We start from the raw sequence: 114,378 nt of genomic DNA, 5'->3' as shown, positions 1-114,378 counted from the left end.
GCCGAGGGCGAGGCGATTGACGGCTTCATGGACGAGGCGGCCTATAAAGAGCTGATTGGCTGAGGCCACGCCGGGGGCTGTCTGCCCCCGGGCCCCGAGGATATTTGAGCCAGGATGAAATGCGCATTCTGGCATGGATGGACAGATGACCCGCTGGAACCCGACCGAGTATAATCCCGACGATTTCGCCAACCGCCGCCATATCGGGCCGTCTCCCGCCGAGATGGAGGAGATGCTGGCCGCTGTCGGGGCCGACAGCCTTGATGCGTTGATCGAACAGACCGTGCCCGGCTCGATCCGGCAGGGCGAGGCTTTGGGCTGGGCGCCGCTGTCGGAGGCGGCTTTGCTGGACAAGATGCGTGCGGTCGCGGCCAAGAACGAGGTCATGACCAGCCTGATCGGGCAGGGCTATTACGGCACTGTCACGCCGCCCGCGATCCAGCGGAATATTCTTGAGAATCCGGCCTGGTACACGGCGTATACACCCTATCAGCCGGAGATTGCGCAGGGTCGGCTTGAGGCCCTCTTGAATTATCAGACGATGGTCAGCGACCTGACCGGGTTGCCGGTGGCGAACGCCTCGCTTCTGGATGAGGCGACGGCGGCGGCTGAGGCGATGGCGATGGCACAGCGTGTGGCGAAGTCGAAGGCCAAGGGGTTTTTCGTCAGCGAGAATTTGCACCCGCAGACGATCGCCGTGATCGAGACGCGGGCGCAGCCGCTTGGGATTGAGCTGATTGTCGGCAAGCCCGAGGATCTGGAGCCGGAGGCCGTGTTCGGCGCGATCTTCCAGTATCCCGGCACTTTCGGCCATATCCGCGACCTTACGGCGGAGTGCGAGGCGTTGCATGCGGCCAAGGCCGTGGCGGTCGTGGCAACCGATCTGCTGGCGCTGTGTCTGCTGCGTGAACCGGGGGGTATGGGCGCGGATATCTGCGTGGGCTCGTCCCAGCGGTTCGGGGTTCCGATGGGGTATGGCGGTCCACATGCGGCCTTCATGTCCTGCCGGGATGAGTTCAAGCGGGCCATGCCGGGGCGGATCGTCGGTGTTTCCATCGACGCCAAGGGGAACAAGGCGTATCGGCTGGCCTTGCAGACGCGGGAACAGCATATAAGGCGCGAGAAGGCGACCAGCAATGTCTGCACGGCGCAGGCTCTGCTGGCGGTGATGGCCTCGTTCTATGCCGTGTTCCACGGGCCGGTCGGCCTGCGGGCGATTGCGCAGCGGGTGCATCTGAACGCGGTGACGGTGGCCGATGCGCTGCGTGCTGCCGGGGCCGAGGTCGAGCCGGAGGCGTTTTTCGACACGATCACCGTGCGGGTCGGTGTGGGCCAGTTGGGTATTCTGGCCGCGGCACGGAACCACGGGATCAACCTGCGCAAGATCGGGCGGGATCGCGTCGGCATTTCGGTCGATGAGACCACGGATGCCAGCGTCATCGCGCGGCTGCTGGATGCGTTCGGGATCACAGACCCGGCCACGCCAGCGGTTGCGCCCGCCATCCCCGAGGCGCTGCTGCGCGAGAGCGATTATCTGACGCATCCGGTGTTCCACATGAACCGGGCCGAGTCGGAGATGATGCGCTATATGCGGCGTCTCTCGGACCGAGATCTGGCGCTGGACCGGGCGATGATCCCGCTCGGCTCCTGCACGATGAAGCTGAACGCGGCGGCGGAGATGATGCCGATCACATGGCCGGAATTCGGGGCGCTGCACCCGTTTGCACCGGCGGATCAGGCGGCGGGCTATGCCGAGATGCTGGAGGATCTGACGCAGAAGCTGTGCACGATCACTGGCTATGATGCGTTTTCGATGCAACCCAACAGTGGTGCGCAGGGGGAATATGCGGGTCTGCTGACGATTCAGGCCTATCACCGGGCGAATGGCGACGATCAGCGCGATGTGTGCCTCGTGCCGTCAAGCGCGCATGGGACCAACCCGGCCTCGGCCCAGATGTGCGGCATGAAGGTCGTGGTGGTAAAATCCGCGCCGAATGGTGACATTGATCTTGAGGACTTTGCTGACAAGGCCAGGGCTGCGGGTGACAGGCTGGCGGCGGTGATGATTACCTATCCGTCGACGCATGGGGTTTTCGAGGACACCGTGCGTGAGGTTTGCAAGATCACCCATGATCGTGGCGGGCAGGTCTATATAGACGGCGCTAATATGAACGCGCTGGTCGGGCTGGTGAAGCCGGGAGAGATCGGGGGCGATGTCAGCCACCTGAACCTGCACAAGACCTTTGCCATTCCGCATGGCGGCGGCGGTCCCGGCATGGGGCCGATTGGCGTGAAGGCGCATCTGGCGCCGCATCTGCCGGGCGATCCGCGCAGCGGCGAGGGCGCGGTGAGTGCGGCGCAATATGGTTCGGCCTCGATACTGCTGATCTCATGGGCCTATATCCTGATGATGGGCGGGGCGGGGCTGACGCAGGCTACGCGGGCGGCGATCCTGAACGCCAACTATATCGCAGCCAAGCTGGCCGGGGCCTATCCGATCCTGTTCATGGGCAACCGGGGCCGTGTCGCGCATGAATGCATCATCGACACCCGACACTTTGCAGAGCATGGCGTGACCGTGGACGACATCGCCAAGCGTCTGATCGATAACGGCTTCCATGCGCCGACAATGAGCTGGCCCGTTTCGGGCACGCTGATGGTGGAGCCGACGGAATCCGAAACCAAGGCGGAGATCGACCGTTTCATCGCCGCGATGCTGGCCATCCGTGACGAGATCCAGTCGGTTGCCGATGGTGATATCGACGTCGAGGCCAGCCCGCTGCGTCATGCGCCGCATACGGTTGAGGATCTGGTGGCGGAATGGGACCGGCCCTATAGCCGCGAGCAGGGCTGTTTTCCGGCGGGGGCGTTCCGGGTGGACAAATACTGGCCGCCGGTCGGGCGGGTGGATAACGTCCACGGCGACCGCAATCTGATCTGCACCTGCCCGCCGCTGGAGGACTATGCCGAGGCGGCTGAATAACGCGGCCCGCAGCGGCGATCCGGCACGAAGCGGAGGGCGGTTTTTACAAATCTGCCCCCGCCTGATGTGGCGCGGCTTATGCTGAAAAGCCCGGAAAACCCGCTGCACAGCGCGTACACCGGGCGTACACAGAACGTACACAGCCTGTACACCGGCAGATGACAAGTCCGGTCTGGCCTGCCCAAAACCGCGTCGCCCCTACGGAAACTGAAATATGTCCGACTGGTTAGGATTTTTGCCGCAAACGTGACCGGCCCGGCACGGTGCCACAGCCATTTTTTATTGTCTTGCCCGATTTGGCTGGCACAGTGGTGGGTGAGGCAACAGTGAAAAAAACAGGCAGATGAAAATCAACACAGCAAAGGCCCGGTTTTCCGTGGCCGGTCTTATCGCAGCGTTTGTTCTGGCAGGATGCGGCGGGGATTCCTCGCCCATGCGCCGGGGGTCCAAGAACGATCTGAACTGCATGGAACGGGTGATCTTTTTCGAGGCGAACAGGTCCAGCCGCGCGGGCATGATCGCGGTCGGCAATGTGGTGATGAACCGCGTCGCCTCGGACGATTTTCCGAATACCGTCTGCGGGGTGGTGTCGCAGAAGGGGCAATTCGCGCCGGGGGTGATGACGCGTCCCATGAACTCCAAAGCCCTGCCGGATGTGCGGGAAGCGGCGATTGCCGTTCTGCGCGGTGAGCGGCAGCGGGGGGTTGAGAAGGCACGGTTCTTCCACACCTACGGATACCGTTTCCCCTACAACAATATGCATTATGTGCTGACCGCCGGCGGCAACACCTTCTACGAGAAGCGCAAGAGCCATCTGGTCACGCAGCCCTATCCGCCCGCACCGATTGACTGAGGGGCGGGGCTAGTCGCCCGCCGCTGGCAGGGCCGAGACGGTGGCGATGCAGGCGTCCAGCCATTCGGTCATCATGCGTTCGCGCCTGCGGGCGAAATCGAGGGTCATGCCGCCGAAGATGATCTGGCGGCGCATCTCTGCGCTGCTGGCCTCGGGGAGATGGAGCTCGTCGAAATATTGGCGGAGTTTTTCGTGTTCGGCGCGGCGGGCGTGCAGGACGCGCAGCATCTGGTCGCGGCTGAGCAGGCGACCGAAATAGAGCTGGACGAGGAACGGGTCCTTGGCAATCGCGGGCGGCTGGTCGGTGCCGAGCCAGCCGGTCAGCGCCGCGCGGCCCTGATCGGTGATGGAGAAGACGCGCTGATTGGGGCGGCTGTCGCTGGCGATGGTTTCGCCGCTGACCAGCCCGTCGCTGTCCAGTCTGCCGAGCGTGCGGTAGATCTGGGCCTGATCGGCGGGCCAGAAATGCGCGATGGATTTGTCGAAATAGCGGGTTTTGAGCGTGTAGCCCGACATTGGCTGGAAGGTGAGCAGCCCGAGAATGGCAAAATTCAGCGACATGAGACCGGTTTATAGTAGACGAATCATATATGCGTAGTCCTATATTGGATTCGACGGGTTTCCAATATGGGTGAGTATCATGATTTCGAGACTGTTTCTAAGGGTTTCCGCTGTGGCGCTTTGTCTGGCGGGTGCAGCTTATATCGCGGATACGCTGGTCGACCTTGTCGCCGCGGGGCGCAATCCGGGGATCGGGGGTTTTGTGCCGGTGCTGGGTCTGATCGGGTTTCCGGGGTTCTGGCTGACCCTGCGCCGGGATCATGAGGCGCTGGCGGTGCTGGGCTTTGTGCTGACCGTTCTGGGGCTGGCCGGGTTGGTGGTGGTGACCTTCCTGATGAATTTCCTGTTCCCGTCCCTGATGATGGATGAGGTGGGCGGCGTGGTCACGGTGATCGGCCCGCATCTGGCGGTGATCGGTGTGACGTTCCTGCTGTCAGCACTGGTGCTGGCTGTCGTGGCGTGGCCCACAGGTGGCCGGGTCCGGCAGGGGGCGATCATTTATGCGCTTGGTGCGATCCCGCTGTCGTTGCCGCCGCTGATGCCCGCTTTCATGCAGGATGCAGGGGCCGTGGCGGTCGGGGCCGGGTTGCTGATCTGGGGTGTGACGATGCTGCGCGGCGGCGTTGTCGCGGCACAGCCGGAAATCGCCTGAGGTGTTGTCCCGTCCGGTGCAGCGTCGGGCGGGTCATTTTCCTTTGGGCCGGAAGGCTGCGATCTTGGCCGGGTCGGTCTCGATCCGGGCGGCACCCATGAGGTCGAGGCAGTAGGGCACGGCGGCAAAGACCGCGTTCAGGCAGGTGGCGATGGCCGAGGGTTTGCCGGGGATGGTGATGATCAGCGTCCGCCCCCGGCTGACGGCGGTCTGGCGCGAGAGGATGGCGGTCGGCACCTCGCGGAGGGAGGCGCGGCGCATTTCCTCTCCGAAGCCGGGATATTCGCGTTCCGCGATGTCCATGACCGCCTCCGGTGTCAGGTCGCGGGGGGCGGGGCCGGTGCCGCCGGTGACGAGGATCAGATCGGCGCCGTTATCGCAAAGCTCGCGGAGTTTGGTGGCGACGGTTTCGCGCCCGTCGGGGACGATATGGCGGGCGATCTCCATCGGGGAGGTGATGGTGGAGCGCAGCCAGGCCTCTGCGCCGGGGCTGCCCTTATCCTCATATTCGCCGATGGCGGCGCGGTCGGAGACGGTGAGGATGGCGATGCGGGCAGGGCGGGACATGGCGGGGCCTTTCTGATGATGCGCGGTTATTCTGAGCGCATAACGCCCTGAATGGAAGCGGAGAAATAGGCCGGGCGGTGCGATTGTCAAAATCTGCCTATGAATGCTTCAGGCTCGGCCGTGCGCCATAATTCTTGGCAATTGCGGGGCTGCGCTGTTTCATGGACCGAACCGATGGAGGACCGGCATGACGGACAGACAGTATTACGCACCGACCGGCGGGCTGCCGCCGCAGACGCAGCTTCTGACCGACCGGGCGATGTTCACCGATGCTTATGCGGTGATCCCGAAAGGGACGTTCAGCGATATTGTGACGTCGTTCCTGCCGTTCTGGGAGAAGTCGCGGTTCTGGGTGATTGCGCGGCCGCTGTCCGGCTTCGCGGAGACGTTTTCGCAATATATCGCGGAGGTTTCGCCGGGGGGCGGTTCTTCACGTCCGGAGAGCGATCCGGCGGCGGAGGCGGTTCTGTTCGTCGTCGAGGGGACGGTTACCCTGACACTTGCTGGCAATGAGCATGAGATGGGGCCGGGCGGTTACGCCTATATCCCGCCGGGCAGCGACTGGGCGCTGATGAATGACGGTGGCGTTCCGGCGCGGTTTCACTGGGTCCGCAAGGCCTATCAGCCGGTCGAGGGGCTGGACGCGCCCGACGCCTTCGTCACCAATGAGCGCGATATCGCGCCGACGCCGATGCCGGACACGAATGGCGCATGGGCGACGACGCGGTTCGTCGATCCCAATGACCTGCGCCACGATATGCATGTCACCATCGTGACCTTCCAGCCGGGCGGGGTGATCCCGTTTGCCGAGACGCATGTGATGGAGCACGGTCTTTATGTGCTGGAGGGCAAGGCGGTCTACCGGCTCAATCAGGACTGGGTGGAGGTCGAGGCGGGCGATTTCATGTGGCTGCGCGCCTTCTGCCCGCAGGCCTGCTATGCGGGCGGGCCGGGGCCGTTCCGCTATCTGCTCTATAAGGATGTCAACCGGCATATGACGCTGGGCCGCTGACGCGGAAACGAGTTTTCATTTTCGGACATCATGTCCGGGTCGGGCAAAGAAAAACGGAAAAAAGCACCGTGGCCTGATCGTGAGTTATGAAGTTTATCAGGGAGGGGGAGACCGCAATGGCCTCAGATATAACGGATTTACCGGAAAATAACGTGGATCAGATTTTGCCACCGGCGAAGCTGTTCACGCTTGGTTTGCAGCATGTGCTGGTGATGTATGCAGGTGCCATTGCGGTGCCCTTGATCGTGGGCCGCGCGCTTGGGCTGGAGCCGGAGCAGGTGGCGTTCCTGATCTCCGCCGACCTGTTCGTCTGCGGTGTGATCACAATCGTGCAGTCCTATGGCATGGGGCCGCTTTTCGGCGTCAAGCTGCCGGTGATGATGGGCGTTACCTTTGCCTCTGTTGGGCCGATGGTGTCGATCGCGCTGGCCAATCCGGGGACCGAGGGTGCGCGGATGCTGTTCGGCGCGATCATGGCCGCCGGGGTGATTTCGATGCTCATCGCGCCCCTGATGTCGCGGCTGATCCGGTTTTTCCCGCCGGTCGTGACGGGGTCGATCATCCTTGTCATCGGGGTCAGCCTGATGCGGATCGGGATCAACTGGATATTCGGGCTGCCGGTCGGGCCGACCGCGCCGCGCACGGTGAACCCGGATGCGCAGGCATGGGTGAATACGGTGCAGGGTCTGAACGGTGTCCCGGAATTGCCGCAGGGCTTCGCGCTTGCGCCGACGATGGACAACCCGGCCTATGCCGCCCCGCAGAACATGCTGATCGCGGCAGTCGTGCTGGGCGCGATTATTCTGGTGATGAAATATGCGCGCGGCTTTTTCGCCAATGTCGCGGTTCTGATCGGTATTATCATCGGCGCAGTCGTCGCTGCCGCCATCGGGTTGATGCATTTCGACCGGGTCGCGACGGCGGACTGGTTCGCGCTGATTACGCCCCTGCATTTCGGGATGCCGATTTTCGATCCGATCATGATCCTGACCATGACGCTGGTGATGATCGTGGTGATGATCGAATCGCTGGGCATGTTCCTTGCACTGGGCGAGATGTGTAACCGCCGACCGACGCAGGCCCAGCTTGCGGCAGGTCTGCGCACCGATGGTCTGGGCACGTTTATCGGCGGGTTGTTCAACACCTTCCCCTACACTTCGTTCAGCCAGAATGTCGGGCTGGTCGGTGTGACCGGCGTGCGCTCCCGCTTTGTGTGCGTCGCGGGTGGGGTCATCATGATCTTTCTGGGGCTGGTGCCGAAGATGGGTGCGCTGGTCGAGGCGCTGCCGACGGTTGTGCTGGGCGGGGCCGGGCTGGTCATGTTCGGCATGGTTGCCGCGACGGGTATCCGCATCCTTACAGCGGTGGATTTCAAGGATAACCGCTCCAACGCCTTTATCGTGGCGGTGTCGCTTGGGATGGGGATGATCCCGCTGATCGCGCCTGACTTCAAGATGCACATCCCGCATGCGATTCACCCGCTGATCGATTCCGGCATTCTGCTGGCATCGCTGACGGCGCTGATCCTGAACATGATCTTCAACGGGGCCGAGTCGGTCTCGGATGACGATCTGCGCGAGGCGGCGATGCAGTCCGACGGCGGGCACTGAGCCGCATATGGCGGCGCGAAGGGAGGTCGCGCCGCTGCGTTTGTGCTAACAGGGCTTGCCCTGACACAGCGATATGTTGAAAACAGGTCGGCGGGCGGAATGCCTGCCGATTAATAATATGGGGAAGCGACGATATGGCATATGTTCAGAAATCCGGGTTGCAGGTGGCCGATGAGCTGGCGAAATTCGCTGAGGGTGAATTGCTGCCGGGAACGGGCGTCTCTGCCGAAGATTTCTGGAAGGGGCTTTCCGATCTGGTCGGGCGTTTCGGGCCGCTGAATGCTGACGCGCTGGCCCGCCGTGAGGATCTGCAGGCCAAGGTCGACCGCTGGCATCTGGATCACCGGAGTGCGGCGCATGATGCGTCGGCCTATCGCGCGTTTCTGGAAGAGATCGGCTATCTGGTGCCGGAGGGCGGTGATTTCGTCATCGAGACGGCGAATGTCGATCCTGAGATCGCCACGGTATGCGGCCCGCAGCTTGTGGTGCCGGTGATGAACGCGCGGTTTGCGCTGAATGCGGCGAATGCAAGGTGGGGCAGTCTTTACGATGCGCTTTATGGCTCTGACGCTATGGGCAGCCTGCCGGAGGGCAAGGGCTACGATCCGGCGCGCGGCGCGCAGGTGATCGCCTGGGCGAAGGATTTTCTGGACGGCGCGGTCCCGCTGGACGGGGCGAGCCATGCTGATGCGACGGGATATGTCGTGAAGGGTGGCAAGCTGGTGGTTGCGACCGGCAGCGGCGAGGTCGGGCTGGCCGATCCGACGGCATTGGCGGGCTATATCGGTGCGGCGGATGCGCCCAAGGGGATCGTGCTGGTTCATAACGGGCTGCACATCATCATCGACATCAACCGCGATCACGCCATCGGCAAGACCGACAAGGCAGGCGTCGCTGATGTGCGGCTGGAATCGGCGCTGACCGCGATCATGGATTGCGAGGATTCGGTGGCCGCCGTCGATGCGACCGACAAGGTTCTGGCTTACGGCAACTGGCTGGGCCTGATGAAGGGCACGTTGCAGGAGAGCTTCGAGAAAGGCGGCAAGCAGATGACCCGCCGGCTTGCCGATGACATCGCCTATACCGGCGCGGATGGGCAAGCGGCGAGCCTCAAGGGCCGGGCGCTGATGTTCGTGCGCAATGTCGGCCATCTGATGACCAACCCGGCCGTGCTGACCGCAGACGGCAAGGAAGCGCCGGAGGGGCTCTTGGACGCGCTGTTCACCGTGGCCGCGGCGATCCACGATCTGAAGGGGAAGCAGGCGAATTCGGCCGCGTCGGTCTATGTGGTGAAGCCGAAGATGCACGGGCCGGATGAGGTTGCGCTGGCGGACGATATTTTCGGGGCGGTCGAGGATATTCTGGGCCTGCCGCGCCACACCGTGAAGCTGGGCATCATGGATGAGGAGCGGCGTACCTCCGCCAATCTCAAGGAGTGCATCCGCGCCGCGAAACATCGGGTCGCCTTCGTGAATACGGGCTTCCTCGACCGGACGGGGGATGAAATTCATACCTCGATGGAAGCGGGGGTGATGAAGCGCAAGGCGCAGATGAAGGATGAGACATGGCTGTCCGCCTATGAGGACCGCAATGTCGATATCGCGCTGGCCTGCGGTTTCCAGGGCAAGGGTCAGATCGGCAAGGGCATGTGGGCCATGCCCGACCGGATGGAAGCGATGCTGGAGGCCAAGATCGGCCACCCGAAATCCGGTGCGAACTGTGCCTGGGTGCCGTCGCCGACCGCCGCCACGCTGCACGCGACGCATTACCATCAGGTGAATGTGCATGAGCGTCAGGACGAGATCCTGAAACAGGTGCCGCGCCGGACGCTGGATGAGCTGCTGGAGATCCCGCTGGCGCCGTCGAACCTCTATCCGGATGACGAGATCGACGCGGAAATCCTGAACAACGCACAGGGTATTCTGGGCTATGTGGTCCGCTGGGTCGATCAGGGCGTCGGTTGCTCGAAGGTGCCGGACATCAACGATGTCGGCCAGATGGAGGACCGGGCGACCTGCCGGATCAGCTCCCAGATGCTCGCCAACTGGCTGCATCATGGTGTGGTCAGCGAGGATCGTGTGATGGAGGCGATGAAGAAGGCCGCCGCCATCGTCGACCGGCAGAATGAGGGCGATCCGGCCTATCTGCCGATGGGTGACGGGTCGAATTCGCTCGCGTTTCAGGCGGCCTGCGATCTGGTGTTCAAGGGTCGCGCGCAGCCCTCGGGCTATACGGAGCCGCTGCTTCATGAATACCGGCTGAAATTCAAGGAAAAGCACGGGGTCGCGTGACCGGGACCGTCTGCCATTGGCGATTGCAATATGTCCAAACGCCGCGCCGCATCTGGCGCGGCGTTCGGCTTTATGCGAAAAACGGTGAATCATTTCAAATTTTGCCGAAGATTTCGCATGGCCTATCTGGATAACATCCGCACATTCATTCGCGTCTATGACCTTGGGTCGATGTCGGCGGCGGCGCGGGATCTGCGGATTTCGGCGGCTGTGGCGTCGTCGCGGATCTCGCAGCTTGAGGAACATCTGGGTGTAAGGCTGTTTCAGCGCACCACGCGGATGCTGAACCCGACGGAGCAGGGGCAGATTTTCTATCCCGGTGCCGTCAAGATTCTGGAGGCCGTGGACGAGGCGGAGGCGGAGATCAGCGATGTCACCGCCAATCCGCGCGGCACGTTATATGTTGCAGCACCTCTGGGCGTCGGGCAGCGGCTGATCGCGCCCGCCGTGCCTGCGTTTCGCGAGACATATCCGGAAATCAACATCAGGTTGCGCCTGTCCGACCGGCGGCTGGATATTGCGGCGGAGGGTCTGGATGCGGCGTTTTTCCTTGGCCACCCCGAGGATTCCTCGATGCGGATCAGAAAGATCGCGGATTGCCCGCGGGTGCTTTGCGCGTCACCGGACTATCTGGCGCAGCGCGGCGTGCCGGCCAGTACCGCCGATCTGGTCAAAAGCAAGCATGACTGCCTGAATTTGCGCTTTCCCGGTGCGCCGGAATTTCAGTGGCCCTTACAGACCGATGACGGGATCGAGCGGGTTCCGGTGGAGGGGCCGCTGGAATGCGATCACGGCGAGGTTCTGACCGGCTGGGCATTGGCCGGTCTGGGGATCGTGCTGAAGCCGGTGTTCGAGGTGGTCGATCACCTGCGCGACGGCCGTCTGGTTGCCGTGCTGCCGCATCAACCACCTTTGCCGGTGCAGATGGCGTGTCTGTACACGCATCGGCGCCGTCAGGACCCGAAGACGCGGCTTTTCATCGACTTCATGGTCGATCACATTCAGACGGCGGTCAAAGAGGCCGGTCAGCTTCCGCGATAGGTCGAATAGCTGTAGGGCGATAGCAGCAGGGGGACGTGATAATGGCTCTGCTCTGACATGGTGAAGCGCAGCGGGATCACGTCTAGGAAATCGCGTTTGCCAAGGTAATCCCCGGCATGAAACACCAGCTCATAGCTGCCGGTTGCGAATTCGGCCTCGGGCAGGATCTGTTCGTCCGTGCGGCCGTCATCATTGGTGGTGAGGGTTTTCAGATGGCTGCGGGTTTCGCCGTCGAGCCGGTAAAGCTCGATCTTCAGCCCTTGCGCGGGCGTGCCTTTCGCCGTGTCCAGAACATGCGTCGTCAGATAGCCAGCCATATGCGTTTCCTTGTCCGTGACGATATGATGTGTTGATGAGACCACGCCGCCCTGCGACTCGCAACGCGAAGCTGCTTCTGGAATAATGCGAAAGTCCTGCGGGCCGGGCTGGGCTAGAACACTCTGAGCTTTACGGGAGAGTTTCATGAATCGTTATCCTCGGGACATGCGTGGCTATGGGGCGAACCCGCCGGATCCGAAATGGCCGGGCGGGGCGAAAGTCGCGGTGCAGTTCGTGCTGAACTATGAAGAGGGCGGGGAGAACTCGATCCTGCACGGCGATATGGCGTCGGAGGCATTTTTGTCCGACATCGCCGGGGCCGCCATGTGGCCGGGGCAGCGGCACTGGAACATGGAGTCGATTTACGAATATGGCGCGCGGGCCGGGTTCTGGCGCTTGCATCGTCTGTTCACCGGCGCGGATATTCCAGTGACGATATACGGCGTCGCAACCGCGCTCGCCCGAAGCCCGGAGCAGGTCGCGGCGATGAAATCCGCCGGGTGGGAGATCGCCAGCCACGGGCTGAAATGGGTCGAACACAAGGATATGCCCGCCGAGGAGGAGCGTGACGCGATTGCCGAGGCGATCCGCCTGCACACAGAGGTCGTCGGCGCGCCGCCGGAGGGCTGGTATACCGGGCGGTGTAGCTGCAATACGGTCGAGTTGACGGCGGAAACCGGGCAGTTCGCCTATATCTCCGACACATATGACGACGATCTTCCCTATTGGAAGCGCATCGGCGGGCGGGATCAGTTGATTATTCCCTATACGCTGGAAGCCAACGATATGCGTTTTGCGACCGCGCCGGGCTACATCACGGGCGAGCAGTTCTTCCAGTATCTGAAAGATGCTTTCGACGTGCTTTATGCCGAAGGGGAGGCCGGTGCGCCCAAGATGATGAGCGTGGGCCTGCATTGCCGCCTGATCGGGCGTCCGGGCAAGCTGGCGGGGTTGAAGCGCTTCATTGAGTATATTCAGGGCTTCGACGGTGTCTGGACGCCGCGCCGCATCGACATTGCGCGGCACTGGGCGGCGACGCATCCGCCGCAGCAGCATGATCGCCCGAGCGAGATGGACCGCAGCAGCTTCGTGGCGAAATATGGCGGGATTTTCGAGCATTCGCCGTGGATCGCGGAGCGGGCCTATGGGTTTGAACTGGGACCGGCGCATGACTCTGCGGTTGGGCTGCATAATGCGCTGTGCCGCGCCTTCCGTTCCGCCTCGGAGGAGGAGCGGCTGGGCGTGCTGACCGCCCACCCCGATCTGGCGGGGAAGCTGGCGCAGGCGAAACGGCTGACGGCGGAATCCACGGCTGAGCAGGCCAGTGCCGGGCTGGATGCGCTGACCGATGCCGAGCGGGAGGAGTTCACGCGGCTGAACGACGACTATGTCGCAAAGCACGGCTTCCCGTTTATTATCGCGGTGCGTGATCATGACAAGGCGGGCATCCTCGCCGCGTTCCGCCGCCGGATCGATAATGACCGCCCGACCGAATTTGCCGAAGCCTGCCGGCAGGTCGAACGCATCGCCGAATTGCGCCTGACGGAGGTTCTGCCATGACCCGGCCCGATATCGTGACCGAAGCGCTGACGGCGGAGGCGTTTGCGCCCTTTGGCGAGGTGCTACATATCGACGGCGCGCCGGACAAGCTGATCAACAAGGGCAGATGCGGGCGGCATCACGATCTGGCGCGTCTGGATTTCGGTGACGGTCACGCAGGGATCAGCCTGTTCAACTCTGAACTCGCTGAAATGCCCTATCGGCTGGAGTTGCTGGAGCGGCATCCGCTCGGCTCGCAAGCTTTTATCCCGATGTCGCAGTCGCGGTTTCTGGTGACCGTGGCGGAGGATGATAACGGTGTGCCGGGGACCATCCGCGCCTTTATCGCGCGGGCGGGGCAGGGGGTGAACCTGCATCGCAACGTCTGGCACGGGGTGCTGTGTCCGCTGGACGGGACCGGCATTTATGCCGTGGTGGACCGGATCGGTGGCGGCAACAATCTTGACGAATATCATCTGGATGCGCCGGTGACGGTGCGCTCGGAATAGGGTTTGATCGGCCCCGCGGATCGGTAAAATTGCTTCCAAAGCTCTGTTGATCCGGCGGAACTGATCGCTAGGATTGGACTTGCCCGTCTGACGGGCAGACCGCCATCCTAGCCAGCTCAGGACAGCCCGATGTTCCTTTCCGTATTCGATGTGTTCAAGATCGGCATCGGCCCGTCCTCCTCGCACACGATGGGGCCGATGGTCGCGGCGGCGCGGTTTCTGGACGATCTGCGCGGCAATGTGGAGCGGATACCCGGTGCCGGGCAGGTCCATCGTCTGGGCGCGCGGCTGTATGGTTCGCTGGCGTGGACGGGCAAGGGGCATGCGACCGACCGCGCGTTGATCCTCGGCCTGTGCGGGCTGAGGCCGGAGACGCTGGATCTCGATCAGGCCGATGCGCTTGAGGCGGAGGTGCGGCGGACGGGCCTGATCCGGCCGGACGGACTGGGGGAATTGCGCTTCAATCCGCAGGAGGATCTGGTTTTCGATTTCGGCCCGCCCCTGCCCGGCCATGCGAATGGGATGGAACTCGCCGCCTATGACGCGGCAGGGCATCCCTATCATCGGCAGGTCTACTATTCTGTTGGCGGCGGTTTCGTGGTCACGGAGGCTGAGCTTGAGGCGCAGCGGAGTGATGCGCCTGCCATGCGCGAGCGGCAGGAGGAGATGGCGTTCCCCTATCCCTTCGGGACTGCAGCGGAGATGCTGGAGATGGGCGAAAAATCGGGTCTAAGCATCGCCCGGATGAAGCGCGCGAATGAGGCGGTGCTGCATGGGGCGTCGCTGGATACGAAGATCGACAATATCCTGAGCACGATGGATGATTGCATCGAACGGGGGCTGGGCCGGGATGGCATTCTGCCCGGTGGCCTGAAGGTGCGGCGGCGGGCGAAGGCGATCCATGAGCAGTTGCAGGCGGAGAAGGGCATGAACCTTGCCCAGCCGCATCAGGCGAACGACTGGATGAGCGTCTATGCCATGGCCGTGAACGAGGAGAACGCGGCGGGAGGCCGTGTTGTGACTTCGCCCACCAATGGTGCTGCTGGGGTGGTGCCGGCGGTGCTGCGCTATTACCGCGATCACTGTGTCGGCGCGACGACGCAGGGCTGCCGCGATCTGCTGCTGGTGGCCGCGGCGATTGGCGGGCTGATCAAGCATAACGCGTCAATCTCCGGCGCGGAGGTCGGCTGTCAGGGGGAGGTCGGCTCTGCCTCCGCAATGGCGGCAGCGGGGTTATGCGCGGCGCTTGGCGGGACGAATGCGCAGGTGGAGAATGCAGCGGAGGTGGCGCTGGAGCATCATCTGGGCATGACCTGCGATCCGGCGGCGGGTCTGGTTCAGGTGCCCTGTATCGAACGCAATGCGCTTGGCGCGATCAAGGCGGTTTCGGCCGCGTCATTGGCGCTGCGTGGTGACGGGCAGCATTTCATGCCGCTGGATAACTGCATCCGGGTCATGCGGGAGACCGGGGCGGATATGAGCGAGAAATACAAGGAGACATCGACCGGCGGGATTGCCGTCAATCTGCCGGAGTGCTGATCCGCATCAGCAATGATGCAGGACCAGCGGGCGACCCTTGTGCTGCATGATCTCGACTGGTGTATTGTAGAGATCGGTCAGGGTCTGGGTCGTCAGCACCTGATCGGGTGTCCCTGTCGCGGCAACGCGGCCATCCTTCAGCGCGATGATATGATCCGCCCAGCTTGCCGCGTAGTTGACCTCATGCACGACGACGACGACGCTTTTGCCGGTCTCGCGCACCAGTTCAGACAGCCGTGCCATCAGCGCGCGGGCGTGGGACATGTCGAGATTGTTCAGCGGTTCATCCAGCAGCAGCCAGTCGGTGTCCTGCGCGAAGGTCATGGCGAGGAAGGCGCGCTGTGCCTGACCGCCGGAAACCTCGTCCAGAAAGCGGCTGGACAGCGGGCTGAGGTCAAACGCTTTCAGGGCGGCATCGACCGCCTGACGATCCTGCGGGCGTGGGTGGCCGTGGTGATGCGGCCAGCGGCCAAATCCGACCAGTTCAGCGAGGCGCAGGCGGCTTGCGATTACGGTCTGCTGGCCAAGAACAGCCAGAACCCGTGCCAGTTCGGCTGTGGGGGTGATCCTGATATCGTGCCCGTCCACGACGATCTCACCCGATTGCAGCGGTTCCAGCCGTCCGATCAGCCGCAGCAGGGTCGATTTGCCAGCACCGTTCGGGCCGATCAGCGCGGTCAGCTTGCCCTTGGGGATCCGCGCCGTGATGCCGTGCAGGATGGGGGTGCGGTCAATGTCGTGGCGGACGGCGGACAGCTCGATCATCGGATGCGCCCCTTGAGCAGCAAATAGAGGAAGAACAGACCGCCCGCGAATTGCAGCACCACGGAAAGCGCGGCCTGCTGTCCCATCAGGCGCTCAAACACCGTTTGCCCGATGACGAGGATATTCCCTGCGATCAGTGCTGCGGCTGGTAGCAGCACCTGATGGCGATGTGTGCGGGCCAGCCCGTGCGCGATACCGGCGATGACCAGACCGAAGAATGCGGCCTCGCCGAACATGGAGAGGGGGCCGACAAGCGCCGTGGAGACCGACACGAGGATCGCCACGAGGCCGAGCGTCAGGATCACCATCCGATCATGGCGCAGCCCCAGCGAAACGGCAGCATCGCGGCCGAGGGCCATGACATCCAGCCGGGGGGCAAGGCGCAGCGCCAGCAGGATGACCGCGACGCAGATCGCGGCTCCGACCGGCAGCAGTGTCGCATCGGCGCGGGTGAAGTTGACCACGGTCGCGCCCTGCACGACGGCGAATTCGTTCGGGTCGATCAGCCGTGCCAGCAATGTGCTTGCAGAACGGAACATGACGCCGAGGATCACCCCGGTCAGGATGGTCCGCCCGATATCTCGCGAGCCGCTGCCGAGCAATGTGCCGAACAGGATGACCGACAGGGCGCACATGATCGCGACTTCGGCGAAGAACTTCGCGGTATCGGGCAGGGCGGCGAAACCGGCTGTGCCAAGCCCCGCAACCATTGCGGTTTGCAGCAGGATATAGAGGGCATCGAACCCCATGATCGACGGCGTCAGCACCCGGTTCCCGGCGACGGTCTGGAACATGACGGTCGAAACGCCAACTGCCGCGCCGACTGTCAGCAATGCCACCAGCTTGGTGGCGCGCAGTTGCAGGATGAACGCGCGATTGCCGTCGCCGAGGCCCTGAAACATCCAGAATGCGGAGGCGGCCAGCAGCAGCAGTCCCAGCCCAGTCAGCAGGCGGATGCCGCGCGGCCTCACCCCGGCGGACATATGCAGCGCCGTATCAGCCACGCGCAGGCCGCCGGTAGAGGAGCCAGAGGAAGATGCCCGAGCCGAGGAAGCCCATGACGGTGCCGACCGGGATCTCGAACGGGTAGCGGACAAGCCGGCCCAGCAGATCGCAGGCCAGCAGCAGCGCCGCCCCGGATGCCGCAACCATTGGCAGCGAGCGTCGAAGATTGTCGCCCATGATCCGCGACACGATATTCGGCACCACCAGCCCGATAAATGGGATCATCCCGACTGTCGTCACAACCATCGCGGTCACCAGCGCAATCACCCCGAGCCCGAGCCGCATCACGCCTTTGGTGCCTAGGCCAAGCCCGGTCGCGACCTCCTCGCCCAGTGCAAGAATGGCGAAACGGTCGGCGGCGAACCATGCAAGCGCAGCGGCTGCGGCGGCGATCCACAAGATTTCGTAGCGCCCGGCGATGACGCCGGAGAACTCGCCCGACATCAGCCATGTGGTGATGAACTGCATCAGGTCCGCTTGCCAGGCGATATAGGCGACGACGGAGCCGATAACGCCGGAAAGCACGATGCCGGTGATCGGAACCAGCATGATCTCACGCGGGGGCAGGCGGCGGATCATGGCCATGAACAGCGCCGTACCGGCCATCGCGGACAGGCTGGCGATGGCGATCTTGCCCCAGATCGGCATGCCGGGGGCGAGCAGTGTGACGGCAAGCAGGCCGAGTGCCGCGCTTTCCGTGGTCCCGACCGTATCCGGCCCGACGAAGCGGTTGCGCACCAGCGATTGCAGCAGCATGCCCGCAACTGATAGTGCCGCGCCCGTCAGCAGCACGGACAGCGTCCGGGGCAGACGGGATTCCATCAGGACGAGCATCGCCCAGGGGTCGTTCAGCGCGGCGAAAATATCGACGCTGGCTGCCCCGGTCATGAGGCTGGCCAGCGTCAGCGGCAGGATCGCCGCGATCGTCACGCCGAGCGGGGATGTCACGCCCCAAGCGCCTCGGTCAGGGCGTCGATGACGGTGATGAGCGAGCCATAGCCGCCGCCGCCGATATAAAGCTCAGCCGCAGGCAGGTAGATGACCTGATCGTTGGACCAGGCGGTCGTGCTTTCGACAAGCTGAGATTTCAGCGTTTCCGCAGCGCTTTGCCCCTCGTCACCGACGGCGGCACCACGGTCGAGGATGAGCAGCCAGTCCGGGTTCGCCTCCGCAATCGCCTCATGGGTCAGAACATTGCCGTGATTTTCGGTGCTGGACAGGTCTTCGATTGCGGGTTCCATTCCGGTCGCGTCATGCAGCCAGCCGAAGCGCGAACCCGCGCCGTAAGCCGCCATCTTGGGGCCATTGGTCATGACGATCAGGGCGGTGCCCTTGCCCTCGGCGGCGGCTTTCAGGGCGGCCAGCTTCTCGTCGATGGAGCCGCGCAGTTCGGCGGCCTTTTCCGGCATGCCGAACAAGGTTCCGTAGGCGTCGATCCGTGCTTCGGTCTCCGCGATCAGGTCGGGGCCGATGGTCATGTCGATGGCCGGGGCGACCTGCTCGACGCTGTCTTTCATCGCGGCGGACCGGCTGCCGACGATAATCAGGTCCGGGCCAAGACCGGCGAGCGCTTCCAGATCGGGCTCGAACAGCGTGCCGACCTTTTCGCCCGCGACGTTCTGCAGGGCCGGAATGTAGAGGTTATCCGGCACGCCAGCCAGTTCCACGCCCAGAGCGCCCAGCGTGTCAATCGCCGCGACATCATAAGCAACGACAATTTCCGGATTGGCTTCGACGGTGGCCGCGCCCAGGGCGGTTTCAATGGTCACATCCTCGGCGAAAGCAGTGGTGGCCAGACATGACGCAACAAGGGCAGGCGCAATATAGCGACGCATATTCTTATCCTCTGACGGTTCAGGTGTAGCTGGTATCTGGCTGCACGTGACGGGCTGTATCTAGACCTGCGGGAATGCAGCGTCCAGAGACTGAGTAAAATTCTACGGCTTTTGAGCCGAGTGCTGGGCGTGAGGAATGTCGGTCGGCCTGATCTGCCCGAAGCTGTAACTTGCGGGGAAACAGGTAAGAAATCCGATGGGCGAAACACCCGGCGGCAGAATGTGCAGGCATCTGCCGGTCAGCGGGTAAATCTGCCCATTATGTCGCAGGCAATGATCGGGAGGCCCGGCCCGAGCTTTGCGCCAGCGATTCGCTTTGCCGACCGCTGTTCCCGGTCAGCGGGGAAAGAGCAAAAATTAACCGCGATTTTAAACAAACATAATAGTGCATTGCATCGATGCCCCATTTTGAGGGTAGTTTATGGGTTGCGCATAACGGACAATACGAACGCTATGCTGTAATGCGACCTCAACAGGAGCCGATCTCATGAACCGCTTTTCCACTCTGGCCGCCGCTGTGTTCTGCGTGGCAGGAACCGCCGCCGCGCAGGAAATCACCGTCTCGTCGAAGATCGATACGGAGGGTGGGCTCTTGGGCAATATCATCTATCTCGCGCTTGAAGATGCAGGCCTGCCCGTCGAAAACCGGCTTCAGCTTGGTGGGACGCCAATCGTGCGGGATGCGCTGATCTCCGGCCAGATCGATATTTACCCCGAATACACCGGCAATGCGGCCTTCTTTCACAATGAGGCCGACAGCGAAATCTGGAAGAACCCCGCCGAGGGTTATGCGCGTGCAGCCGAACTGGACGCCGAAAATGGCATTGTCTGGTTGACGCCGTCGCCCGCGAACAACACCTGGGCGCTGGCCGTCCGGCAGGACCTGGCCGACGCGCATGGGCTGGCGACGATGAGCGATTTCGGGGAATATGTGTCCGGCGGCGGCGATGTGAAGCTCGCCGCGTCGACGGAGTTCGTGACCTCGCCTGCCGCACTTCCGGCGTTTCAGGAAACCTATGAGTTCCAGTTGACCCCCGATCAGATCGTGCAGCTTTCGGGCGGCGATACGGCGGCCACGATTGCGGCGGCGGCGCAGCAGACCTCTGGCGTGAATGCGGCGATGGTTTACGGGACCGACGGGGGCATTGCGCCAGCGGGGCTGGTGGTGATGGCTGACGACAAGGAGGTGGAGCCGGTTTATCAGCCGACCCCGATCATCCGTCAGGAAGTGCTGGATGCGAACCCCCGGATTGCGGAGGTGCTGAGCCCGATCTTCGAGGGGCTGTCGCTGGAGGTGCTGCAGGAGCTGAACGGACGTATTCAGGTCGGCGGCGAACCGGCGGAAAACGTCGCCCGCGATTACCTGACCCAGCAGGGGGTTCTGGACTGATAGTGCGGTCCACCTCTTGTCTTTGCCGAGTAGCCAGGTGCCGAAATGACCGACATTCCGATTCCCGGCGCAGTGCGGCGTGACTGGCATCTTAGCCGCCCGGGGGTGCTGTTTGCAGCGCTTGGGCTGATCGCGCTTGCGCTGCCGCTGGTTCAGTTCAAGGCGAACCGGATCGTTCTGGGTGAGGGGGTGCGGCTTGTGGCGGCACTGGACCCGGCGGGATGGGCTGCTGCGGCGATCCTTGCGGCGGGGTTTCTGGCTGGTGTGAGCGGCAAACTACCGGGCTGGCTGCGGCTCGCAATTGGCTGCGGAGGGGTGGTTGCGGCGCTTCTCGCTCTCGGCGGGGCGGCGCGCAGCCTGACGCCCGACGGCGATACGATGGCGCGTGTGGCGCCAGCCTCAGGCTTCTGGCTGCTGTTTCTTGCCTTTGCGCTGATGGCGACCGATGCGCTGTCGAGGATGCATTTGTCGCTGCGCGGCCAGTGGGGGATGCTCGCGGCGTCAGTCGCGGGGACGCTCTTGCTGGTCGCCTCGGGCTGGCTCGATGCTGTGTCGGTGATGCGGGAATATGACGCGAGGCAGGCGGTTTTTGTCAGGGAGGCGTCGCGGCATCTGCTGCTGGCGTTCGGGTCGCTGGGGCTCGCTATGCTGATCGGGCTGCCTGCCGGGATCCTGATTTATCTCAGACCCCGGCTGCGCAGGCCGGTGCTGGGCGTACTGAATATTCTGCAAACCATTCCGTCGCTTGCCCTGTTCGGGATCATGATCCCGATCTTCGGCTGGATTGCGGCGAACATATCGGGCGCGGCGGAGCTTGGGATCGCCGGGATCGGGGTGTTTCCGGCCCTTGTGGCGCTGTTTCTCTATTCGCTGCTGCCAGTGGTATCGAACACGCTGGTCGGTCTGACCGGAGTGTCGCCCGCGGCGCGAGAGGCGGCGTTCGGGCTCGGCATGACCTCCGCGCAAGTCATGCGGGGCGTGCTGATCCCGCTTGCCTTGCCGGTGCTGCTCGCGGCGGTGCGGATCGTGCTGGTGCAGAATATCGGGCTTGCGGTGATCGCCGGGCTGATCGGCGGCGGCGGTTTCGGCACATTCGTGTTTCAGGGCCTCAACCAGAACGCAATGGACCTTGTTCTGCTGGGTGCATTGCCGACGATTGCGCTGGCGCTCGTGGCGGGTATCGCGCTCGATCTGCTGGTCGAGGGGCTGGATCACAGGAACCGCAAAGGACGCGCGGCATGATCGAGATTCAGAACCTGACCAAGCGCTACGACATGACGACTGTGGTCGACGATGTCAGCTTTTCCGTCGAGAAGGGGCAGATCGCGGCGCTTGTCGGAACGTCGGGTTCGGGCAAGACGACGCTGCTGCGAATGATTAACCGCCTTGTCGAGCCGACATCCGGCACCGTACTGATAGGGGGGGAGGATACCGCGACGATTGCCCCGCATCTGCTGCGCCGCCGGATCGGATATGCCATTCAGGGTCACGGTCTGTTTCCGCATCGGACGGTGGCGCAGAATATCGGCACCGTGCCGCAATTGCTGGGCTGGAGAGAGGCGGAGATATCGTCCCGCATCGATGAGCTGCTTGAGATGTTCCAGATGGAGCCGGGCGAGTTTCGCGACAGGCTGCCGCATGAACTGTCCGGCGGTCAGCAGCAACGTGTCGGCGTGGCGCGTGCGCTCGCCGCGCGGCCTGAGCTGCTGCTGATGGATGAGCCGTTCGGTGCGCTCGATCCGGTGATCCGCGCCAAGGCGCAGGAGGATCTGCGCAGCCTTCAGCGCCGGCTGGGCACCACGCTGATCATTGTGACGCATGATATGGAAGAGGCGGTGGCGCTCGGCGACCGGATCGCGGTCATGGATCAGGGTCGCTTGCTGCAATATGGACCGCCCGCCGAGATTCTGACCGCGCCTGCCGCGCCTTTTGTCCGGGAACTGATCGGTTCGGGTGAGCGGCCATTCCGGTTGCTGTCCCTGACCCGCGTCGCGCAGGTTGCCTGTCCGGGTGAGGCCTCGGGGGCTGAAATCTCGCCCGATGCCAGCTTGCGCGATGCGCTGGCCGAATGCCTGTGGTCGGGGCGGGATGCTCTGCCGGTCGCGGGTGGTGGCGTGGTCACGCTGGATGCGCTGCGTGCGCATGCCGATGGCGAGGCGGCATGACGGGTCGTGTGCTTTTGGCCTGTGCCGTGCTGTTTCTGGTGGCCTTTCTGAGCAGACCGGAAAGTTTCGCCGCCTTGTTCAGGCCACTGACCAGTAACAATGCGCCGCCGATATATACCCAGACCAGCCTGTTGCGTCTGACGGTTTCCCATATCGGGCTGGTGCTGGCGGCGGTTGTCGCCTCGACCGTCGTGGCGGTTGGGCTCGCGATCCTCGTGACCCGGCCCGCCGGGCGTGAGTTCCTGCCGCTGGCCCGGACCGTGACCGCCGTGGGCCAGACCTTCCCGCCCGTTGCCGTGCTGGCGCTTGCGGTGCCGGTCTTGGGTTTCGGCGCCTGGCCGACGCTGGTGGCGCTGTTCCTGTACGGGCTGCTGCCGATTTTCGAGAATACGCTGACCGGGCTGACCAATCTGCCCCCGCAGGTTGTCGAGGCGGCGCGTGGTATGGGGCTGACCCAGCGTCAGCGCTTGCTCCAGATCGAGCTGCCGCTGGCCACGCCGCTGATCCTCGCCGGGGTGCGGTTGTCGGCGGTGATCTCGCTTGGGACGGCGACGATTGGCTCTACGGTCGCGGCCAAGACGCTGGGTGAGACGATCATCGCCGGGCTGCTGACCTCCAACACGGCGTTTGTCGTGCAGGGCGGTCTGGTGGTGGGCATCCTGGCCGTGATGATCTATGAGGCGTTTCAGGCGCTCGAATCCCGCGCCGCGAAACGGATCGGCCTGTCGCGGGCCTGATCCCGTCTGATGAGTGAAAAATCATGCCAGCACCCGAAATCCGCCGTTTCCCAATTACCCTTCGTGAATTGCAGGTGGTCGCCGTTCGCGATCTGTCGCCCCGGATGCGCCGTATCACACTCGGCGGGCCGCAGCTTGGCGCATTCGAACTGGACGGGCAAAGCTATCCGGCCTTTGAAAGCCCCGGACCTGATCCGCATGTGAAGATTTTCCTGCCGGACCCTGACACCGGGGAAACCGTGCTGCCGACGCGCGGCGACGGGCGGCTGCACTGGCCCGATGATCCGCCGGCGACGGCACGGGAATACACGCCGCGCGGCTTCGTGGTCGGGGCGGAGACGCTGGATATTGACTTTGTCCTTCACGGGCATGGTGCTGCCGGACTCTGGGCCGCGCAGGCCGCTCCGGGGCAGGTGCTGCATATCGGTGGCCCGCGCGCCGCGAGATTGCTGCCGGAGGCGGCGGGCTTCTTGCTTTTCGGAGATGAAAGCGCCCTGCCCGCAATTGCGAACTGGCTGGAGCAGTTGCCAAGCGATGCAAAGGTGACAGCGCATATTCTGATCGAGGCGGAAGAAGCCCGGCTTGATCTGCGCGCGCCGGATGCGGCGCATATTCACTGGCATTCCTACGATCCCGCCGATCCGCAAACCATGGCGCGGCTGGTGGATGACGCAGATATTCCGCGTGACCACTACGTCTGGGCCGGGGGCGAGCGTGGCGCCATTGCGGCCCTGCGGGAGGTGCTTGACGGCCGCGATCTGGACCCGGATCACGTCCGGCTGTCGAATTACTGGACGCTCGGGCAGGCGTCGGATTAACCCTCCCGCGCCAGCAGCTTCTCGGCGATCATATCCCCGATCGGCATGGCCGATGTCGCAGCTGGCGAGGGGGCGTTGCAGACATGCAGCATGCGCGGGCTGTCCAGAAACAGGAAGTCATGCTGCATGCTGCCATCCGCCATGACCGCCTGTGCCCGGATCCCGCATTCCATCGGTTTCAGATCGTCCAGCGTCAGGGACGGGCAGTAACGCTGGCAGGCGGCGAGATAGCGGCGCTTGAACAGCGAATCCCCCATTTCCTTCAGGCCGGGGCGCAGGTTCGCGGCGATGGATTTCCAGAAGCCCGGAAAACGTGCCATATCCGCGACGTCTCGCAAATTAGTGGAGAACTTCGGATAGCCCTCCCGCGACAGGCCAAGAACGGCGTTCGGACCCACGGTGACGGATCCGTCGATCATCGGCGTCAGATGCGTGCCGAGGAAGGGCAATCCCGGCTCCGGCACCGGATAGATCATCGCGCCCACGATATCGTTGCAGCGCGGCGCCAGCCGGTAATACTCGCCGCGAAACGGCACGATGCGATGTTTCAGCGTCATCCCCGCCATGCGGGCGATCCGGTCCGATTGCAGTCCTGCGCAGGCGACAAGCATGTGGGCAGAGATGGTGCCGCTTGCTGTTTCGATCTCCACCATATCTGGGGTTTCGCGGATAGCATCGGGCGTGGTGGCAAGGCGAATATCCGCGCCAGCCTCGCGCAGCTCTTCCGCCATCGCGTCGAGGATCGCCTTGTAGCTGACAATCGCTGCGTCCGGCACCCAGAGGGCCTTAAGCCCGGTAATGTTGGGCTCCCTTTGATGGATTTCAGCGGCGTCGATCATGTCGACCTTGATCGCGTTTTCATGGGCGCGATCATGAAGGGCATCGAGCCGTGGCACTTCGTCGGGGCGAGTGGCGACGATCAGCTTGCCGCGCGGCTCATAAGCGATGCCATGCGCGTCGCAAAATGCCTTGCTGCGCTGCGCCCCCTCACGGCAGAGCCGCGCCTTGAGGGAGCCGGGCTGATAATAGATGCCGGTATGGATGACGCCGGAGTTATGGCCGGTTTGGTGACGCCCCAGCCCGTCCTCCTTCTCCAGCAGCACAAGCGACGCGCCCGGACGACGGTCAAGCAGTGCGCGCGCCGTGGCGAGCCCGACAATGCCGCCGCCGATAATGGCGAAATCATATATCATACCGATGCCCCTTCTGCGCAGCATCCCTGCACCGTGCGGGAGGAAAGCGAAGCGGGTATCTCACGTCAAGCCTAAGTCCCGCCCAGCTCCGCCACGAGGCGGGCAATTTCGGCAAAACGCTTGGCGAGCGGGCTGGACTTGCACCACACCATGCCAATGGTCCGACCGGGCCGGGGCGCAGGCAGCCGTGCGACCGATATGCCTGCCGTGCGGGCCTCGACCGGGACGGCCATCTCCGGGATCAGCGTCACACCGATCCCGGCCCCGACCATCTGCACGAGGGTGGAGAGCGAACTGCCCTCCATCAGCCCGCGCGGCGCTTGCGGCAGCTTGCAGAAGGACAGGGCCTGATCGCGGAAACAATGCCCTTCTTCCAGCAGCAGCAGGCGCATTTCCTGCAGGTTCTCGGCGCTCGGAACTGGCTTCTTGGCATCTGCGGCCGGGCGGACGAGCATGAATTCTTCGTCGAATAGCGGTTCTTCGTGCAAGGCAGGTTCCGAGACCGGCAATGCGACGATGGCAATGTCGAGGCGCGATTCCAAGAGGTCTTCGATCAGCCGCGCCGTGACCGTTTCACGAGGCTGGGGGTCGAGGGCGGGAAACTGCTCTGCAAGCCTGTGCATCAGCCCCGGCAGCAGATAGGGCGCGACGGTCGGGATCACCCCGATCCGCAAAGGGCCGGAAAGCTGATCGCCATCGGCGCGGGCCAGATCGCCCAGCTCGTCCACGGCATGCAGAATGTCGCGGGCGCGGATGGCGAATTGCTCGCCAAGCGCCGTCAGACGTACCTGTCGCGCCCCACGTTCGACAAGGGGTGCGCCAAGCTGCGCCTCGAGCTCCTTGATCTGCATGGAGAGCGCGGGCTGGGTGATCGCGCAGTCCTCAGCCGCGCGACCGAACTGACAGTGGCGGGAGAGGGCTTCAAAATAGCGGAGCTGTTTGAGCGTCAGGCTTTGCATCAGGCAAGCTTATAGTATCGGTAAGAAAATGCAATTATTCATGATCTTATTGTCTTGTTAGACTGAGCCCCGAAACGGCGCGAGCAACGCCTGTTCCGGACGAATTACCGTCCGGGATCAGCCAGCTAGGAGTTTGATATGGACGGCAATGATATCCCGCAGGGCAAATGTCCGGTAATGCATGGCGGCAATACCGCCAGTGGCGATTCGGTGACTGAGTGGTGGCCGAACGCGCTCAATCTCGACATTCTTCACCAGCATGACAGCAAGCCCAATCCGATGGGCGGCGAGTTCAACTATCGTGACGAACTGAAAACGCTCGATATCGAGGCGTTGAAGAACGATGTGCGCGCGCTCATGACCGAGAGCCAGGATTGGTGGCCGGCGGATTGGGGCAGCTATGTCGGCATGTTCGCCCGCGTCGCGTGGCACGCGGCGGGTTCGTACCGCCTCGCCGATGGCCGTGGTGGTGGCGGGACCGGCAACCAGCGTTTCGCGCCGCTGAACAGCTGGCCGGACAACGCCAACACCGATAAGGGTCGTCGCCTGCTGTGGCCGATCAAGAAGAAATACGGCAACAAGATTTCCTGGGCGGATCTGATCATCCTGTCCGGAACGATTGCTTATGAGGTCGCGGGTCTGAAAACCTTCGGCTTCGCCTTCGGTCGCGAAGATATCTGGCACCCGGAGAAAGACGTTTACTGGGGCGCGGAGAAGGAATGGCTGGCCCCGTCCGATGGCCGTTACGACAATGTCGAGCAGCCGGAGACAATGGAAAACCCGCTCGCCGCTGTGCAGATGGGTCTGATCTATGTGAACCCGGAAGGCGTGAACGGCCAGCCGGACCCGCAGAAGACCGCCTATCAGGTGCGCGAGACCTTCAAGCGGATGGCGATGAACGATGAGGAGACCGCCGCGCTGACCGCCGGTGGCCACACCATCGGCAAGTCCCACGGCAATGGCCGGGCCGAAGACCTGACCGACGCGCCCGAAGGGGCGGATATCGAGGAGCAGGGCCTCGGCTGGGTGAAGAAGCAGGGCCGTGGCATTGGCCGCGATCAGGTCGTCAGCGGTATCGAAGGTGCCTGGACCAAGAACCCGACGAAATGGGATATGGGCTATTTCGACATGCTGCTCGACCATGAGTGGGAGCTGAAGAAAAGCCCCGCCGGTGCGTGGCAGTGGGAGCCGGTCGAAATCGCTGAAGAGGACAGGCCGGTCGATGTCGAAGACCCGTCGATCAAGACAACGCCGATCATGACCGATGCAGATATGGCGATGAAGGTCGATCCGACCTACCGCGCCATTCTGGAGAAATTCCGCGCTGATCCGGCCTATTTCGACGACACTTTCGCCCGTGCGTGGTTCAAGCTGACGCATCGCGACATGGGTCCGAAGGATCGCTATTTCGGCCCGGATGTTCCTGCCGAGGAGCTGATCTGGCAGGACCCGATCCCGAAAGGTCCGACTGGCTATAATGTCGAGGCACTGAAGGCGAAGATCGCGGCCAGTGGCCTGTCGATCCCTGACCTGGTCTCGACCGCGTGGGACAGCGCCCGGACCTATCGCGGCTCGGACATGCGTGGCGGTGCCAATGGCGCGCGCATCCGGCTCGCTCCGCAGAAGGACTGGGACGGCAACGAGCCTGCCCGGTTGCAGCGTGTGCTGTCGGTGCTGGAGCCGATTGCGCAGGAAGCCGGTGCCTCGCTGGCCGATGTGATCGTGCTGGCCGGTAATGTCGGTGTCGAGCAGGCGGCGAGGGCGGCTGGCCACGATGTCAGCGTGCCGTTCTCGCCCGGCCGTGGCGATGCGACCGACGCGCAGACCGATGCGGAAAGCTTTGAGCCGCTGGAGCCGCTGGCCGACGGCTATCGCAACTACGCCCAGAAGGACTATGTCGTCTCCCCCGAGGAGATGATGCTGGACCGCACCCAGCTTCTGGGCCTGACCGCACCGGAGATGACGGCGCTTGTCGGCGGGATGCGGGTGATGGGCACCAATCACGGCGGCACCAAACATGGCGTGTTCACCGAGCGCGAGGGCCAGTTGACGAACGACTTCTTCGTCAACCTGACCGATATGCGCTATAGCTGGGTTCCGACCGGAAACGGGCTTTATGACATCCGCGACCGGCAGACCGGCGAAACCAAATGGACCGCGACGCGGGCCGATCTGGTGTTCGGATCGAACTCGATCCTGCGGTCCTATGCCGAGGTCTATGCGCAGGACGATAACGCCGAAAAATTCGTGCGTGATTTCGTGGCGGCGTGGTCCAAGGTGATGGAGGCCGACCGCTTCGATGTGAAGCTGGCGGCGTAAGCGGCTGAACTATGACAGAACACGGAGGGGCTGGAACACCGGCCCCTCTTTTTCCTGAGCAAAGAACCCCTCGATGCCGAAGCTACGGGACAGGTTGTCCGGCGTCAGCACCTCGGCGGGCGGGCCATCCGCGACGATACGGCCCTGATCCATCAGCACCAGCCTTGTGCAATGCCGCGCTGCCAGCCCGAGATCATGCAACGAAACGACGACCGCGCGCCCCTCATCGGTGAGGCTGCGGAACAGCGTCATGGTCGAGATCTGATAGGCCGGGTCCAGCCCTGCAATGGGTTCGTCGGCCATCAGGATCGGCGTGTCCTGCGCCAGTGTGCGGGCGAGCAGGGTGCGGGCCTGTTCGCCGCCCGATAATTCGGTGACCTTCCGGTGGCGCAGTTTTGTGAGGTTCATCCGGTTCAGTGCCGCTTCGATATGCGCCGGATCGGCATCCGGGCGGCGATGCGGAATGCGACCCAGCCGGATCAGTGTTTCGACGGTGACGGGCCAGGCGGTCTCGCGTGTCTGGGGCAGCCACGCAGCGGCAAGGGCTCGGCGGGCAGGGGGCAGGGCGGTGAGGTTCGACGCCCCGTCCGCCGGGATCAGCCCAAGGGCCGCGCGCAGCAATGTCGTCTTGCCCGCGCCGTTCGGGCCGATCAGCCCTACGCATTCGCCGGGACTGATGGTCAGCGAAGCCCCGTTGAGCGTGATGTGCTGCCCGCGCCGGACAGTCAGGCCTGTGATCACAAGCTGCATCAGAACGCCTGCCTTTGCCGCCAGATCAGATGCAGGAAGATGGGCGCCCCGATCAGGGCCATCACCACCCCCAGCTTCAGGTCGCGTCCGGGCAGCACCACCCGAACTGCGATGTCAGCGGCCAGCACCATTGCCGCCCCGCCAAGCGCCGATGCCGGCAGAAGCCGCCCCGGCTCTGCCCCGACTGCGCCGCGCAGCAGATGTGGCACGACCAGTCCGACAAAGCCCACAGCCCCCGCGACGGCGGTTGCTGCGCCGACCATGGCGGCGACGCCAAAGATGATGCGCAGCCGCAGCAGCGGCAGGCTGACGCCCAGTGAGGCGGCGGCGTCCTCACCCAGTGTCAGCGCATCGAGGCCGCGACCGATACCGAACAATGCCGCTGCACCCGCCGCCATGACCGGGGCGGCAATGGCGACATGCAGCCATGACCTGTCGGCCAGCGAGCCCATCATCCAGAACACGATCTCTCCGGCGGCGAACGGGTTGGGCGACAGGCTCAGCACCAGCGAGGTGAGCGCCCCGGCAAGCGCCGACACTGCAACCCCGGCGAGGATCAGCGCCAGCGATCCCCCGCCCGGCCCTGCCATCAGCACCACCAGCCCGACTGCGAGCCCCGCCATCCCGAGCGCCGCGAGTGGCAGCGCAAGCGCGAAAGCTGCGGCGAAGCCGGTTTGCAGCGCGATGACTGCGCCGAGGGCAGCGGAGGCGGAGACACCGATCAGCCCCGGTTCGGCCAGCGGATTGCGCAGATAGCCCTGCATCGCCGCGCCGGAGAGGCCGAGGCAACCGCCGATCATCAGGGCAAGAACCGCACGCGGCAGCCGGATTTCGCGCATGACCAACCCGGTTGCGCCATCACCGCTGACAAGCGCGCGCAGGCTGTCGGTGATACCAATATTGGCGGGCCCGATGAGCAGCGAGGCACAGAAAAGCCCCGCACAAAGAAGTGCCAGCGGAACTGTGACCTTCATTGCGCGAGCCTTGCGATGGTTCCGGTCACGGCGGGCAGCCCGCACATCCAGTCCCTGTCGGCTGTCATGAAGCGTTCAGCGGTCATTGCGGCGATTGCCGGGTGGTCAACGATCGCTTCGGCGCGTGAAGGTGTCTCGTATCGGCTGCCAATAATCAGCATTTCCGGCTCGGCCATGACCAGCTGTTCCAGCGCAAGCGCCCCGCCACTATGTCCCAGCCTGTCGGCAAGCAGAACCAGACCGGCGCGGCGCATCATATCTGCGGAAAGGGACTCCGCGCCGTTCGCGAAGCTGTTCGCACCGTAAGTGGTCGCGACTTTGCCGCGGCCTTTCGGAAGCGCCGCCAGATCGGCGTCAAACTGTGACAGCAGTCCCGCAGCGCGGTCGGGCTGCCCGAGCAGTTCGCCCATAAGGGTGATATTGGCGCGGATATCTTCGACGGAGTTCGCGGGCGGAACCGTCTCCACCCGGATGCCGAGCCGGGTCAGCATGTCCACGGTCGCCCGCGCCGCGAAGGGTCCGGCCAGAACCAGATCGGGACGGGAGAGGTAAATCTCCTCCGCCCCGGCATGGTTCAGCCCGACCTGCCGCGCCTCCTCCGCCATCAGTGAGACCGACGGATCGGCGGCCAGCCATGACACTGAAACAAGCTGACCGGGCGTGGCAATCAGCATTGCAAGCTGATCGGTGCAGAGATTGACCGACACGACCCGCCCGGGCGCCGCGTTCGCCGCGCTGGCGAACAGAAAGGCAAGCGCGGCGAGCATTCTTACCATCTGGCTTCTAGGCCCAGATAGGCTTTGCGGCCTGGCGTGGCGTAGCCCCATGTTTCGGCGTAGTCCTCATCGAACAAATTCGTCACACGCCCGGTGACGCGGACTTTATCCGTGAGATCATATCCAGCCGCGATATTGACCACGGTGTAATCCGGCAGTTCTTTGGTTTCGTAGCTGCCGAAATACTGGGCGTCATCGTTCCCCGCGACATAAAGCAGATCGCCTGACAGGCGCGCACGGCCTTGCGCGAACAGATAGGCCGCGTTCAGCCCCAATGTATGACGCGGGCGGCGGATTTCGACCTGTCCATCCGGGTCCTTCGCGTCGAGATAGGTGTAGTTGCCGCCGATGCGCAGCGAATCCGTCGCCTGAATGTCGAATGACGCTTCGACGCCCTGCCGCGCGCTGGTGCCGGTCTGGTTGTAGTAGTTCGTTCCGTTCGCCAATGCGGTGCCGCTGAAGCTGATCTCATTCTCCAGATCCTCGCGGAAATAGGTCAGATCGACGGTGCCGCGACCGGCCAGGACCGTCGCCTCAACGCCGATGTCGAAGCCACGGTTCTCCTCCGGTTTCAGATCGGGGTTGCCAGCATAACCATAGCCGCCGAACAACTCCAGATAACTCGGGTTGACGACACCTGTGCCGGCAGAGGCATGAAGGCGCAGCGGCGCGTTCGGTAATTCGTAGGACAGTCCGAGCGACCATGTCGTGGCGTCCTTGAACAGGTCGTTATTGTCGCGCCGCAGTCCAAGCTGAACATCCAGCCCGTTCCCGAATGCCCCGCGATATTCGAGGATGGCGGAATCGCTGCGGCGGTTCTGGTCGGTGGCGACGCTGTTTTCGTCCTTGCGCTGCTCCAGCCCAAGGGCGAGCGTCTGGTTGGCCGTCGCATATGCCCCGTCGAGACCATAGACCGCGCGATATTTCCAGATGTCAGTCCGGGCCTTGTCGGCGGGCCCGTCATTCTGGCTCAGCTGGAACCGGGTCTGATCGTAGGAGAGGCTATGGAGCAGGCGACCGTTCATGGTTTCGAGTTTTGTCCAGATCTGGCCAGCGGTCTCGTCGCGCTTACCGTAGTCGCCGCTGTCGATGACGTATTCGTCTTCTGTCGCAGCGGTCCATGAGGTGCCGTCGTAATCATATTCTTCCCGTGCGTCGCGGATCATGAAGCCCGCGCTAAGGGTATCGGTAAGCTGCCGGTCGAAAGACAGTTTCAACTCGCGCCGCCGGATGCCGTCATCTTCGCCGCCGCTGCCGGAATGGTCGTAGCCGTTATCGTCCCGCTTCATGGCGGTAAAGTTTACACCGCCGCGCTCGTCCCGGCGGCTGGCATGAACGGCGGCGGCCCAGCCATTGCCGATTTCGAGCTTGCCGCCAGCTTCGGTGCCGACACCGGGTCGGCGGGTGATGATGTTGACCACCCCGGCAGAGGCGTCGGCGCCGAAGAACACGGATTGTGGCCCGCGCAGAACCTCGATGCGGTCGATATTGGCGGTATCGAGACCGGAGAGGTAATATTCACTGTCCCCCGCAGCCGCGCGGACGCCGTCGATCAGAACGAGGGTATGGTTTGCCTCCGCCCCCCGGATGCGGATCTGGGTATTGCTGGTGCCGGAACTGCTGACGGACAGCCCGGCCAGGCCGCGCAGTGCGTCCTGTACCGTATGGATGCCACGCGCCTCGATATCTTCGGCGGTAATGACACTGTTCGCGCGGCCATATGCCTGCGCTTCGATGGGTGTCAGCCCGGCCTCCAGATAGATCGTGTCGAGCAGAATTGGTTTTTCCTGTGCCAGTGCGGTTGCGGGGATAAGGGCGGCGGATAGCAAAAGGGATAGGCGCATCGGCTTGCTCCTGTACGGGCAAAGCCCGGAAGTTGGTTTGCGTCTGCGGGATTGCGCCCGCAGGGTGATAGGGTTCACCGCTGCGGATCGTGCCGCTTCCCTGGCGCGCCCCGCACCACGAAAAGGGTGATCGCCCGGGCAGGTCTCCTGGCTTGCGGGTCACGGCTCCGCCGACCTTCCCGGGGATTGCCCCAGTGGTGTTCCGGCGTCGCTCTCCGCTTACAGTTGCGGGGGCAGCCACGGTTTCGGCACATGTCCGGCCCGTGTTCCCTTTTTCACCGACGCGCTAACGCCGGACCTGAGCCCGGTCTCAATGGGGCAGTGGCGGCCAGCGGTCAAGTCTCTAACCTCGCGTCGGGTGCGGCGTTTTCGCGGGTTGGTGGGGCTGTTCGCAGACAGGAACCCGTAATTGGATAAAATGGTCGGCATTGCAACGATTGCGCCGGACGCGCCACTGCGGCAATCTGCGATCCTGCGGAGAGAGGGGATTATGGGCCGTTTGCGGAAGAATGATCTTTCAGGATTTGGGTGCGCTGAGGCCATTGATGCCGTTGATTGCCCGTCATCTGGCTGGCGACAATGACGGAACCGGCTTTCCCGCGGATCGCGTTTTCCGGGCTTGATGGTCTTGTCGTGTCGTTCTCGGAGAAATTTGATGACACTGCCAATCGCGCCGCCCTGTCTCTGCGCGCCGAGATCGAGCGCGGCGCATGGCCGGGCGTGGTGGAGACGGCAAGCTCGCTGGTCTCCACCCTTATCCGCTTTGACCCGGCGGACGTGCGGCCCGAGGCGTTGCGCGACCAGTTGGCGGAGATGCTGGCCGCGCGCGATTGGCAAAAGGCTGATCTGCCGCGGGACCGGCGTTGCCTGACGATCCCGGCTTGTTTCGATCCGGAGGTTGCGCCGCAGATTGACGAGGCTGCCGAAGCAGCGGGCTTCCGGGATCGTGACGCCGCCATCGCCAGCATCTGTGATGCTGAGTTGCGGGTTCTGACAATCGGTTTTGCCCCCGGTCAGCCATATATCGGGCAACTTCCTGAGATATGGGACCTGTCCCGCCAACGGAATCTTAATCCGCGCGTTCCGGTAGGTTCCCTTGGCCTCGCAATCCGGCAATTTGTGTTATTCGCGGTCGAGACGCAGACCGGATGGCGGCATGTGGGCCAGACAGCGATGCGCTTGTTCCAGCCCGAAGCGAAAGACCCGTTCCTGCTGCGCCCCGGCGACTCGCTGCGGTTCGAGCCAGTGAGTCCGGCGCGATTGCAACCGCTCTGGGATGACCCGAGGGGCGGCGCTGTCATTGGGGCGGCCGAATGAGCGTGGTCGAGGTCGTTTCTGCCCAAGGGACCGTCACGGTTCAGGATAGCGGTCGCCCGGGCTGGCTGGCGCAAGGTATTTCCCGTGGCGGGGCAGCGGACCCGATCGCGATGGCCGAGGGCGCAGCCCTGCTAGGGCAGGACGCGGATCTGGCGGCTATTGAACTGATGTCGGGCTCCCTGAAGCTGCGTTGTGAGCGGGCATGCCGCATCGCCCTGACCGGCGCACCGATGCGCGCGCGGCTGGAGGGTGCCGGGGGTGGTCGTGGCCTTGCCTGGCATGGCAGCCATCTCGTCCCGGCGGGGGCCGTGATCGGGATTACGCCCGGCCCGGCCGGAGGATTTGGCTATCTCCATTTCGGCGGCGGCATTGAATCGGAGGAATGGCTCGGTGCACGTTCGGCCCATCTCGCTGCGGGGATCGGTGGCCCCTTGCAGGAAGGCGAAAAGCTAAGGCTGGGTGAGGATCGGGGCAGCACCGTCGATCTTGTCATAGACCCGTTGCCACGGCTCGAGGGGGGTGAGATCCGCGCGGTCGAAAGCTTGCAGACCCGGCTTTATCCGCCGGAGCAGGTGGCACGGTTACAGCAGGTCGAGTTTCGCCGCGACAGCCACGGGAACCGGATGGGCGTAAGGCTCGATCTGGACGGGGCGGAAGGCTTCGCTGCACCGGGCGGGCTGAATATCCTGTCCGAGATCGTTCAGCCGGGCGATATTCAGGTGACCGGCGACGGTACGCCCTTCGTCCTGATGGCGGAGTGCCAGACAACCGGCGGCTATCCCCGCATAGCAACAGTGCTGCCGTGCGATCTGCCGATTGTCGCGCAGGCGCCGCCGGGGACAGGGCTGCGCATCCGTCTGATCGAACGCGATGCCGCACTGCGGATCATGCAGGCGCATGCTGCTGAACTGGGCGATCTCAGGGGGCGTATCGGTCCCCGGCGTCGTGATCCGGCGCAGATGGCCGATCTGCTGAGCTTTAATCTGATCAGCGGGGTGGTAGATGCCGCCCGCCCGGATCATTTTCCCGATCACGTTCATCACCCGGAGGAGATTTCATGAGCGCGCTTCGCATCGACCTGAACGCCGATATGGGCGAGAGCTTTGGCCCGTGGCAAATGGGCAATGACAAAGCTCTGTTGGAGGTGATTTCCTCCGCAAATATCGCGTGTGGCGTTCATGCAGGTGACTGGGATGTCATGGCCGAAACCATGCGGATCGCCGTCGCGAACAATGTCGGAATCGGCGCGCATCCGGGCTTCCCCGACCTCCAGGGGTTCGGTCGGCGCAATATGGTCCTGCCATATGAGAGCGCTGCGAATCTGGTTCGCTGGCAACTCGGCGCGGCACAGGGCATGGCGCGTGCGTCGGGTGGCGCGGTCAGGCATCTTAAGCTGCACGGCGCAATTGCCAATATGGCGTCCCGCGATGAACTTCTGGCGCGGGCCTGTTACGCAGGCGCGCTTTCGGTCGATTCGGAGATCATTCTGGTCGTGCTGGCCGGGACGGCACAGGAAAAAGCGGCGCGGGATCTGGGTGCGCGCCTCGCTTGTGAGATATTCGCCGATCGCGCCTATAATGATGACGCAACCCTCGTCGATCGCAGCCAGCCCCATGCGCTGATCCATGATGCTGATGTTGCCGCCCCGCGGATCGTAGAAATGGTGCGCACGGGCGCAATCATTGCTGCTTCCGGCAAGAGAGTGCCGACCCGGATCGACACGATCTGTCTGCATGGCGACAACCCAGGGGCGCTGTCCATTGCGCGCGCCGTCAAGGACGCGCTTCAGGCGGCAGATATCACGATTCGCCCTTTCGACGGTGATCGCTGATCGCGCTTCGCTATTGCTCCGGCGGCATCTGCGCCAGAGCGTCAGTCTCCGCCATGGTTCTCAGGCTCTGCTCCATCCTGAAGCCGCAAAGCATCTGCTCCTGCGCGAAAATGACATGCTCCCGCATCGCATTCTCCGCCTTCTGTGCCTCGCGGGTCTCAAGAAGACGGACGATGCGGCGATGATCGTCCTGCATGCGTTTCAGAAGGTGAAAGTCGTTCCAAAGTACCGTCCGGTCGGAACTGAGCATGACATTTCTGAGGCTACTGGCGAATTCCGTCACCCACGGGGATCGCGCCGCGTCCTGAATGAGGGTGTGAAAGCGTGAGTTGTTCTTCTGATAGGGAACCTGTTTGTCCTGCGGAAGATGCCCGGATTCGAGAAAATTCTCGCCCTCATCGACAAGCTGATGCAGCTCGTGCACCTCGTCCGCAGTGATGCGGTTTGCCGCAAGCCGGCAGGCAAGAGCTTCGATCTCCGCACGAATCATGAATGCGTCGTTCAACTGCTCCCGTGAAAGCTCGCGGACGCGGTAACCTCGGTTGCTTTCATAGGTAACCAGCCCCGAATGGCTGAGCGCCACCAATGCTGCGCGCAGCGGGGTGCGCGAGATGCCAAACCTTTCGGCCAACGAAACCTGATGCAGTCGCGCACCGGGCGGAATTTCCCCGCATAGAATGGCTTCGCGGACCCGCTCAATCGCGTGCTCGGTGGTCGTTTGCCCCTCTTCCCTAACGTCTTCCAACTTAAAATCCTACTCCAAATACAACCAATGGTTGTTTAATATCTGGCCTGATCCGGAAATAATAGATGAATGCAAATTTTTTGTTGATTATCAGATAGGTATGTCCGTGCGGCCACATCAAGAAAAACAAAGAAAGGCGCTTTCTGACAGCGATCAAAAATGATATTCTCGGGTTCGCCGCAGGTTTTGAAGCGAAACACTTAGGCCCGGCAACAGCAGGCAAAATGGGGGGCGATTTCTGGTCGCGGTCAGGCTGATATGGTTTCGGGAGAGCGATCCATGAAAAAGAACCCCCTCTCCGAAGCGGATCACATCATATGATCCGGAAAAATGGCAGCTTTGCGTGGTCACTCAGCGTTCGGAAACTGCATGAAATGGGGGCCATGCTTGGTTAAGTTGTGTTTGCGAAGGCTATGCCCGCACACATCACCGACCGCGCGGAAGAATACATCTAATTGAAGATAACTTGGGCTTGATGCAGCGCGCCGCTTTGCGTTCTAGTGGCGGCAAGCCGCGATCAAAAAGGGGACCGATTGCTATGAAAAACCTGGCGAAGATTGTCGCGCTTGGCATCGCTGTGTCAGCGCCGGTTTCCGGGGCGGTTTCAGCCCAGACAGCGTTACAGCAACCATCTGGGGATGGGCCTTTTTCCACCGAAAACCTTGTGGGCGGGCTGGTGCGCATCCTTGTGACTTACGCCCGGTTGGTCGCTGAGGTGCGTTACGAATCATTGCAGATCGACGCGAATCGCGGCGCGCTTGTCATGCGCGATCTTGAACTGAATTCGATTGGCGGCAATCAGGATTGTCGGGCCTCGGTCGGCCAGATTTTGCTGACCGGCTATCGGTTCTGGGGCGCGGAAGAGACCCAGATGCGCATGAATATCTCCGATCTGAGTATCGCGAATAACTGCTTCGGGCCGCGCGCGGCGATGATTGGCATCGTCACGGGCAGGCCGGAAATTATGCTTCAGTCGCTTTCGGTCGACAGTTATCAGGAAACCGGCAGCGGCAAGATGATCACGAATATCGAGGCCGTCAGCCCGGAGATTGCCCGAATCGATGCCAGCGCTGATTTCGATTATTTCTCCGTCTACATGCCATATATCCTTGAGGAGCTGTCCGGCGGCGATAATACCGATTTTCTGGTGCCCGGTATCGATGACCCGAACGCTGGTCCGGACCCCGAAACGCTTTTCAACGATGTCCCGCAGCAGCAAGTGCCGATCCGTGCGATCCTGCGATCTGCCCATGTCTCGGCAGAAGATCTGGGCATATGGGAGCGTATTCAGCCCATGCTTCCGCCCGATGCGTTGAGCCCGGATGCGATAGAGGCGCAGATCGTCGTCGCGCCACCTGAAACGGAGCTGCATGATTTTCAACTTGCGCTCGCGGAGGTGCTGCAGGGTTTTCTTGCCGATCCGGGACGCGTGACCGTCGAAATCCGGCCGGATGCGCCGATTGAAATTGATGGCGCAACGCTGAACGGCGCCGAGCAGTTGATTTCTCTGCTCGATCCGCGTTTCTCGAACACAGACCCAAGTCCGTCGGTTGATCTTATTGCGAGCCCCGACGCCGTTTCTGACCCGCTCGCATTGGGGCTGGCGCTGGCAGAGGGGCGCGGTATTCCGCAGGATAAGGCGCGCGCAATCGACATACTCTCCGGACTTGATGATCCGGTCGCGGTGCTGAAACACGCGGAACTGATCGCCGATACCGATCCGGCCGGGGCCTATCTGCTGAGTCTGCAAGCTGCGGAGGCGGGCGCCGCTGGCGCGGTTTCATTGCTGGACCTAATCGAGACGCGTCTGACCGCTGATGCGATTATCGGCGCACAAAATACGGTCAATGCCGATTTGCCTGAGGATGTCTTCTCATCGATAGCCTCGCTGCGTGATGCAGCGCTGGTTCTTGAACGGGGCGAGGGGACCCCCCGCAACTACGCGCAGGCCTGGCGGTTGGCGGCATCCGCTGCCGCTGCGGGGGACGGTGCTTCCCGTGCGTTGATGTTCAGGCTCGATACGCGCTTCGGGCGAGATCCGGCATGGCCCGAAATGCGTGATCGTGCGGGAAAACAGGCGATGTCAGACTGGCAGGACCGCGATCTCGCCGTGGTCCTGGCCGGACAATCGGACTGAGGCCCGGCTAAAGCGGGGGGGAAACCCGGGTGCCAAACAATGCCGTAGCGGTTTCTCTGGCTATACCGCCCCCGCAATGTCAGCCCTTGCTGCCCCAAGGTCCATGCGGGGCGTCTTTTCCGTCAACCCGCTCAAAACCATGTGCGCCGAAGAAGTCCCGCTGCGCCTGAATCATGTTGGCCGGGGTCCGCCGCGTGCGCATCGTATCGAACCAAGACAGCCCGGCGGCGAGTGCTGGCACGGCGATGCCGGCGCGGAAGCCCGCGATCACGATGTCACGCAAAGCAGCCTCGTTCTCGCGCAGCATTGTCGTGAACGGCTCGGCGAAGATGAGATTTCCCTCGGGTGCCTCTTCCAGAGCCTTCGCCATATCGTTCAACATGGCCGACCGGATAATGCAGCCCTCACGCCATATCCGCGCGATTGTCGGCATGGGCAGGGACCAGCCATATTCGCTGGCAGCCTTTGAGAGCATTTCGAAACCCTGTGCGTAACAAAGGATCTTTCCCGCAATAAGCGCCTTTTCAAGCGTGGCCGTATCGATGCCATCTGAGGAAATTGCCTGTGGCATCGTCCCGAAGACATCCGCCCCCATCTGCCGCGCGTCGAACCGCGAAGACAGGTTCCGGGCAACGACTGCTGCCTCGATCACGGGGACGGGGACGGCAAGCTGCTGGGCCTCGATCGCCGTCCAGCGGCCTGTGCCTTTCTGCCCGGCCGTATCGCGGATCGCGTCCAGCATTGGCCCGCCGGAGATTGGGTCCGTCGCGCGCGCGACCTTGCCTGAAATTTCGATCAGATAGGATGAGAGCGGGCCTTCGTTCCAATTCTCAAACGTGGCGGCGATCTGATCGGTGCCGAAACCCAGGCCGTCGCGCATCAGGCTGTAACATTCTGCGATCATCTGCATATCGGCGTATTCGATGCCGTTATGGACCATCTTCACAAAATGGCCCGCCCCGCCCTTGCCCATAAGCGCGGCACAGGGCTGCCCTTCGTATTTCGCGGAAATCGCTTCAAGCATTTCGCCCACGCGATCCCATTGTGCGGGTTCGCCGCCCGCCATGATTGACGGTCCGTGACGCGCGCCCTCCTCCCCGCCGGAAACGCCGATGCCCATGAAGTCATAAGGCTGGTCCGCAGCAGCAGCGAAGCGGCGCTGCGTATCGGCAAAGTTCGCGTTACCAGCGTCTATAATCAGATCGTCTTTCGAAAGAAGCGGACGCAGCGCCTCTATCTGTTGATCCACGACCGGACCGGCGGGGACCATCAGAATAACGGTGCGCGGCGTGGCCATGGACTGAACGAATTCTTCCAGAGACTTCGTCGGCGTCAAGCGCGAGGCAAGATCGCCGGCGTTACGGATGAAATCGTCGGTGACCTCCGCCGTTCGGTTATACACGGCAATGGGATAGCCATTTTCTGCGATGTTCAGCGCCAGAGCCGCGCCCATTGTCCCAAGCCCGATCAGGCCATAATTCGGTGCATCCGCCATTCCAATCACCTCGCAGTTTTCATGAAGCGTCCCAACCAGACGTCCTTGCTTGAAACAGTTAGCGCTAAAATCGACGCGGCACCAGTGTCAGGCGTGGGCCGGGCATGTGCAAATAAGAAGTGGCGGGAAAGAACCCCGCCACGTCTTTGGATTTTGGTTTGGCCTCAGCCGAGAATTTCTTCGATGGCAGCTTTCGTTGCCTCGACGATCTGGTCGGCCTCGTCCTTCGTCAGGCATAGCGGCGGCGCGAAGCCCAGAATATCGCCCTGCGGCATGGCGCGCGAGATCACGCCGCGCTTTGCCATTGCGCCCACGACCTTGGCCCCTTTGCCCTCGAACGCGGGGAAGAACTCGCGCTTCTCGCGATCCGCGACCAGTTCGACCGCGCACAGCATCCCCTCGCCACGCACCTCGCCGACATGGGCGTGATCGCCTACGGCATCATGCATCGCCTTGGTCAGATAGCTGCCAACCTCGTCCGCGTTCTTAACCAGCCCAAGCTCGTCGATCAGCTTGAGGTTTGCGACGCCCGCAGCGGCACCGATGGGATGGGCCGAATAGGTCCAGCCATGGCCCAGCACGCCGAATTCATCTGCGCCCTTCATCAGCACATCCCACATGCGCTGCCCGACGATCGTCGCGGACAAGGGCGCATAGGCTGAGGTCAGCCCCTTGGCGCAGGTAATCAGATCCGGCTTCAGCCCATAGTGATCGGAGCCGAACATGGTGCCAAGCCGCCCGAACCCGGTCACGACCTCATCGACGATCAGCAGAATGTCATGCTTGTCCAGCACCTTCTGGATCGCCGCCCAATAGCCTTCCGGCGGCGGTACGATGCCGCCCGTGCCCAGAACCGGCTCGCCGATGAAGGCGGCGATGGTATCCGCGCCCTCGGCTTCGATCAGCTCTTCCAGCTTCTGCACGCAATAGGCGGTGAAATCGGCCTCGGACATGGCGGCGTCGGGGCGGCGGAAGTAATAGGGCGCTTCGGTGTGGATCACCTGCGCCAGCGGCAGATCGAATTTCTTGTGGAACAGTTCCAGCCCGGTGAGGCTGCCGGTCACAAGGCCCGATCCGTGATAACCGCGCCAGCGGCTGATGATCTTCTTCTTCTCGGGCCGACCGAGGATATTGTTGTAATACCAGACCAGCTTGACGTTGGTTTCGTTCGCGTCCGAGCCGCCCAGCCCGAAATAGACCCGGGCCATGCCTTCGGGCGCTCGCTCCATGACCATCTTCGACAGGGTGATATTGGCCTCGGAGCCATGGCCGGCATAGGCGTGATAATAGGCCAGCTCATGCGCCTGTTTCGCGATCGCCTCGCTGATTTCGGTGCGGCCATAGCCGACATTGACGCAATACAGCCCCGCAAAGCCATCAAGCAGCCGGTTGCCGTCGCGGTCGGTGATGAACGCGCCCTCGCCGCCGGTCACGATGCGCTGCGCCGCCTCGCCCCGGGCGAATTGCGACAGATGGGTCGAGGGGTGCATGAAGTTCTCGCGGTCCCATTTGGCGAGTTCGTCATTGGTCAGCATTTTTGGTTCCTTCTTCGTTCAAACTTTATTCGGGCAGCGGGTCAGTGTCCGACAGCGGGCCGATGTCCTTGATCCGGGCCTTGTGTGTTGTCCATCCGTCAACGTTTGCTTACCCCCAGTCACGGCAGACATATTTGATTTCCGTGAAAGCTTCGAGGCCCTGCCGTGCGCCTTCGCGCCCGATGCCGGACTGCTTCATCCCGCCAAAGGGGATGGGTGCGCCGGTGACTTTGGTCCGGTTCACGGCAACCATGCCGTATTGCAGCGCCCGCGTGGCGCGATAGATGCGGCGCGGGTCAAGGCTGTGGACATAGGCCACCAGCCCGTATTCGCTGTCATTGGCGCGGCGGTAAACCTCGTCTTCGCTGTCGAATGGTGTGAGCGCCGCTACCGGGCCGAATGTCTCCTCCGACATGATCGCCGCATCATCCGGCACGTCGGCTAGCACGGTCGGCTTGAAGAACAGCGGCCCAAGCTTCTCCTCCACCTCGCCCCCGGTCAGCAGCTTCGCGCCCTTGTCCAAAGCATCCCGCACATGCGCTTTCTGCTTTTCGATCTGGCGGTCATGGATCAGCGGGCCGATATCGGGGTCGTCCATCCCGCGTCCGAGGCTGAGCGCCTGCGCTGCCTTTGTGAAGCGGGCGCAGAACGCGTCATAAATATCGCGATGGATATAAAACCGGTTCGCGCCGAGGCAATCCTGACCGGAGGTGGCGAATTTCGCCTTGATGCCCTCGGACACCGCACGATCCAGATCGGCGTTCTGGAACACGATGAACGGCGCATGACCGCCCAGCTCCATCACCAGCCGTTTCACCGTATCCGCCGACTGCCGATAGAGCAGCCGCCCGACCTCGGTCGAGCCGGTGAAGGAAAGTGCGCGCACGCGTTTATCGGTGGTCCACTCGCCCACGATCGTTGCGGCGTCGCCGATGACGGTGTTGTAGACGCCATCGGGGAACCCGGCCCGCCGTGCCAGCACCGTCAGGGCGAGTGCTGAAAGCGGCGTTTCCGCCGAAGGGTGGATCACGACTGTGCAGCCCGCACCCAGAGCCGCCGCTGCCTTGCGGGTAATCATGGCGCAAGGGAAATTCCACGGCGTGATCAGGGCTGCGACACCCACGGGTTCGCGCCAAAGCTCCATCTCGGCATCGGGCAGGTGGCTGGTGATACCTTCGATATTCGGGCGCAGCGCCTCTTCGGCGTAGAACTGCACGAAGCTGGCGGCATAATCGATCTCGCCGCGAGCTTCGCTGACCGGCTTGCCCTGCTCGGCCACCATGATCTTCGCAAGATCCTCTTTTGCGGCAATGATCAGATCGTGCCAGCGATGCAGGATTGCGGCGCGGTCCTGCGGCAGCATGCCCGACCAGCCGGGAAAAGCGTGCTGGGCAGTGTCAACCGCCGCGCGGGCGTCAGACGCGCCGCTCATTGTGACCTTGGCGACGATATTGCCGGTCGCCGGGTCGCGCACGGCCAACCTGCCCTCGCCCGCGAAATCGCCGGTGCTACAGAGCAGGTCTTTGTCAGCCAGTTGCCCAGCCAGATCGGTTTTCGGGTCGTCGAGCATTGCGCACCTCCTTGTCATCGCCAGACTAGACCTGAGAGAGGAGGGAGTTTCTCTGAAGTTTGGGGCTGCGGCAGAGGATATTTCTTTTATGCGCCGCTCCGGCAGAGAAGTTTTCCCGTGCCGTCCAGTTCCCGTAGGGTGCGCTGAAGCGCACCCTACGGGTGGAGAAGGGCGGATGCGGGGGAGACGTTCTTCACCGGCTTGGTCACGATATAACTATAGTAGCGGCGAACACCGGCACGGCTTTCCAACAGCCCGTCCATAAGTGTTTGAAACGCAGCGACGTCCACGGTGACAACCTGCATAAGATAGTCATATCCCCCGCCTATCGCCCAGCAGCCTGTGATCTCGGACATGGCGGCGACGATGCGTTCGAATGTCTGGAAGCTCTCGGCACGGTGGCTTTCCAGCTCTACCGTAACGAAGACCTGCACATGCGGACCCAGCGTGGCGAGGTCAATCTCGGCCTGATAGCCCCTGATATACCCGGCCTTCTCCAGCCGCTTCATTCGTTCCCAGCAAGGCGTCGGTGACAGGTTCACCCGCGCGGCAAGGTCGGTCTTGGCGATGCGGCCCTCACGGGAGAGGGTCGCGAGGATGGCAATATCCCGGTCATCAAGGCGCGGCGCGTTCATGTCGGGCATCTTCACGCGGCACAGGGCTTTGTCAATGCGGGGCAATTTGGCTTGGATTGCGCGCCGCGAGAAACCCGGAACTCTGCGCCGTTAATCTGGTTGTTTGACAGGCCACAGCTGAATTGCGATGGTTTGAATTCAAGAATTGACCTGATTGGGGGTGTGACGATCCAGTCCCCCCGGTCACCAGGCCGGAGCGGCCGGGTCAATAAAACCCGAGGTCCCCGGCACGATGCCGGGCGGACCGTCAACAGGAGAGAATATGACCTACAAGACCCTCACAGCCGCCAGTGTCGCCGCGCTTCTGCTGGGAACCGCCGGTGCTTCGGCAGATACCTGGCGCTATGCGTTCGAAGAGGCTCTCGAAGAGGTGCAGGGCATCTATGCCCAGAAATTCAAGGAAGAGGTGGAAGCCAATTCCGATCATACGGTCGAACTCTATCCCTTCGGTACGCTGGGCGAATCGGCTGACATCATGGAACAGACCCAGTCGGGTATCCTGCAATTCGTTGACCAGTCGCCGGGCTTCACGGGTGCGCTGATCCCGGAGGCGCAGGTGTTCTTCGTGCCGTATCTGCTGCCGGAAGATCAGGACGCGCTGTTCAGCTTCTTCCGCAACTCCAAGGCCATCAAGGAGATGTTCCCGCCGCTTTACGCGGAGCAGGGGCTTGAGCTGCTGACCATGTTCCCGGAAGGCGAGGTCGTGATGACCACGCAGGAGCCGGTGAAATCGCCGGAGGACCTGAACGAGGTCAAGTTCCGGGTCATGACCAATCCGCTGATCGTCGAAAGCTATCAGGCATTCGGCGCGACGCCGACCCCGCTGCCGTGGGGCGAGGTGTACGGCGCCATGCAGACGGGTATCATTCAGGGTCAGGAAAACCCGGCCTTCTTCGTGGAATCGACGAAGATGTATGAGGTGACGGATCACATCACCCGTGCGGGTCACAACAACTTCACGACCGCTGTCATGGCCAACAAGGAATTCTATGACGGGCTGTCCGATGAGGACAAGGAAGTTGTGCAGAACGCCACGCAGGCCGCCTTCGACTATATCCTTGAATATCAGGATGGTCTGACGGAGGAATCGCTTCAGAAAATTCAGGATGCGAAACCTGAAATGACCATCACCACGCTGACCGAGGAAGAGCGCCAGCCATTCAAGGACACGGCGGCGTCGGTTGAGGCTGAGTTCCTTGAGATTGGTGGCGATCAGGCGCAGGCGATCCTCGATCAGATGAAGGCGGACCTTGCTGCTGCGTCTGGTGGTGCGGATGCCGGCGAAGCCGCTGCCGAAGGTGAAGAAGCTCCTGCCAACTGAGCTTCATATCACCTGAACCGGCCCGGCTGGCGCGCGCGCCCGCCGGGTCTTTGAGTAGCTTCGAATACGTTACCAGTGAGGCATTGCGGCATGACGCTCGATGACAAGCACGCCCCTGATCCCGACCCCGATCTTATTGCCGCGGCCGAAACCACTGCTGTCGATGACGATATCGACGATTCCAAATATGTGTCCGGCTTGCCCGGCTTCTTGGGTGTGATCGACGTTGCCATCGCCCGGATCGAGGCGGTTTTGCTGGCCCTCGGCGTTCTGCTGATGGCTGTGAATACGGTGGCGAATGTCGTCGGGCGGGTGATCGGGCAGACGATCTTCTTTTCGGAGGAGCTGAATCAGGCGCTCATTATCCTGATCACATTCGCCGGAATCTCCTACGCCGCGCGTCATGGCAGGCATATCCGCATGTCCGCCTTTTTCGACGCCATGCCGTTCAGGATGCGCAAGATGATGATGGTCATCATTGCTGCCGTTACGGCGGCGATAATGTTCCTGCTGACATGGTACGCGCTTGTTTACGTCACGGAGCAGGCATCGCGCGGACGGTTGCTGCCGGCGCTTCAGATCCCGCAATGGTGGATCATCGTCTGGAGCCCGCTGGGGTTTTTCCTGACCGGCGTGCAATACGCGCTGACCGCCATCAAGAACCTGATCGACAAGGATATCTGGCTGTCGACCAGCACGCTTGAGGGCTACGACGACACTGCGGAAGAGGAGGTCTGAGCGATGACCTGGGCAATCTTCGGGACCATGATCGTCCTTCTTCTGCTTGGTTTTCCAATGATGATCCCGCTGATCGCCGGGTCGCTGATCGGGTTCGTCGCGCTTTTCGGCGGTTTTGGGAACCTGGATACGATGGTGCAGCAGATCCTCGCCGGGATTCGTCCGGCCAGCCTGATCGCCGTGCCGATGTTCATCTTTGCCGCCGACATCATGACGCGGGGTCAGTCTGCGAACCGGCTGATTGATCTGGTGATGGCTTTCGTCGGCCATTTGAAAGGCGGGCTGGCAATATCGACTGCGGGGGCCTGTACAATGTTCGGCGCGGTCTCGGGATCGACCCAGGCGACCGTGGTCGCCGTCGGTGGTCCGCTGCGCCCGCGGATGCTGAAGGCGGGGTATAATGACAGCTTCGTGCTGGCGCTGATCGTGAACGCCTCTGACATTGCGTTCCTGATCCCGCCCTCCATCGGAATGATCATTTACGGTGTCGTCTCCGGCACCTCGATTTCGGAACTGTTTATCGCGGGGATCGGGCCGGGGCTTCTAATCCTGCTGATGTTCTCCTTATACAGCTATTTCTATGCGGTCAGGAACAACGTGCCGGTCGAGCCCAAGGCGACATGGGCCGAGCGTGGAACGGCGTTCAAGCGCGCGCTCTGGCCGCTGGGTTTTCCGGCGATCATCATTGGCGGGATCTATGGCGGGATTTTCTCCCCGACCGAGGCGGCTGCGGCATGTGTCCTTTATGCCCTGATCCTTGAAATGATCGTTTTCCGGGAGATGAACTTCAAGCAGCTTTATTCGACGGCGAAATCGACCGGGCTGATTACGGCTGTCGTGTTCATTCTGGTCGGCGCAGGTGCGGCGTTTTCCTACGTCATCAGTTTCGCGCAGATCCCGCAGCAGGTGCTGGCCGGTATCGGCATCGACCAGATGGGGCAGTATGGGGTCCTGTTCACCATCTCCATCGCGTTCTTTGTCGGCTGCATGTTCGTCGATCCGATTGTGGTCATCCTGATCCTCGTGCCGATCTTCGCGCCCGTGGTGCAGAATGTCGGCCTTGACCCGGTGCTGGTCGGGACGATCATCACGCTGCAGGTTGCCATCGGCAGCGCGACGCCACCTTTCGGATGCGACATCTTCACGGCGATTGCTGTGTTCAAACGGCCCTATACCGAGGTTGTCAAAGGCACGCCGCCCTTCATTTTCATGTTGCTGGCGGTTGCGGTCTTGCTGATCTTCTTCCCACAGATCGCGCTGTTCCTGCGTGACCTCGCCTTTGCGGAATAAGGACGCTGCATGTTCAAGAAAATTCTTGTGCCCTATGACGGATCCAATGGCGCGTGGCGGGCGCTTGGCAAGGCGATTGAACTGGCGAAGCTGTGTCAGGCACATCTGGTGATCCTGACCGTGTATCGTCATCATTCGATGCTGGAGGCCTCGTTGTCGATGGTACGCGGCAATATCGAGCGCGGCGGCAATCTCGATCAGGAGATGCGCGAAACGGCGCGGGAGGCGGCGGATTTTGCCAAGAAACACGCAAAGGAAGCCGGCGTCGAAAATGTCAGCGCCTTTATCAAGGCGGGTCAGCCGGCGCGGACGATCATCTCGTTCGGCAAGGAAAAGGGCTGCGATGCGATTGTTGTCGGCTCACGCGGGCTTGGCGCGACAGAAGGGTATCTGCTCGGCTCGGTCAGCCACAAGGTGACCGGACTTGCCGATGTTCCGGTGCTGGTCGTGTAAGGCGGGACGCAGCAAAGATGTGGCGCGACCCCGAGCATCCCCGCTTCGGCCTGATCACCCTCGCGACCGATCTCACGACGGAGGGCGACGCCGTCCGGTTGTTGCCGCCTCATTGCCGCCTGCATGTCACGCGCATTGCGTTCGACAACCCGACGACACGGGAAAACCTGCTGCAAACCGGCCCGCGGCTGCGCGATGCGGTTGATCTGCTGGTGCCGGGGGTCGAACTGGCCGGTATCGGTTTTGCCTGCACCTCAGCCTCGGCTGTGCTGGGTGAGCAGGTGCAGAAATTGCTGGGTGACCGTGCGCCGGTGACGACTCCGGCAAATGCGGCTTTGCGTGGCTTTGCGGCGCTCGGGGTTGGGCGGATCGCACTGATGACGCCCTATCTTGCGGCGACGGCGGATCTGGTCGGAGACCACTTCGAGGCGCACGGCCTGTCGGTGTTGCGGCGCCATTCGATGGAATTCGAGGATGATCGGGATATGGCCTTCCAGCCCGCTGACCGCATCATCGACTTTGCTGCCGCTGCCGATCACCCGGATGCGGAGGCCATGTTTATTTCCTGTACCGCGTTGCCTGCCGTTTCCGTCATTGACCGCATCGAAGCGCGATTGGGAAAGCCCGTCATCAGCTCTAACCTGGCGATGTTTTGGGCGATGCTGGATCAGGCGCAGATCCCGGCTGACGGGCCGGGGAGTTTGTTCGGGGTGCGTACATGGTGAAGTCATTTGAAGTCTCGCTGGATGATATTCGCGGCGCGGCGGAACGTATCCGTGATATGGTGCGCGTCACACCGTTCAGATCATCCCTTCGCCTGTCACAGGTGGCGGGCAGGCCGGTCTGGCTGAAATGCGAGCATGAGCAGATAACCGGGGCGTTCAAGCTGCGCGGTGCGTCGAACGCGGTCGCCCGGCTTCGCAATGTTGCCGGGGTCACCACGGCCTCCACGGGAAATCATGGCCGTGCGCTGGCTCACGCGGCGCGGCAGGCGGGGTTGCCAGCGGTGATCTGTGTGTCGAAGCTGGTGCCGCAAAACAAGCTGGATGCGATTGAAGCGCTTGGGGCAGAAGCGCGCGTGATCGGCGAAAGTCAGGATGACGCCTTTGAAGAGGCGCGGCGGCTGGAGCGGGAGGAAGGATTTGCCCTGATCCCGCCCTTCGACCATCCCGATGTCATCGCAGGGCAGGGAACGCTCGGGTTGGAAATCCTGGACCAGATGCCCGATGCCGCCGCGATTGCGGTTCCGTTGTCCGGGGGCGGCCTGCTCGCCGGGGTCGCATTGGCGGCGAAATCGCTGCGGCCTGATATCCGTATCATCGGGATCAGCATGGAACGCGGCGCGGCAATGGCCGAAAGCCTGCGCGCGGGAAAACCGGTCGAGGTGACGGAGTTGGAGACGCTTGCCGACAGTCTTGGTGGCGGGATCGGATTGGATAATCGTTTCACCTTCCCGATGGTCCGTGACCTCATGGACGATCTGATTTTGCTGACCGAGACCGAAATTGCCGCTGGCATCCGGCATCTCGCTGTAGAAGATGGTGAGACGGTCGAGGGCGCGGCTGCCGTGGGGGCGAGCGCGATCCTGGCGAACAAGCTGAGGGGAAGGGGTCCGCTGGTGCTGATCTTGTCTGGCCAGAACATTGATCCGTCGCTGCATGAGGCCATCGTGAAGGGTGAGAGATGAGCGATATTCTGATCCTCCACGAAGACCGCCTTCGTGAACGCGTTCATCTGGATGACGCCGCGATCAAGGTGGTCGAAACCGCGTTTGCCCGACTGGCGGAAGGCGGGGTGGAGATGCCGCCGGTCCTGTCGATGCATATGCCGGATGTGAATGGCGAGGTGGACGTCAAGACCGCCTATGTTCCGGGCCTGCCGGGATTCGCGGTCAAGATCAGCCCCGGTTTCTTTGACAATCCGTCGAAGGGTCTGCCGTCCACCTCCGGGATGATGGTGGTGTTGTCGAGTGAGACCGGGCGGGTACAGGCGGTACTGTTGGATAATGGTTATCTGACCGATGTCAGGACCGCCGCCGCCGGGGGCGTTGCCGCGAAACATCTGGCGCGTTCGGACGCGACGCGGGCGGCGATTTTCGGTGCTGGTTTGCAGGCACGCCTGCAGTTGCGGGCGCTGCGGCTGGTGCGCCCGATTGCAGAGGCCGTGATCTGGGCCCGCGATCCCGCAAAGGCGCAGGCGATGGCAGCGGAGATGAACGGCGATGGTCTGAGCGTTCGCGCCGAACCTGACCCCGCCAAGGCAGCCGCTTTCGCCGATATTATCGTCACCACGACACCGGCAAGCCAGCCGATCCTCAAGGCTGACTGGCTGCAAGCTGGCCAGCATGTGACGGCTATGGGCAGCGACCAGGACGGCAAGAACGAACTGGACCCGCACTGTCTGGACCGGGCCGATCTCTATGTCGCTGACCGGGTCAGCCAAACGCAGTCTCTGGGCGAATTACAGGCGGCGCTGAACGCCGGTCTGATCGCCGATACGACCGAGATCCCGGAGCTTGGCGAGATTATCATCGGCCGACATCCCGGCCGCACCCATCCCGATCAGATCACCATCGCTGATCTGACCGGCACCGGCGTACAGGACACCGCCATCGCAACCCACGCGCTTGCCGCGTTTTCGAAAGAACCGTGAATGCCCGAACTGCAAAGGACACCCGAGAGATTCTCGACCGCCGAATATGAGCGCCGCCTTCGCCAGACCCGCGAAAGCATGGCAAAGCTGGGGCTGGATCTGCTGATCGTCAGCGATCCGTCGAACATGGCATGGCTGACCGGCTATGACGGCTGGTCCTTCTATGTCCATCAATGCGTGATCGTCGGCCCGACCGGCCAGCCGATCTGGTTCGGGCGCGGGCAGGACGCGAATGGCGCGCTGCGCACCGTCTGGATGAGCGATGACCAGATCATCGGCTATCCCGATTACTATGTGCAGTCGGTTGAACGGCACCCGATGGATTACCTCTGGGCGCAACTGGCCGACCGGGGCTGGCATCGCGGCTTTATCGGCGTCGAGATGGACAATTACTGGTATTCCGCCAAGGCGCATGAGCGGCTGACCTATGGTCTGCCCGAGGCCGAGATTCTGGACGCGACCGGTCTTGTGAACTGGCAGCGCGCGGTGAAATCCGGCGAAGAGCTGGGCTATATGCGCAAGGCCGCCCGGATCGTCGAACGCATGCATCGCCGCATCGCTGACAAGGTCGAGGTCGGGATGCGCAAATGCGATCTGGTGGCCGAGATCTATGATGCGGGCCTGCGCTATGATGAATGGTCGGGGCATGGCGGCGATTACCCGGCCATCGTGCCGCTGCTGCCCTCGGGGCCGGATGCCGCCGCGCCGCATCTGACATGGGACGATCTGCCGATGAAGCCCGATGAAGGCACCTTCTTCGAGATCGCCGGCTGTTATCAGCGCTATCACTGCCCGCTGTCGCGAACGATCTTCCTCGGCAAGCCGCCGAAAAAGATGATCGACGCCGAAAAGGCCGTGCTGGAAGGCATGGAGGCCGGGCTAGATGCCGCCCGCGCGGGCAATACCTGCGAAGACATCGCAGCGGCGTTTTTCACCGTGCTGGACCGCTATGGCATCGTGAAGGACAACCGCACCGGCTATCCCATCGGGCTGTCCTATCCGCCCGACTGGGGCGAGCGCACGATGTCCCTGCGCCGCGGCGACCGGACCGAGTTGAAGCCGGGCATGACTTTCCATTTCATGACCGGCCTGTGGATGGAGGATTGGGGCTATGAGACCACCGAATCCATCATCATCACCGAGGGCGCGCCGGAAATGTTCTGCGCGCTTCCCCGAAAGATGCTGGTGAAGGAATGAGCGCGAACCCGATCCGCCCGACGATCCCGCTGGACGGGCAGGGCAAGGCGCATGGGTTCCTGCGCCTGCCCTATTCCCGCAATGACAGCGCATGGGGCAGCGTGATGATCCCGCTGACGGTGATCGCGAACGGCGACGGCCCCACGGCGCTGCTGACGGGCGCCAACCACGGTGACGAATACGAAGGCCCGATTGCCCTGCAACAGCTTGCGTGGGAGATCGAGCCTCAGCAGGTTTCGGGCCGGGTGATCATCGTGCCTTATCTGAACTATCCGGCCTTTCGTGCAGGCACACGGGTCAGCCCGATAGATCAGGTCAATATGAACCGCGCCTTTCCGGGCCGCCCCGATGGCACGCCCAGCCAGAAGATCGCCAATTACTTCAACGATGTTCTAGTGCCGATGGCGGATCTGGTGCTGGACTATCACTCCGGCGGCAAGACGCTGGATTTCCTGCCCTATGCGGCGGCACATTATCTGGATGACAAGGACCAGCAGGCGAAATGCGTGGCGGCGGTGCAGGCCTTTGGCGCGCCCTATACGATGATGATGCTGGAGATCGACAGCGTCGGCATGTTCGATACTGCTGTCGAGGAACAGGGCAAGGTTTTTGTTACCACGGAGCTTGGCGGCGGCGGAACGGCAACGGCACGCTCCGCCGAGATCGCCATTCGCGGCGCGAGGAATGTGCTGTGCCATGCGGGGATCCTCGCCGGAGAGGTCGAGACGGCGGACAGCATCATGCTCGATATGCCCGGTGATGACTGCTTCCACTTTGCCACGCGCGATGGCCTTCTGCATCCGCTCGTCGATTTGGGCGATGAGGTGAAATCGGGTCAGGCCCTTGCCCGCATCTGGCCGCCGGACCGCTCTGGCGTGGAGCCGGTAGAGGTTACCGCCAATCGTGATGGCATTCTTGCCGCGCGCCATTTCCCCGGGCTGGTGCAAAGCGGGGACTGCCTTGCGGTCATCGCCGTTACCGGGGAGAAGCAGGGCTAAAAGGGTCGATGCCGCCGCGCGAGAACGTCCCGCCTTAGCCGCCAGTGCCGTCACATTTCCATCATGCCTCCGTTGTATTCAGCGATCATGGCCGATATCAAATTCGATAAACTACTCCGTCAGTTCGGGCAGACCAAAGCCGTCGATCATGTTTCGGCGGAACTGGGTTCGGGCCGGTTTGTCGCCCTGCTGGGTCCGTCTGGCTGCGGTAAGACGACGCTCTTGCGACTGATTGCAGGGCTGGAGCGGCCCGATAGCGGCACGATCACTTTGGGGGAAGAACTTGTCGCCGGACCCGGTCACTTCGTCGGCCCCGAAAAGCGCCGTCTGGGTATGGTTTTCCAATCCTATGCCCTCTGGCCGCATATGACGGTTGCCGGGAATATCGCTTTCGGGTTGAACCAGCTTCCAAGGGTCGAACGCGATGCCCGTGTCAGCGATGCGCTGCGCATGGTCGGCATGTCCGCAATGGCGGATCGCAAACCCCATGCTTTGTCCGGCGGGCAGCGGCAACGGGTCGCCCTGGCCCGCAGCCTTGCCGCGCAGCCGCGTATTCTGCTGCTAGACGAACCGCTGGCCAATCTGGACGCGCATCTGCGTCAGTCCATGCTCGCCGAATTCCGGCGGATACACGCCGCGACCGGCTGCATGATGGTCTTTGTGACCCACGATCAGAATGAGGCGATGGCGGTCGCGGATACGGTTGGTGTGATGGATCGCGGCCGGTTGGAACAGCTTGCCGCACCGATGGAGTTGTTTGACCGTCCGGCCTCACCGATGGTGGCGCGATTTGTCGGGCACGGGCGGACCTTGCCGGTTCAGGTAGCGCAGCGGGATACTGATGGGAACTGCCATATCCGTATCGGAGATGTGCCCGTTGTCGTGCCCGGTCTGGTGGCCCGCGGCCCCGCTTGGCTTTGCGTTCATGCCCGCGATCTTGTCATCGGATCGGAAGGAATTGCTGCGACCGTGGCGTCGGTCCGGTTCGAGGACGGATACCATGTTGCCGAGCTTCTGCTGGACGCGCTGCCGGAGGCGGATACGCTTCCCGTTCGGCTCGACAGCCCCGCGAAACAAGGCGAGGCGATACGGGTCCGGCTGCGTGGTGGTTGGGTGTTGCCGCGAGGGGGCGCCGCGCACCCGAAAGCTGATGTCGCGATGTCCGCCGACAGACATCGGGAGCCAGCGTGAAACGGCTGACGGCATTGGGCGGGTTTGACGCCAAGGGGCCTGCCTGCTTCCTGCTTGAGATCAATGGATCGCGGCTTCTGCTGGACATGGGGAAAGGGCCGGATGCAGGTCGTCGACCGGACCTCGACGGGATTGGATCGGTTGATGCGGTTCTGATCTCGCACGGACATGGGGATCATATCGGTTCGCTTGATTGGCTGGACCGGGTCGGAAATCCGCCCGTCCATGCGACTGCGCCGGTCCGGGCGCTGGCCGATCTGCCTGTGTTGCGCGATGCGGATGATCTGCCCCAAAGCGCAAGGATTGCGGGGCTGGATGTCGAAACCGGCCCTTCCGGCCATGCGCCCGGGGCGGTCTGGATGCGGATAGGCGGCGCTCAGGGCGTTTTTTACAGCGGCGACTATGCCGACGGGACCGGCCTGTTTCCCGCCAGCGATCCGCCGATGGCGGAGGTTGCCGTTCTGGACTGCTCCTATGGCGCGGAAACGGACAGTATTCCGGCGCAGCGGGCGCGCTTGCTTGCAGCGATCGGCGATGGTCCGTGCTTGTTGCCCGTTCAGCCAGCAGGGCGGGGTGTGGAAATTGCGCTGGCCTGCCTTCAGGCGGGGAAAGACATCGCGATCTGTGACGATATTCGCCGGGTCGTCGAGGTAATGTGCCGCTTCCCGGAATGGCTTGCGCCCGGCAGTGACGAGGCGCTGCGCCATCTTCTGCACGCGGCGCGACCGCTGACTTCCGACAGCCCGCTCAGTGGCGTCATGATTGCTGCTGGCGCAAATTGCGGCAGCGGCATGTCTGCGGAACTGGGGCTGCGCGCGATCGGGACCGGAAACGTGCCGGTTATCTTCACCGGCCATTTGTCGAAAGGCGCCCCTGCCGGGACATGGGTTGAAGACGGCCTCGCGCAAAAGCTGATGTGGAATGTGCATCCCGATCTGATCACCATCCGGCGGCTTTTGTCCTGCAGCGGGGCGAAACGAGTGCTGGCGGCTTTTGCGCCGAAGGCCGCGCGCGAGGCGCTGTCTGCCGCGATCCCGGAAGCCGGATGGGTCAATACCGGAGTGATAGAGTGGTGATCGTTCCTGACAATGGATTTCTGTTCATGCGTCACGGCGAGACGGAGGCCAATGCTCGGGGCATCATCTGCGGTAGCACCGATCTGCCGCTGAACCGCGTGGGCGAAGAACAGGCGGATAGAACGGCAGAATTCCTGCGTGGGACGAATATCCGGAAGATCGTTACCTCATCGCTGCTGCGCGCCCGCCAGACTGCAGCTTCTGTCACAAGGGTTACCGGAATTGAGCCGCAGTTGGTGTCCGGGCTGGAAGAACGCAACTGGGGCGCGTGGGAAGGGCAGCCGAGATCGGTTCTCAGACGCGACGAAACGCCGCCCGGTGGTGAAAGTCCCGGTGATTTTCGCGCGCGCGTTATCGCTGCCTTTGAGGGCCTGCATCTGAACGAACCCACCCTGATCGTCGCGCATTCGGGTGTTGCGCGTGAAATTCACCTCTATCTGACCGACCAACCGCATCGCCGGATGGAAAATGCGGAACTGGTCTTGTGGTCGCGAATATCGGGGCAATGGAACTGTCATGAATGTTTCAAACCCGGGGGATAGGCATGGCAGGTAAATCCGATACAGGAGTAACGAGATGAAGAGTTTCCGCAACGCCGCGATTGCCATATTCGCGATGGCGTCTCCGGTTCTGGCGCAGCCTTCCGGGGCGATCACCGTCTATACCTCTCAGCCGCAGGAGCAGATGGCGACCGTGGTTGAGGCGTTCAATGCCGACTACCCGGATGTGCAGGTCGAAATCTTCCGCACCGGCACCACGGAGCTGATGTCGAAGCTGCAGGCCGAATTCGCCGCCGGGTCGACCCCGGCCGATGTTCTGCTGATCGCGGATGCCGTGGCGATGACGCAGCTGAAGAATGACGACCGGCTGCTGGCTTATGCGGATGCGCCCCTGGACGGTATCCCCGCCGATGTCGTCGATGCGGATAAGACGTTCTTCGGCACCAAGCTGATCACCACGGGTATCGTGTATAACACCGGCATGGTCGATCAGGCCCCGACCTCGTGGGACGATCTGCGCGCGCCCGAGGTGGCCGGTTCGCTGATCATGCCCAGCCCGCTTTATTCCGGCGCTGCCGTGATCCATGTCGGCACCGTGACCCAGCAGCCCGATCTCGGCTGGGGTTTCTATGAGGAGCTGGCCGCCAACGGTGCGGTTGCCGGTCAGGGCAACGGCACGGTGATCGAGGCCGTGGCGCGCGGCGAGAAGGCGTACGGCATCATCATCGAATACATGGCCATGAACGCCAAGGCCGATGGCTCGCCCGTCGATTTCGTCTGGCCGGATCAGGGCGTCAGCGCGATCACGCAGCCTGTCGCCATCGTCAAGGGCACGGATAACGAAGAAGCCGCAAAGGCGTTCGTTGACTGGCAGCTGTCCAAGACGGCGCAGGAGCAGTCGGTGGCGCAAGGCTACTTCCCGATCATCGAGGGGGTTTCTCCGCCCGAGGGATATCCGGCACTTGAAGCCCTGAACATCATGCCGCTCGACGCGGATAAGCTGATGGCCGACGATCAGGCCAACAAGGAGAAATTCGCTGAGCTTTTCGGCGGCTGATATCCGGCTTCGAAGCAATGCAGGGGGCGGCGTTCATCTGATCGTCGCCCTCCTTGCCGCATATGTTCTGCTGACCGGCGCCTGGCCGTTGCTGCGACTTTTTGCGCTGGCGCTGATGCCGGGGGATAGCGGTCAGACGCTGGGTCTTATGCGGGAGACTCTGGGCTCCCGTGCGTTTCAAAGTGCTTTCAGCAACACGCTTGCGGCGTCCGGCGGATCGGTTTTCATTTCCACGGTTCTGGGTGGGGTGCTGGCTTTCGCGACCGGGCTGCTGCGACTGCCGGGGCGTGCGTTGATCAGCTTTCTGGCCCTGTCGCCGCTGCTGATTCCGTCCCAGATCATGGCGCTGGCATGGATCGAGATGATGGGCAGCGGCTCGTTCGCGCTTGGCCTGTTCGGACTGGCACCGCCGCCCGGTGCTTCAAATCCGATGTATTCAGGCGCAGGTGTGGCCTGGCTGATGGGGCTGGAGCATATGCCGCTGGTCTTCATCGCTGTCCGGGCCAGCCTGTCGGCCATCCCCGGTGACCTTGTCGAGGCGGCGCGTATCGGTGGTGCGGGGCAGGGGCGCATCGCTGCGAGGGTTATTTTCCCGCTGACGGTGCCGTCCCTCGCTGCGGGTGCGGTTCTTGCATTCGCCGCGGCCATCGGCAATTTCGGCGTGCCGGCGCTTCTGGGTATTCCGGGGCGGTTTCCGGTTCTGACCACCCTGATTTATCGCCAACTTAACGGCTTCGGCCCTGCCGTGATGGGTAAGGTGGCGGTCATGGCGCTGGTTCTGGTTTTGCTTGCGGCGTTGGCGCTTCTGTTGCGGCAGGTTGTGCTGAGGCGCTTATCCGTGCCGCTTCCGCCGGGGGCAGGGTTCGCCGGGTTTGATCCCGGTCGCGGCAAGTGGGCCTTCCTTGCGATATTATGGCTCGTGCTGCTGTGGCTGTCGATCCTGCCGATCATCGCTTTGACCACAACGGCGCTGGTTCCCGCACTTGGTGTTCCCTTCGGGCTGGAGACCGCAAGCCTGAAGAATTTCGACGCCGCAATTGCAAATCCGGCGGTTCGGCGGGCATTTGCGAATTCCTTCGGTCTGGCGGGGCTGGCCGGGTTCATGTCTGCCTTGGTCGCCATTGTCCTGGGTTGGCTGTCCGTCACGGCGCGCAACCCGTTTGCCAAGGCGCTGAGCTGGCTTGCCGATGCGGCATTCGTGGTGCCGGGAACGGTGCTCGCCCTGTCGATGATCCTCGTCTATCTGCGCCCGCTGCCGGTTATCGGTGTGTCGATATACGGAACCGCCCTGATCCTGCTCATCGCCTATCTGGGGCGTTTCCTGCCGATGGCGCTGCGCCCGGTCGAGGCGTCGATCTCCGCCACCGATCCGTCATTGGACGAGGCGGCGCGGATCGCCGGGGCAGGTGTTTTACGGCGCATTGCCCGGATTGCCGGACCGGGGGTTCTGCCTGCGGCGATTGCAGGCGGGCTGCTGATCTTCATGACCGCTGTGAATGAACTGACCCTGTCTGCGCTGCTCTGGTCGGCGGGGCATGAGACAATCGGGGTGCAGATATTCTCCATGCAGTATGAGGGCAATTCGACCGGGGCCGCTGCGCTTTCGGTCATGGCATTGGCTCTGGTTGGGTTACTGGTGCTGTTGACAGACAGGTTGGGCGGGCGGTTGCCCCCCGGAACCCTGCCGTGGCGATCTGCGTGAACGGATTGCTGTCCGGATCGTCGGAAAGCTACCCGGACTTGCCCTCTGCCTGTTTCAGCATCAATTCAGGTTGTTCCGGCAGGAAAATATCCCCGTGTCCGTCATCCACCAGCTTCTGCAATGTGTCGCGGACCGCAGCGGCGACCAGATCGGGCGTGCCCAGCTCTGCCGTCATGCGGTTATAATAGCTCAGGTCCTTCAGGCTGTTGTTGATCGTAAACCGCATCTGATCGACGGCGCCTTCCAGCAGAAAAGGCGACAAGCGATCAAGTCCGGCGCCATGACCGCCGCCGCGGCGTAGGCAGTCCACGAACACCTCATCGGGAATGCCCGAACGACGGGCGGAGGCAGCAGCTTCCGAGATCAGCGTCACCGTGCCGAGCGAGACGAAATTATGCAGCAGCTTCAGCCGGTGACCTGCGCCAGGCGGACCGGCATGAAAGCGGTTTTCGGAAAACGTCTCAAGAAGCGGCGTGATCCGTGCGACGACCTCCGGCGCGCCCCCGATCAGCAGGTTGAGCCTTCCCTCCTCCGCCTCTTTCGGGGTACGGGTCATGGCCGCGTCGACGAAATGCGCGCCTGCACCCTGCACCTTTGCGGCAAGCGCCACGGTCGATTCCGGCACGGCGGTCGAGCAGTCGACGACGACGGACCCCGGACGCAGCGCGCCCAGAACCCCGCCGGACCCGAGCAGCACGTCTTCCACCTGCGGCGTTCCCGTCACGCAAAGCAGCACCACGTCGCTCTCCGCCGCCATTTCGGCTGCGCTGTCGAAACCCCGTGCGCCTGCCGCGTCCAGATCATCGGTCGGCTGATTGCCCGGATGGCGCAGATAGGCGAGCGGCCAGCCATTTGCAGCGATATTGCGGGCGATCCCGTGGCCCATCAGCCCGACACCGACAATGCCGACTTTCATCTTTTCCATCTTTCGTCCTTTCCTCAGCCCAGAGCGCGGCAGATCGCCTCGGCCACTTCGCTGCATCTTGCATTGCCGCCGAGATCGCGGGGCACGGCGATATTCTCCGACAGAACCCGGCCCGCTGCTGTCTCGATGCGGTCAGCCGCCTCGGCCAGTCGCGGGTCGCCGTGGCGATCGTTCAGCCAGCGAAGCATCATGACGGCAGACAGCACGGTTGCCATCGGGCTGGCCGCATCCTGTCCCGCAATATCGGGGGCGGAGCCGTGTGCGCCCTGAAACAGCGCATGTTCGTCGCCGATCTCGCCTGACGGGGAAATACCCATACCCCCCGCCGTTGCTGCGCCGAGGTCCGAGATGATGTCGCCGAACATATTCTCCGCCACGATCACATCGTAGAACTCGGGCCGCTTGACCATATGGACCGTGATCGCGTCGGCATAGGCATAGTCAATCGCGACATCAGGATGCTGCTGATGTACCTCGTCGCAGATCGCGCGGAAAAACGCGTAGCTGCGCAGGATATTGGCCTTGTCGCAGACGGTGACACGCTTCTTACCGTCGCTGAGCGCGCCATTTCGGCTTTCGGCCAGCCGGAAGGCAAACTCGGCCACACGTTCCGTCCCTTTGCGTGTGGTCACAAGACTGTCGGAGGCGAACTCATCCCGCAGCAGAACCCCCGCACCACGGCTGGCATACAGCCCTTCGGTGTTCTCGCGCACGATGACATAGTCGATCCCGCCGCCCTCATATCCGCGCAGAGGGGATACCACGCCCGGCAGCAGCTTGACCGGGCGGACATTGGCGTAAAGGTCCAACCGGAAACGCAGGCGAAGATGCAGATCGTTGCCGACCTCGGTCCCGTCAGGATAGACGACGCCGGGCAGACCTGCCGCACCGTGAAGGATCGCATCGGCCTCGCGGCAGGCGTTGAACGTGTCCTCTGGCAGGACTTGGCCGGTCTTCTGATAATGCCCGGCGCCGCCGTCGAGCATGTCGAAATCCAGCATATCGCCGCAGGCGGTTTTCAGAACACGGAGCGCCGCCTGAGAGACCTCCGGCCCGATTCCGTCGCCGTCGATGGTTGCGATTCTGTAGCGCTTCGTTGTCATTCGCTGATCCGTTCCGGAAAAAACATGATGTGCCTCTCGCCTACATTGACCGCGTCAGAAACAGGCTGATCTGGGGCACATAGGTGATCAGCAGCAGGGCGATGATGACCGTACCAAGCGGCATCAGCAATGTCTTGAACATCCGCTGCACCGGAATCCCCGCCACAGCTGAAGCCGCAAACAGGTTCACCCCGAGCGGCGGCGTGATCATGCCCATTGCCAGATTGACGATCATGACGATGCCGAAATGCACCGGATCGACGCCGTAATTGATTGCGACCGGCGCGAGGATCGGGCCGAGGACGAGGATTGCCGCCGATGTCTCCACGAACATGCCGACGAAGAACAGCAGAAGGTTGATGAACAGCAGGAAGCTCCACTGGCTGCTGAAATTCCCCTCGGCCCAGCCACCAATTACCTGCGGCAGCCCCGATAGGCTGATGAGGAAGGACAGCAACCCGGCGGTGCCGATGATCAGCATGATCGCGCCGGTATTCACGACAGCGGTGCGGAAAATCTCCGGCAGGCCGCTGAAGGTCAGTTCCTTGTAGATGAACAACCCGACGAACAGCGCATAGGCGACGGCAACTGCCGCAGCCTCAGTCGGGGTGAACACGCCGCCATAGATGCCGCCAAGGATGATGATCGGCAGCATGAGCGCCCAGAACGCCTTGTAGGTACTGCTCAGGATCGACAGGCTCTCATCGCCGTCATTCTTGCCGTAGCCCTTCACGCGGCACCAGATCTGCACCATCAGGATCAGCATCCCGGCAATCAGGATGCCCGGCCCGATCCCGGCCATGAACAGCCGCGAGACCGAGGTTTCGGTTGAAACCGCATAGATGATCATCGGAACGGAGGGCGGAATAATCACGCCCAGCTCGGCGGAGGATGCCTGAATCGTCGCGGCCATTGGCGTCGGGTAGCCGTGTTTGACCATTGCCGGGATCAGGATGGAGCCGATGGCGAAGGTGGTTGCGACCGATGAGCCTGAGATGGCGGCGAAGATCATGCAGGTCACGATACAGGTGCTGGCCAGCCCACCCTGCATTCCGCCGACGATGGACTTTGCGAAGTCGACCAGCCGGCGCGACACGCCGCCGTGACTCATCAGATTGCCAGCGAGGATGAAGAACGGCACCGCCAGCAGCGGAAAACTGTCGAGGCTGGTGAAGATTTTCTGCGGCACCACCAGCAGCGGGAGATTGGAAAAGAAGGTGATCCCGAAAACGGAGGCCAGACCGATGGCAACCGCAACCGGGACGGAGATGATGAAAAGGACGATAAGCGAAACGGCGAGTGCGGCGTTCATTCGATAATCTCCTCCTCATTGCGCTTGACCGGCGCGAAATGCGCCAGCAGAACGCCGGGGATCGCCAGCAGGCAGCCAATGGGGATAGCGGCATAAAACCAGCTCATCGAGACGCCGAGCATTGCAATCCGCTGGTTCTGCACCCGCAGGGTCATTTGCAGCCCGTACCAGGCGAGAATGCCGAGGAACAACAGCGTCAGCCCGGTCACGACCCACATCAGGATATTGCGCGGCCCCGGCGGCAATACGCCGCGGATGAACTCCAGAGAGATCATCGCGCCGATGCGGAACCCGACACCTGCGGCCATGAACACCATCCAGATCACCGTGCCGCGTGCCGCGACCTCTGACCAGCCGGCGGAATGGCCGATCACGAAGCGGGTGAACACCTGATAGACGACCAGAAACGACGCGAAGGCGAGCAGCAGCGCCGCGAGATTATGGGTCAATGAAATCAGCCGCTCGGCGGCTTTCTGAACGGGTCCGGCCATGAGAACCTCTTTGACGGAGGTGAAGAATGCGGACGCCGTCACGACGCCCGCATGTCAGGATTACTCTTGCGCCGCGCGGATGCGGTCCACAAGATCGGCAACGCCATATTCTTCGGCGAGCTTGTCATAGGTCGGCTGAACGGCTGCGGCGAAGGCTTCCTTGTCGACGTCCTCGACCACTTCCATGCCGTTTTCGCGCATCATGGCGACGCCGTCGGCCTCGTTCTGATCGACGACGGCGCGGTCGGCTGCGGCTGCGGCCTTCGCGGCCTCGCGCACCCAGCCCTGCTGCTCTTCGCTCAGTCCGTCCCAGGTTATCTGCGACATCACGATCACGGCGGGCGAGTAGACATGCTGGGTCATGCTGGCATAGGGCTGCACCTCCCAGAGATTATTCGCCACGATGATCGGGATCGGGTTTTCCTGCGCGTCAATCGTGCCCTGCTGGAGCGAGGTGATGACTTCGGTCCAGCTCATCGGGGTCGGCGCGGCACCCATTTCGGAGAAGGCGTCCAGATGCACCTCGTTCTCCATCGTGCGGATTTTCAGCCCTTCGACATCAGCGGGCGAACTGATCGGGCCGCGTGAACTGGTGATGTTGCGGAACCCGTTTTCACCCCACGCCAACCCGACGAGGCCGACATCGCTGAACTTGTCGAGCAGTTCCTGACCGATCTCACCATCCAGCACGGCGCGCGCGCTTTCATAGCTGTCGAACAGGAACGGGAAGTCGAGCGCATAAGTTTCCGGTATGAAGTTCCCGATTGGCCCGGTGGAGCTGATGCCCAGCTCGATGGTGCCGATCTGCATCCCCTCCAGCATCTCCCGCTCGCCGCCAAGTACCCCGCCAGCCTTGACATTGACGGTGATGTCGCCGCCCGAAAGCTCGGCCATCTGTTCGGCGAAGGTGGTTGCGGCAGCGCCATAATGTGACTCTAGCGGCGGCGTAAGGGCAAAGTTCCATTCCGCTGCCTGAACTGCGACGACGCTGGTCGCGGTTGTCAGGGCGGCGGTGCAAAAAGCAACGAATTTCATATGATTTCCTCCCAGAAATGAGCGGGATGAAGGGTTCCAGTCCCGCCCCCTCGCATCTGATTGCGAATACATGACAACCGACGCGGTATAAAATTCCTGACAATCCCATCACGGCTTGTCAACGACATTCCTGAGCGCCCCTGCCGCCTTTTCCAGTGCTTCTTGCGCCGCGCGCGGCAGCGGTAGATACTGCCGGGCAATTGTGGAATGCCGTATTGCTGCCGGGGAAAACACCGTGATCAGGCGCTGGCCTGCCGGTCAATCTGCGACGGCTTCAATCCCAGGAGGATGATATGAAAATCGCAAATTCGCTCTGGTTCGATCCGACGATGATTTATATCGGCGGGCAGTGGCGAAAGCCCGGCCATGCGGACACGATCCCGGTCGAAAACCCCTCCACCGGCGAGGTGATCGGAGAGATCGGGCAGGGCAGTGCCGCCGATGTGGACGCTGCCGTTGTTGCCGCCGAAGCCGCGATGGAGGGCGAATGGGGACGCACCCCGGCGGTTGAGCGGGGGCGGCTGCTGGCGCGTATGGCGCAGATGGTGCTGAGCCGCGCCGAAGAACTCGCCTATCTGGAATCAACCGATGTCGGCAAGCCGATGAAGCAGGCACAGGCCGATGCGGTCAACCTCGCCCGCTATCTGGAGTTCTATGGCGGTGCGGCGGACAAGGTGCATGGCACCACGATCCCGTATCAGGAAGGCTTTACCGTCTACACGCTGCGCGAGCCGCATGGCGTGACCGGGCATATCATTCCGTGGAACTACCCGATGCAGATACTGGGCCGTTCGATCGGTGCGGCTTTGGCTATGGGCAATGCCTGCGTGCTGAAACCGGCGGAGGATGCGTCGCTTTCCTCGCTGGCCTTTGCGGCGATTGCGGCGGAGGCGGGGCTTCCCGCAGGGGCGCTCAACGTGGTGACCGGCTACGGGGCAGAGGTCGGTGCCGCGCTTTCGACCCATCCCGATGTCCATCATGTCTCCTTCACCGGGTCGGTCGCGACAGGACGCCACATTCAGGAAGCGGCAGCGAAGAACGTGGTTCCGGTGACGCTGGAGCTTGGCGGCAAATCGCCGCATATCGTGTTTGACGATGTCGACCTTGACGCGGCGCTGCCGACGCTGGTCGGGGCCTGTATGCAGGCGGCAGGGCAGACTTGCTCGGCTGCGTCGCGGGTTCTCGTGCAGCGTGGCATCTATGAAGAGGTGCGCCGCCGCATGGCGGAGGTCTATGGCGGCCTCGTTGTCGGTCCTGCGCCGGATAACTGCGACCTCGGTCCCTTGGTGTCGAAGAAGCAGAAAGACATCGTGTCCAAATTTATCGAACTCGGGAAGCAGGACCTGACGGTCGCGGCAGAGGGCAAGATCCGGGATGATGCGCCAGCCGGTGGCAACTATGTCGCGCCGGTTCTGTTCGCCGATGTCTCCCCCGATCATCGTCTGGCGCAGGAGGAGATCTTCGGCCCGGTTCAGGTGATGATCCCGTTTGAGGACGAGGCCGACGCGATCCGCATCGCGAATGGCACCGAATATGGGCTGGTGGCGGGTGTCTGGACCCGCGACGGCGGGCGGCAGATGCGCATGGCGCGCAAGCTGAATGTCGGGCAGGTCTTTATCAATAATTACGGCGCCGGTGGCGGGGTCGAACTGCCCTTCGGCGGGGTCGGCAAGTCCGGTCATGGCCGCGAAAAAGGGTTCGAGGCGCTTTATGGGTTCTCACGCCTCAAGACCGTGACGGCGCAGCACGGCTGATCTTTCGCGCCGCCTCTTGCCAGACGAGCGGCAGGCGGCGCGTTTTTCTTGCCGCCGAACTTCGCCAATGACGCGGCAAGCTCCGGATGGGTGCGGGCGGCATCGTCCAGCGTTTCACCTGCTGCTGCCGCGTCCCATGCCTGTCGGATCGCCCGGACCCCGGCGGCGGGACCCATCGGGTGGCCATGAATGCCGCCGCCTGCCAGATACATCAGGTCCAGTGTACGCCCTGTGTACGCATAGGTGTCGACGGCCTGCCCGCCCCATTGACCAGAGCAGACCACTGGTAAGGGCCTGTCAGCGTCGGAAAAGATCGGGGTCATACAGTCCTGAAAGCTGCGCACGAAGCTCTCATCCGGTTCCCAGTATTTCGCGCGGATGCCATTGATCTGAAACTGGTCAACGCCCAGCAATCGCCAGATTTTCTGATAGGCGCGAAACTCCATCCCCAGCCCGGGATGCCGGGTCAGGATGTCCCAGCCATTGCGATGCGCGTGAAGGCAAAGCGCCGAGCGTTTGCGCAGGAAACTCATCCCGCCATAGCCGATGGAGTTGATATTGATGACCGCCGCATTGCCGCCTGCCTCAACCACCATATCGTGATTGCGCATCATCGTGTCGGGATCGGCGGAGGAGATGCCGAACGCATACATCACCCGCTTGCCGGTCCGCTGCTCGTGGTCGCGGATGACCGGCATGATTGCGTCGATCCGGGCCGAGAGCGGCGAATAGGCCGGGCTCATCAGTTTTTCATCGTCCTTGATGAAATCGACCCCGGCGGCGCAAAGCTCTGCGATGACCTTGGCGGTTTCCTCCGGCGTCAGTCCCAGCGAGGGCTTGATGATGGAGGCGATGATCGGTCCCTCGGTCACGCCGGTCAGCCTGCGGGAACCGTCGATGCCGAATTGCGGACCGGGATGTTCGGCGTAGACGGGCGGCAGGTCGAAATCCATCACCCTGATGCCGCTGAGGCCGCGCGCCGAATAGACGCCGCCGACTGTGATTGTCATCAGCGCCGCGAAGTCGGTGCCGACCGCGTCCAGCGGGTAGGCGATGACGGCGTCGGTGCGGTTGAACGGGCCGACGCCGTCCGTCTGCGGGAAGGAGGGGCGCTCGACCGGGGGCAGGGTGCGGACATCCTCGACCCTCGCGGCACAGCGGTGGCGGACATCTTCGGTTTCTCCGGGCAGTTCCGTAAAGGTGCCGGTGGACTGGTCTGACGCGATTTTTGCCGCCATTGCCGCGGGATCACCCGCGCATTCGATGCGGTAGGTCACGCGGATGAAATCATCGCTCATCGAAAAACCCTCTGAAATACGCCTTCTGATATGTACTGCTCATTGTGGGCGTGGACAACATGACCCGCTTTGGATGCCGTTGTGGATTGCGCTTGAACAACCGATGAGCAATGTGATCATGTGATGATACCAGTATGGAGGCGAGTTTCACCAATGGTATCCAGCCACGGGTCAGACGATGACAGGATCGTCAGGCGAAAGCTGTCGGATCAGGTGTTGGAGCGGCTGCATGACATGATCCGCACCCAGGAACTGAAACCCGGCGATGCCATGCCGTCCGAACGTGCGCTGATGGCGCGATTTGGGGTCGGTCGACCGGCTGTGCGAGAGGCGCTGCAGTCATTGCACAATAGCGGGCTGATCACGATCAGCCATGGCGAGAGGTCGCGTGTGAATGAGATCAACCCGGCCACGGTGCTGAACCACACGGATGGGCTGGCGCGGCTGGTTCTCGGACTTGCGCCGGGAAATCTCGATCACCTCAAACAGGCCCGCCAGTTGTTCGAGGTTGGTATGGTGCGCATTGCTGCCGCGAAAGCCTCTGTCGATGACATTGCCGAACTGCGCGATCTGGTGGCGCGGCAACGGGCGGAACTCGACAGCGGAGATGCGACGTCTTTCATCTCCGCCGATATGGCGTTTCATCGCAAGATCGCGTCGCTCAGAGACAATCCGATCATCCTTTCGGTTTCGGAGGCCATGCTGGGCTGGTTGTTCGAGTATCATGTGGCCCTGCTGCACCGCTTGGGCAGCGAGGAGGTGACCCTGAGGGAACATGCCAAGATCGTCGATCATATCGAGGCCCGTGACCCCGATGCTGCAGGCGAGGAGATGCGGCGGCACCTTGAACGCTCACGCGCCTCGTTCGAGACGCAGGGCTGACTGACGGTTATCGCGGCCCGCCACCGTCGCGGATCCAGCCGAAGAAATCCTCCGATCCCATCTGTCCGCCCTTTAGTGCGATCTCCAGCCCGTCATTCGGTCCGTCGCCATAGGCTCTGCACAGGGCCGCGCCGGGTATGGTCGGTGCTATCGCCTCCAATGCGGACAGCCCAAGCTGGCGCATGCCGTGACCCGATGTGTCCCCGCCGGAGATGACAGCGCGCCGGATGCCTGTCTGCTGAAGTACCCGGTTCAGGATCCGCCCAAGCGTCTCACCGATGCGGCGATTGGCGGTTTCCTTATCCATCCCGCTGGCGGCAAGCGCGGCGCGATAGCGGGCGACCGCCGGTCCGTCATGTCCCGCAGCAGAATGAACCAGCGGGCTTGAGCCGCTTTTCGCGGCGTCGATTGCTGCCGATGTCAGCCGGTCTTCTTCGGCTTTCAGGGCGCTGTCGTCTGCGCAGACAAGGCTGGCGTCGAATTCCAGCAGGGAAAAGCCGTTCTTGCCAGCCCAAACAAGCTGCTGGGCGGTCACGGGCGCGACCGACCCGGACACGGCGGCGATCCGGTCGACCTTGCCTGCGCTGCCAGCGGGGTCGGGCCGAGTTAGCTTCCCGATCTTCTGCCAATGCCGGACAAGCGCATATTCAACGCCCTGCGAACCGACCACGAAGCCGAGCCGGTCGCGATTTTCCCAGATAAGCGCGCCTGCCGCCGCCTCGGACACCGGCTCCATACTGTCGAGGGATATGATGCGGGTGCCGCTGTCCAGAAGCGCCTCCAGCTGGCATTGGGGGTCACCCCATAGCGTCTCCAGATCGATCAGCCCGCCGGGCAGCCGCGTCTGCGCTGCAAGATGCTGCAACAGATCGGCCTCTGCCATCGGGGTTACGGGATGGTTCGCCATGACCGGGTGACGGTCCAGCCGGTAAACCCCCTCCGTCGTTCCGGCAAAGAGGTGTCCGAAGGCCTGATAACGCCGCATCTGTGGTGCGGCGGTCAGCAGCGGCACGGCTGCGGCCGGACGAATTTGAAGGCCCAACTCGATTGCCTGCCCGATTGAGCCGCTTTCGGGCGAAGAGTCGAAGGTGGAGCAAATCTTGTAATGCAGGATCGGTGCATCGAGCCGATGCAGGAATTCCAGTGGGGACGGGAGGTTTGCCCTCATCCAGGCCGGGTCATGGCTTCGTGCGGTCGATGCGATGCCAATGCCCGGCTTGTCTGCGAAGCGTGCCAAAAGTTCTGGCGTCGGGATGTCTGAAAACAGCACTGATGGGATGCCCGCAAAGGTCAGCACCTCCATGACCGCGGCGGAACCGGTGAAATCATCGCCGTACCATGTGATCCAAGGCGTCTGAGCGGTGTTCATGCTGACCCTCCCGTCTTCTTGCTTGACAGATAGGTTATATTATCATCTTATCATACCAGTTGATCAAGCCGTTTATATCTACCTTGGGGGTGAGAAATGACCAAAGTCGCGCTGTTCGGGGCTGGCGGGAAAATGGGCGTACGCCTGGCGACCAATCTGGCCAGGACCGATTTCGATGTCAGCCATGTTGAGGTGAGCGAAGGCGGTCGTGCGCGGCTGAAAGAGGCGCTCGGCTTTGACTGTGTTGATCAGGATGAGGCCCTGAAGGCGGCGGCGGTCGTCATTCTGGCCGTGCCGGATACCGTGATCGGCAAGGTTGCAGCAAGCGTGGTTCCGGCAGTGGAGCCGGGCACAATGGTCGTCATCCTCGACGCCGCCGCACCTTTCGCCGGGCACCTTCCGGAGCGCGAAGATATCACCTATTTCGTCACCCATCCCTGTCATCCGCCAATCTTCAATGACGAGGATACGCCTGAAGGTCGCGCCGATCACTTTGGCGGCATCGCCGCAAAGCAGGGTGTGGTGAACGCGCTGATGCAAGGCCCGCGAGAGCATTACGAGCTTGGCGACCGCATTGCGCGCGCAATCTACGCCCCGGTCGTGCGTACCTATGAGGTGACGGTGAAACAGATGGCGATGCTGGAGCCGGGGCTGTCGGAAACCGTCTGCGCCTCGCTCCTTGTCGTGATGCGTGAGGCGATGGACGAATGCATCGCCCGCAGCGGGGTCAGCAAGGAATGCGCCCGCGACTTCCTGTTGGGACACATGAATATTCTGGGCGCGGTTATCTTTGAGGAGCGCGAGGGCCAGTTCTCCGACGCCTGCAATAAGGCAATCGAGTTCGGCAAGCCGATGCTGATGCGCGACGACTGGAAACGGGTCTTCGAATGGGACGAGATCGCGGAGAGCATCCGGCGGATCACCTGAGGCCCCGCCGGCTGCCTGCTGCCGACCTATCGTCTTACATTGAAAGAGAATTCCAGATTTTGGGCGGCTGCGGTCGCCCGAACCGATTTTGATATATTTTGTCAATTTGCTTAAAATAATAGCCAAAAAGCTATGGTGCCATGACCTCGCCGGTCGCTAGTATCTAGGTATTGAATATTTGCGCGGATCGGCAGCGACCGGCCTGCGATTGCTTGATCTGGAAGGTTGCTTATGAAAATTGCCGTTGCGGGTCTTGGTTATGTTGGATTGTCGAATGCAGTTCTGCTGTCCCAACAGAACGAGGTGGCTGCCGTTGACCTCAATCCGGCCCGGGCGAATATGGTCAATGACCGTGTGTCGCCAATCGAGGACAAGGAAATCAGCGAATGGCTGTCCGAAAAGGAGCTGAAGCTGACCGCAACCACGGACGCGCGAAGCGCCTACCGAGACGCAGATTTCGTGGTGATCGCGACACCGACAAACTACGATCCCAAATCCAACAGATTCGATACCTCCAGCGTGGAGGCCGTGATCGCTGAGGTGCGTGAGGTCGCGCCGGAAGCCACGATCATCATAAAATCCACCGTTCCGGTCGGGTTCGTCAGCCGGATGCGCGAGGAGACGGGCTTTGACGGCATCATCTTCTCGCCGGAATTTCTGCGCGAGGGCAAGGCGCTTTACGATAACCTCCACCCGTCGCGTATCGTTGTCGGCGATCGTAGCGAGGCAGCCCGGACATTCGCGGATCTTCTGGTCAAGGGCGCAATTCGCAACAACATGCCTGTGCTGTTCACCGGCGCTGTGGAGGCGGAGGCGATCAAGCTTTTTTCCAACACCTTCCTTGCCATGCGGGTCGCCTATTTCAACGAACTCGACAGCTATGCCATCGCGCATGGGCTTTCGACGCGGGAAATCATATCGGGCGTCAGCCTCGACCCGCGTATCGGCGATCACTACAACAATCCGAGTTTCGGCTATGGCGGCTATTGCCTGCCGAAGGACACAAAACAGCTTCTGGCGAATTACGATCAGGTGCCGCAGAATCTGATCGCCGCGATTGTGGAATCGAACCGGACCCGGAAGGATTTCATTGCAGACAAGATCATCGACAAAAGACCGAATGTCGTTGGTGTATATCGTCTGGTGATGAAGGCGGGTTCCGACAACTTCCGCGACAGCTCCATTCAGGGCATCATGAAGCGGATCAAGGCCAAGGGGATCGAGTGCATCGTTTATGAGCCGGTGCTGAAGGAAGACGATTTTTTCAAAAGCCGGGTTGAACGCGATCTGGAGAAATTCAAGGCAGAAAGCGATGTCATCCTCGCCAATCGCCTGCACGCGGATATCGCAAGCGTTGCGGACAAGGTGTTCACCCGCGATCTGTATGGTATAGATTGATGCGCGTTCTTGTCACCGGAGCCGCCGGGTTCATCGGCTACCACCTCTCCGACCTTCTCTTGTCAGAGGGTCATGAGGTGGTCGGGATCGACAGCCATAACGACTACTACGATCCGGCGCTCAAGGCGGCGCGGGAAACCCGGTTGAAGGAGCGTAAGGCCTACACGTCAATCCGCGGCAAAGTCGAACAGCCGGGACTGTTGATGGAGGCGTTTGCATCCCATCAGCCCGATGCGGTCGTTCATCTGGCAGCACAGGCGGGCGTGCGATATTCGATCGAAAACCCGCGAGCCTATGTAGAGGCGAACCTGCTCGGCAGTTTCGAATTGCTGGAAGCCGCCCGGGCGCATAAGCCGAAGCATTTGCTGATGGCGTCGACCAGTTCCGTATATGGCGCGAATACGCAGATGCCGTATCGCGAAACCGATAAGGTCGATACGCAGATGTCTTTCTATGCGGCGACCAAGAAATCGAACGAGGTTATGGCGCACAGCTATGCCCATCTGTTTGATATTCCGACAACCATGTTCCGTTTTTTCACCGTCTACGGACCTTGGGGCAGGCCGGACATGGCACCCTATCTGTTCACCAGTGCGATTATGGAAGGTCGCCCGATCAAGGTGTTCAATCACGGCGATATGCGCCGCGATTTCACCTATGTCACCGATCTCGTCAGGGCGATACGGCTGCTGATCGATGTCCCGCCTGTGCGGCCCGGTCAGCCTGAAGAGATAGTGGACGGGGATAGTTTGTCGCCAGTTGCGCCGTGGCGGGCGCTGAATATCGGGAATGGCGACTCGGTGCAGCTTCTCGATTTCATCTCAGCGATTGAGGCTGCTGCGGGGCGTGAGGCGATCAAGAACATGATGCCGATGCAGCCCGGCGATGTCCCTGCGACTTGGGCAGATACGACGTTGCTCCGGCGTCTGACGGGCTATGCCCCCCAGACATCGGTTCGCGAGGGGGCAAAAGCCTATGTCGACTGGTTCCGCGAATATTACGACATCGGCGGATGACCGGGGGGGCTGATATCCCTGTGCTGATCTCCTCCGCGGGTCGTCGCGGCGCATTGGTGCAGGCGTTTCAGCAGGCGGATGTCGGTGCAGGCAGGGTTGTGGTGCATGGCTGCGACATGCAGCCTGACCTGTCCGCCGCTTGCCTGTTGTCAGACCATGCCCACAATGTGCCCCGTTGTGGCGACCCTGATTTTATTGACCGGGTGGAGGAGATCGTCAGGCAAAATGGCATTCGTTTGATCGTGCCGACCATCGATACGGAACTTGCGGCATATGCAGACGCTGCGGCCCGGTTGGCGGAGGCAGGCGCGTATGTTCATGTGTCCCCGCCAAATGTCATCTCGGTCGTCCGCGACAAGGTGAAGACGATGAGCGCGCTGCGATCTGTCGGCGCACCGGTTCCCGCCACAATCAATGAGGCGGAGCTTCGGGCCGAGCCGGATCGTCTTGGATGGCCGCTATTCGGAAAACCCGTGGGTGGCAGCGCAAGCCGTGGGTTGGGCGTCTACGAAGACATAGATGACCTGCCGGACAGCTTCCATGAGCCGATGATGTTTCAGCCGGTTCTCAGCGGTTCGGAATACACGATCAATATGTTCATTGACAGGAATGGCGCCTTGCGCTGTGTGGTGCCGCATGAGCGCCTGCAAATCCGCGCGGGCGAGGTGGAAAAGGGCCGCACCACACGCCGCGATGACCTGCGTCTGTTGGCGGAGCGCGTGCATCAGGCGCTGCCGGGCGCGCGCGGTGTGCTTTGCTTTCAAGTGATAGACGATACGAAATCCGGTCCGCAGATCATCGAAATCAATGCCCGGTTTGGTGGAGGATATCCGCTTGCGCATCATGCGGGCGCGCGCTTTGTGGATTGGTTGGTTCAGGAAACAACTCATGGGGCGTGCGCGGCGCATGATGATTGGCGGGACGGGGTGACAATGCTGAGATATGACGATGCCGTCTTCACTGAATAACCTCATCGTTTTTGATCTGGACGACACGCTTTATCTGGAGCGTGACTTCGTCTTCAGCGGGTTTTCGGCTGTGGGGGACTGGGTCGCCGCGCGGCACGGCATTGTGAACTTCTCAGGCGTTTGCCGCACATTGTTTCACGCTGGCCATCGACGGTTCATCTTTGACGAGGCGCTTGCGCAATGCCGGCTGACCAATCGCCAGCATGTTGCTGAACTGGTGAAGATCTACCGGGAGCATAAGCCGGAGATCTCCCTCTGCCCGGATGCCGCGCGATATCTCCAACGCGGCAACGGCGGCTTCGGCCTGATAACGGATGGACCGGAACGCACACAGCGTCACAAGATCGCGGCGCTTGGGCTGGGGCCACATTTTGAGACGACAATTCCGACGGGCCAATGGCCGGAAGGTTTCGGCAAGCCGCATCCTCGCGCCTATGAAGAACTTGCGGCGAGGGCCAATGGTCGGCGCTGTGTCTATATCGCGGATAATGCGGCCAAGGATTTCGTTACACCAAATCGTATGGGCTGGCTAACGGTACAAATCCTGCGCCCGGAACGGGTTCATCCCGGTGACGCTCCGGATCGGGCATATGCGGCGCAGGTGAAAATCCAATCGCTTGATCAGCTTGACGAGGTGCTGACGACTTTTTGAGCCGGGCTGATCCTTGGTCTGCTCTGTGCGGTTTCGTCAATCAGACGATCCCATTTTGCCATGATGCGCAGCTTGTCAAGACGCTCAACCATGATTTCGGGAGACGAGGCTAGTCGCTTGCGCAACTCAGGGTCACGGGCCAGCCGGTCCATCGCTGCATTCATAGCATCGACGTCACCATTTGGGATGAGCAGTCCGTTCTCCTCGTTTCGCACCATCTCTGACGGTCCGTATGGGCAGTCGAAGGAAATGATCGGAAAGCCGGAACAGGTCGCTTCGGCTACGACATTACAGAAACCTTCATAGCGGGAGCTCACGACCAGGACGTCGCCAGCCCCCAGCCAGTCCGCCGCTGTCGGCACCAAGCCCGCCAATCGGATGCGATCCGTGAGGCCGGATCTGGTGATGAGGTTCTGCAAACTGTGGTGCGCCTCCCCCTCGCCAAATATGGACAGGGTCGCAGGCAGATCGGCAGGCAATTTTCCAAACGCCTCAATAAGCAGATCAAAGCCCTTCTGCTCCGTCAGGCGACCAACGGCAACAAAACGGCAATGGTCCGCAGCCGGTGCGGGTACGAAGCTGACCGGCAGGCAATGGTTGGGAATGACATGGGCGCGTTTGCCTTCTGCTGGCGGCAGATCTTTCGCCGCCGCGTGGGTTTGCATGGCGATCCCGGCTGCGCGCTGCGCAAGCAGGTTTTGAAGCCGCCGCCAGAAACGCGGGGCCTGGGCGCGAGGGTTATTGCGCTCCGAGATAATGACGGGGATGCCGGTTCCCGTTGCGGCGAGAAGGGTGAGGCAGTTCACTTTGGTCAGGAAGCTGATCACGAGATCCGGCCGCTCCGCCTTTATCAGCCGACGGATTGCGCGTGCGCGACGCGGATGCAACAGAAGCCCCGGTTTTGCGTCAGGCCGATCGAGAACACGCAGTTCGACAGATTCGGGATAGGGGAAGAATGAGCGTGCTCCGGGCATTTTCATCGCGCCCACAACGATCTGATCGCCATGCTGCACACGATGCGCGGCAAGGTCAGCCATCATTTTCTCAGCCCCGCCTGCGCCGAAACCGCCCTGAAGCATCAGGATTTTCATATCGCCCGGCCTTTTCTATTCCGCCGCCCGTATGTCCGAGGCATCGGACCGCCGCCCGAACCGCAGCCACGGCGGCGGCTCTTCCGCACAGTATTTGCTGAGCAGCCTCTGGTCGCGCATCGTGTCCATAGGGTGCCAGAAATCGTAGTGGCGATACGCCATCAGCTCCCCATCCATCGCCAACTGGGCGAGAGGCGCGCGCTCAAGCGGGACCTGATCGTCGACAAGATAGTCGAAGACGGCAGGTTCGAAGACGAAGAAGCCGCCGTTTATCCATGTCTCGTCACGCCGGACAGTTTCTGTAAATGCGGTCACCCGATTGTCGAAAAGTTCGAGACCGCCGCTGCGCGCGATCGGGCGAACGGCGGTAACCGTCGCCAGCTTTCCGTGATTTGTATGGAATTCCAGAAGCGCATCTATGTCGATATTGCCGAGGCTATCGCTGTAGGCGACCATAAAGCTTTCGTCACCGATCCAGTCCCGAACACGCCGCAAGTTACCGCTACTTGCGGTTGCGGTGCCCGTGTCGATGACGCCAACCTTCCACCCCGCACCAATTGCCGGGCGCAGTTCAACCTCGCCAGTGTCGATAGACACGACCACATCATTCGCCATGAGGTGAAAATTGGTGAAAAACTGCTTCATCAGCACGGATTCACCACCCGTCGATACGATGAAGTCCGTATGGCCGAAATGTGCGAAAATATCCATGACACGCGTCAGGATCGGGCGCCCCCCGACCTCGATCATGGATTTTGGCTTATGGTTGCTTCCGGCTTCGACAGGCGTGGAATCAGAGCAGCCAGCAAATAGGATGGTTTTCAAGGTCGCTATCCCTCCCCGGGGCTGGCCAGTTGGGACCAGGCCAATTCGGGCTTCGGTGCGGCAAGTGAGGTCACTGTCCCGTCGACATGGCGATCAAGGACGGATTGGCCGCTTTTCGGTTCAAGACCCATCTCGGTCAGCAGAAGCCGGTTGACGATATGAACGTCGTTTCGTTCGCAAACCCGTTTCCGGGCTTTTTGGCCAAGGGTCTGGGCCAACTCAGGCTCGACAATGAAGCGTCGCATTGCTTCGGCCAGTTTTTCGGGTTCCTGAACTGGTACAACGATGCCGCTCTCGCCATCGCCCACAGTCTCACCACAGCCGGGCGCATCTGTGGTAATGACGGCGCGGCCTGATGACATGGCTTCGAGGATGGTGCGCGGAATGCCCTCGCGCAGCCGGGTCGGCAGGACAAAAACATGACACGCTGCCAGATATGGACGAACGTCACGGGTTGATCCGTGATAGCTAACCTCACCGACATCATGCCACAACTTGAGGGTTTCGGCGTCGACGGCGTCGGGGTTGCTGTCGGTCGGACCCAGAAGTTCGAGCCGGAATTCATGTCCTTCGGCGCGCAGGATCGCGGCGGCCTCCAACAGGTCCTCCAGTCCTTTCGATTTCAGCATTCTTGCGACGAAGAGAAATACCGGCGGACCGTCTGGAAACGGTTGTGGCAAGAAACGGGCCGTATCTATCCCGGAGCCGGGCACCATCACCATCTTTGTCTCATCGGGGATCATGTCGAAACGACGCAAATCCTGCAGGTCAGCGGTGTTGTAGCAAAACCCGAGCTTTACCTTCTGCAAGGCGCGGCGATGCAACTCGATGGCAATGCGGCGGACCAAGCGGCGCTTGCCTCTTGGATCGGGGTCAGAAAACGCATAGCCGAGGCCGGTGAACAACGGATAGCATGGCGTGTTCCCGCTGAGCCCTGCCGCAAGGCTGCCGTAGATGATTGGCTTCATTGTGTAGGGCAGGATGATATCGGGCCGCGTTTGCCTGATGACACAGCGCAGCGCGTTGAGCGTCGCCAGATCCTGCAACGGGTTTAGCCCGGTCCTGTTCATCGGAACGGTGATGGGTTCGATACCTTCTGCGCGCAATACGGCTTCAATCTCCTGATCAAAGTCCGGGGCTGCGGCGAGGACCCTGTGGCCGTTTGCGAGCATTCGACGCATTAGATCCAGCCGGAAATTGACCAAGGACCATGCCAAACCAGCGATCAACAATACGGTCTGGCGTCCGTCAGCCGAGGGCGAGACCGTGGTAGCGTTCGTGGTATTATCGCCAGAAGTCATGCCAGAATGCGGCTCTTTTCCAGATTTGCGTAGTGGATCAGCCCGCTTGGCTTGGTAATCGTCACAACGCCCTTCTGCTTTGGCTTTGCCGGCGCGGAAACCTTGCCGGATTCAACCTTATCGCCTTCGCCCCGTTCACTGGCGAAGCCGGGAACCAAATCGGCAAGGCCGGCCCGAACGGCTTCGCCATCGCCGGCGCGCGCGGATTTCTCCAGCCGCAGCAAGGATGCCCGAAGGCGTGAAATCGGCACCGGGTTCGGGATCGCGCAACTGACGCCTGCGAAACCGGCCGGCGTGATGACCTCGCTGTGGTCGAACAACTCTTCAAACAGCTTTTCGCCGGGGCGAATGCCGATAAAGTCGATCTTGATATCCTTGCCCGGCTGTTTGCCAGCCATCCGGATCATGCGCTCGGCCAGGTCCACGATACGCACGGGCTGACCCATGTCGAGCACATAAATTCTGCCGTTATCTTCATTTGCCTTCAAACCCTGTGCGGCGGCGACAAGCGTCAGCTCGACGGCCTCGCGAATGGTCATGAAATAGCGTTCCATATCGGGGTGCGTGACCGTCAGGGGACCGCCCCGTGCAATCTGCTCCTGAAACAGTGGGATCAGCGAGCCGGAGGAGCCGAGAACATTGCCGAAGCGGACGGCGAAAAACCGTGTCATGCAGCCGATATCGCGCGTTATCAGATCCTGGGCCTGACAATAGAATTCCGCGACCCGCTTCGTGGCCCCCATGATATTCGTCGTATTGACGGCCTTATCAGTCGAAACCTGTACAAATGCTTTTACGCTGACAGATCGCGCTGCGTCACAGACATTCCGTGTTCCGATCACATTGGTCAAAACCCCTTCGCAGGGATTATTCTCGACCAGCGGCACATGCTTGAGCGCGGCGGCATTGAACACCATATCGGGGCGATGAATATCGAAAATTTTCTCGACATGTTCCCGATCGCGAATGCAGCACAGATGCAGCGTGCGGGGAACGTCAGGGAAATGACGGGCGAGCAACCGGTCGACCTGATAGGCGTTGAATTCGCAGTTGTCGATGAGCACCAGCTCTTTCGGCTTCAGCGACGCGATCTGCCTGACCAACTCGCTGCCGATTGATCCTCCGGCGCCGGTGACCAGCACGCGCTGGTCGCGATATGTGTCGCGCAACAACCGCAACTGCACGGTCTTTTGGGGGCGAGTCAAAACGTCCTCGGGGTCTATATTGACCACGTTGGTCGCCTGTCCGGGCGCACCGGCCTGCGTTTCGGTCAGGTTCGGCAGGGAGCGCACCTTGATCCCTTGCGCCTCCGCCCAGCCGATCAGCGCTTCGATCCCTTCGCGATCAAACTGGGTAACGGTTTCGGTGAGCAGCAGAATGCGCGGCAGCTCTTTTCCAGCCATCAGACGCTCGATGATGGCATCGGGTTCGCGGACGGAACCGAGGATCGGAACGCTGTGAAACAGCAGGTCGGTGCTGTCCATCGCATCATCGATAATGCCGAGGATTCGATACTGGGACAAACCCTGATGAACCGCGCGCATGAAAAGGTCGCTGGTCGCGCCGAGACCTACCAGCACTGCCGGTATGGCGTCGTCCGATGGCTTGGCGGCCCTTGGCGCGTGACGCCGAACCGCCCGTTGCCTGGCGACAAGCCGGGCCGTCGTGATCATGCACAACTGTATCATGAACATGATCGGGAACGTATTGAGCGGAATCTGGGGCAGCCACCCGGTACCTTTGGTGACAAGCGCGCTTATCGCAACCGCGAGCGCTGTGCCGGGAACGATATCCCATAATCCGGGTACGGTCGCGAAATGCCGGTGTCTTCTGTAGAAGCCGGCGGCGAGCATGATTGGCATTGACACGAATAGAGATGCCAGAACGAATTTCGGCAATATTTCCGTTTCGACAAAACTGTAATGCGGCCAAGCGGCCAGAAAAACCGCGAGCGATGCGGCGATTGCAACCGAAAATATATCCGCGAAGACAAGTTTCTTGTTTCTGCGAAGTTCGGTTGCGCAATAATTAATTCTGCCCGGAATTTCAGCCGAAACACGTTGGAATTCTGAAATGGTTCTACCCATAGATGTACACCCATCCAGCCCTGGAACATCGTTCCACGGTGGAAATTTTAGACGATATATATTTCCCCATCAGTATGATGACATGCTGCTCGACTGAGGAACCCATTATTTTTAATAGGTGGCGATATTTGCGATTCATGCCGTTAAAATCGCAATAGTTTGAGTTATGGATTGTCCTTAAAGATAGGATTGGGTTGTTGAACTTTCCTTCTCGCGGTAGGTGGGGTGACGAAAAAACAACTCAAAATTGCTTTTTTGATATCCAGCTTTCGCGGTTTATTGCTGATGGACTGGAATGTACAAAATAAAATTTCACAACCGACAGGAGGAAACGAATCACTGAGGGTGATGATCCGCCTGTGAAGACCGCCAGATCGAGAAGTCCCCGCCCGTCAGTTTTTCCAGCCTGTCAATCTGCGGTCGATAGAATGAAGCGAGCTCATTGCGCAGTGAAGCGTCAAATTCAGGGTATCGCTCCGGACGCGCGACCAGACCACGAAGAAAGATCATCGCGCGGGTATCACGGAACGGGTCGAGAGCAGGGCGGAACGGGGCCAGAAATTTGCGCATCGGGCGCGGCACGATGGCCGTTTTTGCATCCTTAACGCGGTTCGAAACCGGCGGGGCGAGCTGGAAGTTCAGGTCAAGATGGGTGGCAAGCCGGTCAAGCTGTCCAGCCGGGTCATTGGCAACGTCTTCATATCTGAGGACCGCAATCTGCGAAGGATCAAACAATGCGTAGAAACGCTCAAGATGCTCTGCATAACGCCCATCGTGAATGAAACGGCCCTCTGCCGCGCGGTCCGGGTCGAGATATTTGTGGATATGCTCGTCGACCTCGCCACGCCGGTACAGCATGGCGTAGTCGGAATAGGCGCGCGCGACGGGGTCGCGTAGCTGGAATATCAGTTTCACGTCGGGAATATGCGCGCGTATCCGGGCGGCGGCCTCCGGCTCCGTCAGGTAGCTGTTTGATTTTTCGCCCAGAATGGCACTATTGGATGCCTTCGCAAAATCCGCGCGATAGTGTTCGATGCCCTTGTCATAGAAGCGCGAAAAGAAATGCGGCTCGTGGTCCGGCATGAAAATTTCGCTTGAATTCTGCAGTGAGCGCTGTAACCATGTGGTCGCAGATTTCGCGGCACCAGCGATGATAAAGCTGGGAAGCCGTTCGGGAAGACGGTTCATCTTGCGTCGCTCCCCATGTCAGCGCCTGCATCCGGCGAAGGCAGTCTGACTTCCAGCGTGTCGCCAGGCTGAAGCTGTGTTTCGGGCTGGGCAGGTTGCTGACTGCCATCACGATAAAGCAGGAACTCGGGAGCCTCCTGATCGGCAGATGTCGGGCCTTGGGGTAATAACCCGGTAAGGGCCGCGTATTGTGCCTCCAGCGAACTGACTTGGATCGCGCCTGCGGCGATTTCCGCCTCTAAATCCACCAACCTGCGAAGCCGTTCCGCCCTGGCATCCGTTGATATCGTATCACGCTCGCGGGCAGCCTGATTAAGCTGTTCGTCTAGCAAGATCATTGCGGTTTCCAATTCCAGCCGCTTCGCTTCCTGATCGCTCAGCGTTGCGGCCAGCGCAGTCACGCGGGCGTTCACTGCGAGGCCCTTTTCGTTAAGCGAAGTTATGCCCTCAAGCTGCTCTTTGCTGGCCGCGATCTGCTGGTCGCGAAGGACCATTTGCTTGGTCAGCCGATCCTCTCGCTCCACCAGCAGCTGTTCCAGAAGATCATAGCTTTCGATCCGTGTGTCGCGCGCTTGCTGCTCCGCGAATTGGAGGCGGGTCTGGAATTCGCTCTCGGGTCGCGGTTCGGCGGACGGGGCGGCGATGCCTTCAAGTTCGTCCAGTTCTCCTTCAAGGCGTTCTTTCTCAGCCCGCAGCCATTTCAGCCTATCTCTCGCACTCGCAATCTCCCCGCTTAACGCGATGCTTCGGGCGGGGTCGGCTCCGGTCTGGGCGCGCGGAAGTCCGCCGGCCAGCGCGAATGCTTGTCGGACCGTCAGTCCGGGACGGAAATCGACCGCGCCGCGGGCCTCGACCGCGCCGAGCATGTAGACCGGCAGGCTGCTCACCAGCTCGACCGACAGCTCTGGCGGTTGTTCCAGCCCCGCACGCCGATGGAGCAATTGCGACAACGCCTCTCCGAGTTCGGCTTGGGTCAGCCCTTCCGCCTTGATCATGCCAACGAGCGGCAGCCGCAACTCGCCTTCGGGGCTTATGCTGTACTCACCTGAAAGATCCTGCCAGCCTGTCAGGCTGTTCTGGCTGTAATCCCAGGTCATGATGCGAATAAGAAGCCGGTCCTGCGCGAAAAGACGATATGGCTCAGCGATGGCTGCCCACGGCAGACAGATCAGAGCGGAAGCCAGAAAGAGCCTGCGCGCAGGCTTGAAGGGGGCGGCCATAAGGTCAAGACATATGCGAATGCTGCGAGTGCTCACGCATCACCAGCAGGTTTGGTGCATGAAGCTCCCATGACCGATAAGCCGCCCATGCCCTTCGATGGGTAGGCCGTGTGGCAACAGTTGGCGCCGCGAGCAGCAGCATACGGACCCGAAACTTCATCCACCACATCTGTCGGATCAAGCTTAATCACAGGCAACGGGACTGGAGACACACTATGGTCGGAGCCGCTAGTAATACCCATAGCTGCCGCCCAGATTCATTTGCCGGAAGTGCCGCTGATTTACGTCATTTATGACAGTTCCGGCGAGTTTGACCCCGCTATCCTCCAGCCGCTCGATGCTGCTTCGCAGTGCGTTCTCCGGCGTTTTCCCGGCCCGGACGACGATAAGCGCCTCATCGGCCAGCGCTCCGAGCCGTGCCGCATCCGCCACGCCAAGCACAGGCGGGGTGTCCAGAACGATCAGATCGTAGCTGGAAATCAGCTTTGGCAACAGTTTCCGGTTGATCTCAGCTACAAACTGCTGGGTCAGCCGATCCTTCTGGTTAAACCGGATGAAGTGGAGCGACTCCAAATCTTCGACTTCGGTGACAGCATCTTCGACGGAGATAGACCCATCCAGCAGGGATGATATGGAATGCGCCTGAACATGATCGCCGATAATCTTGCTGGCACCGGCGCGTTGCGTATCGAAGTCCAGCAGAATGACCTTCTGGTCCTCAAGCGAAGCGACTGCGGCCATTGAAGTCGCGACGGTAGATTTCCCCTCATTCGGCAGGGCAGAGGTGATCATGGCGACGCGGGGCGCGCGGTTGTCTTTGCCCTGACTGGTCCAGATCGTCAGGAGCGACCGCATGGCTTCGCGATATTCGGATCGCGGATTGTTCAGCAGATACTCGATCGGGCGATGGCGTCGCCACAGGAAGCCGCGGCCGGGAATGCGCGGCAGATTGCCGAGATTTGGCAGCTGGCTGGCATAGCTTGCCTGTGCGCCATTCCATATCTGCCGGTTCATGCTGCTGCGCAGGAGGGCGAGGATAAACCCCAGAATCAGCCCGGCGGGGACCGCAAAGGCAAGTGAGGTTGGAATATTGGGCCATGACGGTTCAAACGGCACCTCGGCAACGGTAATCTGGCGTGCATCGGGCTGGATCTGATTGCGCTGCGGCTCCAGTTGATTCAGACGCTCGACCAGTGTTTGATATCGTGTTTCAAGCAGTCCGATGCCGCGTTCCATCCGGCTCAACTGAAGCTCACTGCGTGTGCGTTCAAGAAGTTGCGCCTCCACATCCGCCAGATTGGCCTCAAGGCGGCGGCGCTCGGCTGTGTTTCCTTCATTGCGGCTGTTCATCACCTCCAGAACTGACGCGGTTTGGCTGCGTTCGCGGCGCAGGCTTTCGGGCAGTTCGGCGTCGTCCAGTACGTTTTCCCGAATGAATTCAGCCAGCTTCATCTGATCGACCGTCAGCTGTTCGCCCAGCGCATCGACCTGTTGCTTCAGGTAGCTGGTCGACCTTTCAAACGTCTCCATCTGCCGGTTGACTGAGTCGTTGACAAAGGTCTCGACCACGCCATTGGCGATCTGCGCCGCCAGTTCGGGCGAATTCGCTTCGGCGAGAATGGTGATGACAAGACTTTCGCCGGATCGTTCGACATAATAGGCCGCCTGCACCATGTCGATGACGGCGCGCGCCCTTTCGACGCTGCCCAATGCCGGGCCATCATCGGCAACCGGAAGAAAGGTCGTATCGTCGAACAGGTCCAGCGATTTTGCCAGATCTTCGGCAAAATTCCTCGATTTCAGGCGATCAAGCTCGGTCTCGACCCGTGCGCGGGTCAGGTCATAGACCTCCATCTGGGTGCTGACCTGACTGATACGAACCTCGGAGTTGGTCAGCGCCATAGCCGATTGGGCGCTATAGAGGGGTGCCTGACGCGACAGGTAATAATATGTTCCGCCGACCGAAACGGCGACCGTCAACAGGATAAGCCAGATATTCCGACGGAGTAGCTGAACGAATTCCTCGCGGTCGAGCCGTGTGTTCTGGTGACGTGCGACCTTGCGCCGGATCGGGGTTTGCGGGGAGTTCACAAAACTGCCCCCCAATAGCTGCATGAGCAGCGTTGCTCCCGGTAGATTCTTGCCTGGCGCTCGACCTGTTTACGCTTTGCGCCACGCTTGGCTTCGTCCCCGTTTCGGGCTTCCGGGACTGTCCGAATCGGGCGGAGAAAGGAGGCGTTCGCTACGGAAGAACCCCAAAAAGATGACCGCCGCACCGAATCCGAAGCGCGTAGATGCTCAAACAGCATTTGATGTGCACCACTTGCGGCTGTCCGAGAAATATTATCTGCAATTACCGGATGATCCATGACCAGAAATCAAATTATTACGAAACTACTACACATAATAAGGCTAGTCCGTTTGTGACCGAAAGCAAATAAAAACTATAAAATGCTAGGTATATATTCCTAAATTCTGTCCAAATTGGTAGTCTACAAAGCTGAAAGCTGGCTGCTACTATCAGGGCAGGCAGATTGTTTTCCATAATGAGTGATAAAGGAATTTGACCGTGAACAGGACGCAGGAAAAACTGTTATCCATTTTCCTGCTCGCGATTTCGTTACCAATTCAGCTTTTGGTTGCGATCGTTATTTCAATGCAGCTTGGTAGGCCGGTTCTGTTTCATCAGCGCCGTGCAGGACTTAATGGTCGAACAATAATGGTGTCTAAATTCCGGACCATGACCGATGCGCGGGACTCGGCGGGAGACCTGCTTCCGGACGACCAGCGCCAGACGAAGCTTACGCGTCTGATCCGAAGATTGCGCCTTGATGAGCTGGTCCAGCTTTTCCTGATCTGTCGCGGGGATATGTCTCTTGTCGGGCCGCGACCGCTTCTTCCCGAGACGCTGTCGTCCTTTGGCCGGTTGGGTGAGGTCCGCAATTCTGTGAAACCGGGCCTCACCGGTTGGGCGCAGGTGAGTGGTAATACGCGACTGACGGATAAGGAAAAGCTGTCACTTGATCTCTGGTATGTCGGTCATCGCAGCTTTGCGCTTGATATGCGGATCCTGGCGGAAACGCTGTTGGTCCCGTTTCGGGGGGAGATCCGAAATGACCGGCGGCTTGATGACGCGAAGGCGTGGCTGCGCCAGTCACCCGAAAGCCCCGCCAGCGCAGAACTTGTGGGGGGCTTGGCATGAAAACCGTATTAATCGGCGCGGTCGAGGGATCGGCAATGGCTTTGGAGGCACTGTGTCGGGCAGGGCATTCGCCTGACCTCGTTGCGACACTGCCGCTGGAGCGCAGCGCGTCGCATTCGGATTTTGCCGATCTTGGCCCGATTGCGGAACGTAACCGGATCGCAGTTGAGCGTATAGCGCGCAGTGACGCGCCCGAATTCCTCGCCTTGCTGCGGGATATGGTGCCGGACCTCGTCATGATCATCGGCTGGTCGCAACTCGTCGGACCTGACCTGCTATCCCTGCCCAGGCTGGGTGTTCTCGGTTTCCATCCATCGCCGCTGCCGCGCATGCGGGGGCGGGCGGTGATTCCCTGGCAGATATTGACGAGCCAACGTCAGGGCGGTGCGACGCTTTTCTGGATTACCGAAGGCATGGATGACGGACCGATTGCGGCGCAGCGTGTCTTTGACATTGATCCGGACACCGTAACCGCGCGCGAACTCTATGATCGGTCGGTTTCGGAGATGACGCGGATGCTGCCGGGCTTGCTTGATGCGCTCAGGGACGGTCAGCGCCCCGCATCTCCGCAGGATGAAGCCCGTGCCACGATATGCGCGCGCCGCCGCCCGGAGGATGGGCGTATCGACTGGTCCGGTCCCGCAGGCGAGATCGAGCGCCTCGTCAGGGCCGTCGGTCCGCCCTATCCGGGGGCGTGGACCACTGATGCGAAGGGCGAGACGGCCGTCATTCTGTCAGCGCGCCTGTCCCGGCGAGAGGGATATTTCGTTGGCCTTCCCGGACAAGTTCAGGAGGTCGGCGAAAGCCATGTCACGGTCATGTGCGGCGACGGGCGCTGTCTGGATATTCTGGAATGGGGCGGCGATGCCTCGCTGACCCGACATGCGATGCTGGGAGCTGGATGATGCTAGATGATCTTTGTCATGAAGAGCCGGTATTGGTAATCGCGCCACATCCCGACGATGAGGTGCTGGGGGTTGGCGGAACCATTGCCCGGCTCGCGGATGCGGGCGTTCGGGTCCATGTTGCCATTGTGACGACCGGCAAAACCCCCCGTTTCCCGGCTGCGCAGGTTGCCAAGGTCCGCGCAGAGGCATCAGCGGCGCATGAGGTGCTTGGCGTGGCCGACACCCACTATCTGGATTGCCCTGCGGCGGAACTCGACGGCTATGCTCATACCGATCTGAACGAGGCGATCTTCAGCGTGGTGCAAAGCATCAATCCCCGGACGATTTTCGCCCCGCATCCCGGCGATATTCATCTGGACCACCAGCTCAGCTTCCTCTCAGTGCTCGTAGCCTCGCGACCCCATCAGCATCATTATCCGCGACGGATTTTTGCTTATGAAACCCTGTCTGAAACGAACTGGAACGCACCCTATCTGACGCCCGCCTTTGTGCCGCAGGTTTTTGTCGACATATCGCAGACGCTGCAACGCAAGCTCGATGCATTTGCCAAGTTTACGAGCCAGCAAAAGGATGCGCCGCATGAACGCTCCGTTGATGCGCTGACGGCGCTTGCCACGCTGCGCGGCGCGACGGTGCATCGTCATGCGGCAGAAGCCTTCGTCGCCGTCAGAATGGTGGAGTGATCATGGAACGACGGCAGATCTGGCCGGTATTCGACGAGGATCAGGTCGCGGCGGTCAGCGATCTGCTGCGTTCCGGCAAGGTTAATGCGTGGACAGGTCCGGATGTGCGTGCCTTCGAATCCGAGTTCGCAGCCTACTGCGGCACCGAATTCGGCATCGCGATGGCGAACGGCTCTGTGACGCTCGATGCAGCACTGCGGGCGCTTGAGCTTAAACCGGGTGACGAGGTCATCGTCAGCCCGCGCAGTTTTGTGGCCTCCGCGAGTTGCGTCCTGCTGGCGGGCGGACGCCCGGTATTCGCCGATATCGACCCCGACAGTCAGAACATTACAGCTGAGACCATCGAAGCCGTTACAACGGATAGGACAAGGGGCATCATCCCGGTGCATCTTGCGGGATGGCCCTGCGATATGGACGGGATCATGGCATTTGCCCGGCAGCGTGATCTATGGGTTGTGGAGGATTGCGCACAAGCCCACGGCGCAAAGTTCGGGGACCGGGTGGTCGGTAGTTTCGGGGATGTGGGATCATATTCATTTTGTCAGGACAAGATCATGTCGACCGGGGGTGAGGGCGGCATGATCGTGACGAATGATGAGAAGCTCTATGATCGGATCTGGAGCTATAAAGATCACGGCAAGGATCGTGCGCTTGTCTTTGCGCCGAATCCGCAACCCGGTTTTCGCTGGCTGCACGCCAACCAACCCGGCACGAATTTACGCATGACCGGCATATCTGCCGCGATTGGCCGCATTCAGCTGAAGCGCCTTCCGGAATGGCGGGAGATAAGGGCCGCGAATGCGAAGCGATTGGCCGATGCCCTGAGCGTGTCGCCTGCGTTGCGCATTCCGATGCCGCCGTTCGACGTGACGCATGCTTGGTACAGGTTTTATGCCTTTGTCCGGCCCGACAGGCTCAAACCGGGATGGGATCGCGATCGTATTCTGGCTGCGGCGTCAGAGCGGGGCGTTACGCTGTTTTCCGGCAGCTGTTCGGAAATCTACCGAGAGAAGATTTTTGCCGCTCCCGAACATCATCCCGCGGCCCCGCTTCCGGTTGCGCAGGCGCTCGCTGAGACGAGCCTGGCATTTCTGGTCGACCCAACCTGGAGTGAGCGGGAACTGGATCGCGTTAACTCTATCGTCCTGAAAATCTTGTTGGACGCCAGCAAATAGTATAAATATGCCTTAAAAATACAGGTTTTGGCGACGAGGGGCATCCAAAGAAAGTGGTGCATGCTGAACCGGGAAGAACCGACGACACAACGCGTCATGTTGTGCACAGGGGATCAAACACTCTGCGCACATCTGGGCGGGGTTTTGCGCCGCAACCAATACGAGGTTTGCTTCGCGGCAGATTCCGAAAGCGCGCTTGAACAGCTTGAGGCTGATTTTCCAGATGCGATGCTTTGTGACCTGGCCTTGCCCGGGCAGGAGGGTATGGCGCTTCTGAACAGAATCCGCCGTGAACGTGATGATCTCTTTGCGATGCCGATCATCCTGCTTTCCGAATTTGGCGACAAAAGCGATATCGTCGCGGGCAAGATGGCGGGTGCCGACGATTATTTTGTGAAGCCTGTCGACGGCGATCTGCTGATCGCTTCGCTTGCGGCTCAGCTCCGGATGACGACGCGGGTGCGCCGGACCATCATCGGATCGGTCAGCATGGAGGCCGGCGGCCCTAGGCTTCGTGCGGCCTACGCTTTGTTCGACAGGCTATCGTTCGGTGTGATCTTCTTCGATACGCATGGCAATTCGATCTTCCATAATCGGGCCGCGCATTCGCTATCTCGGGGTAACACCAGCAAAATCCGAAGCTGAGTGATGCGTCACGCTGCCACTCTTGCCCGGAATGGCACACGAAAGCCGGTCCCGGGCCTCCCGATCCTGGAGTTCAGGATGATCCCGGCCAGTCGTACCGGGCAGCATCTGTTTGTCGCGACGATAGCGGTGACCCCGGAGGATAATCTGGAGCCGGTTTTTGCCGCGTTGATTTTCCCTTCGGCCCATGCCGGTCTGCTGGGTGCGGAATTGGTGGCGGACGCCATTGGACTAACGCCGGCCGAGGCCAAGCTTGCAGCGCTGCTTGCCGAAGGGCTGCGCCCGGATGAGATCGGTTCCGCAATGGGCATCGCTAAGCCGACGGTGAATTATCATCTGCGCAATATCTATCAGAAATGCGGATATTCTCGGCAGTCGGATCTGATTAATATGTTGCGGGCTGTTCATCTGGCTGAGCATGAGGACGTGCTGGACCCGCGAACGGCTCATGAAGGTGACGGCGAAATAAGCTGATCATAGACCTCGGATATTTTGCGGATATGTGTATCACGACCATATTTCTCCGTCAGGTCTGAACGTGCCGCTTCGACGATGCGATCATATAGGGCTGAATTTGTCAAAAGCTCGCGTACGGGCGTCACAAAGGCTGACGGTTGTTCGGCCGGCACAAGGAAACCGTTCACACCATCCGTAATCGCCTCCGGATTGCCGCCGTGATGGGTTGCTATGACGGGTGTCCCAAAATGCATCGACTCGATCAGCGTGCGCCCAAACGGTTCGCTCAAGGCCGTAACAATGCTCAGATCGACGCCCGCCATATAATCAGCGAGTGGCTGGCGGAAGCCCATCAGGTGAACGTGGTCGGAAATGCCAAGCGTGTCTGCCCGCGATCTGCAATCATCGGGAAGGCTGTGATCCGTATCGTCGGTTCCGCCGAAAAGCAGCCCGTGTACCTGCCGGTCGGGGAATGACCTTTGAACTTCCGCGACGACTTCCACGAAACGCACTGGCTTTTTGCGCTCGATAAGCACTCCGAACCAGCCGAGTAAAATCGCGTTTGCCGGGAGACCGAGTTCCGCGATGATTTTATCTCTGCAGGCAGATTTGTCCGGGATGTCGGCTTTGAAATCGAACGGGCTCCGCACGACAATAAACTTCCCGTCGACAGGCCGGATCGGTTTCGCGGGACGGGAAAACGCCGATACACTGACAATCTTGTCCGCCAGCAGCGGCGCGATCTTGTTGACACCGAATGCACGCGGGTCCTGCCGATGATGCCAGACATGCCTTCGTCCCGATAACCGCGTCGGAAGCGCCCAGTTCGTATGGATACGCCCCTCATTGGTGTGAACGATCTGCGGATCGATACGACGGATTTCGCGCATCATTTTGCGGATCGCCAAGGTCAGATAGGCTGAAACACCAACATCTCCTTCCCGCGACTTTTCCCGCGTCCGCATGAGCGGCAGGTCTTCGGCGACCTCGATCGACAGCCCCAGATCTCGCGCATAGTCACCGATCTCACCGGCCTGTTTGTGCAGCAATATCCGGCAGTCATATCTGTCCCGGTCAAGGCCCGAAATAAGACCGAGTGCTGAGACATGGCTGCCCCCGATCCCCGTATCGCCCGCGAAAGGGAACAGAATTTTAACCGGCTTCATTCCAGGATTCCCAGCTTGGTGATATGGATCGGTGTATTCGTCACATATATCAAAGGAAGGCTTCAGGCTGGGTTAACACGACTTGTGCGACCAGCAAAGAACTTGTCGGCGTCGCGATCAGGACGCATAATTTCGAGCGTGGTTTAAGGATCGGAACAGGCGAATGAGCCAGGCGGATATTCTGGCCGAAGAAATACCTGCCCTGCCCGCCGGGGCGGGTAAAATCACATGGCGCGCGGATCTGTTTCTCGCGGTTGTCACCGTGTTTCTGTCCCCGATCAATTATCTGCGCCCCGATTTCGTCTATGTGACGCTCAGCGACGTTTTTGCGGTCGCGACGCTGCTGGTGATGTTTGTTCAGGGGCGTTTACCGCTGCATCCGTTCGGGCGCGCGGCGACCTGCTGGTATCTGAGCGTCTTTCTGCTCGCCTTCGGGCTGCTGATTGGCTCTGCCTTCAATGGCGATATCGTGTCCGGGATCACGGTCACGGTTCAATATTGCTTCTCCCTTCTGATCATGCCCGCCCTTTTTCTGCGGCGTGAGCGTGCAGAGGTGATGCTGCTGCTGAAGATCTACGTTCTGTCTATGGTCGTGGTGATGATACACGGCGCATATGTCGTGGAGTTCACGCCGGATGATTTCCGCTTCGTGACCCCGAACGGTCGACTGGCATCCCTTGTCGAGCGGGAAAACGGTGCTGCCACGCTTACCGCTGTGGCCATCATGTTCAACTTCTGGCTGTTTCTGACGCGCGAGATCAGGTTCGTTCTGTTCCTAGCCTTCCTTGCGCCGCTGGGCTGGGGCCTCTTGCTCACCGGCTCGAATACCGGGTTCTTTCTCACCGGGCTTGGCTTTGTGTCGCTGGCGCTGTTCAGCCGGGATCTTCGCCTTATCGCGGGGGTCATCGTCGGCGGTGCCGGGTTTTTGATGATCCTCTATAATTGGGGCGAGTTCTTTCTGCCCGAGATATTCATGAAGCGGGTCTTTGGCGCGCTTGAATCCGGGGATCTTGGGCAGGCAGGCACATTCTCGGACCGGTTGTTTCTGATCCGCGAGGCGCTTGGGATAACCAAGCATACCCTGTTCCTCGGCCTTGGCGCGGACCAGTATCGGACGATCAGCGCGCATGAGGCACCGGTCCACAGCACTTATCTGCTTTTATTCGCGGAAGGCGGCTTCGTCAGCCTGCTTGGGCATTTCGGGCTGATGCTGTCGGGCATTCTGGTTGCCTGGCCGGTCTGGTTCTCGCGGGAAACCCGAATGTATGGCGCATTGACCTTCACCACGATCATCATGTTTGCGCTGGTGCAGAACGGGCTGCCGCATGTCTATGCGCGGTTCTGGGTCGTGCCTTGGTTCCTCGCGCTTGCCGCAAGCCTGTCGCCGGAGGCGGAAGCTGGTTCAGGCGACGTGAACTAGTCCCTGTCATCGGGGACCATGCTGGAAACCGGCAGGCCGATATCCAGCCTGCCGGAAATGCTTCACTGCCGATCAGAACGGGCTGTCGGGGAAGTAGTACTGCTCGGCGTTCTCCGGCGTGATAAGCTGGCTGCTGATGATATAACGACCAGTCATCGGCGCGTTTGACACGAAATTCAGCGCTGTCATCTCGATGGCGGAGGAGATCAGCGCCGGGGGATAGGTCACGTTCACCGGCAGTTGCGGGTCGCTTTCCATGATGCGGCTGACGATCTCTTTCATACCGGCCCCGCCGACCACGACCATTTCGTCCTCGCGGCCTGCCTGTGCGATGGCTTCCAGCACGCCGATGGCCATGTCGTCATCGGCGGCCCAGACCGCGTCGATCTCGGGGTACTTCGCCAGATAATCCTGCATCACGTTGAATGCGTCGTCGCGGTTCCAATTGCCGTGCTGCATGTCGAGTATCTCCTTGTCGGAGCCCTCAAGTGCGGCCTGAAACGCATCGACACGCTCGTTATCCAGCGTGGTCGGGATGCCGCGCAGCACGACGATCTTTGCGCCCGCATCCAGATTGTCGCGGAAATACTCACCTGCGACGCGACCAAATGCGGTATTGTCGCCCGCGACATACAGGTCCTCAATCCCGTCTTCCGCCAGCCCACGGTCAACGACGGTGACGAATTTGCCCTCTTCCTTGACCATCTTCACCGGATCGGTCAGCGGTTCGGACTCAAAGGGCAGCACGACGAGCGCGTCGATATTGCGCGTGGCCAGCATATCCTCGATATCCGACACCTGCTTGCCCGGATCGCCCGCCGTGGACAGCACGAAATCAAGGTTATCGTAAGTGGCCTCAAGCCGGTCAATCGTGTCCTGTGCGTGCCAGTTCAGCCCGCCCATGAACCCATGCGTGGCCGACGGGATCGACACCCCGATCACGGTCGTTTCATCCTGCGCCAACGCGCCCGACGCGATCAGGGACAGCGCGGCAGCGGCCATTGGCAGCTTCAGCAGATTGCGACGTTTCATTCCAAGTCCTCCCAGTTGGCCGCTTACTCTGCGGCGCGTTTTTCCCGCTGCAGCACGACAGCAAGAACGATGATGACGCCCTGAATCGCCCCGTTGAGATAGGGGCTGACCAGATCCGTCAGGTTAAGGATGTTGTCGATCATCGACAGGATCAGCACGCCCACGACTGTGCCCCAGACCCGGCCCCGCCCGCCTTTCAGCGCGGTGCCGCCGATGATGACGGCGGCAATCGCCTCCAGTTCCCACAGCACGCCGGTCGAGCCGGAGGCGGAACCGAGGCGCGGGACATAAAGGATCGTCGCCAGCCCGACGAGCGTGCCCAGCAGCACATAGGTCAGCAGCCGCACCCGCGCCACATCCACGGCGGAATAGCGTGCGACGCGGTCATTCGAGCCGATGGCCTCGACATGGCGGCCAAAACGGGTGTGGCGCATGACCCACTCGCCCAGAACGGCGACAATGGCGAAGGTGATGATCGGCCAGGTGATCCAGCCGATGCCGCCGTAATAGACCGGGCGGTAGATGCTGCGCAGTCCGGAATCGAGGCTCAGCGTGCCGCCATCGGCCAGCCAGGTCACGAGGCTGCGGAAAATCCCCATTGTGCCAAGCGTGACGATGAACGCCTCTATTCGGGCCTTGGTAATCAGCGCGCCGTTCACATATCCGGCCATCGCCCCCCCGGCGAGTGCGACGCCCATGCCCAGCAGGATCGTGCCCCAGTTCTCGCCCGTGACCCCGACAAGCGCATTCATCGCCATGATGGTGATCCCGGCAAGGAAAGCGGCCATCGACCCGACCGACAGGTCCAGCCCGCCCTGTGTGATCACAAAGGTCATGCCGACCGCGATCAGCCCGATAAAGGCAGACCGCGCCAGCACGTTGGACAGGTTGGCCGGTGCCAGAAAGGCAGGGTTCAGCAGCGCGCCGAGGATGAACAGCCCAATCAGCGCGATCAGCGGCCCGAGCAGATGCAGGTCGATACGTTTCAAGCGGGTTCCTCCTGCCGTTCCAGCCCCATGGCGAGGCGGACGATATTTTCCTCGGTGATGTCTGCGCCGCTGACCTCTCCGGCAATGCGGCCCTGTCGCATGACCAGCACGCGGTCGGAGAGGCCGATCACCTCGGGCAATTCCGAAGAGATCGCGATGACGCCTTTGCCACTGCGGGCCAGCTCGCGCATGAAGTTGTAGATCTGCTGCTTGGTGCCGATGTCGATGCCGCGCGTCGGTTCGTCGATGATGACTATTTCGGGGTCGGTCAGCATGGTCTTGGCGAGCAGCAGTTTTTGTTGATTGCCGCCGGACAGCGCGCCCGCCTCCATCTCGTCGGAGGCGGCGCGGATATCGAATTCCTTGCGGGCGCGGGCCATTTCATCTGCTTCGCGCTTGCGGTCGATGCGGAAGCCGAATTTGTCGAGTGCCGCCAGCGTCAGGTTTTGCGGCAGGGCCTTGGTCAGCAGCAGCCCGGCTTCCTTGCGATCCTCGGTCAGATAGGCGATGCGCGCGTCCATCGCGTCGCGCGGGCTGCGGATGCCGACCGGCTGGCCATGAACGCGGATCTCTCCGCTCGCGGGACGCAAGCCGACAATCGCCTCGGCCAACTCTGTCCGGCCCGCGCCGACCAGCCCGGCGATGCCCAGCACCTCCCCTTTGCGCAGCGTCAGCGAAACATCATGCACAAGTCCGCTGACGCTCAGCCCCTCGACCTCAAGCAACGGCTCGCCGGGTGTCGCGTCCTTCGCCGGGAAAATATCGGTCAATTCGCGACCGACCATTGCCGTCGCCATGCCGTCCTCGGTCATCTCGCCGCGCACAGCCTGCTGCACGACCGAGCCGTCGCGCAGCACGGTAATCCGGTCCGCCAGATGCGTGACCTCATCCAGTCGGTGCGAACAAAACATCAGCGCCACGCCCTCGCTGCGCAGGCGGTTCACCTGCTCATAAAGCGCGTCGACCTCCCGATGTGTCAGTGCGGCGGAGGGTTCGTCCATAATCAGGACGCGCGCCTTGCGGGACAGGGCCTTGGCGATCTCGACCATCTGGCGGTCGGGGACGGACAGATCGCGGATGCGGGCATCGGGGCTGATCGCGCTGTCCAGCCGCTTTAACAGCGCTGCGGTTTCATCACGCATTGCGGCATGGTCCAGCCGGACCCCCCGTGTCAGTTCGCGGCCCAGAAAAATATTCGCCGCGACTGTCAGGTCGGGAACGAGGTTGAATTCCTGATGGATCACCACCACGCCCTGTGCCTCGGCCTCCGGTCCGCTGCGATAGGGGGTGGGCTGGCCGTCCAGAAGCACCTGACCCGAGCTTGCCGAAAGATACCCGCCAAGGATCTTCATGATGGTCGATTTACCGGCGCCGTTTTCGCCGATCAGCGCATGAACCTCGCCCCCATGCAGCGCCAGATCGACGCCGTGCAGCACCTCGACCGGGCCGAAGCTTTTGGTGACGTTGTCGAGCGCAAGGATCGGCGTCATCGCGCGACCCTGACCCAGGCGCCGTCCCGGGATGACGATTCCTGCGCGGCGGCGATAAATGCCATGCCGGACATACCGTCACGGATGCCGGGGATGCGGTCCAGATGCGTCTCATCGCCCCGGATCACATCCGCAATATCTTTGTAGAGATTGGCGAAGGCCTCCAGATACCCCTCTGGGTGGCCGGGCGGGGTGCGATAGGATTGCGACCGGTCGCGGGCGCGCGTCAGCCGCTGCGACTGGCAATCCTTGCCGGTGAAGATCAACGCTTCGGCGTCCTGCAAGCGCCATTCAAGCGCCCCTTCGGTGCCGAACAGCCGCAATGACAGCCCGCCTTCCTGTCCGACCGCCACCTGCGAGACCCAGATGCCACCTTTCGCGCCGCTGTCGTAGCGCAGCGCGACGCGCACATCGTCATCGACGCGGCGGCCCTCCACCATGCTCGACAGATCGGTGGAGAGCTCAGCCGGGGTCTGACCCGTGACGAACTCCGCCAATTGCCACGCATGGGTGCCAATGTCGCCAATCGCGCCAGCGCCTGACTGTGCCGGGTCAGTGCGCCACGAGGCCTGCTTGTTCTGCACGTCTTCGCTCAGCCAGCCTTGCAGATATTCCGCCTGGATCAGCCGAAGCTTGCCCAAAGCGCCCTCGGCAACCATTGCCCGCGCCTCGCGCACCATCGGATGCGCGCAGTAATTATGGGTCAGAAAGAACCGCGCCTTGCTGCGCGCGACCGCGTCGGACAGTGCCTTCGCATCCTCCTGCGTTGCGGTCAGGGGCTTGTCGCAGATCACGCTGATCCCCGCCTCAAGAAACGCAATGGAGACCGGCGCGTGCAGATGGTTCGGCGTCACGACGGAAACCGCCTGGATACCGTCCGCCCGCGCGGCCTCCGCCTGCGCCATTTCGCGATAATCCGAATAGCTGCGCGCGATGCCCAGCCTGTCGGCGGAGGCTTTGGCGCGATCCGGGTCCGAAGACAATGCGCCTGCGACCAGATCATATTGCCCGTCCATCTGCGCGGCGATCCGGTGGATTGCGCCGATGAATGCCCCATCACCGCCGCCCACCATGCCGAGCCTGATCCGTTCCATTCCTAAACCTCCAGCCCGAGACTGCGGCGATTGGCGGCCTCGTCCGGGGCCTGCGCCGCGAAGTCATCGAAAGCATGGGGCGTGGTGCGGATGATATGGCGTTTCACGAACTCCGCCCCCTCCCTTGCCCCGTCTTCCGGGTGCTTGAGCGCGCATTCCCATTCGACGACCGCCCAGCCACCAAAGTCATATTGCGCCAGTTTCGAGAAGATTTGCGAAAAATCGACCTGACCGTCGCCGGGGCTGCGGAAGCGACCGGCGCGGTTCACCCAGCCCTGAAACCCCCCATACACGCCCTGCCGCCCGTTCGGACGGAACTCGGCATCCTTGACGTGGAACATGCGGATGCGGTCGTGGTAGATGTCGATATGTTCGACATAGTCCAACTGCTGAAGCAGGTAATGCGACGGATCGTAGAGCATATTTGCACGCGGGTGATGATCGACCCGGTCAAGGAACATCTCGAACGTTACCCCGTCATGCAAATCCTCGCCGGGGTGGATTTCGTAGCAGATATCGACGCCATTTTCCTCTGCAATGTCCAGCAATGGCCGCCATCGCTGCGCGAGCGCCTCGAATGCGGTTTCCACCAGCCCTGCCGCCCGCTGCGGCCAGGGGTACAGATACGGCCAGGCCAGGGCGCCGGAGAACGCCGCCATCGCATCCAGCCCCAGCAGCCTGCTGGCCTGAAGCGTTTTCGCGACCTGATCGACGGCCCATTCCTGCCGCGCCTTGGGGTTTCCGCGCAGCTTCTCGGGCGTGAAGGCGTCGAAAGCCGAATCGTAAGCGGGATGGACGGCGACAAGCTGTCCCTGAAGATGGGCGGAAAGTTCCGTCACCTCGACACCGTTCTGGCGTGCGATGCCGATAAACTCGTCACACCAATCTTGCGAACTCGCCGCTTTCTCCAGATCGAACAACCGGCTATCGCCGCTTGGCACCTGAACGCCCACATAGCCAAGTGAAGCCGCCCAGCGGGTGATGGAATCCCAGTCGTTGAACGGTGCCTCATCCCCGGCGAATTGCGCCAGAAACAGGGCTGGCCCCTTGATGGTCCGCATGACAACTCCTCCCCCTTGCAACCAAGAATGCACGTTATGAAATCGATTGCAATATTCTTCTTTGCGGATTGAAATCGATTTCAGGATGGTTCAGTCTTGCCGGACTCATTCGGGGTGTCCATTGGTCGATCAGTCCGCTTCCGCCGCAGTCCGGCTTTCCGATGTCGCGCGTCATGCAGGTGTGTCCGCGGCGACGGTCAGCCGTGTTCTGTCGCGCCCTGAAATGGTGTCCAAGGCGACACGGGATCTGGTGATGGAGGCCGTGGCGGCGACCGGTTATCGCATCAACCACGCCGCCAGAAACCTGAGAATGCAGCGCACCGGGGCCATCGTTGCGCTGGTGCCCAATCTGAGCAATCCGTTCTTTGCAAGGATACTGGCAGGTATGGGACAGGCGCTGGCCGAGGCCGGATATGATCTGCTGGTTGGCGACACGCTTGCCGACGGAGATCGCCGGGGTGTGCTGCGGCGGTTTCTGGACCCCTCGCGTGCGGATGGCATCATTCTGCTGGATGGGCAGGTCACGCAAACGGATCTTTCCACGCTGCCCGGCGCGCCACCGCTCGTGATGGCCTGTGAGTGGATCGAAGGCGCATCGCTGCCGCGCGTTGTTCTGGATAACCAGCAAGGCACCGCGATGGCTGCGCGGCATCTGAGGGAACTCGGCCATAGCCGGATCGGATGCATTGGCGGGCCGGAGGTGAATGTGCTGCATACCGCGCGGCTTGAAGGGCTACAGCAGGAACTCGGCGCGCCTCCCCATTGCTACCCGGGGGATTTCACCCCGCAGGGAGGGGTTCTGGCCGCGACCGCATGGTTGGCCGCCGATCCCATGCAGCGACCGACCGGCATCGTGGCGTTCAGCGATGAATCGGCTGCGGGGTTCATGGGCGAGTTGCAGCGTCACGGCGTCAGGATACCTGACGAGGTGTCGGTGGTTGGCTTCGATGGCATCGACTGGGTCGCGCATCTTCCTGTGCCGCTGACCACCATCCGCCAGCCGAAGATCGACCTTGGCAGCACCGCTGCGCGGGTTCTGCTGGATCATATGCGAGGCGAAGCACCGTTATCGACCATCTTGGCACCGGAACTGCTGATCCGCGCGTCCAGCGGGCCGGTCCCGACGCATTAGCGCCCCCGCCTGCGCGACAGAAGATACGCCCCGGCAGCCAGCGCAGCCGCCCCCAGCATGATGTGGCGCGAGGTGATGCCAAGCCGTGCCTGCGCGCTGCGGCGATAGCGCGGGTCGAAAAACTGCGTGTCCGCAAGGAAGCTGCCCAACAGCGATTCCCGTTTGCGCGGCCGGATCGGGCTCAGCCTTCGGCCCCGGTCGCTATTCAGGGTTTCGATGGCGGAAATCATACCGCCGCGTTCGATTTCCCGGGCGACCTCGCCGATTTCACAGTCCAGATGCTCCGCCAGCAGCCCGTTGCGGATGTCGCGAATGCGTTGCCGGTCGCCATCGTTCGCCGCAAGAAACGCGACGTCGCATTCCGTGTCGAACCCCATCGAGCGGCGGTCGATATTGCTTGATCCGACGCGCAAGAAGCAATCGTCGATAATCGACACCTTGGCGTGAACGTAAATATCCTCATCCCCCTCATTGACCGGGTGCATGATCCGAAAACGCCCATGACGATCGATGCGGCGCAACTCACGGATGAAGCGGCTGCGCGTGACATGCATCGCCTCATCCTCGACAACGCCTTGCGCCGCCTTGGGATTGATGATGACGATTTCGGGCCCGTCCGGCTCCTCCAGCCGCCGGCGGATGGCAGCCATAATCACGTCAGAGCAGCAATACTGCGACTCCAGATAGATGAAGCGCTTCGCCGTCCTGATACTGTCGAGATACAGCCTCTCGACCTCATTCACGGACGGGCTGTCGTGCTCCGGGGGTTGGGTCCGGGCGATGGCGATGTCGATGCCGGTGAAGTCGGGGGATATGCTGTCCGGCCAGCGTTCCCGCCCGGGTCGGAATGCGGGCGCGATTTCATTGTCCTGCGCACGTTGCCAGCGCGCGCGGCACAAATGTCCCAGGGCTGCCGCTGCCGGGCCTGACATCATGGTCGCGACATCGTGCCAGGGCTGGGCAACCTTCCCATTCTCATCCGCCCGCAGCGGATTCTGTGGCGGATGCCCCCGCTCGTCCCAGCGGCCATGTGTGACATCGATCCCGCCGCAGAAGGCAAGCGAGTCATCGACAACGACGATTTTCTGATGGTGACAGGCCCCGACCGGATGCCGCCCGTCGAAGCCCAGATGAACCTGCTCCGGCGACAGCAGCTTGATCTGCGCGGTCGGAATGATGCCGCCCGGTGCAATAAGCGCGCCGCCGCTCCATTTCAAAAGATAGATTTCCAGTTCGCGCCGATGTTCTGCAAGCGCATCGAGGAAAGGCCCCATCTGGTTTGGAAAACTGTCCGGCGCATTGCCGTTCTGATCGCTTTCGCCCGGGAGCATTTCGATTTCGAAGGCAAAGTCCCAGCCGACCAGTGTGATCACATCCTCCGCCAGCAGCAGCGCCTCGCGCAGCGCACGGAAGTAATCTGCACCATCGACAATAACCGCAAAACGCTCGGCAAGTTCGACCCGCCAGCAATTCCGTCCGGGCGTGAAGGTGAATCCATCCATTTGCTGCCTTCCGGTGCCGCTGCAACTGTGCAGGTCCAACAATGCCGCAGGGCTTTGGGTTCCGGTGCATGGCTGAACTGTGAGCCGTGCCGCAGGCAAGCTGTCGCGTTCCCGTTCGACGCGGTCTTTTTTTTAAGTCCGATTCGCGCTAATAGCCTCGCCTGATCCCGCAAACCGCAAGGCTCCCGTCATGACCGACGATCTGCAAAGACCAATACTCAACCCGCCCGGCGGCGAAAAGAAGGTGCTGCTGCATAGCTGCTGCGCCCCCTGCTCGGGCGAGGTGATGGAAGCGATGACCGCGTCGGGGATCGATTACACGATCTTTTTCTACAACCCGAATATCCACCCGCATGAGGAATATCTGCTGCGGAAGGACGAAAATATCCGCTTTGCCGAACAGCATGATATTCCCTTTATCGACGCTGATTACGACAGCAACAACTGGTTCGCCCGCGCCAAAGGGATGGAGTGGGAGCCGGAGCGGGGCATCCGCTGCACCATGTGTTTCGACATGCGGTTCGAACGCACGGCGCTTTTTGCGCATGAGCACGGGTTCCCGGTCATGACCTCCAGCCTCGGCATTTCCCGCTGGAAGGATATCAAGCAGATCAATGGCTGCGGCGAACGCGCGGTCAAGCCTTATGACGGGCTCGAATACTGGGATTACAACTGGCGCAAGGGCGGCGGCGCAAACCGCATGATCGAGATTTCCAAGCGTGAGGAATTCTACCAGCAGGAATATTGCGGCTGCGTCTATTCCTTGCGCGACACCAACCGCCACCGGCGCGAGGTCGGCCGCGGTCCCATCGAGATCGGGACGATGTTTTACAGCAGTGATGAGACCGGGGGCGAAGACCGCTCCTGATCTCATCGGTGTGCGTCAGGCAAATCTGCGCCTTGCCGCCGTGATTGAGGGTGCTGTCGCGATGTCCTCGCCGCAATAACCGTCGCGCACGGCCTCTCCAAGCGCCGTTGTGACCGGGATCACCCCGGCCCAGATCGGCAGCGCATGATCTTCCTCATCATCTACGGGCGGGCCCGTGCGGATCTTGGCGCTGGCATGCTCGATCTCTAGCGCGATAACCCCGGTCGCTTTCCGTTCCTGCGCGTTCATCGGGCGCACCTCGGCGCTGCGACCGGGCAAAAGATGGTCGAGGATCGCGTCAAGCGACTGGCCCAACTCGTCCCCGGTGACCTTTCGCGCCTGGCCATGAATGACCGCGCTTTCGTAATTGACCGAATGATGAAATCCTGACCGGGCCGCGACAATGCCCGTCAGCCGCGTGACCTCCATGCACAGCGGCACGTCCGACAGCCGCGTGATCCGGGTTTTGGACGCCCCGTGCAGATAGATCACCTGACCGATGCGGGCATAGGCCATGGGGATCACCATCGGGCGGTCATCGGCGATAAAACCGACATGGCCGACCATGTTGCTGTCCAGAATGGCGTGGATAGTTTCCTCATCATATACGGCGCGCTTCTGCTGGCGTGCGCGGGCGTAGGCGGGTTGCATGTTTCTTCTCCGATTGACTTCCGTTCTTTTCGCCGATCAACTGGAATGAGAAAATGACCAGTTTTGATAGATTTCATGCAACCAGTTCAGCTTTCCAATCTGACCAACCCGGATCCGGCACTGGCCGAACCCATGCCGGTTCAGATCTACCGCGATCTGCTTTCCGCGATCCATGAAGGAAGGCTGGCCGACGGCGCAAGACTGCCGTCGAGCCGGGCAGCGGCGCAGGCGCTCGGTCTGTCGCGGACCACGCTGAACACGGCCTATGACCTGCTGCGGGCGGAGGGTGTCCTGACTGTCCGACAAGGTGCCGCGCCGCGCGTGACCGCGCCGCAGATGCAAGCTGCGCCGGAGCCGGGCAGGGGGCCGCCGCTTTCGACGCGGGGACAGGGGTTTGCGCATAACCCCCGCAGTGCCAGCTATGCGACTGCGCAAGGTGTGATGACGCCGGGTGTGCCGGACGAGACGCTGTTTCCGCGCGACGAATGGGCCGTTGCACTTCGCCGGGCGGGGCGGGCGATGCATGGTGATGTCGCGGCCTATGGTGAGCCGCACGGGATTGCTGCGCTCCGCAAGGTTCTGGCGGAAAGGCTGGCGGCGGATCGTGGCCTGCGTGCCGATCCGGGCCGCATCATCATCACCACCAGCACCCAGGCCTCCGTCTCGCTTCTGGCCCTGACGCTCACCGATCCGGGCGATGTCACGGCAATGGAGGATCCCGGCTATCTTGGCGCGCGTGCGGCATTCACGATGGCCGCGCTGAACATCCGTCCGCTTCCTGTCGATGCCGAAGGGGTGCGGGTCGATACGGTGCCACCGGAGGCGCGGCTGATCTATGTCTCGCCGTCGAACCAGTATCCGCTCGGCGTGCGGCTTTCCCTGCATCGCCGCATGGAACTGATCGAACGGGCGAGGGCGCAGCGGGCCCTGATCCTTGAGGATGATTACGGCAGCGAATTCCTCTGGCGCGGTCGCGAAATCGCGACCTTGGCGGCGCATGGTCCGGGGGAGGTCGCCTATCTCGGCTCAGCGGCCAAGGTGCTGATGCCGTCGCTGCGGATCGGCTGGATGGTTGTGCCGGACAATCTGGTCGATCCGCTCCGCGCGGCGCAGCGAAACCTCGGGATAACGGCAAACCTCCACGCGCAACTGGCGCTTTCGGATTTCATGGGCTCTGGCCGTTATCGCACCCATCTGCGGCGCATCGCGCGGGCGTACGAGGCACGGGGGCAGGCGTTGACAAAGGCACTGGAGGGGCTGCCCGGCCTGACCGTCCGCGCGCCCGATGGCGGGGTCCAGCTTGCGGCGGTTTTCGATCCGCCAAGGGATGAGCTGCCCGTGATGCAGGCGCTTGCCGTCAAAGGGTTCCGCCCGGCCCGCCTGTCGACAATGTCCGAAACGGGACTGACAGGGCTGGTCATCGGCTTTGCCGATGCGACGCCCGCGCGGATTTCCCGGTTCCGGGATGTGCTCGCAGATGCTTTGGCGCAAATAAAAACCGCCGGGTGAATTTTCCACCCGGCGGCGTTTTCAGGGTCCGTTCAGATCAGTCCAGCTTAAAGGACCACATCAGCGTCTCGCCCGAGGCATCGTCGACGCCGTCATTGTCGGTGACGATCCAGACGGTGCCATCATCGGCAATCGCCATGCCCTCGACCTTGTCCTGAACATAGCCGTTCCACTGCTGCATATCCGGGATCAGATCACGCACGGTTTCCTTTTCGACCAGCGGCAATTCGCCATCCAGCGCTGCCGGGGCCAGATCGGCCAGAGCGACGCGGGTGACGGCTTTCAGCACGGCATTGTCACCGATCTGGTTGTCACGCTCGATCAGGTACAGATAGTCGCCGTTGATCGCCAGTTCGGACAGGCCAACCCAGCCCTCGCCGCTGTCGAGCGGATAGCGAACGCCCAGCCACTCGCCGGTTGCCGGGTCCAGTTGCAGCAGCTTGACCTGACCTTCCGGATCGTCGCCCCATTCACGCTGAACCGCGACCCAGACCTTGCCGTCCTGAAGCGCGATGCCTTCCAGACCGAAGCGCTTCTGCTGTTCCAGCAGCGCTTCCGGCAGGGTGAACTCTTCGGTGATCGCGCCGTCCGCATTGACGTGCAGGACCAGATGCGGGACTTCCTTGTCCGGGTTCCCTTCGGAGGCCAGCCAGAACCCGCCTTCGCCATCTGTCGCGATGCCTTCGAGGTCCAGCTTTTCAGCCGCTGCGCCATCGCGGGTCACGACGGTCTTGGCGGTGATCGTCGCCGGGGCGGTCGTGGTGTCGATGGTGAAGATCGACGGCTGCGTATCATAAGCGCTGTCATTGACCGCATAAAGCGTGGTCGGTGCGGCAGGGTCCATTGCCAGACCCGACAGCGCGCCCCAGCCGATCAGCGGATCGGAACCGGCGGAGGTCAGCACCGGATAGGCCGCTTCACCCTCGCTGCGCTCATAGATCATGACATGCGCGCGCGCGCCGCCATCCTCAACCAGATCGGCCTCGTTCGCAGTGGCGAACAGGTTGCGTTCCGGGATCGTGACCAGACCTTCCGGGCCGATGCCGGAGGGCAGCATTTGCAGCAGCTCAGGCGCGGCCGGATCGGTCGCATCATAGACGCCGACAACGCTGCCACGCTCGGAGGCGACGAAGATCAGCGGCTGCTCGCCATAGGTGGCGGCGGTGACGGCTTCCGGCTCGGCGCCCTTGTTCTCCGAACGGCCTTCCGGGTAGTGGCCGATTTCCGCCACGGCGCGGTCGAAGCTGTTGCCGCTGTCGTAAACGACGGTGCCGTCCTTGGCGAAGATGGTGAAGCCGCGCGAGCCACCGTTCCAGTCGCCTTCATTGGCGACGACGAAATTATCGTTGTCCAGCCATTTCAGCGCGTCGGGTTCGCGCGGAATATCGGTCAGGCTGCCGGTGAAATCCAGCGCGCCTTCCTCGGCAATGTCCACACCGTCGATGCTGACCGCACCGGCGCTGAAATCGGAGGCGACCGCGCCATCGGCACCGATCACGACGATATGGTTGTTTTCCTGAAGCGTAACGGCGATCTCACCGGCTTCGTTGAAGTCGAGGAATTCCGGCTCCGGATCTTCCGCGCCGACATCAGCGAGGCCGGTCAGGTCGATATCCTGCTTGCCTTCGCAATCCACGCCGTCATCGGTGACCGGCAGGCGCACGACGAAACCAGCCGGCATCTGCGGCAGCCCGCCATCGCCCGCATCCTCGTCACGCTCGTTCTCGATGGCGACGGCGATCATGTCACCGGCGTCGGAGATGGCGACACTGTCGGGCTGGCCACCCAGATCGCAGCTTGCCACGACTTCCTGCGTGGTCAGATCGACGGTGCGCAGCACGCCCGACGGCTCCGTGTAGGATTCGGAGGTGTTGACGCCGACGAATGCCTTGTCACCACGCACGACCGTGGTCGTCGGCTCGCCATCCATGTCGATATTGCCAAGCGGCTTCGGGTCGGTCGCGTCGGTGATGTCGATCATGCCGATCACGCCCAGGGGGCTGTCGGAATAGATCAGCGTGTTGCCGTCTTCGGTGACGGCCATGATCTCGGCGGAGGTCTCGCGCGCGCGATCCTCACCTTCGGCCATGTTCTCGAAGGTCGCGAAGCTGGCGATCCGGTTGAAGCTCGGCTCGGCCATCGCGGGCAGCGCGGCGGCAATAGCGATGCCGGAGGTCAGGAAGGTACGAAACTGCATGGGACTCCTCAAAATCTGGGACGTCCGATGCTTACCCATTAGGATGCGACAAAAATCCGTCACTTTGGTGACAGTTATGTGAAACAGACCAAACAGATAGATGCCACGCGGGCGCGCGCTTCTTATGGCGGGTTTCCTTGCCGGATCCCCGGATGCGCCAAAAGCGCGCGCCCCGTCGTCAGGGATATGTCAGCCCTGACTTGCGACCGGAACCTCCGCCTGTCCTTCCCTTCGCCGGGCCTTGACCGCGTCGCGACCCGCCTGCATCTCCGACGCGATCTGCGCATCCATTGCCTGCGCCAGCTTCACGAAATCGGGATTCTCGTGCGGCGGTATGCCCGGACGGTGAGCTGCGGCAAGCCCGCGGTTATGCGTGTTGTCAATCTCCACGAAACGTGCCGCCATCGCATCCGCCTCCGGGCGGGAATAGCCGAGCGCCTCCAGGGCGGATCGCCCGCTGCGCACGGCACTGTCGAATGTCTCCCGGATAATATCATCCGCACCCGCCTGATACAGCTCATAGACATGATAGCGGTCCACGGCGCGGGCGACGATGTGGACATGCGGATGATTGCGCGCGACATGTTCGACAATGGCGGTGATCTGATCCTTGCCGTCGATAGCGACCACCAGCAGCTTCGCCTCGTCTATACCGGCGGCGTGCAGCAGGTCAGGGCGGGTGGCATCGCCGAAATAGGCCTGAATGCCGAAGGCGCGCAGCATTTCCAGCTGTTTCGAGGAATAATCGACAACCGTCACCTGCATCCCGATGCTGCGCAGCATCCGCGCGATGATGCCGCCGAAGCGGCCATGACCGGCGACGATGATCGGGCTGGGCTCGTCTATCTCATCCGCCTCCGCCCGCTGCTCATTGTCGAAACGGGGGGCGATGACGCGTTCGTACAGGATAAACAGCCCCGGCGTCAGCAGCATCGACAGCGCAACGACCAGAAGCGCGATATCCGCGACGCTCTGCGGCACGACATTATTGGCAACGGTGAAGGACAGCAGCACGAAGCCGAACTCACCCGCCTGCGCGAGGCCAAGCGCGAAGAGCCAGCGATGACTGCCGGAGATATTGAACACCCGCGCAAGGCCCAGCAATACGGCGGCTTTCAGCAGCATCAGCCCCAGTGTCAGGCCGATCACCATCACGGCATTCTCGGCCAACAACCCAAAATTGATGCTGGCCCCGACCGTCATGAAGAACAGACCCAGCAACAGGCCACGGAACGGATCGATATCGCTTTCCAATTCGTGCCGGTACTCGCTGCCCGCCAGCACCACGCCTGCGAGGAAGGTGCCAAGTGCCGGTGACAGCCCGACCAGCGACATCAGCAAGGCGATGCCGACGACGATGGCGAGCGCGGTTGCCGTGAACAGCTCGCGCAGATTGGCCATCGCCACGAACCGGAACAGGGGCCGGGTCAGCACGATGCCGACGAAGATCACGAAAGCCACAGCGGCAATCGTCACCAACGCCGCCTGCCAGCCTGCCAGCCCCGCGACGAGGCTCAGCGCCTCATGTCCGGCCTCACCGGCTTCCTCCACCTCCGGCGCGGTATCCATCAGGGCCGGCATGGCCAGCAGCGGGATAAAGGCGAGCATCGGGATGACGGCGATGTCCTGAAACAGCAGGACGGAGAAGGCGGATTGCCCGCCATCGGACTTCATCAGCCCCTTTTCGTTCAGCGTTTGCAGCACGATTGCCGTCGAAGACAGCGCGAAGACCAGACCGAGCGCCACGGCAATGGTCCAGTACAGCCCGAAGGCGATGCCGATTGCCGCGACAAGCGCCGCCGTGATCGCCACCTGAAGCCCGCCAAGCCCAAGCAGCCGCGACCGCATGGACCACAAAAGGCTCGGCTCCAGCTCCAGCCCGACGAGGAACAGCATCATGACCACGCCGAATTCGGCGAAATGCTGGATCGCGACGACATCGACATGCAGCCATGCCAGGATCGGAGAGATCAGGATACCCGCGACCAGATAGCCCAGCACCGAGCCAAGCCCGAAACGCGTGGCAAGTGGCACGGCAATGACCCCGGCGACCAGAAAAATTGTGGCAAGAAGCAGAAATCCGGTCATGCGGCACCCTCGTTAAACACAGTGAAACCTGCCGCAGCAGGTTTCGATCACTTGAGAAACTTAGCCAATGTGGTTGCGGTTCCACATCAATTGAGCGGGGGGGCATCTCCGGTCGCTGTCGGTTTCAAGCTCAAGACACCCGTTGACCGCGCACCCAGGTTTCACGCAAAGCCGGGGTGCCGTTGACCAGCCGGAACCGGATCAGATCGCCGCGCAGTCCCGCCTCCAACCGGCCCCGGTCCTTCAGTCCGGCGGCGTTCGCCGGCGTTGAGGTCACGCAGGCGATGGCGCGCGGCCAGTCGTCCCAGATCTGCGCCAGAAGGGCTGCCGCCGACAACAGGGCCGATGGCACATAATCGCTGCTGATGATGTCCAGCAGCCCCGCCTCCGCCAGTTCGCGCGCCGCGACATTGCCGGAATGCGACTTGCCCCGGATCAGGTTCGGCGCGCCCATGATGGTGCGGATCGAATGGCGGTGACAGGCCTCTGCCGCCTCGCGCGTCGTGGGGAATTCCGCCAGCCGGATGCCATGCGCGGCAGAGCGCGCCACCTCGTCCGCCGTGGTGTCGTCATGGCTGGCCAGAACTGCACCGACGCGACCGGCGAAGGCGACCGCGCCCGCCTCATGCGCGACGCCGTTCCGGGCCGAAAGCTCGTGCAGTTCGGCGAAATACTCGGCAATGTCGCGGTCGTTCATCTGCACCTTGCTGCGCAGATAGGTCTCAAGCGCTTGCGTGTCGCGGAACTGTCGCTGCCCCGGCGTGTGATCCATCAGGCTGACCAGACCGACCCGGTCGTCTGGACCGAAGCTGGCCAGTTCCTCCAGCAGGCTCGCACAGCAGATCTCGGCCCGCAGATGCAGGAAATGGCTGATACGCAGTGCATTGCTCTGCCGTTGCTCGATCAGCTCGGACGCCAGTTCGCGCGCATAGGGTGCGTAGTCCTTTCGGCTGGGGATGGAGCCTGCGCGCATTGCGTCGAACACGGTCGTGATCCCGCAACCGGCAAGCTCCGCGTCATGGGCAAAGATCGCCGCCGCATGTGGCCAGTTCACGCCCGGGCGCGGCTGGATATGGCGTTCCAGATTATCCGTGTGAAGCTCGACCAGCCCCGGTGCGATGTGATCCCCCTCGCAGTCGATGGCGCTGCGTGGTGCCGCGCCCTCGCCGATCTCTGCAATCGTGCCGTCGCGAAGGACGACATGGCCTTTTCGCATTTGATCGGGCAGGATCAGCGTCGCATGAGCCAGGACGGTTTCTTGCATGTCAAAATCCATGAATAGAGCCGAAATGGTCGCATACCGCAGATACGCAATTTATTACACCCCGCCCGAGGGCGGTTTCGCAGATTTCGGGGCAAGCTGGCTGGGATGGGACGTGATCTCTGGCTGCGAGGTGGCGCATCCCGACGTTTTGGTGCTGGATGTGGAAAAGATCACCCGGACGCCGCGCAAATACGGGTTTCACGCCACGCTGAAACCGCCATTCCGGCTGGCTGACGGTCACGGCGAGGCGGAGTTGCGGGATGCGGCGGCGGCATTGGCCGAGGTGCTGCGTCCTGTCACCTTGCCGGGCCTGTCGCTTAATCGGATCGGATCGTTTCTGGCACTGACCCCGGATGGCGATATGGCGGACCTGAACCGGCTTGCCGCGCAGATCGTCGAATCGCTCGACCCGTTACGCGCGCCCCTGAACGAGGCGGAGATCGCGCGGCGAAACCCCGATGCCCTTACGGAGCGTCAACGGGACTATCTGCGGGGCTGGGGTTATCCTTATGTGAAAGACGAGTTCCGTTTTCACATGACGCTGAGCGGCAGTCTCGACGAGCCGATAATTGAGGCCACCCGCTCGGTGCTTGAACCGATGCTGGATGTGGTTCCGCGTCCCTTCGTACTGGATGCAATCAGCCTTATGGGTGAAGGGGAGGATGGCCGGTTCCGGCTGATCGAGCGCCTGCCGCTATAGCCATTTCCGCCACCACAGCACCAGCCAGGTGGCAATGACCGTCAGCGCCATCAGGCCGAGCGCCCATTCATAGCCGAACCGCCAGCCCAGCTCCGGCATGTCCTCGAAGTTCATGCCGTAGGTCGAGGCGATCAGTGTTGGCGGCAGGAACAGTGCTGCGACCACCGACATCACCCGCATGATGCTGTTCTGTTGCAGGTTGATGATGCCCAATGTGGCGTCAACCGACAGGCTGACGCGCGAGGTCAGGAAATCCACATGTTCCTGCAAGGCCTGAACGTCGCGCTGATGGGCCTTGATGACAGGTTTCAGTTTCGCGGTATCCGGCCCCTTGCTCTGAACAGCCGAATAGAATGTCAGGACGCGCCCCAGCGACAGCAGGCCAAGCCGCACACGCGCGATCAGGTCCGATTGCCGCCCGATCTGCTCCAATGCCGATTGCAGCATCGCCGGTCTTTGCCGCGCCTCCGACTGGAACACGCCGCGCAGGGTCTGGTCCAGCTCGCTGCCCGCGCATTCCAGCAGGTCGGCGAGGCGGGCGATAATCTCCTCGATCAGGCCGAGAAACACCCGCTCGGCACTGTCCGTCCCGCTGGCTGATCGGTCGGCCCGTTCGGCAAAGGTGTCAAACGGACGCGGCGCGTGGTGGCGCACCGTTATCAGCCGGTCTGCGGTCAGGATGAAGGTGACCGGCCCGGAAAGCGGTTTGCCGTCCGGGGTGGACCCTGGCAGCATCGCGGTCATGTAGCTGGCGCCGTCTTCGACATAAAGCCGCGAGGAAATCTCGATCTCGGCCATCTCCTCCAGCGTCGGGATGCGGATACCCAGACGGCCAAGCTTTTCGATCTGTTCGGGCAGCGGGCGGTAGACATCCAGCCAGATCGCCGCCGACGCATCCTCGCGCGGCGTGATTGGCAGTAGAAAATTGCCGTGCTTCAGATAGGCGCGCAGCATGCGGTTCCCCGGAGATTTCCGGGCCTTGTTGGCGGCAAGGGAGGGTGCGCGTCAAGGGGTTTGATCTGTGGCGGAAAGCGAGCCGGTCGGAAAGGGCGGCGCAGGCCCGGCGCACTTATACGAACCGGGGCCAATCTTCCCGTGCAAAAGTGCCTGTCCAAAAAGATAAGTTTTAAATGCAGCTTTTCGGATGCGCCCGGATTTCTGTTTGATATAGTCGCTTTGTGTAACGAGTTAACATTTTTTCTGATGCCCGATGCGAGCCGGCCTTCGCCGGTTCTAGCGGAATCGAAGAAGGGCGTCCCAAGTGGACGCCCTAATTTGTTTGAACAAGGCAGCGTGTCGCTTAGCTCTTGTCTTTGAAGAAGTCGTTAATCTGGTTGTCGGCTTCTTCCTTGGTCCAGCCGTATTTCTCCTGAAGCTTGCCGGACATCTTGTCCTTGTTACCAGCGACTTCGGTCAGTTCGTCGTCGGTCAGCTCGCCCCATTTTTCCTTAACGGAACCTTTAAGCTGATCCCATTTCCCGGCGATAATATCCCAGTTCATAGCGCAACCTTTCAATCGTTACGGTTTACGGGCAGACAACGTCTGCACCGTAATCCGGTTCGATTAATGATTGTCAGTCCGCGATCAGGTCAGATGACCGCGTCGGGCAGTGCCTTGTCCTCGGAGAACGCGATCAGATTGTCCAACGCGCGCAGCGCCATATCCGTCCGCACAGTTTCGACCGCGGTCCCGAGATGGGGCAGAAGCACGACATTGTCCATCTCGCGAAGCGTTTGCGGGATCACCGGCTCCTGCTCATAGACATCCAGCCCGGCCGCGCGGATCTTGCCCGAGGAAAGCGCCGCGATCAGGGCAGCTTCGTCGATGACGTCGCCGCGCGCGATATTGATGATGATCCCGTTCTTGCCGAGCGCGTCGAGCTCGCCGCTGCCGATCAGATGATGTGTGCCCGCGCCGCCGGGGACCGCGACCACGACGAAATCCGACTGCCGCATGACCTCATCCAGCGACGGGAGTTGCCGCGCCGGGAAGTCCAGCGACGACAAGGGCGAGCGGTTGAAGAACACCACCCGCATGCCGAAACCCAGATGCAGCCGTTTGGCGATGGCGCGTCCGATCCGGCCCATGCCGACGATACCGACCGTGCGGCCCGAGACCTGACTGCCCAGCATCTGCGTCGGGTTCCAGCCTTGCCATGTGCCGCTGCGGGCCAGCCGCTCGCCCTCTCCGGCGCGGCGCGCGGTCATCATCAGCAGGGTGACCGCCAGATCTGCCGTCGCTTCTGTCACCACATCGGGGGTGTTGGTGACGCTGACACCGGCCGCTTTGGCCGCGTCCAGATCGATATGGTTATATCCGGCGCCGAAATTCGCCAGCAATTTCGTCTTTGGCGGGGCGGCTGCGAAAGCCTCGGCCCTGAACGCGTCGCCGAGCGTGGGCATGATCAGATCATATTCGGAAAGCGCCGCCTTGACCTCATCCAGCGTCATCGGCTCATTCGTGTCACGGAACCGCGTCTCCTCGAACCGGGCCGAGATCGCGGATTCCGCAGCTTGCGTCATGGGGCGTGTCACGAGCAGTTTCATCAGAACAACCTTCCTCCCAAGGGGACTTCCTGTCCGGGGCCGATCAGCACGACCTCTCCGTTTTCGTCGGGCAGGCCGAGGACCAGCACCTCGGAGATGAATTTGCCGATCTGGCGTGGCGGGAAGTTTACCACGCCAAGCACCTGCCGTCCGACCAGTTCTTCGGGCTTGTAATGAACGGTGATCTGGGCAGAGCTTTTCCGCTCCCCGATCTCGGGGCCGAAATCCACCCAGAGCTTGATCGCGGGTTTCCGTGCCTCAGGATAGGGCTCGGCGCGGGTGACGACACCGACGCGGATGTCGACTTTCTGAAAATCGTCATAGGTGATGGTCATGCGCCGAGTTCCCGCGACCGGTCCGCCGCCGCCTTTATGGTCCGTGCCATCAGGGGCGGTAGGCCGTCATCCTGATCCATCAGCTTTGCAAGGCCTGCGGCTGTCGTTCCGCCCGGCGATGTCACCGCCTCGCGCAGTGCCGAGGGCGGGGTGTCATCGCTCATGGCCAGCGCGCCTGCACCGGCAACCGTGGCACGGGCGAGTTGCAGTGCCAGTTCCTCCGGCAGGCCCTGCTCCATGCCGGCCTGTGTCATCGCCTCGATCATGTGGAACACATAGGCGGGGCCGGAGCCCGACAACGCCGTCACCGCATCCATCTGCGATTCCGCTTCCAGCCTGACGACCTCGCCCACGACGGAGAGCAGGCCCTCGGCAAGGTCGAGCGCCTCTGGCCCGGCAGCTGAATTGCCGATGATCGCCGTGATGCCGCGCCCGATCGCCGCCGGGGTGTTGGGCATGGCGCGGATAATCTTCCCCGCGGGGAAGGCCGAATCATAGGCGGCCAACGTCACCCCTGCCGCGACGGAGAGGACCAGCGTATCGCCGCCCGCCGACAGCTCGTCCAGTACGCTGCCCATCATCTGCGGCTTGACCGCCAGCACCAGCACGGCCGGGTTGTCGGGCGGCGTCTGGTTCAGCCGCACGCCCTTATCGGCCCAGTCCGGTTTCGCATTCGGGTCGATTACCGTGACCGCAGCGGGTGCTATTCCCTTGGCCAGCCAGCCGGTGAGCATTGCGCCGCCCATTCGTCCGCAGCCGACCAGAACCAATCCGCGTTCATTGATATCTGTGAAATCCATCGCGTCCCCCTGATGTCGGGGCCGCGCCTGATGCGGCCCTGCTTATGCCCGTCCGTAGGCCGCGCCCATTGCGATGTCCATAGCTGCGTCTGCCGTGGTGTCGCCCCAGGCAACCAGCTGGAACGCCGGATAGAGCCGTTCCGCCTGCATGACGGCGTTGCGGATCATGTGGTCGATCTGTTCCGGACTGGCGGTCGTTTCGCCGGCCAGAACCAGCCCGTACCGCCAGACCATCATCCGCTGCGACGGCCAGAACGTGAACGCCCCGTCCCAGACCTGATCGTTGGCCATATTCATCGCCTCGTGCAGCGCGGGCATGCGCTCGGCAGGCGGGTCCATGTCGAAGGTGCATATCAGGCGCAGCATCTCTTCTGCGTTGGACCATGCGAGGGTGATCGAATAGGTTCGCCACTGGCCCTCGACGGCCATTGCGATCTGATCGTCAGCGAGCCGGTCGAAATCCCATTCGTGATGGTTTGCGATCGTCTCGACGATATCGATGGGGTGGATGTCTTCGCTCAGGATGAAACTATCGGTCTGCGCCATGACTGCCTTCCTCAATGGTTTGATGGTTGGCCCATCTTATTGAGTACGAATTCTTGAGTGCGAACACGACAGGATGTGGTTGAACCCGTCTGCCCTACAAGATCAGGGTGCGGCAGCGGGGCGCATGTGTAAAGGGATTTTTGGTTAAATCCCACAAAATCTTGTGGACGAATCGGAGATGTGGTCGAGATGCACCCTAAACGGGTATACGCGCGCCGTTATCCGCACGGAAAAGATGTACCGCCTCGGGCGCCGCATTCAGCCGCAGCACCTCCGGCAAATCCGCATCGGCGGGCATCGTCACCGTCAGGATTTCGCCACCGAGTTGGCCATGAACCAGACGGTTCGCGCCAAGTTCCTCCACGGCATTGATCTTCAGCTCGATCTGCCCGTCAGGTGCGGGATGAAGATCCTCGGGCCGGATGCCGATCAGACCGGCATGGGCGCTGCCCGGAATATGCGGCACCGCGCTTGCCGGGATCAGGTTCATCGCCGGGCTGCCGATGAAGCTGGCGACGAAGGCGGAGGCGGGCTTGCGGTACACCTCCAGCGGGGTGCCGATCTGCTCGACCCGGCCACCGTTCAGCACAACCAGACGATCCGCCATCGTCATCGCTTCCAGCTGGTCATGTGTCACATATAGCGAAGTGGTGTGGAGGCGTTTCTGAAGCTCCTTGATCTCCAGCCGCATGGCGACGCGCAGTTTTGCGTCGAGGTTCGACAGCGGTTCGTCAAACAGGAATGCCGCCGGCTCGCGCACAATCGCGCGGCCCATTGCAACACGCTGACGCTGCCCGCCGGACAGGGCACGGGGCTTGCGGTCGAGGAACTGCCCGATTTGCAGGATCTCCGCCGCCTCGTTCACACGGCGGTCGATTTCTGCACGCGGCGTGCGGCGGTTCTTCAGCCCGTATTCGAGGTTCTTGCGCACCGACATATGCGGGTAGAGCGCGTAGTTCTGAAACACCATCGCGATGTCGCGATCTGCCGGTTCCATGTCATTGACCACCCGGTCGCCGATCTTTGCCGTGCCCTCGGTAATCGATTCCAGCCCCGCCACCATGCGCAGCAGGGTCGACTTGCCGCAGCCGGACGGGCCGACCAGCACGATGAATTCGCCATCGGCAATGTCGATATTCACGCCCTCGACCGCGCGGGTTCCGCCCGGATAGACCTTGCCGACATTGTCCAGTGTGATTGATGCCAATTTACTTCTCCGTCTCGACAAGACCTTTGACGAACAGGCGCTGCATTCCGACCACGACGGCGACCGGCGGCAGCATTGCCATAACCGCGGTTGCCATGACCAGATGCCATTGCGGCAGCCCGTCAACCACGTCGGCCATGCGTTTGATGCCTGCGACGATGGTGTAGTATTTCGCATCCGTGGTGATCAGCAGCGGCCAGAGATACTGGTTCCAGCCATAGATGAACAGGATCACGAACAGCGCGGCGATATTGGTCCGCGACAGCGGCAGCAGAATATCGCGGAAGAATTTCATCGGACCCGCACCGTCGATCCGCGCCGCCTCGACCAGCTCATCCGGCATGGTCAGGAACACCTGCCGGAACAGGAATGTCGCCGTGGCAGAGGCGATCAGCGGGATCGAAAGACCGGCGTAGGAGTTCAG

At 61.8% G+C, this 114,378-nt stretch carries 104 protein-coding genes and 1 riboswitch (2 of these 105 only partly in view); of the genes, 53 read left to right on the top strand and 51 right to left on the bottom strand.

The features are described 5' to 3' along the window. From gcvH to PAF12_RS12830, 3 genes are all read left to right on the top strand, one after another. Positions 1-63 carry the 3' end of a glycine cleavage system protein GcvH gene (gene gcvH, locus PAF12_RS12840; protein ID WP_271107361.1) on the top strand. Its footprint begins 297 nt before the window's first position, so only the last 63 of its 360 coding nucleotides appear in the window; its start codon lies off the left edge, out of view; it ends in the stop codon at positions 61-63. Positions 64-145: 82 nt separating this feature from the next. Continuing rightward, positions 146-2,983, top strand: coding sequence for an aminomethyl-transferring glycine dehydrogenase (gene gcvP, locus PAF12_RS12835; RefSeq protein WP_271109707.1), 2,838 nt, complete (start codon positions 146-148; stop codon positions 2,981-2,983). Between the two features lie 433 nt (positions 2,984-3,416). Next, positions 3,417-3,836 carry a cell wall hydrolase gene (locus PAF12_RS12830; RefSeq protein ID WP_271109706.1) on the top strand — a complete coding sequence of 140 codons (420 nt, stop codon included), beginning with the start codon at positions 3,417-3,419 and terminating at the stop codon, positions 3,834-3,836. Positions 3,837-3,845: 9 nt separating this feature from the next. On the opposite strand, the gene PAF12_RS12825 is transcribed toward PAF12_RS12830, so the two are convergent. After that, positions 3,846-4,397 carry a PadR family transcriptional regulator gene (locus PAF12_RS12825; RefSeq protein ID WP_271107360.1) on the bottom strand — a complete coding sequence of 184 codons (552 nt, stop codon included), beginning with the start codon at positions 4,395-4,397 and terminating at the stop codon, positions 3,846-3,848. A 79-nt stretch (positions 4,398-4,476) separates the two neighbouring features. Here PAF12_RS12825 and PAF12_RS12820 point away from each other — a divergent pair, with 79 nt between their 5' ends. Then, a complete protein-coding gene (locus PAF12_RS12820; RefSeq protein ID WP_271107359.1) occupies positions 4,477-5,049 on the top strand; it encodes a hypothetical protein in 573 nt (190 codons plus the stop codon). 33 nt (positions 5,050-5,082) lie between these two features. Here the strand turns inward: PAF12_RS12820 and mog are convergent, their stop codons facing one another. Next, positions 5,083-5,616, bottom strand: coding sequence for a molybdopterin adenylyltransferase (gene mog / locus PAF12_RS12815; protein WP_271107358.1), 534 nt, complete (start codon positions 5,614-5,616; stop codon positions 5,083-5,085). A 187-nt stretch (positions 5,617-5,803) separates the two neighbouring features. On the opposite strand from mog, the gene PAF12_RS12810 reads away from it, so the two are divergent. The 4 genes from PAF12_RS12810 (at position 5,804) to PAF12_RS12795 (ending at position 11,570) form a co-directional block, all read left to right on the top strand. Next, entirely contained in the window at positions 5,804-6,628 is an 825-nt protein-coding gene (locus tag PAF12_RS12810) for a bifunctional allantoicase/(S)-ureidoglycine aminohydrolase (protein ID WP_271107356.1), read from the top strand. Positions 6,629-6,744: 116 nt separating this feature from the next. After that, on the top strand, positions 6,745-8,238 hold the full coding sequence (locus PAF12_RS12805; RefSeq protein ID WP_271107355.1) for a nucleobase:cation symporter-2 family protein: 1,494 nt from the start codon (positions 6,745-6,747) through the stop codon (positions 8,236-8,238). Between the two features lie 134 nt (positions 8,239-8,372). After that, positions 8,373-10,529, top strand: a complete 2,157-nt coding sequence (locus PAF12_RS12800) for a malate synthase G (protein WP_271107354.1) — start codon at positions 8,373-8,375, stop codon at positions 10,527-10,529. Positions 10,530-10,646: 117 nt separating this feature from the next. Beyond that, a complete protein-coding gene (locus PAF12_RS12795; protein ID WP_271107353.1) occupies positions 10,647-11,570 on the top strand; it encodes a LysR family transcriptional regulator in 924 nt (307 codons plus the stop codon). On the opposite strand, the gene uraH is transcribed toward PAF12_RS12795, so the two are convergent. Next, positions 11,555-11,887 (bottom strand): hydroxyisourate hydrolase, encoded by a 333-nt coding sequence (gene uraH, locus PAF12_RS12790; protein ID WP_271107351.1) that lies wholly within the window; start codon positions 11,885-11,887, stop codon positions 11,555-11,557. The genes PAF12_RS12795 and uraH overlap by 16 nt on opposite strands. A 145-nt stretch (positions 11,888-12,032) precedes the next feature. Between uraH and puuE the strand changes: the two genes are divergently transcribed. From puuE to PAF12_RS12775, 3 genes are all read left to right on the top strand, one after another. Beyond that, positions 12,033-13,448 (top strand): allantoinase PuuE, encoded by a 1,416-nt coding sequence (gene puuE / locus PAF12_RS12785; RefSeq protein WP_271107349.1) that lies wholly within the window; start codon positions 12,033-12,035, stop codon positions 13,446-13,448. Beyond that, positions 13,445-13,936: an ureidoglycolate lyase gene (locus PAF12_RS12780; RefSeq protein ID WP_271107348.1), complete on the top strand. Its 492-nt coding sequence runs from the start codon at positions 13,445-13,447 to the stop codon at positions 13,934-13,936. Before puuE ends, PAF12_RS12780 begins: the two co-directional genes overlap by 4 nt. 129 nt (positions 13,937-14,065) lie before the next feature. Next, positions 14,066-15,475 carry an L-serine ammonia-lyase gene (locus tag PAF12_RS12775; protein ID WP_271107347.1) on the top strand — a complete coding sequence of 470 codons (1,410 nt, stop codon included), beginning with the start codon at positions 14,066-14,068 and terminating at the stop codon, positions 15,473-15,475. A 6-nt stretch (positions 15,476-15,481) separates the two neighbouring features. Here the strand turns inward: PAF12_RS12775 and PAF12_RS12770 are convergent, their stop codons facing one another. The 4 genes from PAF12_RS12770 to PAF12_RS12755 are packed head-to-tail and all read right to left on the bottom strand — an operon-like array spanning position 15,482 to position 19,080. Then, the gene (locus PAF12_RS12770) at positions 15,482-16,240 is read right to left on the bottom strand and encodes an ABC transporter ATP-binding protein (protein ID WP_271107345.1); all 759 of its coding nucleotides are present in this window, start codon (positions 16,238-16,240) and stop codon (positions 15,482-15,484) included. Then, positions 16,237-17,244: an iron chelate uptake ABC transporter family permease subunit gene (locus PAF12_RS12765; protein WP_368045145.1), complete on the bottom strand. Its 1,008-nt coding sequence runs from the start codon at positions 17,242-17,244 to the stop codon at positions 16,237-16,239. The genes PAF12_RS12770 and PAF12_RS12765 overlap by 4 nt, the downstream gene beginning before the upstream one ends. Beyond that, positions 17,237-18,193, bottom strand: coding sequence for an ABC transporter permease (locus PAF12_RS12760; protein ID WP_271107343.1), 957 nt, complete (start codon positions 18,191-18,193; stop codon positions 17,237-17,239). Before PAF12_RS12760 ends, PAF12_RS12765 begins: the two co-directional genes overlap by 8 nt. Further along, complete coding sequence (locus tag PAF12_RS12755; protein WP_271107342.1) at positions 18,190-19,080, bottom strand: siderophore ABC transporter substrate-binding protein; 891 nt, start codon at positions 19,078-19,080, stop codon at positions 18,190-18,192. The genes PAF12_RS12760 and PAF12_RS12755 overlap by 4 nt, the downstream gene beginning before the upstream one ends. A 487-nt stretch (positions 19,081-19,567) precedes the next feature. Between PAF12_RS12755 and PAF12_RS12750 the strand changes: the two genes are divergently transcribed. From PAF12_RS12750 to PAF12_RS12730, 5 genes are read left to right on the top strand one after another with little or no spacing between them, the layout of a single operon-like run. Further along, positions 19,568-20,470: an ABC transporter substrate-binding protein gene (locus tag PAF12_RS12750; protein ID WP_271107341.1), complete on the top strand. Its 903-nt coding sequence runs from the start codon at positions 19,568-19,570 to the stop codon at positions 20,468-20,470. A gap of 45 nt (positions 20,471-20,515) precedes the next feature. Continuing rightward, positions 20,516-21,712, top strand: a complete 1,197-nt coding sequence (locus PAF12_RS12745) for an ABC transporter permease (RefSeq protein ID WP_271107340.1) — start codon at positions 20,516-20,518, stop codon at positions 21,710-21,712. Then, positions 21,709-22,635 (top strand): ABC transporter ATP-binding protein, encoded by a 927-nt coding sequence (locus PAF12_RS12740; protein ID WP_271107339.1) that lies wholly within the window; start codon positions 21,709-21,711, stop codon positions 22,633-22,635. The genes PAF12_RS12745 and PAF12_RS12740 overlap by 4 nt, the downstream gene beginning before the upstream one ends. Further along, the gene (locus tag PAF12_RS12735) at positions 22,632-23,372 is read left to right on the top strand and encodes an ABC transporter permease (protein ID WP_271107337.1); all 741 of its coding nucleotides are present in this window, start codon (positions 22,632-22,634) and stop codon (positions 23,370-23,372) included. The genes PAF12_RS12740 and PAF12_RS12735 overlap by 4 nt, the downstream gene beginning before the upstream one ends. 23 nt (positions 23,373-23,395) lie before the next feature. Then, positions 23,396-24,190, top strand: a complete 795-nt coding sequence (locus PAF12_RS12730; RefSeq protein WP_271107336.1) for a siderophore-interacting protein — start codon at positions 23,396-23,398, stop codon at positions 24,188-24,190. On the opposite strand, the gene lhgO is transcribed toward PAF12_RS12730, so the two are convergent. Both lhgO and PAF12_RS12720 read right to left on the bottom strand, forming a co-directional pair. Beyond that, the gene (gene lhgO, locus PAF12_RS12725; RefSeq protein WP_271107334.1) at positions 24,187-25,383 is read right to left on the bottom strand and encodes an L-2-hydroxyglutarate oxidase; all 1,197 of its coding nucleotides are present in this window, start codon (positions 25,381-25,383) and stop codon (positions 24,187-24,189) included. The two genes, PAF12_RS12730 and lhgO, sit on opposite strands and share 4 nt — an antisense overlap. A 71-nt stretch (positions 25,384-25,454) precedes the next feature. Continuing rightward, positions 25,455-26,342: a hydrogen peroxide-inducible genes activator gene (locus PAF12_RS12720; protein WP_271107333.1), complete on the bottom strand. Its 888-nt coding sequence runs from the start codon at positions 26,340-26,342 to the stop codon at positions 25,455-25,457. A 138-nt stretch (positions 26,343-26,480) separates the two neighbouring features. Between PAF12_RS12720 and katG the strand changes: the two genes are divergently transcribed. Next, on the top strand, positions 26,481-28,661 hold the full coding sequence (gene katG, locus PAF12_RS12715; protein WP_271107332.1) for a catalase/peroxidase HPI: 2,181 nt from the start codon (positions 26,481-26,483) through the stop codon (positions 28,659-28,661). A gap of 9 nt (positions 28,662-28,670) precedes the next feature. On the opposite strand, the gene PAF12_RS12710 is transcribed toward katG, so the two are convergent. From PAF12_RS12710 to PAF12_RS12695, 4 genes are read right to left on the bottom strand one after another with little or no spacing between them, the layout of a single operon-like run. Further along, positions 28,671-29,411 (bottom strand): ABC transporter ATP-binding protein, encoded by a 741-nt coding sequence (locus PAF12_RS12710; protein ID WP_271107331.1) that lies wholly within the window; start codon positions 29,409-29,411, stop codon positions 28,671-28,673. After that, positions 29,411-30,385 carry an iron ABC transporter permease gene (locus tag PAF12_RS12705; protein WP_271107330.1) on the bottom strand — a complete coding sequence of 325 codons (975 nt, stop codon included), beginning with the start codon at positions 30,383-30,385 and terminating at the stop codon, positions 29,411-29,413. Before PAF12_RS12705 ends, PAF12_RS12710 begins: the two co-directional genes overlap by 1 nt. Beyond that, complete coding sequence (locus PAF12_RS12700) at positions 30,382-31,161, bottom strand: ABC transporter substrate-binding protein (protein WP_271107329.1); 780 nt, start codon at positions 31,159-31,161, stop codon at positions 30,382-30,384. Before PAF12_RS12700 ends, PAF12_RS12705 begins: the two co-directional genes overlap by 4 nt. Continuing rightward, a complete protein-coding gene (locus PAF12_RS12695; protein WP_271107328.1) occupies positions 31,155-33,005 on the bottom strand; it encodes a TonB-dependent siderophore receptor in 1,851 nt (616 codons plus the stop codon). The genes PAF12_RS12700 and PAF12_RS12695 overlap by 7 nt, the downstream gene beginning before the upstream one ends. A gap of 119 nt (positions 33,006-33,124) precedes the next feature. Beyond that, positions 33,125-33,322, bottom strand: a riboswitch (cobalamin riboswitch). Between the two features lie 262 nt (positions 33,323-33,584). Between PAF12_RS12695 and PAF12_RS12690 the strand changes: the two genes are divergently transcribed. The 3 genes from PAF12_RS12690 to pxpA are packed head-to-tail and all read left to right on the top strand — an operon-like array spanning position 33,585 to position 36,153. Next, complete coding sequence (locus PAF12_RS12690) at positions 33,585-34,322, top strand: allophanate hydrolase subunit 1 (protein WP_271107327.1); 738 nt, start codon at positions 33,585-33,587, stop codon at positions 34,320-34,322. Continuing rightward, positions 34,319-35,383 carry a biotin-dependent carboxyltransferase family protein gene (locus tag PAF12_RS12685; RefSeq protein ID WP_271107326.1) on the top strand — a complete coding sequence of 355 codons (1,065 nt, stop codon included), beginning with the start codon at positions 34,319-34,321 and terminating at the stop codon, positions 35,381-35,383. The genes PAF12_RS12690 and PAF12_RS12685 overlap by 4 nt, the downstream gene beginning before the upstream one ends. Next, positions 35,380-36,153: a LamB/YcsF family protein gene (pxpA, locus tag PAF12_RS12680; protein ID WP_271107325.1), complete on the top strand. Its 774-nt coding sequence runs from the start codon at positions 35,380-35,382 to the stop codon at positions 36,151-36,153. The genes PAF12_RS12685 and pxpA overlap by 4 nt, the downstream gene beginning before the upstream one ends. Positions 36,154-36,163: 10 nt before the next feature. Here pxpA and PAF12_RS12675 read toward each other — a convergent pair whose 3' ends face one another. Then, positions 36,164-36,898 carry a GntR family transcriptional regulator gene (locus tag PAF12_RS12675; RefSeq protein ID WP_271107324.1) on the bottom strand — a complete coding sequence of 245 codons (735 nt, stop codon included), beginning with the start codon at positions 36,896-36,898 and terminating at the stop codon, positions 36,164-36,166. 538 nt (positions 36,899-37,436) lie between these two features. Between PAF12_RS12675 and PAF12_RS12670 the strand changes: the two genes are divergently transcribed. Further along, complete coding sequence (locus tag PAF12_RS12670; RefSeq protein ID WP_271107323.1) at positions 37,437-39,035, top strand: hypothetical protein; 1,599 nt, start codon at positions 37,437-37,439, stop codon at positions 39,033-39,035. A gap of 79 nt (positions 39,036-39,114) precedes the next feature. Here PAF12_RS12670 and gndA read toward each other — a convergent pair whose 3' ends face one another. The 4 genes from gndA to PAF12_RS12650 all read right to left on the bottom strand — a co-directional run bounded on the left by gndA (position 39,115) and on the right by PAF12_RS12650 (position 44,270). After that, on the bottom strand, positions 39,115-40,530 hold the full coding sequence (gene gndA / locus PAF12_RS12665) for an NADP-dependent phosphogluconate dehydrogenase (RefSeq protein ID WP_271107322.1): 1,416 nt from the start codon (positions 40,528-40,530) through the stop codon (positions 39,115-39,117). A gap of 164 nt (positions 40,531-40,694) precedes the next feature. Then, positions 40,695-42,065, bottom strand: coding sequence for an aspartate aminotransferase family protein (locus tag PAF12_RS12660; RefSeq protein ID WP_271107321.1), 1,371 nt, complete (start codon positions 42,063-42,065; stop codon positions 40,695-40,697). Positions 42,066-42,174: 109 nt separating this feature from the next. Beyond that, positions 42,175-43,635: an NAD-dependent succinate-semialdehyde dehydrogenase gene (locus PAF12_RS12655; RefSeq protein WP_271107320.1), complete on the bottom strand. Its 1,461-nt coding sequence runs from the start codon at positions 43,633-43,635 to the stop codon at positions 42,175-42,177. A gap of 155 nt (positions 43,636-43,790) precedes the next feature. Next, on the bottom strand, positions 43,791-44,270 hold the full coding sequence (locus PAF12_RS12650) for an Lrp/AsnC family transcriptional regulator (RefSeq protein WP_271109704.1): 480 nt from the start codon (positions 44,268-44,270) through the stop codon (positions 43,791-43,793). A 262-nt stretch (positions 44,271-44,532) separates the two neighbouring features. Between PAF12_RS12650 and dctP the strand changes: the two genes are divergently transcribed. The 14 genes from dctP to PAF12_RS12580 all read left to right on the top strand — a co-directional run bounded on the left by dctP (position 44,533) and on the right by PAF12_RS12580 (position 58,445). Continuing rightward, positions 44,533-45,591 (top strand): TRAP transporter substrate-binding protein DctP, encoded by a 1,059-nt coding sequence (gene dctP, locus PAF12_RS12645; RefSeq protein WP_271107318.1) that lies wholly within the window; start codon positions 44,533-44,535, stop codon positions 45,589-45,591. A gap of 90 nt (positions 45,592-45,681) precedes the next feature. Beyond that, on the top strand, positions 45,682-46,329 hold the full coding sequence (locus PAF12_RS12640; protein ID WP_271107316.1) for a TRAP transporter small permease: 648 nt from the start codon (positions 45,682-45,684) through the stop codon (positions 46,327-46,329). A gap of 3 nt (positions 46,330-46,332) precedes the next feature. Beyond that, positions 46,333-47,619 carry a TRAP transporter large permease gene (locus PAF12_RS12635; RefSeq protein WP_271107315.1) on the top strand — a complete coding sequence of 429 codons (1,287 nt, stop codon included), beginning with the start codon at positions 46,333-46,335 and terminating at the stop codon, positions 47,617-47,619. Positions 47,620-47,628: 9 nt separating this feature from the next. Beyond that, on the top strand, positions 47,629-48,072 hold the full coding sequence (locus PAF12_RS12630; RefSeq protein WP_271107314.1) for a universal stress protein: 444 nt from the start codon (positions 47,629-47,631) through the stop codon (positions 48,070-48,072). Between the two features lie 17 nt (positions 48,073-48,089). Next, positions 48,090-48,797, top strand: coding sequence for an ectoine utilization protein EutA (locus PAF12_RS12625; RefSeq protein WP_271107313.1), 708 nt, complete (start codon positions 48,090-48,092; stop codon positions 48,795-48,797). Further along, on the top strand, positions 48,791-49,759 hold the full coding sequence (gene eutB, locus PAF12_RS12620; RefSeq protein WP_271107311.1) for a hydroxyectoine utilization dehydratase EutB: 969 nt from the start codon (positions 48,791-48,793) through the stop codon (positions 49,757-49,759). The genes PAF12_RS12625 and eutB overlap by 7 nt, the downstream gene beginning before the upstream one ends. Then, a complete protein-coding gene (locus PAF12_RS12615) occupies positions 49,756-50,724 on the top strand; it encodes a cyclodeaminase (RefSeq protein WP_271107310.1) in 969 nt (322 codons plus the stop codon). The genes eutB and PAF12_RS12615 overlap by 4 nt, the downstream gene beginning before the upstream one ends. Then, complete coding sequence (gene doeA, locus PAF12_RS12610) at positions 50,725-51,921, top strand: ectoine hydrolase DoeA (RefSeq protein ID WP_271107308.1); 1,197 nt, start codon at positions 50,725-50,727, stop codon at positions 51,919-51,921. It begins immediately after the preceding gene. Beyond that, positions 51,918-52,919, top strand: a complete 1,002-nt coding sequence (gene doeB / locus PAF12_RS12605; protein WP_271107307.1) for a N(2)-acetyl-L-2,4-diaminobutanoate deacetylase DoeB — start codon at positions 51,918-51,920, stop codon at positions 52,917-52,919. The genes doeA and doeB overlap by 4 nt, the downstream gene beginning before the upstream one ends. An 87-nt stretch (positions 52,920-53,006) precedes the next feature. Further along, the gene (locus tag PAF12_RS12600; RefSeq protein WP_271107306.1) at positions 53,007-54,110 is read left to right on the top strand and encodes an ABC transporter ATP-binding protein; all 1,104 of its coding nucleotides are present in this window, start codon (positions 53,007-53,009) and stop codon (positions 54,108-54,110) included. Beyond that, complete coding sequence (locus PAF12_RS12595; protein ID WP_271107305.1) at positions 54,107-55,186, top strand: MBL fold metallo-hydrolase; 1,080 nt, start codon at positions 54,107-54,109, stop codon at positions 55,184-55,186. The genes PAF12_RS12600 and PAF12_RS12595 overlap by 4 nt, the downstream gene beginning before the upstream one ends. Then, a complete protein-coding gene (locus PAF12_RS12590) occupies positions 55,180-55,728 on the top strand; it encodes a histidine phosphatase family protein (RefSeq protein WP_271107304.1) in 549 nt (182 codons plus the stop codon). The genes PAF12_RS12595 and PAF12_RS12590 overlap by 7 nt, the downstream gene beginning before the upstream one ends. Positions 55,729-55,762: 34 nt before the next feature. After that, positions 55,763-56,743, top strand: coding sequence for an ABC transporter substrate-binding protein (locus PAF12_RS12585; RefSeq protein ID WP_271107303.1), 981 nt, complete (start codon positions 55,763-55,765; stop codon positions 56,741-56,743). A gap of 88 nt (positions 56,744-56,831) precedes the next feature. Then, positions 56,832-58,445: an iron ABC transporter permease gene (locus PAF12_RS12580; protein ID WP_271107302.1), complete on the top strand. Its 1,614-nt coding sequence runs from the start codon at positions 56,832-56,834 to the stop codon at positions 58,443-58,445. A gap of 28 nt (positions 58,446-58,473) precedes the next feature. Here the strand turns inward: PAF12_RS12580 and PAF12_RS12575 are convergent, their stop codons facing one another. From PAF12_RS12575 to PAF12_RS12555, 5 genes are read right to left on the bottom strand one after another with little or no spacing between them, the layout of a single operon-like run. Further along, positions 58,474-59,427: an NAD(P)-dependent oxidoreductase gene (locus tag PAF12_RS12575; protein WP_271107301.1), complete on the bottom strand. Its 954-nt coding sequence runs from the start codon at positions 59,425-59,427 to the stop codon at positions 58,474-58,476. Further along, positions 59,385-60,473, bottom strand: coding sequence for an isocitrate/isopropylmalate dehydrogenase family protein (locus PAF12_RS12570; protein WP_271107300.1), 1,089 nt, complete (start codon positions 60,471-60,473; stop codon positions 59,385-59,387). The genes PAF12_RS12575 and PAF12_RS12570 overlap by 43 nt, the downstream gene beginning before the upstream one ends. Before the next feature lie 40 nt (positions 60,474-60,513). After that, positions 60,514-61,785, bottom strand: a complete 1,272-nt coding sequence (locus PAF12_RS12565) for a TRAP transporter large permease (protein WP_271107299.1) — start codon at positions 61,783-61,785, stop codon at positions 60,514-60,516. Then, entirely contained in the window at positions 61,782-62,276 is a 495-nt protein-coding gene (locus tag PAF12_RS12560; protein ID WP_271107298.1) for a TRAP transporter small permease, read from the bottom strand. Before PAF12_RS12560 ends, PAF12_RS12565 begins: the two co-directional genes overlap by 4 nt. A gap of 60 nt (positions 62,277-62,336) precedes the next feature. Further along, positions 62,337-63,311: a TRAP transporter substrate-binding protein gene (locus PAF12_RS12555; RefSeq protein ID WP_271107297.1), complete on the bottom strand. Its 975-nt coding sequence runs from the start codon at positions 63,309-63,311 to the stop codon at positions 62,337-62,339. 293 nt (positions 63,312-63,604) lie between these two features. Between PAF12_RS12555 and PAF12_RS12550 the strand changes: the two genes are divergently transcribed. Beyond that, positions 63,605-65,065, top strand: coding sequence for an aldehyde dehydrogenase family protein (locus PAF12_RS12550; RefSeq protein WP_271107296.1), 1,461 nt, complete (start codon positions 63,605-63,607; stop codon positions 65,063-65,065). Here the strand turns inward: PAF12_RS12550 and oiaX are convergent. Continuing rightward, positions 65,020-66,363 (bottom strand): 3-oxo-isoapionate-4-phosphate decarboxylase OiaX, encoded by a 1,344-nt coding sequence (gene oiaX, locus PAF12_RS12545; protein ID WP_271107295.1) that lies wholly within the window; start codon positions 66,361-66,363, stop codon positions 65,020-65,022. The two genes, PAF12_RS12550 and oiaX, sit on opposite strands and share 46 nt — an antisense overlap. A 153-nt stretch (positions 66,364-66,516) precedes the next feature. Between oiaX and nanR the strand changes: the two genes are divergently transcribed. Beyond that, the gene (gene nanR / locus PAF12_RS12540; RefSeq protein WP_271107294.1) at positions 66,517-67,245 is read left to right on the top strand and encodes a transcriptional regulator NanR; all 729 of its coding nucleotides are present in this window, start codon (positions 66,517-66,519) and stop codon (positions 67,243-67,245) included. Between the two features lie 7 nt (positions 67,246-67,252). On the opposite strand, the gene PAF12_RS12535 is transcribed toward nanR, so the two are convergent. Beyond that, positions 67,253-68,614, bottom strand: a complete 1,362-nt coding sequence (locus PAF12_RS12535) for a four-carbon acid sugar kinase family protein (RefSeq protein ID WP_271107293.1) — start codon at positions 68,612-68,614, stop codon at positions 67,253-67,255. A gap of 96 nt (positions 68,615-68,710) precedes the next feature. Here PAF12_RS12535 and PAF12_RS12530 point away from each other — a divergent pair, with 96 nt between their 5' ends. From PAF12_RS12530 to PAF12_RS12510, 5 genes are all read left to right on the top strand, one after another. After that, the gene (locus tag PAF12_RS12530; RefSeq protein ID WP_271107291.1) at positions 68,711-69,541 is read left to right on the top strand and encodes a phosphogluconate dehydrogenase C-terminal domain-containing protein; all 831 of its coding nucleotides are present in this window, start codon (positions 68,711-68,713) and stop codon (positions 69,539-69,541) included. A gap of 231 nt (positions 69,542-69,772) precedes the next feature. After that, a complete protein-coding gene (locus PAF12_RS12525; protein ID WP_271107289.1) occupies positions 69,773-70,939 on the top strand; it encodes a nucleotide sugar dehydrogenase in 1,167 nt (388 codons plus the stop codon). Beyond that, entirely contained in the window at positions 70,936-71,955 is a 1,020-nt protein-coding gene (locus PAF12_RS12520) for an NAD-dependent epimerase/dehydratase family protein (RefSeq protein WP_271107288.1), read from the top strand. Before PAF12_RS12525 ends, PAF12_RS12520 begins: the two co-directional genes overlap by 4 nt. Then, positions 71,952-72,923 (top strand): ATP-grasp domain-containing protein, encoded by a 972-nt coding sequence (locus PAF12_RS12515; protein WP_271107287.1) that lies wholly within the window; start codon positions 71,952-71,954, stop codon positions 72,921-72,923. Before PAF12_RS12520 ends, PAF12_RS12515 begins: the two co-directional genes overlap by 4 nt. After that, positions 72,898-73,575: an HAD family hydrolase gene (locus PAF12_RS12510; protein WP_271107286.1), complete on the top strand. Its 678-nt coding sequence runs from the start codon at positions 72,898-72,900 to the stop codon at positions 73,573-73,575. Before PAF12_RS12515 ends, PAF12_RS12510 begins: the two co-directional genes overlap by 26 nt. Here PAF12_RS12510 and PAF12_RS12505 read toward each other — a convergent pair. From PAF12_RS12505 to PAF12_RS12475, 7 genes are all read right to left on the bottom strand, one after another. Continuing rightward, the gene (locus PAF12_RS12505; RefSeq protein ID WP_271109703.1) at positions 73,545-74,654 is read right to left on the bottom strand and encodes a glycosyltransferase; all 1,110 of its coding nucleotides are present in this window, start codon (positions 74,652-74,654) and stop codon (positions 73,545-73,547) included. The genes PAF12_RS12510 and PAF12_RS12505 overlap by 31 nt on opposite strands. A gap of 27 nt (positions 74,655-74,681) precedes the next feature. Next, positions 74,682-75,491 (bottom strand): sugar phosphate nucleotidyltransferase, encoded by an 810-nt coding sequence (locus PAF12_RS12500; protein WP_271107284.1) that lies wholly within the window; start codon positions 75,489-75,491, stop codon positions 74,682-74,684. A 5-nt stretch (positions 75,492-75,496) separates the two neighbouring features. Further along, on the bottom strand, positions 75,497-76,672 hold the full coding sequence (locus PAF12_RS12495; protein ID WP_271107283.1) for a glycosyltransferase family 4 protein: 1,176 nt from the start codon (positions 76,670-76,672) through the stop codon (positions 75,497-75,499). A 116-nt stretch (positions 76,673-76,788) separates the two neighbouring features. Continuing rightward, the gene (locus tag PAF12_RS12490; RefSeq protein ID WP_271107282.1) at positions 76,789-78,879 is read right to left on the bottom strand and encodes a nucleoside-diphosphate sugar epimerase/dehydratase; all 2,091 of its coding nucleotides are present in this window, start codon (positions 78,877-78,879) and stop codon (positions 76,789-76,791) included. Between the two features lie 336 nt (positions 78,880-79,215). After that, entirely contained in the window at positions 79,216-80,067 is an 852-nt protein-coding gene (locus PAF12_RS12485) for a sulfotransferase (RefSeq protein ID WP_271107281.1), read from the bottom strand. After that, complete coding sequence (locus tag PAF12_RS12480) at positions 80,064-81,287, bottom strand: polysaccharide biosynthesis/export family protein (RefSeq protein WP_271107279.1); 1,224 nt, start codon at positions 81,285-81,287, stop codon at positions 80,064-80,066. The genes PAF12_RS12485 and PAF12_RS12480 overlap by 4 nt, the downstream gene beginning before the upstream one ends. 228 nt (positions 81,288-81,515) lie before the next feature. Continuing rightward, on the bottom strand, positions 81,516-83,378 hold the full coding sequence (locus PAF12_RS12475; RefSeq protein WP_271107278.1) for an AAA family ATPase: 1,863 nt from the start codon (positions 83,376-83,378) through the stop codon (positions 81,516-81,518). A 478-nt stretch (positions 83,379-83,856) separates the two neighbouring features. Between PAF12_RS12475 and PAF12_RS12470 the strand changes: the two genes are divergently transcribed. The 6 genes from PAF12_RS12470 (at position 83,857) to PAF12_RS12445 (ending at position 88,374) form a co-directional block, all read left to right on the top strand. Continuing rightward, positions 83,857-84,489 (top strand): sugar transferase, encoded by a 633-nt coding sequence (locus PAF12_RS12470; RefSeq protein WP_271107277.1) that lies wholly within the window; start codon positions 83,857-83,859, stop codon positions 84,487-84,489. Continuing rightward, positions 84,486-85,394, top strand: coding sequence for a methionyl-tRNA formyltransferase (locus PAF12_RS12465; protein ID WP_271107275.1), 909 nt, complete (start codon positions 84,486-84,488; stop codon positions 85,392-85,394). Before PAF12_RS12470 ends, PAF12_RS12465 begins: the two co-directional genes overlap by 4 nt. Continuing rightward, on the top strand, positions 85,394-86,080 hold the full coding sequence (locus PAF12_RS12460; protein WP_271107273.1) for a PIG-L deacetylase family protein: 687 nt from the start codon (positions 85,394-85,396) through the stop codon (positions 86,078-86,080). The genes PAF12_RS12465 and PAF12_RS12460 overlap by 1 nt, the downstream gene beginning before the upstream one ends. Before the next feature lie 2 nt (positions 86,081-86,082). Further along, positions 86,083-87,255 (top strand): DegT/DnrJ/EryC1/StrS aminotransferase family protein, encoded by a 1,173-nt coding sequence (locus PAF12_RS12455; protein ID WP_271107272.1) that lies wholly within the window; start codon positions 86,083-86,085, stop codon positions 87,253-87,255. A 60-nt stretch (positions 87,256-87,315) separates the two neighbouring features. Beyond that, on the top strand, positions 87,316-87,900 hold the full coding sequence (locus PAF12_RS12450; protein ID WP_271107271.1) for a response regulator transcription factor: 585 nt from the start codon (positions 87,316-87,318) through the stop codon (positions 87,898-87,900). A 78-nt stretch (positions 87,901-87,978) separates the two neighbouring features. Then, positions 87,979-88,374 (top strand): LuxR C-terminal-related transcriptional regulator, encoded by a 396-nt coding sequence (locus PAF12_RS12445; protein WP_271107270.1) that lies wholly within the window; start codon positions 87,979-87,981, stop codon positions 88,372-88,374. On the opposite strand, the gene PAF12_RS12440 is transcribed toward PAF12_RS12445, so the two are convergent. Beyond that, positions 88,347-89,405, bottom strand: coding sequence for a glycosyltransferase family 4 protein (locus PAF12_RS12440; RefSeq protein WP_271107269.1), 1,059 nt, complete (start codon positions 89,403-89,405; stop codon positions 88,347-88,349). The genes PAF12_RS12445 and PAF12_RS12440 overlap by 28 nt on opposite strands. A gap of 280 nt (positions 89,406-89,685) precedes the next feature. On the opposite strand from PAF12_RS12440, the gene PAF12_RS12435 reads away from it, so the two are divergent. Further along, positions 89,686-90,942 carry an O-antigen ligase gene (locus PAF12_RS12435; RefSeq protein WP_271107268.1) on the top strand — a complete coding sequence of 419 codons (1,257 nt, stop codon included), beginning with the start codon at positions 89,686-89,688 and terminating at the stop codon, positions 90,940-90,942. Positions 90,943-91,014: 72 nt separating this feature from the next. On the opposite strand, the gene PAF12_RS12430 is transcribed toward PAF12_RS12435, so the two are convergent. The 5 genes from PAF12_RS12430 to PAF12_RS12410 are packed head-to-tail and all read right to left on the bottom strand — an operon-like array spanning position 91,015 to position 96,608. Beyond that, entirely contained in the window at positions 91,015-91,974 is a 960-nt protein-coding gene (locus tag PAF12_RS12430; RefSeq protein WP_271107267.1) for an ABC transporter substrate-binding protein, read from the bottom strand. A gap of 23 nt (positions 91,975-91,997) precedes the next feature. Beyond that, on the bottom strand, positions 91,998-92,963 hold the full coding sequence (locus tag PAF12_RS12425; RefSeq protein WP_271107266.1) for an ABC transporter permease: 966 nt from the start codon (positions 92,961-92,963) through the stop codon (positions 91,998-92,000). Continuing rightward, positions 92,960-94,453 (bottom strand): sugar ABC transporter ATP-binding protein, encoded by a 1,494-nt coding sequence (locus tag PAF12_RS12420; RefSeq protein ID WP_271107265.1) that lies wholly within the window; start codon positions 94,451-94,453, stop codon positions 92,960-92,962. Before PAF12_RS12420 ends, PAF12_RS12425 begins: the two co-directional genes overlap by 4 nt. Continuing rightward, a complete protein-coding gene (locus PAF12_RS12415; RefSeq protein WP_271107264.1) occupies positions 94,450-95,547 on the bottom strand; it encodes a Gfo/Idh/MocA family protein in 1,098 nt (365 codons plus the stop codon). The genes PAF12_RS12420 and PAF12_RS12415 overlap by 4 nt, the downstream gene beginning before the upstream one ends. A 2-nt stretch (positions 95,548-95,549) precedes the next feature. Next, complete coding sequence (locus PAF12_RS12410; RefSeq protein WP_271107263.1) at positions 95,550-96,608, bottom strand: sugar phosphate isomerase/epimerase; 1,059 nt, start codon at positions 96,606-96,608, stop codon at positions 95,550-95,552. A 121-nt stretch (positions 96,609-96,729) separates the two neighbouring features. Between PAF12_RS12410 and PAF12_RS12405 the strand changes: the two genes are divergently transcribed. Then, complete coding sequence (locus tag PAF12_RS12405; RefSeq protein ID WP_271107262.1) at positions 96,730-97,740, top strand: LacI family DNA-binding transcriptional regulator; 1,011 nt, start codon at positions 96,730-96,732, stop codon at positions 97,738-97,740. Here PAF12_RS12405 and PAF12_RS12400 read toward each other — a convergent pair. Continuing rightward, on the bottom strand, positions 97,737-99,242 hold the full coding sequence (locus tag PAF12_RS12400) for a phospholipase D-like domain-containing protein (protein ID WP_271107261.1): 1,506 nt from the start codon (positions 99,240-99,242) through the stop codon (positions 97,737-97,739). The two genes, PAF12_RS12405 and PAF12_RS12400, sit on opposite strands and share 4 nt — an antisense overlap. A gap of 190 nt (positions 99,243-99,432) precedes the next feature. Between PAF12_RS12400 and PAF12_RS12395 the strand changes: the two genes are divergently transcribed. Next, positions 99,433-100,110, top strand: a complete 678-nt coding sequence (locus PAF12_RS12395) for an epoxyqueuosine reductase QueH (RefSeq protein ID WP_271107260.1) — start codon at positions 99,433-99,435, stop codon at positions 100,108-100,110. A 15-nt stretch (positions 100,111-100,125) separates the two neighbouring features. On the opposite strand, the gene PAF12_RS12390 is transcribed toward PAF12_RS12395, so the two are convergent. After that, entirely contained in the window at positions 100,126-100,761 is a 636-nt protein-coding gene (locus PAF12_RS12390; protein ID WP_271107259.1) for a pyridoxamine 5'-phosphate oxidase family protein, read from the bottom strand. Between the two features lie 75 nt (positions 100,762-100,836). On the opposite strand from PAF12_RS12390, the gene PAF12_RS12385 reads away from it, so the two are divergent. Beyond that, a complete protein-coding gene (locus PAF12_RS12385) occupies positions 100,837-102,270 on the top strand; it encodes a PLP-dependent aminotransferase family protein (RefSeq protein WP_271107258.1) in 1,434 nt (477 codons plus the stop codon). A gap of 37 nt (positions 102,271-102,307) precedes the next feature. Here PAF12_RS12385 and PAF12_RS12380 read toward each other — a convergent pair whose 3' ends face one another. From PAF12_RS12380 to PAF12_RS12370, 3 genes are all read right to left on the bottom strand, one after another. Next, entirely contained in the window at positions 102,308-104,467 is a 2,160-nt protein-coding gene (locus PAF12_RS12380; RefSeq protein ID WP_271107257.1) for an esterase-like activity of phytase family protein, read from the bottom strand. A 189-nt stretch (positions 104,468-104,656) separates the two neighbouring features. After that, positions 104,657-106,555, bottom strand: a complete 1,899-nt coding sequence (locus tag PAF12_RS12375; RefSeq protein WP_271107256.1) for a cation:proton antiporter — start codon at positions 106,553-106,555, stop codon at positions 104,657-104,659. A 130-nt stretch (positions 106,556-106,685) separates the two neighbouring features. Further along, a complete protein-coding gene (locus tag PAF12_RS12370) occupies positions 106,686-107,819 on the bottom strand; it encodes an alpha-D-ribose 1-methylphosphonate 5-triphosphate diphosphatase (protein WP_271107255.1) in 1,134 nt (377 codons plus the stop codon). Between the two features lie 25 nt (positions 107,820-107,844). On the opposite strand from PAF12_RS12370, the gene PAF12_RS12365 reads away from it, so the two are divergent. Further along, positions 107,845-108,519 (top strand): DUF1045 domain-containing protein, encoded by a 675-nt coding sequence (locus PAF12_RS12365; RefSeq protein WP_271109702.1) that lies wholly within the window; start codon positions 107,845-107,847, stop codon positions 108,517-108,519. Here the strand turns inward: PAF12_RS12365 and PAF12_RS12360 are convergent. The 8 genes from PAF12_RS12360 to ugpE all read right to left on the bottom strand — a co-directional run. Continuing rightward, the gene (locus PAF12_RS12360) at positions 108,514-109,473 is read right to left on the bottom strand and encodes a magnesium transporter CorA family protein (RefSeq protein ID WP_271107254.1); all 960 of its coding nucleotides are present in this window, start codon (positions 109,471-109,473) and stop codon (positions 108,514-108,516) included. The two genes, PAF12_RS12365 and PAF12_RS12360, sit on opposite strands and share 6 nt — an antisense overlap. A 346-nt stretch (positions 109,474-109,819) precedes the next feature. Continuing rightward, positions 109,820-110,020: a CsbD family protein gene (locus tag PAF12_RS12355; protein WP_271107253.1), complete on the bottom strand. Its 201-nt coding sequence runs from the start codon at positions 110,018-110,020 to the stop codon at positions 109,820-109,822. 89 nt (positions 110,021-110,109) lie between these two features. Next, complete coding sequence (locus tag PAF12_RS12350) at positions 110,110-111,066, bottom strand: D-glycerate dehydrogenase (RefSeq protein WP_271107252.1); 957 nt, start codon at positions 111,064-111,066, stop codon at positions 110,110-110,112. After that, positions 111,066-111,401, bottom strand: a complete 336-nt coding sequence (locus PAF12_RS12345) for a tRNA-binding protein (RefSeq protein ID WP_271107251.1) — start codon at positions 111,399-111,401, stop codon at positions 111,066-111,068. Before PAF12_RS12345 ends, PAF12_RS12350 begins: the two co-directional genes overlap by 1 nt. Further along, positions 111,398-112,201, bottom strand: coding sequence for a pyrroline-5-carboxylate reductase (gene proC, locus PAF12_RS12340; protein ID WP_271107250.1), 804 nt, complete (start codon positions 112,199-112,201; stop codon positions 111,398-111,400). The genes PAF12_RS12345 and proC overlap by 4 nt, the downstream gene beginning before the upstream one ends. 42 nt (positions 112,202-112,243) lie before the next feature. Beyond that, complete coding sequence (locus PAF12_RS12335; protein WP_271107249.1) at positions 112,244-112,747, bottom strand: YbjN domain-containing protein; 504 nt, start codon at positions 112,745-112,747, stop codon at positions 112,244-112,246. Positions 112,748-112,943: 196 nt separating this feature from the next. After that, the gene (locus PAF12_RS12330; protein WP_271107248.1) at positions 112,944-113,954 is read right to left on the bottom strand and encodes a sn-glycerol-3-phosphate import ATP-binding protein UgpC; all 1,011 of its coding nucleotides are present in this window, start codon (positions 113,952-113,954) and stop codon (positions 112,944-112,946) included. 1 nt (position 113,955) lies between these two features. Next, a protein-coding gene (gene ugpE, locus PAF12_RS12325; protein WP_271107247.1) for a sn-glycerol-3-phosphate ABC transporter permease UgpE crosses the window boundary here: on the bottom strand, positions 113,956-114,378 show its 3' end. The gene runs 426 nt beyond the window's last position; 423 of the gene's 849 nt are visible here — the last part of the coding sequence; the start codon falls outside the window, past its right edge; the stop codon is at positions 113,956-113,958.

The sequence above is a fragment of the Paracoccus sp. SCSIO 75233 genome (assembly GCF_027912675.1).
GTDB lineage: Bacteria > Pseudomonadota > Alphaproteobacteria > Rhodobacterales > Rhodobacteraceae > Paracoccus.
The sequence above is the reverse complement of the archived record's forward strand: the minus strand, read 5'-3'. Positions and strand labels throughout refer to the sequence as shown.

What these genes read in the sequence shown, in the direction of transcription:
- gcvP (WP_271109707.1), top strand. Translation starts at nt 146, where the DNA reads ATGACCCGCTGGAACCCGACCGAGTATAATCCCGACGATTTCGCCAAC.
- PAF12_RS12830 (WP_271109706.1), top strand. Translation starts at nt 3,417, where the DNA reads ATGCGCCGGGGGTCCAAGAACGATCTGAACTGCATGGAACGGGTGATC.
- PAF12_RS12825 (WP_271107360.1), bottom strand. Translation starts at nt 4,397, where the DNA reads ATGTCGCTGAATTTTGCCATTCTCGGGCTGCTCACCTTCCAGCCAATG.
- PAF12_RS12820 (WP_271107359.1), top strand. Translation starts at nt 4,477, where the DNA reads ATGATTTCGAGACTGTTTCTAAGGGTTTCCGCTGTGGCGCTTTGTCTG.
- mog (WP_271107358.1), bottom strand. Translation starts at nt 5,616, where the DNA reads ATGTCCCGCCCTGCCCGCATCGCCATCCTCACCGTCTCCGACCGCGCC.
- PAF12_RS12810 (WP_271107356.1), top strand. Translation starts at nt 5,804, where the DNA reads ATGACGGACAGACAGTATTACGCACCGACCGGCGGGCTGCCGCCGCAG.
- PAF12_RS12805 (WP_271107355.1), top strand. Translation starts at nt 6,745, where the DNA reads ATGGCCTCAGATATAACGGATTTACCGGAAAATAACGTGGATCAGATT.
- PAF12_RS12800 (WP_271107354.1), top strand. Translation starts at nt 8,373, where the DNA reads ATGGCATATGTTCAGAAATCCGGGTTGCAGGTGGCCGATGAGCTGGCG.
- PAF12_RS12795 (WP_271107353.1), top strand. Translation starts at nt 10,647, where the DNA reads ATGGCCTATCTGGATAACATCCGCACATTCATTCGCGTCTATGACCTT.
- uraH (WP_271107351.1), bottom strand. Translation starts at nt 11,887, where the DNA reads ATGGCTGGCTATCTGACGACGCATGTTCTGGACACGGCGAAAGGCACG.
- puuE (WP_271107349.1), top strand. Translation starts at nt 12,033, where the DNA reads ATGAATCGTTATCCTCGGGACATGCGTGGCTATGGGGCGAACCCGCCG.
- PAF12_RS12780 (WP_271107348.1), top strand. Translation starts at nt 13,445, where the DNA reads ATGACCCGGCCCGATATCGTGACCGAAGCGCTGACGGCGGAGGCGTTT.
- PAF12_RS12775 (WP_271107347.1), top strand. Translation starts at nt 14,066, where the DNA reads ATGTTCCTTTCCGTATTCGATGTGTTCAAGATCGGCATCGGCCCGTCC.
- PAF12_RS12770 (WP_271107345.1), bottom strand. Translation starts at nt 16,240, where the DNA reads ATGATCGAGCTGTCCGCCGTCCGCCACGACATTGACCGCACCCCCATC.
- PAF12_RS12755 (WP_271107342.1), bottom strand. Translation starts at nt 19,080, where the DNA reads ATGCGTCGCTATATTGCGCCTGCCCTTGTTGCGTCATGTCTGGCCACC.
- PAF12_RS12750 (WP_271107341.1), top strand. Translation starts at nt 19,568, where the DNA reads ATGAACCGCTTTTCCACTCTGGCCGCCGCTGTGTTCTGCGTGGCAGGA.
- PAF12_RS12745 (WP_271107340.1), top strand. Translation starts at nt 20,516, where the DNA reads ATGACCGACATTCCGATTCCCGGCGCAGTGCGGCGTGACTGGCATCTT.
- PAF12_RS12740 (WP_271107339.1), top strand. Translation starts at nt 21,709, where the DNA reads ATGATCGAGATTCAGAACCTGACCAAGCGCTACGACATGACGACTGTG.
- PAF12_RS12735 (WP_271107337.1), top strand. Translation starts at nt 22,632, where the DNA reads ATGACGGGTCGTGTGCTTTTGGCCTGTGCCGTGCTGTTTCTGGTGGCC.
- PAF12_RS12730 (WP_271107336.1), top strand. Translation starts at nt 23,396, where the DNA reads ATGCCAGCACCCGAAATCCGCCGTTTCCCAATTACCCTTCGTGAATTG.
- lhgO (WP_271107334.1), bottom strand. Translation starts at nt 25,383, where the DNA reads ATGATATATGATTTCGCCATTATCGGCGGCGGCATTGTCGGGCTCGCC.
- PAF12_RS12720 (WP_271107333.1), bottom strand. Translation starts at nt 26,342, where the DNA reads ATGCAAAGCCTGACGCTCAAACAGCTCCGCTATTTTGAAGCCCTCTCC.
- katG (WP_271107332.1), top strand. Translation starts at nt 26,481, where the DNA reads ATGGACGGCAATGATATCCCGCAGGGCAAATGTCCGGTAATGCATGGC.
- PAF12_RS12710 (WP_271107331.1), bottom strand. Translation starts at nt 29,411, where the DNA reads ATGCAGCTTGTGATCACAGGCCTGACTGTCCGGCGCGGGCAGCACATC.
- PAF12_RS12705 (WP_271107330.1), bottom strand. Translation starts at nt 30,385, where the DNA reads ATGAAGGTCACAGTTCCGCTGGCACTTCTTTGTGCGGGGCTTTTCTGT.
- PAF12_RS12700 (WP_271107329.1), bottom strand. Translation starts at nt 31,161, where the DNA reads ATGGTAAGAATGCTCGCCGCGCTTGCCTTTCTGTTCGCCAGCGCGGCG.
- PAF12_RS12695 (WP_271107328.1), bottom strand. Translation starts at nt 33,005, where the DNA reads ATGCGCCTATCCCTTTTGCTATCCGCCGCCCTTATCCCCGCAACCGCA.
- PAF12_RS12690 (WP_271107327.1), top strand. Translation starts at nt 33,585, where the DNA reads ATGACGGAACCGGCTTTCCCGCGGATCGCGTTTTCCGGGCTTGATGGT.
- PAF12_RS12685 (WP_271107326.1), top strand. Translation starts at nt 34,319, where the DNA reads ATGAGCGTGGTCGAGGTCGTTTCTGCCCAAGGGACCGTCACGGTTCAG.
- pxpA (WP_271107325.1), top strand. Translation starts at nt 35,380, where the DNA reads ATGAGCGCGCTTCGCATCGACCTGAACGCCGATATGGGCGAGAGCTTT.
- PAF12_RS12670 (WP_271107323.1), top strand. Translation starts at nt 37,437, where the DNA reads ATGAAAAACCTGGCGAAGATTGTCGCGCTTGGCATCGCTGTGTCAGCG.
- gndA (WP_271107322.1), bottom strand. Translation starts at nt 40,530, where the DNA reads ATGGCGGATGCACCGAATTATGGCCTGATCGGGCTTGGGACAATGGGC.
- PAF12_RS12660 (WP_271107321.1), bottom strand. Translation starts at nt 42,065, where the DNA reads ATGCTGACCAATGACGAACTCGCCAAATGGGACCGCGAGAACTTCATG.
- PAF12_RS12655 (WP_271107320.1), bottom strand. Translation starts at nt 43,635, where the DNA reads ATGCTCGACGACCCGAAAACCGATCTGGCTGGGCAACTGGCTGACAAA.
- PAF12_RS12650 (WP_271109704.1), bottom strand. Translation starts at nt 44,270, where the DNA reads ATGAACGCGCCGCGCCTTGATGACCGGGATATTGCCATCCTCGCGACC.
- dctP (WP_271107318.1), top strand. Translation starts at nt 44,533, where the DNA reads ATGACCTACAAGACCCTCACAGCCGCCAGTGTCGCCGCGCTTCTGCTG.
- PAF12_RS12640 (WP_271107316.1), top strand. Translation starts at nt 45,682, where the DNA reads ATGACGCTCGATGACAAGCACGCCCCTGATCCCGACCCCGATCTTATT.
- PAF12_RS12635 (WP_271107315.1), top strand. Translation starts at nt 46,333, where the DNA reads ATGACCTGGGCAATCTTCGGGACCATGATCGTCCTTCTTCTGCTTGGT.
- PAF12_RS12630 (WP_271107314.1), top strand. Translation starts at nt 47,629, where the DNA reads ATGTTCAAGAAAATTCTTGTGCCCTATGACGGATCCAATGGCGCGTGG.
- PAF12_RS12625 (WP_271107313.1), top strand. Translation starts at nt 48,090, where the DNA reads ATGTGGCGCGACCCCGAGCATCCCCGCTTCGGCCTGATCACCCTCGCG.
- eutB (WP_271107311.1), top strand. Translation starts at nt 48,791, where the DNA reads ATGGTGAAGTCATTTGAAGTCTCGCTGGATGATATTCGCGGCGCGGCG.
- PAF12_RS12615 (WP_271107310.1), top strand. Translation starts at nt 49,756, where the DNA reads ATGAGCGATATTCTGATCCTCCACGAAGACCGCCTTCGTGAACGCGTT.
- doeA (WP_271107308.1), top strand. Translation starts at nt 50,725, where the DNA reads ATGCCCGAACTGCAAAGGACACCCGAGAGATTCTCGACCGCCGAATAT.
- doeB (WP_271107307.1), top strand. Translation starts at nt 51,918, where the DNA reads ATGAGCGCGAACCCGATCCGCCCGACGATCCCGCTGGACGGGCAGGGC.
- PAF12_RS12600 (WP_271107306.1), top strand. Translation starts at nt 53,007, where the DNA reads ATGGCCGATATCAAATTCGATAAACTACTCCGTCAGTTCGGGCAGACC.
- PAF12_RS12585 (WP_271107303.1), top strand. Translation starts at nt 55,763, where the DNA reads ATGAAGAGTTTCCGCAACGCCGCGATTGCCATATTCGCGATGGCGTCT.
- PAF12_RS12575 (WP_271107301.1), bottom strand. Translation starts at nt 59,427, where the DNA reads ATGCAGCGAAGTGGCCGAGGCGATCTGCCGCGCTCTGGGCTGAGGAAA.
- PAF12_RS12570 (WP_271107300.1), bottom strand. Translation starts at nt 60,473, where the DNA reads ATGACAACGAAGCGCTACAGAATCGCAACCATCGACGGCGACGGAATC.
- PAF12_RS12565 (WP_271107299.1), bottom strand. Translation starts at nt 61,785, where the DNA reads ATGAACGCCGCACTCGCCGTTTCGCTTATCGTCCTTTTCATCATCTCC.
- PAF12_RS12560 (WP_271107298.1), bottom strand. Translation starts at nt 62,276, where the DNA reads ATGGCCGGACCCGTTCAGAAAGCCGCCGAGCGGCTGATTTCATTGACC.
- PAF12_RS12555 (WP_271107297.1), bottom strand. Translation starts at nt 63,311, where the DNA reads ATGAAATTCGTTGCTTTTTGCACCGCCGCCCTGACAACCGCGACCAGC.
- PAF12_RS12550 (WP_271107296.1), top strand. Translation starts at nt 63,605, where the DNA reads ATGAAAATCGCAAATTCGCTCTGGTTCGATCCGACGATGATTTATATC.
- oiaX (WP_271107295.1), bottom strand. Translation starts at nt 66,363, where the DNA reads ATGAGCGATGATTTCATCCGCGTGACCTACCGCATCGAATGCGCGGGT.
- nanR (WP_271107294.1), top strand. Translation starts at nt 66,517, where the DNA reads ATGGTATCCAGCCACGGGTCAGACGATGACAGGATCGTCAGGCGAAAG.
- PAF12_RS12535 (WP_271107293.1), bottom strand. Translation starts at nt 68,614, where the DNA reads ATGAACACCGCTCAGACGCCTTGGATCACATGGTACGGCGATGATTTC.
- PAF12_RS12530 (WP_271107291.1), top strand. Translation starts at nt 68,711, where the DNA reads ATGACCAAAGTCGCGCTGTTCGGGGCTGGCGGGAAAATGGGCGTACGC.
- PAF12_RS12525 (WP_271107289.1), top strand. Translation starts at nt 69,773, where the DNA reads ATGAAAATTGCCGTTGCGGGTCTTGGTTATGTTGGATTGTCGAATGCA.
- PAF12_RS12515 (WP_271107287.1), top strand. Translation starts at nt 71,952, where the DNA reads ATGACCGGGGGGGCTGATATCCCTGTGCTGATCTCCTCCGCGGGTCGT.
- PAF12_RS12510 (WP_271107286.1), top strand. Translation starts at nt 72,898, where the DNA reads ATGACGATGCCGTCTTCACTGAATAACCTCATCGTTTTTGATCTGGAC.
- PAF12_RS12505 (WP_271109703.1), bottom strand. Translation starts at nt 74,654, where the DNA reads ATGCTTCAGGGCGGTTTCGGCGCAGGCGGGGCTGAGAAAATGATGGCT.
- PAF12_RS12495 (WP_271107283.1), bottom strand. Translation starts at nt 76,672, where the DNA reads ATGCGTCGAATGCTCGCAAACGGCCACAGGGTCCTCGCCGCAGCCCCG.
- PAF12_RS12490 (WP_271107282.1), bottom strand. Translation starts at nt 78,879, where the DNA reads ATGGGTAGAACCATTTCAGAATTCCAACGTGTTTCGGCTGAAATTCCG.
- PAF12_RS12485 (WP_271107281.1), bottom strand. Translation starts at nt 80,067, where the DNA reads ATGAACCGTCTTCCCGAACGGCTTCCCAGCTTTATCATCGCTGGTGCC.
- PAF12_RS12480 (WP_271107279.1), bottom strand. Translation starts at nt 81,287, where the DNA reads ATGGCCGCCCCCTTCAAGCCTGCGCGCAGGCTCTTTCTGGCTTCCGCT.
- PAF12_RS12465 (WP_271107275.1), top strand. Translation starts at nt 84,486, where the DNA reads ATGAAAACCGTATTAATCGGCGCGGTCGAGGGATCGGCAATGGCTTTG.
- PAF12_RS12460 (WP_271107273.1), top strand. Translation starts at nt 85,394, where the DNA reads ATGCTAGATGATCTTTGTCATGAAGAGCCGGTATTGGTAATCGCGCCA.
- PAF12_RS12455 (WP_271107272.1), top strand. Translation starts at nt 86,083, where the DNA reads ATGGAACGACGGCAGATCTGGCCGGTATTCGACGAGGATCAGGTCGCG.
- PAF12_RS12450 (WP_271107271.1), top strand. Translation starts at nt 87,316, where the DNA reads ATGCTGAACCGGGAAGAACCGACGACACAACGCGTCATGTTGTGCACA.
- PAF12_RS12445 (WP_271107270.1), top strand. Translation starts at nt 87,979, where the DNA reads ATGATCCCGGCCAGTCGTACCGGGCAGCATCTGTTTGTCGCGACGATA.
- PAF12_RS12435 (WP_271107268.1), top strand. Translation starts at nt 89,686, where the DNA reads ATGAGCCAGGCGGATATTCTGGCCGAAGAAATACCTGCCCTGCCCGCC.
- PAF12_RS12430 (WP_271107267.1), bottom strand. Translation starts at nt 91,974, where the DNA reads ATGAAACGTCGCAATCTGCTGAAGCTGCCAATGGCCGCTGCCGCGCTG.
- PAF12_RS12420 (WP_271107265.1), bottom strand. Translation starts at nt 94,453, where the DNA reads ATGACGCCGATCCTTGCGCTCGACAACGTCACCAAAAGCTTCGGCCCG.
- PAF12_RS12415 (WP_271107264.1), bottom strand. Translation starts at nt 95,547, where the DNA reads ATGGAACGGATCAGGCTCGGCATGGTGGGCGGCGGTGATGGGGCATTC.
- PAF12_RS12410 (WP_271107263.1), bottom strand. Translation starts at nt 96,608, where the DNA reads ATGCGGACCATCAAGGGGCCAGCCCTGTTTCTGGCGCAATTCGCCGGG.
- PAF12_RS12400 (WP_271107261.1), bottom strand. Translation starts at nt 99,242, where the DNA reads ATGGATGGATTCACCTTCACGCCCGGACGGAATTGCTGGCGGGTCGAA.
- PAF12_RS12395 (WP_271107260.1), top strand. Translation starts at nt 99,433, where the DNA reads ATGACCGACGATCTGCAAAGACCAATACTCAACCCGCCCGGCGGCGAA.
- PAF12_RS12390 (WP_271107259.1), bottom strand. Translation starts at nt 100,761, where the DNA reads ATGCAACCCGCCTACGCCCGCGCACGCCAGCAGAAGCGCGCCGTATAT.
- PAF12_RS12385 (WP_271107258.1), top strand. Translation starts at nt 100,837, where the DNA reads ATGCAACCAGTTCAGCTTTCCAATCTGACCAACCCGGATCCGGCACTG.
- PAF12_RS12380 (WP_271107257.1), bottom strand. Translation starts at nt 104,467, where the DNA reads ATGCAGTTTCGTACCTTCCTGACCTCCGGCATCGCTATTGCCGCCGCG.
- PAF12_RS12375 (WP_271107256.1), bottom strand. Translation starts at nt 106,555, where the DNA reads ATGACCGGATTTCTGCTTCTTGCCACAATTTTTCTGGTCGCCGGGGTC.
- PAF12_RS12370 (WP_271107255.1), bottom strand. Translation starts at nt 107,819, where the DNA reads ATGCAAGAAACCGTCCTGGCTCATGCGACGCTGATCCTGCCCGATCAA.
- PAF12_RS12365 (WP_271109702.1), top strand. Translation starts at nt 107,845, where the DNA reads ATGGTCGCATACCGCAGATACGCAATTTATTACACCCCGCCCGAGGGC.
- PAF12_RS12360 (WP_271107254.1), bottom strand. Translation starts at nt 109,473, where the DNA reads ATGCTGCGCGCCTATCTGAAGCACGGCAATTTTCTACTGCCAATCACG.
- PAF12_RS12355 (WP_271107253.1), bottom strand. Translation starts at nt 110,020, where the DNA reads ATGAACTGGGATATTATCGCCGGGAAATGGGATCAGCTTAAAGGTTCC.
- PAF12_RS12350 (WP_271107252.1), bottom strand. Translation starts at nt 111,066, where the DNA reads ATGAAACTGCTCGTGACACGCCCCATGACGCAAGCTGCGGAATCCGCG.
- PAF12_RS12345 (WP_271107251.1), bottom strand. Translation starts at nt 111,401, where the DNA reads ATGACCATCACCTATGACGATTTTCAGAAAGTCGACATCCGCGTCGGT.
- proC (WP_271107250.1), bottom strand. Translation starts at nt 112,201, where the DNA reads ATGGATTTCACAGATATCAATGAACGCGGATTGGTTCTGGTCGGCTGC.
- PAF12_RS12335 (WP_271107249.1), bottom strand. Translation starts at nt 112,747, where the DNA reads ATGGCGCAGACCGATAGTTTCATCCTGAGCGAAGACATCCACCCCATC.